Consider the following 113,351-nt stretch of genomic DNA (forward strand, 5'->3'; position numbering starts at 1 on the left):
CGTGGGACATGAAGGCCTCCTGGTCGTGAAGCGGTTCCTAGATAGCTCCACTCCACAACAGGAGGCCTTCACCCGTCAGATCGACTCGCCCCGCAAAACGGGACAACCTCCCTGGACATCACATCTAGCCGTGCTCTCCGGAATCTTGGACGAGTCAGTCAGGGACAGGCGCATTCTCTCCAGCCCTGCCAAGGCTGTGAAGACCCCCCGCAAGGTCAAGAAGCCGCACACGTACCTCACACACGCTCAAGTGCACGCGCTGGCGCGGGAGGCCGGGTCCAAGGCTGCCGTCGTGCTGGTGATGGCCTACTGCGGCCTCAGATGGGGAGAGATGGCGGCCCTGCGGGTCATGGACGTCGACATGACGCGCAGGCGTCTCAGCGTCGAGCAGAACGCCGTAGAGGTCGGGCACAAGTTCGTCGTTGGAACGCCCAAGAGCCACGAGCGTAGGACTGTCCCATTTCCCGAGCTGCTCGAGGCAGCGTTGAAGGCAGCATGCAAGGACAAGTTGCCTGCGGCACTCGTCTTCCCAGCCCCAGACGGCGACTTCATGCACAACAACACCCGGGGGTGGTTCGCCGGAGCCGTGAAGCGATCCGGTGTCCCGCGGCTCACACCACACGACCTACGACACACGGCTGCCTCACTGGCAATCTCGGCAGGAGCAAACGTGAAGGCCGTCCAGCGAATGCTCGGACACGCCTCCGCCGCCATGACTCTGGATACTTACGCGGACCTGTTCGATGACGATCTCGATGCTGTAGCGACAGCCCTGCATCGCGCTGCGGCACCATACATCGTGTCCTGATCACGACAAATTGTGCTCAATTAGTGCTCACAGCGCATATCCGGGGGTGCAGAGAAAGTCATCTCTGCCTGCGATATGAGCAAATTTTCGCGTCCTTACTAAGTGCTCCCGGTGGGGGTCGAACCCACACTGTGACGGGTTTAAGCCATCTGCCTCTGCCAGTTGGGCTACGGGAGCGCGGGTTCAGCCTAGGACAACGTCGTCCGGGCCGAGGCCATCGAGCAGCCGGGCGACCTGGCGCCGCACGACGCGCTCGATCCGCGGCTGCATCGCCGACGACATGCCGCCGACGTGCGGCGAGACCAGCACGCCCGGCGTCGACCAGAGCGGGTGCTCCGGCGGCAGCGGCTCGGGGGCGGTGACGTCGGTCGCGAACCTGATCCGACCGGCCTCGCGGACGACGGCGTCGCCGTCGACCACGGGACCACGGGAGACGTTCACGACCACCGCACCGTCGGGCAGGGCCGCGAGGAAGGCGTCGTCGACGAGGCGGGTCGTGTCGTCGGTCAGCGGCACGGCCAGCACGACGACGTCGACCGTCGGCAGCAGGGACGGCAGCTCGTCCACCCCGTGCACGACGCCCCGGTCGTCCTCGCGACGGCGCGACGCCACGCGGACGAGCTCGGCGCCGAAACCGTCGAGGCGCTTGACGAGCTCACCCCCGATGCCGCCCTGCCCGAGCAGCAGGATGCGCCGGTCGATGAGGCTCGCGGTGAATCGCCGGTTCCACTGACCGGCCTCCCGCGCATACCGGTCGACCTCGCGCTGCGACGCGAGCAGGAGCGCGACGGCGAGCTCGGCCGTCGACTCCTCGTGCACACCGACCGCATTGCAGTAGGTGATGCCGGCGGGCAGCGTCTCGGCGACGCCGTCGAAGCCCAGCGCCTGCGACTGGATGACGCCGAGCCGTGCCGGGTCGAGAGCATCCAGGCCCGCGGCGGCGACCGTGTAGGGCCGGACGGCGAGGTCGACGTGCCGCTCCGGCTGGGGCGACGAGAAGTCCCACACCGTGAGGTCGACGTCGGTGAGGTCGGCGAGGCGGTCGACCCAGTCGACGTCGGGGACGGTCACGTGGAGCGTACGAGGTGCCATGCCTCCGATCATGCCGTGTGGCGACCACCACGCCGAAGCCGGCTGACAGCCCACGACGCCGTCCGTAGGGTGGAGCCACGACACGGTCCCGGCGGTAATCTCGCGGCCACCCGGATCCGTTCTTCCGAACTACGAGAAGAACGAAGGTCCCATGTCCGACCCCTCCAGCACCTCCACCAGCCCCGCCGGCGTCGTCGACAAGTCCGCCGTCGGCACCGGCGTCCGGCAGTACCACGTCGACATCGCCCCGGGCGAGGTCAGCACGGTCGCCCTCCTGCCGGGCGACCCGTTCCGCGTCCCCCTCATCGGCGAGCTGCTCGACGACGTGCGGGAGATCGCCCACCGGCGCGAGCACCGCACCCTCGTCGGCACCTACAAGGGGCGGCTCATCACGGCGACGTCGACCGGGATGGGCTGCCCCTCGACCGCGATCGCGGTCGAAGAGCTCGCCCGGGTCGGTGTCACCTCGTTCATCCGGGTCGGGTCGTCGGCCGCGCTGCAGCCGCACGTCTCACCGGGCGACCTCCTCGTCTCCGAGGGATCGCTGCGGATGGACGGCACCACGGCGGCCTACGTCCCCCCGGGCTATCCCGCGGTGCCCGACCTCGACATCACCGTGCGCCTCGCCGCGGAGGCCGACCGGCTCGCCGCCGAGGCTGGCGTCGGGTCCTTCCGCGGCATCAACGCCACGAGCGACGCCTTCTACGCCGAGACGCCCGAGCTCATCGGCGACCTCAACCGGCTCGGCATCCTCAACCTGGAGATGGAGAGCTCGGCGATGTACGTCGTCGCCCGGCAGCGGGGTCTGCGGGCCGCCATGATCTGCGCCTGCTCCAGCAACCTGGTCGCGGGCGAGAGCGTCTATGCCGAGGCCAACGCACGCCTCAAGGACGGCTGGCGGCTCAGCATCCTCGCGGCCCTGGAGACCGCGGTGGCCCTCGAGCTGTAGCCGGCAGACTCGTCATGATTGTCTGACAATCTGGTATTGTCAGACAATCATGACGACCGCCGATGCCTCCGTCCGCCCCGACGCGGTCGTGGCAGCCCTGCGCGGCGCCATCTTGTCGCGCGGCCTCGCGCCGGGCAGCGCGGTCACAGAGGCCCACGTGTCGACGACGTACGCCGTCGCCCGCCCGACCGCCCGCATCGCGATCGACCGCCTCGTGGCCGACGGCCTGCTGACCCGCGAGCCGCACCATGCAGCTCGGGTGCGCCGCCTCGGCCGCGACGACATCGACGACCTCTTCGTGAGCCGTGCCGCGATCGAGGCCGCCGCCGTCGAGCTGCTGGCCGCCACGTCGACGATCCCCACCGAGGCGAGCGAGGCCAACCGCGGGCTCAGCGACCTGCCGGCCGACGGGTCGTACGCCGCGCGCGACCTCGCGTTCCACCGGGCGCTCGTGCACGGCACCACGTCGACCCGGCTCCCCCGTCTCCACGACCTGCTGATGGGCGAGATCGAGCTGGGCATCGCGCAGGTCGAGGCACACGGTTTGCGCTCGGCCGACGAGGTCGCCGCCGACCACCGGTCGATCCTCGAAGCGATCGCCGCCGGCGACGTCGAGGGCGCCGGTCGCCTCGCCCGCGCGCACGTGCTCGCCTCCCGCGACCGCCTGGTCGCCCACTACGACACCACCCACGACCCGTCCCACGACGCCGCCCACAGAAGGTGACCCCATGGTCCAGCGCCAGTTCCCCCGCCCGCTCGAGGTCTTCGAGCTGCTCAAGTTCAAGAAGCCGGTCTGGAGCCCCAAGCGTCGCCGGCTCGAGGCGGCCCTGACGATCCACGACCTGCGCACGATCGCCAAGCGCCGCACCCCCCGTGCCGCATTTGACTACACCGACGGCGCTGCCGAGGGCGAGCTGTCGCTGGCACGGGCCCGTCAGGCGTTCGAGGACGTCGAGTTCAGCCCCCGCGTGCTGCGCCCGGCCGAGCAGGTCGACACCTCGACCACGATCCTCGGCGGTCCGTCGCGCCTGCCGTTCGCGATCGCGCCGACCGGCTTCACCCGCCTGATGCAGACCGAGGGCGAGATCGCCGGCGCCGGCGCGGCCGGCGCCGCGGGCATCCCCTTCACGCTCTCGACCCTGGGCACGATCTCGATCGAGGACGTCAAGGCCGCCAACCCCCACGGTCGCAACTGGTTCCAGCTCTACGTCATGCGCGACCGCGAGATCTCCTACGAGCTCGCCCGCCGCGCCGCGGCTGCCGGCTTCGACACGCTGCAGTTCACCGTCGACACCCCCGTCGCCGGCGCGCGCCTGCGCGACAAGCGCAACGGCTTCTCGATCCCGCCGCAGATCTCGCTGCGCACGATCGTCAACGCCGCCGTCCGCCCGTGGTGGTGGTACGACTTCCTGACGACGCCCAAGCTCGAGTTCGCCTCGCTCAGCTCCACCGGCGGCACGGTCGGCGAGCTGCTCGACTCCGCGATGGACCCGACGATCTCCTACGCCGACCTCGACGTCATCCGCGAGATCTGGCCCGGCAAGATCGTCATCAAGGGCGTGCAGAACGTCGAGGACGCCAAGCAGCTCGCGACGCAGGGCGTCGACGGCATCATCTTGTCCAACCACGGCGGGCGCCAGCTCGACCGCGCCCCCATCCCGTTCCACCTGCTGCCCGAGGTCAAGCGCGAGGTCGGCGCCGACATCGAGATCGGCGTCGACACCGGCATCATGTCCGGCGCCGACATCGTCGCCGCGTCAGCGCTGGGCGCCGACTTCTCGATGATCGGCCGCGCCTATCTCTACGGCCTCATGGCCGGTGGTCGCGCCGGCGTCGATCGCACCATCGCGATCCTCGAGGACGAGATCGTCCGCACCATGAAGCTGCTCGGCGCCTCGTCGATCGCCGAGCTCGAGCCCGCGCACGTCACGCAGCTCGAGCGCCTCATGCCGCGCCCCCGCCAGCTCGGCTGACCCGCCGGCGACGCCCGAAAGTGTGCGTGTCTGCACCGATCCGTGACCCGGATCGGTGCAGATGCGCACACTTTGCGTTGTGGGTGGTGCAGGATCGCACCATTTGCGTTGTGGTGGGTGGGGGGGGTCAGCGGGGGGTGAAGCGGGCGAGGTCGTGCGTCGACGCGATGAGGGCTCGCATCTCCTCGAGCGTCCCGCCCACCGCAGCCAGGGTGCGCGCCTGCACCAGGACGTTGCCCAGCGCCGTGGCCTCGACGGGCCCGGCCAGCACCGGGCGTCCACTCCGGTTGGCTGTCGCCTGGCACAGCAGGTGGTTGAGCGATCCGCCGCCGACGACGTGGACCACGCGGACCGACTGCCCCGAGAGCTTCTCGGCCGCGTCGAGCGCCTCGGCGAACGCCTGGGCGATGCTCTCGACGATCGAGCGCATCAAGGTGGCGCGGTCGGCCGGCGCAGCGACATCGTGCTCGGCGCACCACTCGGCGACGCGGGTCGTCATGGGGGTGGACGGCGGAGCGCCCGGCGCCATGAAGCGGGGGTCCTGCACGTCGAACACCGTGACGGGCGAGGTGACGGCGGCCGCCGCGGCGAGGATGTCGGTCAGGCCGACGGGATCGCCGTCGCGCTCCCACTGCCGCAGGGTCTCGCTGATGAGCCACGTGCCCATGACGTTGGTGAGGAAGCGGGTGCGTCCGTCGACGCCGCCCTCGTTGGTGAAGTTGGCGGCGCGGGCGTCCTCGGTCATGACCGGGGCGTCGAGCTCGACGCCGACCAGGCCCCACGTGCCGCACGAGATGTAGGCCGCGTCGTCGGTCAGCATCGGGACGCCGACGACGGCGGACGCGGTGTCGTGCGAGCCGACAGCGGTGACTGCGAGGCCGGGATGACCGATGCGCTCCCCCACCTCCTGGGTGACGGTGCCGACGGGGTCGCCGGGGGCGACGAGCTCGGTCAGGATGCCCGCAGGCAGGCCGGCGCGCTCGATGAGGTCGAGGTCCCAGGCACCCGTGCGGGGGTCGAGCAGACCCGTCGTCGAGGCGTTCGTCAGCTCGGTGACCGAGTGGCCCGTCAGCCAGTAGCCGACGAGGTCGGGGATGAGCAGCATCCGGTCGGCCTCGGCGACCAAGGGGTCGACGGCGAGCTGGTAGATCGTGTTGAACGGCAGGAACTGCAGGCCGTTGCGGGAGTAGAGCTCTGCGGGCGACACACGGGCGTGGATGCGCTCCACGCCCGCGGTCGTCCGCTCGTCCCGGTAGTGGAACGGCACGCCCAGCATGTCGTCCGACCGCATGAGGGCGTAGTCGACCGCCCACGAGTCCACCGCCACGCTCCCGAGCCCGTCAGGTGACTGGCTCACGGCTGTCCACAGTCCGTTGAGAGCGTGGCGGTAGAGCTCGAGGGGGTCCCAGTGAAGTCCGCCCTGGAGGGTGACGACTTCATTGGCAAAGCGCGCGACAGCGCGCAGCTCGAGGTGTCCGGGCCCCACGTCGCCGACCATGACGCGGCCGCTGGAGGCGCCGAGATCGATGGCGGCGACGGAGACTCTGGACATGTGCTGACCGGCCCCTAGCGCAGGAACGCGGCTGCGACGCCGGCGTCGACGGGGATGTGCAGGCCCGTCGTCTGGGTCAGGTCGGGGCCGACGAGCGCGTAGACCGCGTTGGCGACGTGGTCCGGCAGGACCTCGCGCTTGAGCAGCGTGCGCTGGGCGTAGAACGCGCCCAGGTCCTTCTCGTCGACGCCGTAGACCGCGGCGCGGTTGGCGCCCCAGCCGCTGGAGAAGATGCCCGAGCCCTGCACGACACCGTCGGGGTTGATGCCGTTGACGCGGACGCCGTGCTCACCGAGCTCGGCGGCCAGCAGGCGCACCTGGTGGGCCTGGTCGGCCTTCGTCGCGGAGTACGCGATGTTGTTGGGCCCGGCGAACACCGAGTTCTTGCTGGAGATGTAGACGATGTCTCCGCCCAGCCCCTGCTCGATGAGTGCCTTGGCAGCGGTGCGCGAGACCAGGAACGAGCCCTTGGCCATGACGTTGTGCTGCAGGTCCCAGTCGGCGACGGTCGTGTCGAGCAGCGACTTGCTGAGCGACAGACCCGCGTTGTTGACGACCAGGTCGAGGCCGCCGAAGGCCAGCAGCGTCGCGTCGACGGCCGCCTTGACGGCGTCCTCGTCACTGACGTCGGCCTGCACGCCCACGGCGACGTCGGTGCCACCGATCTCGGCGGCGGCGGCCTGCGCCTTGGCCAGGTCGAGGTCGGCGATCGCGACGACGGCTCCCTGGGCGGCGAGCTTCTTGGCGATGGCCTTGCCGATGCCGGACGCGGCACCGGTCACGAGCGCGATGCGGGTCGCGAGGGGCTTCGGCGCGGGCATGCGCTGCAGCTTGGCCTCCTCGAGCGCCCAGTACTCGATGCGGAACTTCTCCGCCTCGTCGATCGGGGCGTACGTCGAGAGGCCCTCGGCACCACGCATGACGTTGATCGCGTTGACGTAGAACTCGCCGGCGACGCGGGCGGTCTGCTTGTCCTTGCCGAAGCTGAACATGCCGACGCCCGGCACGAGCACGATGAGCGGGTCGGCGCCGCGGATCGCCGGGCTGTCGGCCACGGCGTTGCGGTCGTAGTAGCCCTGGTAGTCCTCGCGGTAGGAGACGTGCAGCTCGCGCAGCCGGGCGATCGAGTCCTCGACCGACGCGTCAGCGGGCAGGTCGAGCACGAGCGGCTTGACCTTGGTGCGCAGGAAGTGGTCGGGGCAGCTCGTGCCGAGCGCCGTCAGACGCGGGTGCTCCGCGGCCTCGAGGAAGTCGAGGACGACGTCGCTGTCGGTGAAGTGACCGACCATCGCCTTGTCCTGCGAGGCGATCGAGCGGATCGTCGGGACGAGCGCCGCAGCCTTCGACCGACGCTCCTGCTCGGGCAGCGCGCCGTAGCCGGCGAGCGCGGGGCCGAAGGGCTCCGGACGCGAGTTGGCCTCGATGTACGCCGCGGCGGTCTCGATGATCCAGAGCGAGTTCTTCTCGGCCTCGTCGGACGTGTCGCCCCACGCGGTGATGCCGTGACCACCGAGGATGCAGCCGATCGTGTCGGGGTTCTTGGCCTTGATCTCGGCGATGTCGAGACCCAGCTGGAAGCCGGGACGACGCCACGGGACCCACACGACCTGTCCGCCGAAGACGGTCTCGGTCAGCTGCTCGCCGTCGGCGGCGGTCGCGATCGCGATGCCGGAGTCGGGGTGCAGGTGGTCGACGTGCGCGGCGTCGACGAGGCCGTGCATCGCGGTGTCGATCGACGGCGCGGCACCGCCCTTGCCGTGCAGGCAGTAGTCGAACGCGGCGACCATCTCGTCCTCGCGGTCGAGGCCCGGGTAGACGTCGACGAGGGCGCGCATGCGGTCGAGGCGGAGCACGGCGAGGCCGGACTCCGTCAGGGTGCCGAGGTCTCCGCCGGAGCCCTTGACCCAGAGCAGCTCGACGTCCTCGCCGGTGACCGGGTCGGTCTCGGTGCCCTTGGCGGAGGTGTTGCCTCCGGCGTAGTTGGTGTTCTGCGGATCGCTGCCGAGTCGGTTGGACCGGGCGATCAGCTCTGCTGCGGTGGTGGTGTCAGTCATGAGGGGTCCTGTGTCCTAGTTCCAGCTGGCCTGGGTGCCGCCGACGCGCTCGGCGTTGATCTGCGCCTGGTATCCGCTGTCGGCGTAGGCCCGCATGGGGCTCGCCGGCAGGCCGCGCTCCTCGCGCCACGCGGCGAGATCGGCGCGGACGTCGGTGTAGAAGGCGTCCATGAAGATCTCGTTGGCGCCGAGCACGTCGCCGTCCTCCTGCGCCTTGGTGAGCGCCACGGTGTCGAGCATCAGGGCCCGCGCGGTCATCTCCTGCACGTTGAGCACCGAGCGGATCTGGCCGGGGATCTTCTCCTCGATGTTGTGGCACTGGTCGAGCATGAAGGCGACACCGCTCGCGGCGCCGTAGCCGCCACCGCGGATGACCTCGACCATGATGCGGAAGAGCTGGAACGGGTCGGCCGATCCGACGATCAGGTCGTCGTCGGCGTAGAAGCGGCTGTTGAAGTCGAACGAGCCGAGCTTCCCCAGGCGCAGCAGCTGCGCGACGATGAACTCGATGTTGGTGCCCGGGGCGTGGTGGCCCGTGTCGAGGCATACGTACGCCTTGTCGCCGAGGGCCGAGACCTGGACGTACGACGTGCCCCAGTCCGGGACGTCGGTGTGGTAGAACGCCGGCTCGAAGAACTTGTACTCCAGCACGAGGCGCTGCTCGTCGCCGAGGCGGTCGTAGATCGTCGACAGCGAGTCGTGCAGGCGGTCCTGGCGGCCGCGCATGTCGCCCTGGCCGGGGTAGTTGGTGCCCTCGGCGAGCCAGATCTTGAGGTCGCGCGAGCCGGTCGCGTCCATGACGTCGATGCACGCGAGGTGGTGGTCGATCGCCTTCTGGCGGATGCGCTGGTCGGTGTGCGTCAGGGCGCCGAGCTTGTAGTCGTCGTCCTGGAACGTGTTGGAGTTGATCGTGCCGAGACCGATGCCGAGGTCCTCGGCGTGGCGGCGCAGGGCGGCGAAGTCGTCAACGAGGTCCCACGGGATGTGGAGCGACACCAGCGGCGCCAGGCCCGTGAACCGGTGGACGGTCGCGGCGTCGGCGATCTTCTCCTCGACGGTGCGCGGGGTGCCGGCCGAGCCGAACACCTTGAACCGCGTGCCGGAGTTTCCGTAGGCCCAGGACGGGACCTCGATGGCCTGGTCCGCGAGCTGAGCGCTGATCGCGCTGAAAGTCGTCATCGTCTGCTTCTCTCGTTCCGCGGCGCCGTGAGCGCCTGCGTGTTAAATCGATTCAATCACAGGGGAGGTGGGGTCCGCCAGAGGCGGAAGGTCATGCGGTCGGGCGGTCCAGCTGGTCCTCGAGGTGGAACACCTCTTCGAGCTCGACGAACCCCGTGTCAGGGGATGCGTCGCCGAGATCGACGAAGAACTCGGCCATCTCGGCCTGCCAGCGCGCATTGACCTCGGTGCGCGCCATCCCCGCCTGCGCGTCCTCGAGGGACGGGGTCTCGACGTAGCCGATGAGCAGGCCGTCGGGACGCAGGAAGAGCGAGTAGTTGTGCCAGCCGGTGTCGGCCAGCGCCCGGAGCATGTCGGGCCAGACCGCTGCGTGACGCTGCTTGTACTCCTCGATCCGGTCAGGCTTGACCTGGAGCTGGAAACAGACGCGACGCATGGAACGGACCTCTCGCTCGGGTGGGGAAGGGTGTCCGGCCGGCGGCGGCGAGGCCGCCGGCCGGACTGAGCCGCTCAGCGCGAGGCTGATCGACTCGGGCTCATCGACTCAGAAGTCGAAGTCGCCGATGTTGTCCTTGGTGAACTCGAACGGGTCGCCCAGGAGCACGACGCCGTCCTTGCCGACCGTGTAGTCACCGAGCTTGCCGGCGGTGAACTTGTCACCCTCCTTGCCGGTGATGTCACCGTCGACGAGCGCCTTGGCCGCGTAGGCAGCCAGGAAGCCGAGGTCCTCGGGGTTCCACAGAGCGAACGCGTCGACGGTGCCGTTCTCGACGTAGTCGCGCATCTGGTTCGGCGTGCCGAGACCGGTGACCTTGACCTTGCCCTTGAAGTCCGAGTCGGACACGTAGCGCGCGGCCGCGGCGATGCCGACGGTCGTGGGCGAGACGATGCCCTTGAGGTTCGGGTACTTCTGCAGCAGGGCCGACGTCTTGTCGAACGACGTCTGGTCGTCATCGTTGCCGTAGACCGTGTCGACGAGCTTGATGTCGGGGTGGCTGGCAGCCAGCTCCTTCTTCATCAGGTCGATCCACGTGTTCTGGTTGGTCGCGTTGGCCGCGGCCGACAGGATCGCGATCTCGCCCTTGTCGCCGATCTGCTCGGCGATCATCTTGACCTGCACCTTGGCGATGCCCTCGGCGCTGGCCTGGTTGATGAACAGGTCGCGGTACTGCGGGTCGGTGTCCGAGTCGAACGTGACGACCTTGGTGCCGGCGTCGCGTGCCTCGTTCAGCGCGTCACCGATGGCCTTGGGGTCGTTGGCCGACACGACGAGCGCGCCGACGCCCTGCTGGGCCGCGGTGTTGATGAACGGGACCTGCGCGTCGGGGCTGGCCTCCTGCGGACCGACCTCGGTGAACTTTCCGCCGAACTCCTCCACGGCAGCCTTGCCGCCCTTGTCGCTGGTGTCGAAGTACGGGTTGCCCAGGTTCTTGGGCAGGAACGTCACGGACACCGCCTTGCCGTCGCTGCCGCTTCCGCCGCCGTTGCCGCTGTCCGAGCTGCCGCCGCAGGCGGAGAGCGCGAGTGCAGCGCTGGCGACGAGTGCCGTCAGGGCGCTGGCCCTCTTCTTGTTGAACTTCATTCGTTCTTCCCTTCGGTGTGAGCTGACGCCAGCTGCTGGCGTTCGTCGGGACTCTTCGAGCCCCGTTTCTTGATCCCTGTCGTCGCCCGAGTTACCACTGACAGGAAGCTGGTGGACATCACCGAGATCACCAGGAGCGATCCGATGATGATGTTGATGACGTTGTCGGTGACCGTCTCGAGGCGCAGGGCGCTGGAGAGGACACCGATCAACAGGACGCCGGCGATGACGCCGTGGAGGGCACCACGGCCGCCGAAGATCGAGACGCCGCCCAGGAGCACGGCCGCGATGACCTTGAGCTCCATCCCGGTGGCGGTGTCGCCGCGCACGCTGCCGAACCGGAGCGCGTAGTAGACGCCCGCGAAGGCGGAGACCGCTCCGGCCAGGACGAACAGGATGAGCTTCGTGCGAGCGACGTTGACGCCCGAGAAGTGCGCGGCCTCGTCGTTCAGCCCGATGTCGAAGACACCGCGGCCGAACGCCGTGAAGTGCAGCAGGATCACGAAGATGATCGCGAGCACGATGAACGGGATGATGACGACGGGATAGCTGCTGTCGCCGATCTTGTCCTTCGCCAGGTCGGTCCACTTCTCGGGGAAGTCGGTGACGGCGGTCGTGCCGAGGATGCCGACCGCGAGGCCGCGATACAGCGCCAGGGTGCCGATCGTGACGGCCAGCGAGGGCAGTCCGACGTACGCGATGAGGAAGCCGTTGAAGGCGCCGCACACGATGCCGACGACGATCGCCGCGACCGCGGCTGCCGGGATCGACCAGCCGTTCTGGTGCAGGTCACCGACCAGGACGGCGCTCAGCCCGACGACGCTCGCGACCGAGAGGTCGATCTCGCCGGTGATGATGATCATCGTCATCGGCAGGGCGATGAGCAGGATCGGCACGACGTCGAGGAGCAGGTAGTAGATCGTCAGCGGGCCGCTGAACGCCTGCACCTCGTTGGTCGAGTAGACGAAGACGGCGACGAGCAGGGCGATGACCGCGAACTCACGGGTCAGGATGACGCGCTGCCACAGCGGCTTGGCGTACGACGCGTAGGTGCGGACGGCCTCGGTGGCGCGATCGGTGGTGATGGTCATGCTTCGTCCCTCGCCTCGATGAGCTTGCGCGATCTGCGGACTGCCAGGAGGCGGTCGAGCACGATGGCGCCGATGATGAGCACGCCGACGACGGCCTGCTGCCAGAAGTCCTGCACCCCGATGATCGGGAGCGCACGGTTGATCGTGATGAGCAGCCAGGCGCCGATCGCGGCGCCCCAGACCGTGCCGCTGCCGCCGAAGATCGCCACTCCGCCGATGACGGCGGCGCCGACGGCCTGCAGCTCGATGCCGGTTCCGGCGTTGGACGAGACGCTGCCGTAGCGGGCGGCGAACACGACGCCGGCGAGTCCGGCGAGCGCGCCGCACAGGACGAACGCGCCGATGACGCGGCGCTTGACCTTCAGGCCGTAGAGGTGGGCCGCGTCCGGGTCGGAGCCGATCGCGTACAGCTCGCGACCGCCGCGAGCGGTGCGCAGGTAGTAGCCGACGGCGATGAGCACGACGACGGCCAGGATCGTCAGCAGCGGGATCGACAGGAACGACTTGGTGCCGAGCGACAGGAATCCGTCCGGCATGTCGGACGCGTTGATGCGGTTGCTGCCGGCCCACTCGAGCACGACACCGCGGTAGACGTAGAGCGTTCCGAGCGTGATGACCAGCGCGGGCACCTTGCCGAGCGCGACCAGCAGGCCGTTGACGAGGCCGAGGGCCGCGCCGACCAGGATGCCGATGAGGATGACGACGACCACCGGGATGTTCGGCTGGTCGACGAAGAGGCGGCCGGTGAGGTAGGCCGTCAGCGCGAGGATCGACCCGACGGACAGGTCGACGTTGCGCGTGATGATGACGACGGCCTGGCCGACCGCCAGGAGCAGCAGGATCGACGGGGCCAGCAGCAGGTCGCGCCAGCCGTCGTTGCTGACCAGGAACTTGTCCTGCTTGATCGTCGCGAAGGCGACGACGAGGATCAGCACGAGGGCGATCGCCGACTCGCGGGACGTCAGCAGCGTGGAGGCGAACCGCTGCGCGGACGACTTCCTGCTGGGGGCGACGAGGGTCTCGGTCATGCGGTGGCTCCAGCGTTCGTGGCGGCGGTCATGACGCTCTCGGGCGTCGCGTCCGCGCGGTCGATGTCTGCGGTGATGCGGCCCTCGTTGACGACGAGGACGCGGTCGGCCATGCCCAGCACCTCGGGCAGCTCCGACGAGATCATGAGGATCGCCATGCCCTGACCGGCGAGCTCGGAGATCAGGCGGTGGACCTCGGCCTTGGTGCCGACGTCGATGCCACGGGTGGGCTCGTCGATGATCAGCAGCTTGGGGTGGGTCGCGAGCCACTTGGCGATGACGACCTTCTGCTGGTTGCCGCCGCTCATCGTGGCCGCGTTCATGCTCAGTGCGTTGGTCTTGACCTCGAGGCGTGCCGACCACGGCCCCGACGCTTTGTTCTCGGCCGTGCGGGTGACGATGCCCAGCGTGGCGAGCTTGCCGCGGATGACCGAGGCGACGTTGTGGGCGACGGACGCGTCGACGACGAGACCCTGCTGACGACGATCCTCGGGGACGAAGCCCATGCCGAGGCGGATCGCCGCACGGGGGTTGCGGGCGGGGACCTTCCGTCCGCCGATCATCACGGTGCCGGCGTCGTACGGATCGACGCCGAAGACCGCACGGGCGATCTCGCTGCGTCCGGCACCGACCAGGCCGGCGAGCGCAACGATCTCACCCGACCGCACCTCGAAGCTGACGTCGTGGAACACGCCGCCGCGCTCCAGGCCGCTGACCTGCAGGACCGGCTCGCCGATCGTGGCGGGCGTCTTGGGGAAGAGCTCGCCGACCTCGCGGCCGACCATCTTGGCGACGATCTGGGCGCTGGTGGTCTCGGCGATCGGGTCGGTCGAGATGTACTCGCCGTCGCGCATGACCGTGACCATGTCGCACAGCGCGAAGACCTCTTCGAAGCGGTGCGAGATGAAGACCAGGGCGCGTCCCTCGTCGCGGAGGCTGCGGGCGACGGCGAACAGTCGGTCGACCTCGACGCCGCTGAGGGCGGCGGTCGGCTCGTCCATGATGAGGACGCTGGCGTCGAGCGAGATGGCCTTGGCGATCTCGATGATCTGCTGGTCGGCGATCGACAGGCCCTCGGCGAGGCGGCGCGGGTCGAGGTTGACGCCCAGGCGCTGGAAGAGGCTCAGCGCCTCGGCGTGCATCGCCTTGCGGTCGATGCGACGTCCGGCGCCCAGAGGCTGGCGCCCCATGAAGAGGTTCTCGGTCACCGACAGGTCGGGGAAGAGCGTGGGCTCCTGGTAGATCACGGCGATGCCGGCGTCCTTGGACGCGGCGGTCGACGAGAAGTCGACGCTCTCGCCGTGGAGGAGGAACTCCCCCGCATCGCGCTGGTAGAGACCGGCGATGATCTTGACCAGGGTCGACTTGCCGGCACCGTTCTCGCCCACGAGTGCGTGGATCGATCCGGAGTTGACGGTCAGGCTCCCTGACCGCAGGGCCACGACGGGCCCGAACGACTTGCGCACCTGCAGGAGCTGCAGGGCGACAGGACCGCTCGTGTTCATGTGTTCTCCGTGATCTCGACGGGGGGTTTTGAATCGTTTTAATGCAACCTGGCGACTGTATGACGGCGATCACATGTTCGTCAACCCGAAAGGTTAAATCGTGTTAACCTCCTCGTCATGCCCGTGGCCCAAGTGCGCGATGTCGCCGCCCTCGCCGGAGTGTCGCCCGCCACGGTCTCGAACGCCCTCAACCATCCGGCCAAGGTGTCCCCCGAGACGCTGGCCCGCATCCAGGCCGCGATCGACGAGCTCGGCTACATCCGCAACGACGCGGCGCGTCAGCTGCGCGCCGGCACCAACCGCGCGATCGGCATGATCGTCCTCGACATCGCCAACCCGTTCTTCACCGACGTGGCCCGCGGCGTCGAGGACGTCCTGATCGACGAGCAGCGTCCGCTGATCCTCGGCAACAGCGCCCAGGAGCCCGCGCGCGAGACGACGTACCTCGACCTGTTCGAGCAGCAGCGGATGAGCGGCGTGCTGATCACCCCCGTCGTCAACGTCATCGACCGCCTGCGCCGGCTGCGCGACCGGGGCACCAGCGTCGTGCTGGTCGACCGGATGTCGCGGGTCAAGGAGTTCTCGTCGGTCTCGATCGACGACCGCATGGGCGGCCGCATCGCGACCGAGCACCTGCTCGAGATCGGCCGTCGCCGCATCGGCTTCATCGGTGGTCCTGCCGGGCTGGCGCAGGTCAAGACGCGTCTGGCCGCCGCCCGCAAGGCCGTCGAGCAGCACGGGAGCGGCGAGATCCTGTTCGCCGAGACCGACTCGATGAACGCCCAGGCCGGCCGCGACGGCATCGAGCAGCTGCTCGCCCTGCCGAAGAAGCAGCGTCCGGACGCGATCTTCGCGGCCAACGACCTGGTGGCGCTGGGCGTGCTGCAGGCCCTGACGCTCGCGGGCGTCCGCGTGCCCGACGACATCGCGATCATCGGCTACGACGACATCGACTTCGCCGCCTCTGCCGCCATCCCCCTGTCGTCGGTGCGTCAGCCCGCGCACCAGATGGGATCCGCCGCGGCGAGCATGCTGCTCGACGTGATCGCCGACCCCGCCGCGTCGACCGTCAAGCACCTGACGCTCAAGCCCGAGCTCGTCGTCCGCCGCTCCACCAGTGCCTGACCCCCGCCCGGACCTGAGAATCTGACCTCGTCCGGTCGACATGACCGAAGAATCGGTGTTTGTCCGCGCCCGCGCGGACAAACACCGATTCCCTCGTCCTTCCACAGACGCCTGATGCCGCTGGCGGATCCACAGTGCCGCCGCCGGCGGTGGTCGTCGGCGGCTGGAGGCCTTCAGGCTCTGGGCATGTCGGCCCTCCGAGTCTCCTCGCCACCGTCGTTCATGATCGAGCAGCACGGTGTCATGAGCCGCACCCAGGCCCTGAGCCTCCTGACGCGGCACCAGCTCTACCGGCTGGTCTGGTCAGGACGATGGGCCAACCCCGCACGAGGGGTCTTCGTCAACCACACCGGGCCACTGACGCCAGCGCAGCGTGACTGGGTCGCCCTGCTGGCAGCGCCGCGTGGCTCCGTACTCGGCGGACTGACGGCTCTGACCCATGACTCCTTCACCTCGTTCAGGACAGCGAAACCCGTCGTCGTGTCACCCATGGGAGCCACGCCGTTCGCCTACGACGACGTCGAGATGCACTGGTCGACCTGCATCGACTCACGTGACGTGCACCCGCTTCGCCTGCCACCCCGTACGCGGCCAGCCAGGAGCGTCATCGATGCCGCGTCGTGGGAGAGGAGCCCGAAGCGCGCGCGGGAGATCGTCCTCGCCGCAGCGCAGCAGGGCATCGTGGCGCCCAGTACCCTGCGCGAGGCACTCGTCCGGCGCGGAGCGTGCCGCCACCGCGGACTGATGGTCGAGTCCTGCCTGGACGCGGCCGGCGGCATCCAGTCCCTGCCGGAGCGCGACTTCGGCCAGCTCTGCCGTGAGCTCCACCTGCCCCAGCCAGACCGCCAGGTCGTCCTCCAGCGCGCCGACGGTCGCTACTACCTGGACGCCTGGTGGGCGGCGTTCAACCTCGCGGTCGAGGTCCACGGGATCCCCCACATGCAGGTCGAGCAGTGGGACGGAGACCTGCTCCGACTCAACGAGGTCGTGATCGACGGCCGTCGCACGTTGGTCTTCAGCTCCTACGCCATCCGCAGACACCGAGACGTCGTCAAGGACCAGCTCCGGCGCTCCACGTCCTGATCCCGGACGGGAGAATCTGGGTTGGTCCGCATGGACGCGGACCAACCCAGATTCTCGCGTCAGGTGGGCTACCTCACGCGGATCTTCCGGGTCGGGGCAGTGTCACCACCGACGACCGACGACCCGACATAGGTCACCTTGACCGATCGCAGACCCTTCGTCCGCATCGTCAGGGAGTACGACACCGTGCCCCGGGACGAGAGCTTCAGGCTGGTGACCCGCTTCCCGTTCTCGTAGACCCGCACGGTGCCGCGGGGCGTGCTCGTCGGCGACGTGACGGCGACCGAGAGCCTGACCTTCTGGCCCTTCTTCACCGACGTCTTCGAGTAGCGCACCGTGGTCGTGGACCTCGCCCTGGCGACCTTGTTGGTCTGGGTCGAGGTCGACGACACCGGCGTCAGGCCGTTCTTGCTCGCCGTGACCCGGACCGAGATCCGGTGCCCGACGTCGCCCGACCCCAGCTTGTACGTCGCGCCCGTGCGACCGGCGACGACCTTGCCGTCGCGCAGCCACTGCACGGCGAGGTCGAGACCCTTGGTGTTCCACGAGCCGGTCGTCGACGAGAGGGTCGCCCCGTACGTCGCCGACCCCGTGACCTCGGGCTTGACGATCGCCTGGATCGCGTCGACGTCGCTCAGCTCGACGACCGTCGAGCGCAGCGGCTCTGGGTTGCCGGCCACGTCGGTCGTGAAGTACTCGACCCGGTGGACGCCATAGCCCTCGACCACGGGGTCCTCGTCGCCGAGGACCGTCCAGGGCCCGTCGTCGACCCGGTAGGTCGTCGTGGCGACGCCGCTCAGCGCATCGGTCGCCGTGAGCTCGACCGTCGCGCTGTCGGAACCACCGACACCGGCGCCCCGCTTCACCGCGAGCTGCGTCGAGGGCGCGGTGCCGTCGATCCAGACCGCCACCTTCTGCTCCCCCGTCGAGTTGCCCGCGACGTCCTTGGCCCGGTACGACAGCTCGTGCTTCCCGTCGCCCGTGATCGCGACCGGGGCGACGTACGGCTGCCAGCCGGCGGCCTCGCCCGTCTCGACCACCGGGGTGTCGGCTCGGTTGTCGACCGCCGTCACGGCCACCGAGGCGTCGCCGCGGAACCAGCCGTCGTCACCGGGTGCAGCGCCGCTGGAGACCGTCGCGGACGCCAACGGCGCGATCGCGTCGGCCGTCACCGGCAGCACCCAGCTGTCGGCGATCGACGGGTCGTAGAACCCGCTCGCGTCGGTCGGGTACTCGAACTTGATGCGCACGGTCCCGTCGTTGGCCAGCACGGCCGGCTCGTCGACGAGGGTCTGGTAGACCTTGGCGGTCTGCCCACCGGCGGTCTGCTTCAGCTCGTACGTCTTCACGAGCGTGTCGTCGACCCAGATGTTGTACTTCTTGGACTTCGCGCCGTCGAACGTCTCGACGTTGCGGATCAGGAACGGCTCGTCCGGTGTCACCTCGTACTCCGCGGAGAACCACGAGCCCGGGACGGTGACGTTGGCGTAGCGCCGCGTCATGCCGGCCTCGTTGGGCGAGGTGCCGCTGCTCGACGACGCCTGGACCGCGTGATCGGCCTCCGACGACGTGCCGCCGAAGTCGACGTGGTCGAGCTGACCCGGCAGGTCACCCTCCGCCGGAGCGGGGAGGTCGACCGCGAGCGTGCCGTTGCGGGTCGCGAGCGTGACGCCCTGGTCGACGAAGGTCACGGTGACGGGCTGGTCGCCCGCGACGGTCTCGACACCCACGAAGAGGGGCACCGTGACGTCCTGGGTCTCCCCCGCACCGATCGTGACCCGTCCGGAGCCGGGCGCCGGCGTCCAGCCCTCGGGCAGCTCGGCCATCACCTGGCCGGAGACGGCCGCGTCGCCGGTGTTCGTGACCGTGGCGGTGAGCGTCGCCTTCTCGTCCGACCCGTCGACCGGGCTCTTGGACGTCACCCCGCTGATCTCGACACCGGAGTCGACCGAGACCCAGGGGGTCGAGTCGTCCAGGGTGAACGTGCCCTGCGGGCTCGTGAACGTCAGCCGCACGGCGGCGTCGTACGTGCCCGGCTTCTGGTGCCGGGGCACCGTCACCGTGAACGGCAGCTGCGTCGTGTCGCCGCCTGCCAGGACGGACTGCGTCACCGTCTCGGGATCGACCTTCCAGCCGTCGACCGTGACGGTGGCGCTGAGGTCGGACAGCGCGAGGGTGCCGTTGTTGGCGACCTCGACCGTGCCGGCGACCGTGGTGCCGGGCTTCGCCGGTGCGGCGACCGGCGGGATGACCACCGAGACGCCGAGGCTCGACGCGACACCCCGGCCGAACAACGACTCGAGCTTGTCGATCCGGGTCGTGAGGTCGCCCTTGACCGGCCCCTCGATCGCCGAGCCGGCGACCCAGGTCTTCAGCTCTCGGACGACCGCGAGCGCGTCGGCGAGGCTCTGCGAGACCTGCCCCGCATCGCCCTCGAGGTCTGCAGCGAGTGCGGCCTCGACCTTGGCCTTCGCCGCGGCGAGCGCATCACCCACGTGCGTCCGGTCGTCGGTGGCCAGGTCTCCGGCGGTCTGCAGCGCGGCAGCCCGGTCGTCGACCTTCTGGATCTCGCCGATCAGGTCGCCGAGGAGGGCGCGCTGGGCGTCGGCGCGGAACGCGTACGTGCCGGAGCCGACCGTGAAGGTCGCGACACCGTCGGCGAACGTCACGTCACTGACGCCGTCGGCGTCGGCGAGCGAGGTGCCGCCCTCGGTCACTGCCTGCAGGTTCGCTGCCGGGACGCTGACCCGCGAGGTCGTGTTGACCGGCACCTGGACGTCCAGGGTCAGGTCCTTGCCGTCCTTCTCCCACTTCGAGGAGATCGCGCCGTAGACCGACTCGTACGTGCCGTGGCCCTTCGTGAGGCCTCCGCCGACGACCGGTGCGATGCGCGACTGCTTGTAGCCGGCCTTGGCCGCCGAGATGCCGCCGATGTTCTGGTACATCCAGTCACCGACCGCGCCATAGGCGTAGTGGTTGAAGGAGTTCATGCCCTCGTCGCCGAAGCTGCCGTCGGGGCCGATCGAGTTCCAGCGCTCCCACATCGTGGTCGCGCCGTTCTCGATCTCGTAGCCCCACGACGGGTAGTCCTTCTTGAGGATCATCGTGTAGGCCAGGTCCGACCGGTCGATGCTGGTCAGCGCGGGCAGCAGCCACGGCGTGCCGAGGAAGCCCGTCGTCAGGTGGTAGTCGCTCGTCTTGAGCTTGGCGACGAACTTCTGACCGACCTTCTCGCGCAGGTCCGGGTCGGTCACGAGGTTCATGCCGAGCGCCATGGCGTACGCGGTCTGGCTGTTGCCGTCGATCGTGCCGTCGGCGGCGATCAGCTCGGCGGTGAACGCCTCGCGGATGTCCTTCGACAGCGCGGCGTACTCGGCCGCATCGGCGTCCTCACCGATCGCAGCAGCCATCTCCGACAGCATCCGGGCGTCCTCGGCGTAGTAGGCCGTGCCCAGCACGTCGACGCCGGTGTTGTCGTCGAGGTTCAGCCAGTCGTTCCAGTTGCCGCGCGCGGAGTCGATGAGGTCAGCGCCGGCACCGTCCTTGACGAAGCCGAAGAACTTCTGCATCGCGGCATAGTTCTGCCGGACGATCCGGGTGTCGCCCTGGGCGAACCACGCCGCGTACGGCACCGTGATGCCGGCGTCGGACCAGCCCAGACCGGCCCCGAGGTCGATCGTCGGGACGTTCGGTGCGATGCCCGGCAGGTTGCCGTTGCTGTAGGCGGAGTCGCGCAGGTCCTGCGTCCACTTCTGCAGGAACGAACGGGTGTCGCGCAGATAGCTGGCGGTCGGCGCGAAGACGTTGATGTCTCCCGTCCAGCCGAGCCGCTCGTCGCGCGCCGGGGTGTCGGTCGGGATCGACAGGAAGTTGCCGCGCTGGCCCCACGAGATGTTGCTGACCAGCTGGTTGAGCATCGTGTCGGACGTCTTGAGGTCACCCGTCGCCGCGAGGTCGGAGCCCCACACGACGCCGGTCACGTCATCGAGGTCGGGAGCGACGGACGCCCCGGAGATCTCGATGTAGCGGAAGCCGTGCTGGGTGAACTTCGGCGTGTAGACGACCGTCCCGGTGGTCTTGAACGTGTAGTAGTCGGTGACCTTCGCGGCGCGCAGGTTGCCGACGTAGAACCGTCCGTCGTCGTAGAGCTCCTCGGCGTAGCGGATCTTGACCGTCTGGCCGGCCACGCCCTGGATGCGCATGCGGGCGACACCGACCATGTTCTGGCCGAGGTCGTAGATGAAGCCGTTGGCGACGCCCGGCGAGGCCGTCCGCTCCAGGGCCGGACGCTCACCGGTCACCCGGACCGGCTCGTCGGTCTGGGGCTCGAGCTTGGCCGTGTCGGAGGTGCCGATCGTGACCGGGCTCCAGCCGGTGTCGGTGAAGTGGGGCATGTCCCAGCCCGGCTGCTCCGCACGGGCGTCGTACGTCTCGCCGTCGATGTTGTCAGCGGCGGCGTAGGGGCCGGAGTGGGTCTTCCACGAGTCGTCGGTCTTGACGACCTGGCTGGTTCCGTCGGTGTAGTCGACGCGCAGCTGGGCGATCAGGCCGAGCGTGCTGCTGTACATGCCGGGGCCCCACATGCCGACCTTGCCGGCCCACCAGCCGTCGCCGACCTCGGCGCCGAAGGCGTTGACGCCGTTGTTGACCTGGTCGGTCACGTCGTACGTCTGCGCCTGGATGCGCTTGGTGTAGTCGGTCCATCCCGGTGCGAGGTGCTGGTCGCCCACGGTCTCGCCGTTGAGCTGCATCTCGTAGACGCCGTGCGCCGAGGCGTAGACGCGCGCGGACTTGATGGTCTTGCCGGGCTCGGTCGTGAACTCGGTGCGCAGCAGGGGCTTGTTGGAGTCGGCCGTGCGCAGCAGGACGTCCTTGCGCCCGCCGACGCGCAGTCCCTGGTCGGTCACGGTGCCGCCGTTGAACGGGTTGTCGGTGGAGAAGTCGGTGTCGAGCAGCACGTCGCCGCCCTTGCTGGTGACCTTGACCGCCTTGATGTCTGCGGTCTCGTCGACGTCGTTGGCGAAGTCCTGGCGGAAGCCGATGAACCCCTTGGCGAACGACGCGTCGGTGCGCTGGTCGATCTGGCTGCCGTCGAGCAGGGTCGTGATCTGGTCGCCGTCGACCGTGATGGACAGCCGGTGGGTGCCTTCGAGCAGCTGGGCCGAGGTGATGCCGGTGATCGGCTTGTTGTCCAGCAGCGAGTAGCTGTTGTCGACGCGCTTGTGCGGGCGGAACTTCGGCACACCGCTGCCGTCGGCGGTCGAGATCTGCCACATGTAGGCGTTGCGGGTGTCCTTCGCCCGCACGAACACGCCGAGCGCGAGGTCCTTGATGTCGAAGTCGATGTCGGCGGTGTAGTCGGTCCACGTGTCGATGACCCCACCGGCAGACTTGCCGATCCAGTCGCCCTTCCACTCGCCGGCCGTCAGGATGCCGGTCTCGAACCAGCTGGGGGCGCTCCAGGCGCTCTCGTGACCGTCGCCGTCCCACACCTTGACCTGCCAGTAGTAGCGGGTCTGGGAGGCGAGCGGGTCGCCGGCGTACGACACGTCGACCTGCCGGTCGGAGTCGACCTTGCCGGACGACCACGCGTCGCCGCCGCCCTCGGTCGTGCCGACCTTGACCTCGTAGGCGGACTGGACGACACCGCGGGCGCTCGACGTCGACTTCCAGCCGAACGTCGGGTCCTCGCCGGGGATGCCCAGGGGCTTCGTCCGGGCATTGGTCTGCAGCCCGCCCACGGCGATCGAGTCGTCGGCGGCCGACGCCGAGCTCGCACCGGCGAGGAGCGTCGTGACGACGAGGACGACCGAGGCGAGGATGCCGACGAGGCGCCGCCCCGATCGCGGCTGGACGGTGAAGGTCTGACTCATGAAGTACCCGATTCAATTGAAACGATTCAATCCAACGTGACGGGGATCACGCTACTCACCGACTTCCGGGGGCGACAACCCCTCACCTCTCGACGGCTGGCCGTCGACGGCCGGAAAATCGCTGGAAAGACAGTGAGGGAGGGCGATCGGACGTGACCGGTCCCGGCCACGTGTTGAGTTCATTGAAACGTTTTAGTAGCCTGCCGTTCACACGGTGACGCGCCTCACAGCACAGGCGCGACAGGCGATCGAGGGGGCCGGCATGACAAGGACCGCCGACCTCTCCGACGACGATCTCGCCGTCCTGCGGCTCATCAGCACAGGTCTCACGACCGAGGCGATCGCCCGCGAGCTCGGCATGTCGGAGCGCACCCTGCGACGACGCGGACGCCTGATCTGCGACCGGCTCGGCGTCAAGACGCCCATCGAGGCCGTGGTCTGGGCGGTGCGCAGCCGACTGATCTGACGTGGGTGGCGCCGGTCAGCGCACCATGTCCCAGGCGATGCCGTCGAGGATGTCGTGCTCGCTGACCACCAGGGTGTCGGTGTCGAGCGGCAGCAGCTCGACCAGCCGGTCGAGGATCACGGAGCCGGCCCCGATGACGTCGGCGCGCCCCGGGTGCATGAACGGCAGGGCGCGGCGGTCGGCGACCGACATCTGCACCAGCGACAGGCAGGCTGCCTGGACGTCGTCGAGAGCGAGCTTGGCGCCGTGGATCGTCTCGGAGTCGTACGACGGCAGCGCCAGCGAGTGGGCAGCGACGGTCGTCACCGTGCCGGCGACCCCCACGAACGAGCCGATCGGTGCGAGCCCCGCGAGCACGGGTCGGATGATGCCGTCGAGATAGGCCATGCAGTCGGTGACCTCGTTGACCGGGGCAGGGTCGCCGGAGAGGAACCGCTCGGTGAGCCGCACGGAGCCGATGTCGAGCGACACCGACCACTCGATCTCGTCGCCCGAGCCGACCACCAGCTCGGTGGAGCCGCCGCCGATGTCGACCACGAGGGTGCGGACCTGCTCGAGGTCACGGGTCGCCCCCAGGAACGAGGCTCGTGCCTCGTCGACCCCGGCGAGCACCTCGGGCCGCACGCCGAGGATGCCCTCGACCGCGTCCTCGAGGTCGGCGGCGTTGTCGGCGTCGCGCATGGCCGACGTCGCGCAGAACCGGATGTCGGTGACGCCGAACATCGCGATGAGCTCGGCGTACTCGCGGGTGGCCCCCAGCGTGCGGGCGACGGCCTCCTCGGCGAGGTGTCCCGTGCGGTCGACGTCCTGGCCGAGCCGGACGATCCGCATCTCGCGCAGGAGGTCGCTCTTGGTGTCCCCGTCGATGTCGCTGATGAGGAGTCGGATGGAGTTGGTGCCGCAGTCGATCGCCGCAACGCGATGACGGGAGTCGTCGGGCATGACCACGAGCATAGCGACGGGACCCGCACGACTCGTGCGGGTCCCGTCCTGGCGCGCTCTCAGACCCCGGCGGGCTCCCGCGCCGGTGCCGGCTCAGGCACGACCTCCGCGACGGGCGCCGGGTCGTGGTCGTCGACCATCGTCGCCTCGTCGAAGGGGCTGTCGCCCGCGAGCGTGCGGTCGAGCTGGTCCCGGTCGAGGGTGCCCGTCCACGAGGCCACCAGCACGGTCGCGACGGCGTTGCCGGCGAAGTTGGTGACCGCGCGGGCCTCCGACATGAAGCGGTCGATGCCCACGATCAGGCCGACGCCGTCGATCAGGTCGGGGCGGTGCGAGCTCAGGCCACCGGCCAGGGTCGCCATGCCGGCACCCGTGACACCGGCAGCGCCCTTGGAGGCGACCATCATGAACAGCAGCAGCGACACCTGCTCGCCGAGCGACAGCGGATCACCCATCGCCTCGGCGATGAACAGCGATGCCATCGTCAGGTAGATCATCGTGCCGTCGAGGTTGAACGAGTAGCCCGTCGGCACCACGACGCCGACGGTCGGCTTGGCGACGCCCGCGTGCTCCATCTTGGCGATCAGGCGGGGCAGCGCCGACTCCGAGGACGACGTCGAGAAGATCAGCAGGAACTCGCGACCGAGGTACTTCAGCAGCGAGAAGATGTTGATGCCGGTCACCACTCGCAGGATCGTGCCGAGCATGACGAACACGAACACCGCGCAGGTGACGTAGAAGCCGATCATGATGACGGCGAGCGCCTTGAGGGCGTCCACCCCGGTCTCACCGACGACGGCCGCCATCGCGCCGAACGCGCCGATGGGAGCGGCCCACATGATCATGGCCAGGATGCGGAAGACGACCTTCTGGATGTGGCCGATGCCGGTCAGGACGGGTGCACCGGCCGAGCCCATGGCCTGCAGCGCGAAGCCGAACAGCAGGGCGACGAGCAGCGTCTGCAGCACCTCGCCGGACGTCAGCGACGACACCAGGGTGTCGGGGATCATGTGCAGGAGGAACTCGGTGGTCGACTGCGACTCCTTCGAGACCTGCTCGCCGCCGGCCGAGGCGACGTCGGGCGTGATCTTCAGGCCGTCACCCGGCTTGAGGAAGTTGCCGACCACCAGCCCGATCGTCAGGGCCACGAGCGACATCGTCAGGAAGTAGCCGAGCGCCAGGCCGCCCACCTTGCCGACCTGGGAGGCCTTGGCCACCGAGCCCACGCCGAGCACCAGGGTGCAGAAGATCACCGGGGCGATCATCATCTTGATGAGGGCGACGAACCCGGTGCCCAGCGGCTTGAGCTCGACCGCGAAGTCGGGTGCCACGAGGCCGACGGTGATGCCGGCGATCACGGCCGCGATGACGGCGATGTAGAGATAGTGCGTGCGGTCCTTGCGGACCGTCCGCGGCGCGTTCGATGACATGTGTCCTCCTGGACGATCGGTGTGCCCGCCCAGCATCCGACAGGTTGTGACCCCGCTCACGGTTGTGTTCGTAAAGTTCGTGACCGCGGTCACAGTGCCGAGGTGTCGCCCGGTGACGCGTCAGGGAGAATGCGGGCATGGGTCGAGCCGGCGAACGCACCGTGGCACGCCAGATGCTCGTGTGGCAGCTGGCGGTCGTCCTCGTGATCGTCGTCGGCGGCACGGCCCTCGCCTGGCTGGACGCCCGCTCCGACAGCACAGCGGCCGCGAGCGCCCGCGCACTCGACATCTCGCTGGCGGTCGCCGCGGCACCGACGGTCCGCGACGCGTTCGCCGACGCCGATCCGTCCGCGGTGCTCCAGCCCTACGCGGAGCGGGTCCGCGGCGCCACCGGCACCGACTTCGTGACGATCATGAGCCCGACCGGCACCCGCTACTCCCACCCCGACCCCGCCAACATCGGCCGGAAGTTCCTCGGCCACATCGACGAGGCCGCGCAGGGGCAGGCGATCACCGAGAAGTACACCGGGACGCTCGGGCCGTCGGTGCGCGCGGTCGTGCCCGTGACGGTCGACGGCACCGTCCGCGGCCTCGTGTCGGTCGGCATCACCAACCGCAAGGTCGACCGGCAGGTGCTCGAGGCACTCCCCCGGATCATCGCCGCTGCCCTGGGGGTCGGGCTGCTGGGCACGCTGGGCGCCTGGGCGGCGAGCCGGCGCCTACGCCGTCAGACCCACGGCCTGGGCGAGCGGGAGATCACCCGCATGTACGAGTACTACGACGCGGTGCTCCGGGCCGTTCGCGAAGGGTTGCTGCTGCTCGACCACGACGGCCGGCTGACGCTGATGAACGACGAGGCCGCGCGGCTGCTCGACCTCGACGAGAGCGCCACCGGCCTGGGTCTTGCAGGCCTCGGGCTGGAGCCGGGCCTGGTCGCCGCCCTCAGCGGCGGCGCGCTCCACGACTCCGTGCACGTCGTCGGCGACCGCGTCCTGGTGGTCAACCAGGCGCCGGCGCGCTGGGAGGGCCGCGAGGTCGGCTCGGTCGTGACGCTGCGCGACCGCACCGAGCTGCAGGGCGTCACCGCCGAGCTCGACACCGTCCGCGGTCTGGCCGACGCCCTGCGCGCCCAGAACCACGAGTCCGCCAACCGCCTGCACACGATGGTGTCGCTCATCGAGATCGGCCGACCCGAGGAGGCGATCGACTTCGCGACCCGCGAGCTCGACGTGGCCCGCCGCCTCGCCGACCACCTCGTCGAGTCGATCGAGGAGCCGGTCGTCGCGGCGCTGCTGCTCGGCAAGACGACGCAGGCCGTCGAGCGCGGGGTCGACCTCGAGCTGGCTCCGACGACGTCCGTCACCGGCATGACCCTCACACCGCACGAGGCCGTGACCCTGGTCGGCAACCTGCTCGACAACGCGATCGACGCGGCCCAGGCGTCGGTCGGCCGCCGCGTGCGCCTGTCGATGACCTCGACCCCGACCTCGCTCGACCTCGTGGTCGAGGACAGCGGTCCGGGCATCGAGCCGGCCGACCGGGAGTCGGTGTTCGTGCGCGGCTGGTCGACCAAGTCCGACGACGAGACCGAGGGCCACGGCATCGGGCTGGCTCTCGTCGGGCAGGTCGTCCGGCGTCACGACGGCACGGCGACGATCGGGACCAGCGACCTCGGCGGCGCGCGGTTCGCGATCCGCATCGGAGCACGCCCATGACGATCCGGGTCCTCGTGGTCGAGGACGAGCAGATCGCCGCAGAGGCGCACCGCACGTACGTCGAGCGGATGCCCGGCTTCGAGGTCGTCGAGGTCGCGCGATCGTTCCAGGACGCCGCACGGCTGCTCAGCAGCGAGTCGGTCGACCTGGTGCTGCTCGACATGAACCTGCCCGACGGGCACGGGCTCGACCTGCTGCGCCGGCTCCGGGCCACCGGCGGGCTGCACGACGTCATCGCCGTGACGTCGGCCAGGGACGCCGAGGTCGTCCGCCAGGCCGTCGCCCACGGCGTCGTGGCCTATCTGCTCAAGCCGTTCACGTTCGCGATGTTCGAGGTCAAGCTGCGTCAGTACGCGACGTTCCGCGCCACCCTGGGGCGTGACGAGTCGGTCGACCAGGACGCCGTGGACGCCGTCTTCGGCGCGATGCGCCCGGCGCCGGGCGACGTCCCGCTGCCCAAGGGGCTCAGCGCCGAGACGCTCGAGGACGTCCGCCGGGTGCTCACGTCCGCCGCGGCAGGGCTCAGCGCCGGAGAGGTCGCCGAGCTGGTCGGGTCGTCACGCGTGACGGCGCGCCGCTATCTCGAGCACCTCGCCGAGATGGGGCTGCTCTCCCGCGGCACCCGCTACGGCGGCAGCGGCCGGCCCCACGTGGAGTACCGCAGCGTCAGTCAGTGACCTCGGGCTCGACCCAGTCGGCGCTGCAGGAGTTGCCCTCCCACCACGCGCCGAGCAGCTCGATGGTCTCGTCGCCCAGCGGGTTGACGCCGGGTCCCTTCGCGAGCGAGTGGCCCACCAGGACGTGCAGGCACTTGACCCGCGTCGGCATGCCGCCCGCGGTGATGCCGTCGATCTCGGGCACGTGACCGATGGCCTCGCGCTCGGCGAGATAGCTCTCGTGGGCCCGCGCGTAGTGCGCGGCGAGCTCGGCGTCCGTGGCGATGCGCTCGGTCATCTCCTTCATGAGACCGGACGCCTCGAGGGTGCCGATCTCGCCGGCGAGCCGCGGGCACGTCAGGTAGAACATCGTCGGGAACGGCGTGCCGTCGGGCAGCCGCGGCTCCGTCTTGACCACGTTGGGGTGGCCGGACGGGCAGCGCGACATGATCGCGAGGGTGCCACGCGGGGTGCGTCCGAGCTGCTCGGCGATCGCGTCGAGGTCGGCCTGCGCCACCTGGTTCACCATGTTCGGTCCATGGGGTGTCGAGTCACTGGTCCTTCAGCACCTTGTCGGGGTCGGGGGTGTTGGTGGGCTGCGGCTTCGGCGTCTTGCCTGCCTCCTTCACGCTGCCCCAGAGCTTGTCGTACCAGTCGGGCTGCCTGGCCTCGGTCGGCACGTCGAGCGTCGGCACGTCGGCGCCCTGCACCTTGCCGTCGCTGCCGATGACGCGGTATCCCACCTCGCCCGGCGAGACCCAGCCGAAGCGCTCCTTGGCCTGCTGCTTGACGTAGGCCGGGTCGTTCCAGCGCTGCTTCTGGTCCTCAAGCTCGGCGATCTGCTGGTTCGTCGTCGCGATGAGGGCCTTCGTGGTCTGGATCTCACCGCGCTGCTGCCACCAGGCGTGCAGCGTCGACGTGTAGGAGGCCAGCAGCAGCAGGACGACCGACAGCAGCACGACCGCGCGGGTCGTCAGCTGCGGGCCGGAGCCGGCAGTCGCCGCCGGCTTGGCGGGGGTCTTCGCCCGTGGCGTCGAGCGCCCACCCCGCTGCCCGGACGGACCACGTTTGGCCGGTGGTCGTCCGGGACCGCGGGGTGAGCGTGCTGCCACGGGTCAGAGCGCCAGCCGCGGAAACGCCGAGGCTCCGGCGTAGGAGGCCGCCGAGCCGAGGAGCTCCTCGATGCGGAGCAGCTGGTTGTACTTCGCGACGCGGTCGGAGCGGGCCGGGGCGCCGGTCTTGATCTGGCCGCAGTTGGTCGCGACCGCGAGGTCGGCGATCGTGGTGTCCTCGGTCTCGCCGGAGCGGTGGCTCATCATGCAGGCGAAGCCGTGACGGTGGGCCAGCTCGACGGAGTCGAGGGTCTCGGTCAGCGAGCCGATCTGGTTGACCTTGACGAGCAGCGCGTTGGCCGCGCCCTCCTCGATGCCGCGGGTCAGACGCTCGACGTTGGTGACGAAGAGGTCGTCACCGACGATCTGCACGTCGTTGCCGATCGTCTCGGTCAGCGTCGTCCAGCCGGACCAGTCGTCCTCGTCGAGCGGGTCCTCGATCGAGACGATCGGGAAGTCGGCGGCGAGCTCGGCGTAGTAGGCCGACATCTCCTCGGCCGACTTCTGCTGGCCCTCGAAGGCGTAGGTGCCCGCCCCGGACTCGGAGGACGTGAAGAACTCCGACGCGGCGACGTCGAGCGCCATCGCGATGTCGGTGCCGACCTTGAGTCCGGCCTTCTCGATCGCGACCGAGATGAGCTCGAGCGCTGCACGGTTGGAGTCGAGGTTGGGCGCGAAGCCGCCCTCGTCGCCGAGACCCGTGGAGAGTCCCTGCTCGTTGAGCACCGACTTGAGGCAGTGGTAGACCTCGGCGCCCTGGCGCAGCGCCTCGGAGAACGACGACGCACCGATCGGCGCGATCATGAACTCCTGGATGTCGACGTTGGAGTCGGCGTGCGACCCACCGTTGAGGATGTTCATCATCGGGACGGGCAGCACGTGGGCGTTGGGGCCGCCGACGTAGCGGAACAGCGGCAGCTTGGCCGACTCGGCCGCAGCCTTGGCCGCGGCGAGCGAGACGCCGAGGATCGCGTTGGCGCCGAGCTTGGCCTTGTTGGCCGTGCCGTCGAGGTCGAGCATGGCCTGGTCGATCGCGCGCTGGTCGTCGGCCTCGAAGCCGACGAGAGCCTTGCCGATCTTGTCGTTGACCCCGCCGACGGCCTTGAGCACGCCCTTGCCGAGGTAGCGCTTGCCGCCGTCCCTCAGCTCGACGGCCTCGAACGCGCCGGTGGAGGCGCCGGACGGCACCGCCGCGCGACCGATGGTGCCGTCGTCGAGGGCGACCTCGACCTCGACGGTCGGGTTGCCCCGTGAGTCCAGAATTTCCCGTGCGCCGACGGCGTCGATGCGTGCCAAGAGACTGCTCCTCGTGAGTGAAAGAACGTGCGGGGACAGCCTAGTCCCGCCGACCCCGCGCTCCGACCCGCCTCGCCCGTCAGAGGCGGTGCACTGGCGTCCCCCCTCCAGCCGAGGCGGTGCGCTGGCGTCCACGTGCGCCGCGACCCTGGACGCGAGCGCACCGCTCCGGACCCGGGATGGACGCTGGTCAGCCCAGCAGGCGGACGGCCTGGCGCAGGGTCTCCTCCGCGTCGACGCCGTGCGACCGCGCCTCGGCGACCAGCGCCAGCAGCCGTGAGCCGAGGTCAGGCCCGGAGGTGGCGACGTCGCCGAGCCGGCCGATGACCTTGTCGGCATAGGCCAGGGCGGGCAGGGTCGCGGGGATGCCCTCGAGCACCGACGTGCGCTGCTTCTCCGTCGCCTTGAGCCGCTGCCAGGCGGCGTCGACCTCCTCGGCCGTCGTCGCGTCACCGTCGGCGAAGACGTGCGGGTTGCGATAGATCAGCTTGCCGGCGATGCCGGCGGCGACGTCGTCGATGTCCCACCCGCCTCCCTCGTCCGGGGGCATCTCGGCGGCGATGCGGGCGTGGAAGACGATCTGCATCAGCAGGTCGCCGAGCTCTTCGCGCAGGTGCTCGCTGTCACCGCTGTCGAGCGCCTCGAGGGTCTCGTGCGCCTCCTCGAGCAGGTAGTGGCTCAGGCTGTCGTGGGTCTGCTGCGCCGTCCACGGGCACTCGCGGCGCAGCCGGTCCATGACCTCGACGACGTCGAGCAGCGACGAGCCGGGCAGCTCGTACGAGCCGAAGACCACCTCGACGTCTGCCGCGCCCGCACCGGCCATCAGGTCGTCGGCGACCGTCCGCGCCCAGGCCGCCTGCCCCACGGGAGCGATCCAGACCGTCCCCGGTGCGTACGCCGGCGGCGCAGGGGTCACCTCGACGGCGATGCCGGAGGCCACGATCGCCTGCACGTGAGGACTGTCCTCGGGGGTCAGCACGGAGGTCGCCGCGCGGAGGGCGTCCCAGGCCGGCAGGGTCAGGATGCCCGGCGCGACGCGCGGGCTGAGCACCAGGATCTGCATCAGGAGCAGCGCTGGTCGTCCGGGAGCTCCTCGGCCGGGGTGGCCTCCAGGTCGACCGGGGCGACCGAGATCGAGCCCGTGCTGCTGTCACGCGGCTGACCGGACGGGCTGAGGGCGAAGCGCGGCGAGAACTTCACGTCCTTGGCGGCGAACTCGTCGGTGATCTCCTTCTGTCCCACCTCGGCCAGCTGCGCCTGCGTCTGCTCCGTGGCCGTCTGCCCGGTCGAGGCCTCGCCGAGGGCCAGCGCGATCGCGGAGATCTCACGGCTGTCGCTGATGACCGAGACCGTCGTGTCGACGTCGATGCCCGGGAAAGCCTTGGCCACGGCGTCACGATCACCGTCGGGCACCTCGTACGACCCGGGATCGATCTCGAGGCCCTTCTCGTCGGCGATCTCGCGCGCGACGGTCAGCGTCGCCAGCGCGAGCACGGCCTGCTGGCGCACGGCGCTGTTGCTGACCGCGGTGATGCCCTGCTGCTTGGCCTGGTTGAGCTGGTCGATGCAGTAGACCGCGGCGGTCTCGTCGAGGGTCTTCATCGAGATCGACGTGTCGCCGACGACCGCGGCCGCACCGGGGTGGACGTTGCTGCAGGCGGCGAGCGAGAGACCGGCGACGGCAAGGACGACGGCGCGAGCGCGAGTGAGCATGGTCACAGGTTACCCACGAACGCTCAGCGCCCGGCGCCGTCCCTCGCGTCAGCGCCCGAGGCGTGCAGCTTGGAGTGATGCCGGCCGTACACGAAGTAGACGACCAGGCCGAGCGCGAGCCACACGAGGAATCGCAGCCACGTCTCGACCGCGAGGTTGGTCATCAGGGCGATGCAGAGCACGCCGGACACGATCGGCAGCAGCGGCACCTGGGGCGTGCGGAAGGGACGCTTCATGCGCGGCTTGGTCCGGCGCAGCACGACGACGGCCACCGACACCACCAGGAAGGCGAACAGGGTGCCGATCGACACCATCTCGGCCAGCACGGCCAGCGGCACGAACGCGCCGAGGATCGCCACCGCGACCGTCGTGCCGACCGTGATCACCACGGGCGTGTGGAACTTCGGGTGGATCCTGCCGATCGCGGGCGGCAGCAGCCCGTCGCGGCACAGCGCGAAGCCGATGCGACCCATCGCGACGATGTCGACCAGGATCACCGAGGTGAGGCCGGCGACGGCTGCCGTGCCGATGATGATGCCGGCCCACCCCAGCCCTGCCTGGTCGAACGCGTCCGCCAGGGGCTCCCCCGTGCTGAGGTTCGTGTACTTGACCATGCCCGTGAGCACGAAGCACACCGCGACGTAGAGCACGGTGCAGATCACGAGGGTGCCGATCAGGCCGCGCGGCATGTCCTTGGCGGGGTCCTTGGTCTCCTCGCCGAGGTTGGCGACCGCCTCGAAGCCGGAGTAGGCGAAGAACACGATCGCCGCGGCGACCAGCACACCGGTCACGCCGTACGCCGTCTGGTCGATGCCGGTGACCCACTGCCACAGCGGCTGCTTGAGGCCGCTCGCACCCTCGGCCTTCTCGCTCGGCGGGATGTAGGGCGTCTGGTTGTCGAGGCTGACGTAGAACAGGCCGACGCCGATGATGAACAGGCAGATCGAGACCTTGATGACGACCAGCGAGTTGGTGACGAGCTTGGACTCACGGATGCCCATCGCGGCCACGAAGCCGAGCACCACGACGATGAACACCGCTCCGAGGTTGATCGTGCTGTCCTCCTCGCCGAAGAACGCCTTGGGCAGGTCGAACACGCCCTGCAGGTAGCCCGACCACCCGCGCGCGACGACCGCAGCGCCGAGCGCGAACTCCAGGATCAGGTCCCACGCGATGATCCACGCGAAGATCTCGCCGATCGTCGTGTAGGCGTACGTGTACGAGCTGCCGGCAGTGGGCACTGCTGCGGCGAGCTCGGCGTAGCAGAGGGCCGCGAGCATCGCGACGATGCCGGCGATCAGGAACGAGATCATCACCGCAGGCCCGGCGTTGTCCTTGGCGGCCGTGCCGGTGAGCGTGAAGATGCCCGTGCCGATCACGATGCCGATGCCGAACCCCATGAGGTCCCAGACCGTCAGACGCCGGTCGAGCCTGGCGTGATGCCCCTCCTCCGTCGGGTCGGCGTCGTTCTGGTGAATGACGTGGTCGACGTCCTTGGTGCGGACGAGCTGGCGGAGCGATCCTCGAAAAGCCATGGATACACGCTAGTGGGGTCGTTGTCTTCCGCAACAATTCCGCTTCCTGCGCCAGACTGGGAGGCATGCGCTCTCCACGTCATCTGCTCGTCGCCGGCGGACTTCTGCTCCTGGCCGGCCTGGCGGTCGTGCTGCTCGACACCCGCACCGTCGACGGCTCCTCCATGGGCCCTGCCGCAGACGATGCCTCGTACTCCTCCGAGATCTCCTTCGCGTTCGACGGGGCGTGGCTGGTGACCAGGCAGGCGCTGATCGGCTATGCCCTGATGTGGCTCGGATCGCTGCTCGCGGCCGCGGCCGCGGGCCACCGGCTCGTCGCAGGACGCCCTGCCTCGGCGTAGGCGCTGCGTGCGGCGAGCCGTGACCGCCGCTGCTCTAGGGTTGCTGCATGATCCGGCAGCGGCTGAGCCGCGGAATCGTTCGCCTCATGCGCTACGAGATGGTGGGCGAGGTGCCGCAGACCGGCATCCTCGTCGGTGCTCCCCACACGTCCAACTGGGACTTCGTCACGATGCTGCTGGTCATGTGGCACGACGGCGCGCACCCTCGCGTGCTGGTCAAGAAGCAGCTGTTCAAGGGGCCACTCGGCTGGCTGCTCAAGGCCTTCGGCGGCGTGCCGCTCGACCGCGACAACGCCAGCACCGTCGTCCGTGACCTCGTCGACGAGGCCGGCTCGGGCGAGCCGTTCCGCCTCATCCTCGCCGCCGAGGGCACGCGGTCGAAGGGCGAGTTCTGGAAGTCCGGCTTCCTGCGGCTGTCGAAGGACACCGGGCTGCCGATCACCCTGGCGTTCTTCGACCCGCCGACGAGGACGATGGGGTTCGGGCCGACGTTCCACGCCTCCGGCGATGCGACGACCGACATGGACATCGTCCGCGCGTTCTATGCCGACAAGCACGGCATCAAGGCGAAGAACGCGACTCCCCCGCGCCTGCGCGAAGAAGGCTGAGCCGCCGCGGTCGCCGCGCCTCGGAAAGGTGGATCTGCAACCTCGCGCGGCCTCTTGCGGTTGAGATTCCACCTTCTGGGCCCGGAAAAGGCCTCGTTCGGTGGAGGATCCACCTCCCGCGGACGGGGGCCGGTCAGGGGGTGGGTGCGGGGGGCGGGACGAGGGTGTCGATGACGGTGCGGGTCCACTCCAGGAGCTCGCGGCCGACCAGCGGCTTGCCGCCCACCGGCGCGGTCTTCGGGCGCGGCACGAGGGCAACCTCCGCGGCGACCTTGTAGGTGCTGCGGGGATAGACCCGCTGCAGGCGCATCTGGGCGGAGTCGGGCAGCGTCATCGGGGCGAACCGGACGTTGGGCCCTGCCGCCGTGACCTCGGTCAGGCCGGCCTCGCGCACGCGGACCCGCAGGCGAGCCACGTCGAGCAGCACGTCGACGGCCTCGGGCGGCTCGCCGTAGCGGTCGACCAGCTCGCCGCGGATCTCGTCGACGTCGCTGAGCGCGCGGACGTCGGCCAGGCGCTTGTACATCTCGAGGCGGAGCCGCTCGCTGCCGACGTAGTCGTGCGGCAGGTGCGCCTCGATCGGCAGCTCGATCTTGACCTCGCGCTCGGGCTCGGCGTCGCCGCGGAACTCCGCGACCGCCTCGCCCACGAGCCGGACGTAGAGGTCGAACCCCACGTCGGCGATGTGGCCCGACTGCTCACCACCGAGCAGGTTGCCCGCACCGCGGATCTCGAGGTCCTTCATCGCCACGGCCATGCCGCCACCGAGCTCGGAGTGCTGGGCGATCGTCGCCAGGCGGTCGTGCGCGGTCTCGGTGAGCGGCTTCTCCGGCGGGTAGAGGAAGTAGGCGTAGGCCCGTTCGCGCGAGCGTCCGACGCGACCGCGCAGCTGGTGCAGCTGGGACAGGCCGAGCGTGTCGGAGCGCTCGATGATCATGGTGTTGGCGTTGGACACGTCGAGACCCGACTCGACGATGGTGGTGCAGACCAGGACGTCGTAGCGCTTCTCCCAGAAGTCGACCATGACCTCCTCGAGCTGGTGCTCCCCCATCTGACCGTGCGCCGCGGCGACCCGTGCCTCGGGCACGAGCTCCTTGATCTTGGCGACGGCCTTGTCGATGCTCTGGACCCGGTTGTGGATGAAGAACGCCTGCCCCTCGCGCAGCAGCTCGCGGCGGATCGCGGCGATGACCTGGCGGTCCTCGTAGGGCCCCACGAACGACAGCACCGGGTGCCGCTCCTCCGGCGGGGTCGCGATCGTGGACATCTCGCGGATGCCGGTGATCGCCATCTCGAGCGTGCGCGGGATGGGCGTGGCCGACATCGACAGGACGTCGACGGCCGCGCGCAGCATCTTCATCGCTTCCTTGTGCTCGACGCCGAACCGCTGCTCCTCGTCGACGATCACGAGGCCGAGGTCCTTGATCTTGACGCCGGGCTGCAGCAGCCGGTGCGTGCCGATGACCATGTCGATCGACCCGTCGGCCAGGCCCGCGAGGGTCTCCTTGGACTCCTTCTCGGTCTGGAACCGTGACAGGGGCTTCATGGTGACCGGGAACTGGCCGAACCGTTCGGCGAACGTCGCGAAGTGCTGCTGCACCAGCAGCGTCGTCGGCACCAGCAGGATGACCTGCTTGCCGTCCTGGATCGCCTTGAACGCCGCCCGCACCGCGATCTCCGTCTTGCCGTAGCCGACGTCGCCGCACACCAGGCGGTCCATCGGCACGGTGCGCTCCATGTCACGCTTGACCTCGTCGATCGTCACCATCTGGTCAGGCGTCTCGACGAAGGCGAACGCGTCCTCGAGCTCGCGCTGCCACGGGGTGTCGGGGCCGAAGGCATGCCCCTTGGTCGCCTGACGCGCGGCGTAGAGCTTGATCAGCTCGCCGGCGATCTGACGGACGGCCTTGCGCGCCTTGTTCTTGCGGGTCGTCCAGTCCGCTCCGCCGAGACGGTCGAGCGACGGCGACTCGCCACCGACGTAGCGGCTGATCTGGTCGAGCTGGTCCATCGGGACGAACAGCCGGTCGGCCGGTTGTCCGCGCTTGGACGGCGCGTACTCGACCACGAGGTACTCGCGCGCCGCGCCCTGCACGACCCGCTGCATCAGCTCGACGTACTTGCCGACGCCGTGCTGCTCGTGGACGACGAAGTCACCGGTCTTGAGCTCGAGCGGATCGACCTGCTTGCGGCGGCGGGCCGGCATCTTGCGCTCGGAGCGATCGGCGGCCCGCTGACCGACCAGGTCGTCGTAGGTCAGGACGGTCAGCTGCAACGGGGCCGAGACGAAGCCGTGCTCGAGCTCGCCGAGGCTGACCTGCACGACACCGGCGGACGGCGCCGTCACCTCGTCGTCGAACGCCGCCGCGACGCCGCCGTCGGTCAGCCACTCCACCGTGCGCTGCGCCTGGCCGTGGCCGGGTGCGACGAAGACGACCCGCATGCCCGCGTCGGCCCACGCCTTGACGTCGGCCAGGGCCGCAGTCGTGTCGCCGCGATAGGCCGGCGCGGCCTCCATCTCGACCGCTCGCGAGCCTTCGTCGAGGTCGAGCCCGAACGGCGACTGGGCGTACCACGTGTGCCCGAGACCCAGCGTCTCCAGACGGGCGTCGTCAAGGGTGCGGAAGGCTGCGGAGCCGAGGTCGATCGGCGACTCCGCGCCGGTCGCGGCAGCAGCCCACGACGCCTGCAGGAACTCCTCGCTCGTGGCGACCAGGTCGGCGGCGCGGGCCTTGATGCGCTCGGGGTCCATCAGCAGGATCGCCGACCGCTCCGGCAGCAGGTTGACGAACGACTCCATCTGGTCGGTCAGCACCGGGGTCAGCGACTCCATGCCCTCGACGGCCACGCCGTTGGCGAGCTTGGAGAAGATCTCGGCCAGCGACGGGTGCTCCTCGGCGAGCTGGGCCGCCCTGGCCCGCACCTCGTCGGTCAGCAGCAGCTCCCGGCACGGCGGAGCCCAGACGTGGGTGACCTCCTCCAGCGTGCGCTGGTCGGCCACGGCGAAGCGCCGGATCTCGTCGACCTCGTCGCCGAAGAACTCGATGCGGAGCGGGTGCTCCTCGGTCGGCGGGAAGACGTCGATGATGCCGCCGCGCACGGCGAACTCGCCGCGCCGCTCGACCAGGTCGACACGGGAGTAGGCCGCGCCGGCGAGGTCGCGGACGACCTGCTCGAGCTCGACCTCGTCGCCCCGGTGCAGCTCGACCGGCACCAGGTCGGCCAGACCCTTGACCTGCGGCTGCAGCAACGAGCGGATCGGTGCGACGACGACCCGCACGGGACCCGTCGCGGTGTCGGAGTCGCTGTCGGACGCCTCGGTGGGATGCACCAGCCGGCGCAGCACCGCGAGCCGGCGGCCGACGGTGTCCGAGCGGGGTGACAGCCGCTCGTGCGGGAGCGTCTCCCAGGCCGGGTAGTAGGTGACGGCGTCGGCGCCGAGCAGCTCACCGAGCTGGGTCGTCAGGTCCTCGGCCTCGCGGGCGGTCGCGGTGACGGCGACGACCGTCGACTGCTGCGCGAGGGCGTAGGTGAGGAACGGACGCAGGGGCTCCGGAGCCTGGACCTCGAGCGAGTCGAGCCCGCCGGCGCGATCGGCGAGGACTGCAGCGACGGTGGGCTCGGCCGCGACGAGAGCAGCCAGACGAGCCAGTGTCATGCGGAGCCTCTCATCGACGATGTCATCTAGCGGTTGAACGCACTCTGGGTCTGGTCGAGTCCCACCGTGATGAGGCTCTCGACGGCGTCGGCGGCCTCCTCGACGTACGTCGGGAGGTCCTTGCGCTCGGTCGACGAGTACGGCTTGAGCACGAAGTCGTGCACGTCCTGACGCCCCGGTGGACGGCCGATGCCGACGCGCACTCGGTAGTAGTCGCCGGTGTCGAGCGACTGGCGGATCGACTTCAGCCCGTTGTGGCCGTTGTCGCCGCCGCCGTGCTTGATCCGCAGCATGCCGAAGTCGATGTCGAGCTCGTCGTGGATCGCGATGACGTGATCGGGCTCGACGCCGTAAAACTTCGCGAGCGTCGAGACCGGTCCACCGCTCTCGTTCATGTACGACCGAGCGCGGCCCAGGACGACCCGCTCACCGGCGAGCCGTCCCTCGACGACGTCAGCACGACCGCTCTTGTGCTTCTTCCAGCCCAGCGCCTTGGGCGTCCCGCCCATGCGAAGCGCGAGGGCGTCGGCCACCATGTAGCCGATGTTGTGGCGCGTGGAGGCGTACGCCGGGCCCGGATTGCCGAGCCCGACGACGAGCCAGGTCACTCTGACTCGGCAGCAGCCTCAGCCTCGGCCGGAGCGTCGTCGCTCTCCGACTCGGGAGCGTCGTGCTCGATGCCGGCCTCGGCCTCGGCCTCGGCGAGCTCGGCCTCGAGCTGAGCCTCGGTCGGGGCGCCAGTGACGTTGACGATCAGGAGGTCCTCGTCGACCGCGAGCGACGAGCCCTGGGGCAGCTCGATGTCCTTGGCGAGGATCTGGTCGCCCGCGTCGAGTCCCTCGACCGAGACCTCGAAGGCCTCGGGGATGTGGGTCGCCTCGGCCTCGATCGCGACGGACGCGTTCTCCAGGATGACCAGGTTGCCGCTGATCGCGTCGCCGACGGTGCTGATGCGGACGTCGACGGTGACCTTCTCGCCCTTGCGGACGATGAGCAGGTCGGCGTGCTCGATGAAGCCCTTGAGCGGGTCGCGCTGGACCTGCTTGGGGATCGCGAGGTGCTGGTCCGACCCGAGGTCGATCGTCAGCAGCGCGTTGGAGTTCTTGAGCGCCAGCATGAGCTGGTGGCCCGGAAGGGTCACGTGGACCGGGTCGGAGCCGTGTCCGTAGAGGACGGCCGGAACCTTGTCCTCACGACGGATGCGGCGGGCGGCGCCCTTGCCGAACTCGGTGCGTGCTTCGGCGGCGATCTTGATCTCGGCCACGGGAAATTCTCCTGATGGGATACGTCATGGGGTGAAACGAAGGTCAGTGGTGGCTCGGGAGGCGCTCGACACAGCACTCCTGTGGAGCGCCCTGTCGATCACGGTCCGGAAGGACCCTCGCCGAGGCAACTGAGCAAGTCTATCGCAGCGGGCTGCCGCTGCCCTAATCAGCGTTTCCACCCGCCGTGAGCCCCGCGCTCCCTATACTGACACTGACTGGGAGGTTCGAGTCATCGCTTGGGAGGGCGGTGACTCTTCGGCGACGACGTGCGTGGGCCCCTCGGCTAGGGAGAGGGAGAGCTCATGAATGCCACCACAGCGTGGCGTGGTCTTGCGACGGCCCGACGCGCCGTCACCACCGCCATCGCCATGTCCGTGCTCGTCACCGTCTGGGGGGCTTCGGCTGCATCCGCAGCGAGCGAGCCGGCCGCGCTGATGGAGTACTCGACCACGTACACCACCGAGGAGACCGTGACGGTCACGGAGACCGCCACGATCAACGGGTTCACCGGCACCGGCAAGGCCACGGCGACTGCGTCGGCCACCGCGACTGGGACGGCCCAGGCCGCCACCTACTGGGAGGTCTACTACTGGGCCGTCCAGGACGCCTACACCAAGGCGTCCGCCGAGGCGAAGGCCAAGGCCGACGCCATCGCCCGCCCCATCGCCAAGGAACGCGCGGAAGCCGATGCTCGCGCCAAGGCCGCCGCAGCGACCCAGCTGCTCGAGTACACCGCGTCCTACACGAGCACCGAGACCGTGACGGTCACGGAGACCGCCACGATCGGCGGATTCACCGGCACCGGCAAGGCCACCGCCACCGCCTCGGCCACCGCCAGCGCAACCGCCAAGGCCGCCACCTACTGGGAGGCCTACTACTGGGCCGTCCAGAACGCGTACACCAAGGCCAAGGCCGACGCCATCGCCAAGGCCGACGCCGTCGCCCGCCCCATCGCCAAGGAACGCGCCGAGGCCGACGCCCGCGCCAAGGCCGCGCTCATCGAGTACACGGCCAGCTACACCACCTCCGAGACCGTCACGGTCACCGAGACCGCCACGATCGACGGATTCACCGGCACCGGCAAGGCCACCGCCACCGCCTCGGCCACCGCCAGCGCAACCGCCAAGGCCGCCACCTACTGGGAGGCCTACTACTGGGCCGTCCAGAACGCCTACACCAAGGCCACCGCCGACGCGAAGGCCAAGGCCGACGCCATCGCCCGCCCCATCGCCAAGGAACGCGCCGAGGCCGACGCCCGCGCCCAGGCCGCGGCCGTGCCGGTCGTCATCAAGACGTCCGTCACCGTCACACAGGACGAGAGCGTCACCGTCACCGAGGAGGCGACGATCGACGGGTTCACCGGCTACGGCACCGCGACCGCGACCGCGAGCTCCACCAAGACCGCAGAGGGCAGCGGCGCGACGTACTGGGAGGCCTACTACTGGGCGTTCCAGAACGCGTTCGCCCTCGCGAGCGAGGACGCCAAGTCGACGGCGGACGCCGAGGCGCGGGCGACCGCGCTGGAGCGCGCCAGGGCCGACGCCCAGGCGCAGGCCGATGCGGCCGCGCAGGTGCCCGACCCCGACCCGACCGACCCGACCGACCCGCCCGCCGGCCCGTCGTGCGGACCCGAGGTCCTCAAGGCCGACGGCTCGCCGTGGACCTGCACCTTCGTCGACTCCTTCAGCGGGACGTCCCTCGACCGCGACAAGTGGGTACCGGTCGAGACCGCGACCACCAGGTTCGGCGGCGGCGACTGCTTCATGGACGCTGCGGAGAACGTGTACGTCCAGGACGGCTCACTGCGCCTCGCCACCAAGTGGCGCAGCGTGCCGATCACGTGCGACCACCCCACCCGTCAGGTCACGTCCAACTACACCTCCGGCTCGGTGACCACCAACGGCAAGTTCTCGCAGGCCTACGGTCGGGTCGAGATCCGCGCCGCGATGCCCCAGACCGACGGCCCCGGCATGCACTCGGCCCTGTGGATGGTGCCGGACGAGCCGACCTTCTACGGCGGGTGGCCGCTGTCAGGCGAGATCGACATCTCCGAGTTCTTCTCGGCCAACGCCGACCGGCTCATCCCGACGCTGCACTACGACTCGCTGATCCCCTTCCCCGAGCGGACGAACAACTACTGCATGGTCTACAAGCCGACCGACTTCCACACCTACCTGCTGGAGTGGACGACGACGAAGCTGAAGATCTCGATCGACGGCACCACGTGCCTCGACCACACGATCAGCCCACTGGCCCCGTTGCTCGGCAGCGCGCCGTTCAACCGCAAGTTCAACATCAACCTGACCCAGGGGCTGGGCGTCGAGGGGAACACGTTGCCTGCCGGCAAGCAGGTCGACGAGACGACCCTCAAGATCGACTACGTCCGCGTCTGGTCCTGAGTCAGGGCTCGACGGGGCGGTCCGGAGCACCTGGTGCTCCGGACCGCCCCGTCGCACGCCAGACGAACCAGGCGGTTGCCGCGAACACCGCGAGGAGCACGACGGTCACGACGACGGCGTCGGCCCCGCGCTCGAGATCTGTCGTGCCGGTCACCACGCTCACGAGCACCGGCCCACCCACGAACGCGGCCAACGCCGCAGCCACCGCGGTGACCACGACCCGTCGCGGCTGTGACATCGGCGAAGCCTGCGGCGCCGTGCTGCCCCAGGCCGGGAGGGCACCCGGCGCGGCGCGGGTCGCCCCGGCCACGTCGAGCGCGACGACGCTCGGCAAGAGCCACCACGTGGCCGCCGCACCGATCAGGGCCAGGAGGACGAACGCCACCGGCGCCTGGACCGCCAGCAGCGGCGACGTCGTGAACAGCGACAGCGCGCCCGCCGTGGCACCACCCGCGCCGGCTCCGTAGGCTCGTCGCCGCTCGGCCGTGCCGGTCGAGGTCGCGGCGACGCCCCGCCCGACTGCCAGCCCGGCGATGCCCACGACCAGTCCGACGACCAGCCCGATGATCGCGGCGATGGCGTAGAAGATCGGCAGGTCCTCGCGGTCGGCGAAGTCGGGGATGTCATCGGTCCCGAACAGCACCAGCGCGAGCAGCAGGCCGACGAGCAGCCCGACGGCCGACCCCACGGCTCCGCCCCAGAGCACGACCTTGCCCATCGCTGCCCCCCGGCGCTCGCTACGGCCTCAGGACTTGAACAGGCTCGTGACCGAGCCTTCCTCGAACACCGCCGCCGTGGCCTGGGCCAGCAGCGGGGCGATCGAGAGGACCGTCAGCTTGTCGAAGCGCTTGTCGTCCTCGATCGGCAGCGTGTTGGTCACGATGACCTCGCACGCCGTCGAGTTCTTGAGCCGGTCGACGGCCGGCCCGGAGAAGACAGCGTGGGTCGCGGCGATCACGACGTCCTCGGCGCCGTCGGCCATGAGCGCCTCGGCCGCCTGGACGATCGTGCCGCCGGTGTCGATGAGGTCGTCGACCAGGATGCAGACGCGGCCGGTGACGTCACCGACGACGCGGTTGGCCTTGGACTCGTTGGGACGGCGCGGGTCGCGGGTCTTGTGGATGAACGCCAGCGGCGCCCCACCCAGTGCAGCGGCCCACTGCTCGGCGACCTTGATGCGGCCGGCGTCGGGCGAGACGACCGCGAGGTCCTTCTTGCCGTAGCGCTTCTTGACGTGGCGCGTGAGGATCGGCATCGCGAGCAGGTGGTCGACGGGCCCGTCGAAGAAGCCCTGGATCTGCGCGGTGTGCAGGTCGACCGTCATGAGGCGGTCGGCGCCCGCGGTGAGGAACAGGTCGGCCATCAGGCGGGCCGAGATGGGCTCGCGACCCAGGTGCTTCTTGTCCTGGCGGGCGTAGCCGTAGAACGGCAGGATCACGGTGATGCGCTTGGCCGAGGCGCGCTTGAGCGCGTCGATCATGATGAGCTGCTCCATGATCGCCTCGTTGATGGGCGCGGCGTGGCTCTGCAGCACGAACGCGTCGCAGCCGCGGACCGACTCGTCGAAGCGGACGTAGATCTCACCGTTGGCGAAGTCGTAGGCCGTGGTCGGGACGACCTCGATCTCGAGGAGGTCGCCGACCTCCTTGGCCAAGGTGGGGTGCGCCCGTCCCGAGAACAGCAACATGTTGCGGGTGGGGGTCCGCTTGGACAGGCTACTCACCGGTTGCCTCCTGGTGGGGTTCGGCCTCGGCCGCTTCTGACGATGCCGTGCTCGCGGCGCGGGCTGACGAGGTGCCGGGCCGTTTGGCCGCGGTCCACCCGTCCATGGTCCTCTGTGGCCCTGCGCTGACTGCCAGCGCCCCCGGCGGGACGTCCTCGCGGATCGTCGAGCCGGCTCCCGTGAACGCGCCGTCCCCGACGGTCACGGGGGCGACGAACGTGTTGTTGGAGCCGGTCCTGGCGTCGCGCCCGATCGTCGACCGGTTCTTGGTGACGCCGTCGTAGTTGGCGAAGATCGTGCCCGCGCCGACGTTGGCTCCCGCCCCGATGTCGGCGTCACCGACGTACGACAGGTGGGGCACCTTGGCGCCCGCTCCGAGCGTCGAGTTCTTGACCTCGACGAACGTGCCGATCTTGCCGCCGGCCCCCAGGTCAGCCCCCGGACGTAGGTACGCGAACGGCCCGACCGACGCGTCGGCCCCGACGACCGCGTCGGAGCCGTGGGTGCGCTCGACCGTGGCCCGCTCACCGACCTCGACGTTGCGCAGCGTGGTGTCGGGGCCGATCGTCGCGCCGGCCCCGACGACGGTCGCACCCAGCAGCTGCGTGCCGGGCAGGATCGTGACGTCGGGAGCGAGCGTGACCGCCGAGTCGATCCACGTCGTGGCGGGATCGACGATCGTGACGCCCTCGGCCATCCAGTGGTCGGTCAGGCGACGGTTGAGCTCACGGCCCAGACGGGCCAGCTGCGCGCGGTCGTTGACGCCCTCGGTCTGCCAGACGTCCTCCAGCACGTGGGCGCCGACCGGGAGGCCCTCGGCGACCGCCTTGGCCACGATGTCGGTGAGGTAGAGCTCGCCCTGGGCGTTGGAGGCCTCGAGCGACTGTACGGCGCGCGACAGGAACGGGCCGTCGACGACGAGGATGCCGCTGTTGATCTCGGTCAGCGCCAGCTCGTCGGCCGACGCGTCGCGGTGCTCGCGGATCGCGGCGACTCCCCCGTCGGCGTCGCGCACGATGCGTCCGTAGCCCGTGGGGTCGTCGACGTCCGCGGTGAGGATCGTGACGCTGCGCCCGGCCGCCCGGTGGTCGACGAGCAGCTCGGAGAGCGTCTGGGCCGACAGGAGCGGGACATCGCCGTACGTGACGACGACCGTGCCGCCCGGCTCGCTGCCCAGCGACTGCAGCGCCACGTGCACGGCGTGGCCGGTGCCGTTCTGCTGCTCCTGCACCGCGAGGACGATCGCAGGGTCGTAGGCCGCGACGGCCGCCGCGACCTGCTCACGGTCGTGCCCGACGACCGCGACCGTCGTGCGCACGCCCGCTCCGGAGACCGCGACGAGCGCGTGCTCGAGCATGCTCCGCCCCGCGATCTCGTGCAGGACCTTGGCACGGGAGGACTTCATCCGCGTGCCGGCACCTGCCGCCAGCACGATCGCTGTCACCTGGTCTGTCACCGGACTCCTTCGTCGCTCGGCACGGGCCGGCACCGGCTGTGGTGCTGGCTCCCCGGGTAGGAGTCGAACCTACGTCGCTTGTCCGCATTCAAAGTGCGGCGGGCCCTGCCGGCAGACCAACCGGGGATTGCTGTGGCCCCCCGAGCGTACCGGAGTCAGTCGCGACGGCGGGCGACGACGAACGTCCGGCGGAACGGGAACACCGTGCCCGTGGTGCGGCGCGGGTAGGCCTCCCGCAGGGCCGCGCGGTACGCCGCCACGAATGCGTCGCGCAGGTCGTCCGGCAGCGCCTGCAGGTAGGGCCGCGCGCCGGTGCCCGACACCCAGTCGAGCACCGGGTCGTCACCGTCGAGCACGTGGAAGTAGGTCGTCTCCCACAGGTCGACGTCCCAGCCCCGATCGGTGAACAGGTCGAGGTAGGCCACCGGGTCGGTGCCACGATCCGCCCGGATGTCGCTCGTGTGCTCGGCGAACGCGGCTTCGCTGGCGATGTCACGCAGCAGCGTGTGGCTGGGCGAGTCGTAGTTGCGCGGCACCTGCAGCGCGAACGTCCCCCGCGGCGCGACGTGGTCCGCCAGGCGGCCGATGACGTCGAGCTGGTCGGGCACCCACTGGAACAGCGCGTTGGAGACGACGAGGTCGACCGGCGCGTCCGGGCTCCAGGTCGAGACGTCGGCCAGCTCGTACGTCGTCGCGGGGTCGTCGTTGGAGCCAGTCGCCCGGTCAATCATCTCGGCCGAGGAGTCGACGCCGTGGATCGCGGCGTCCGGCCACCTGGCGCGGAGCACCTCGGTGAGGTGGCCGGGGCCGCAGCCGAGGTCGACGATCGTCTCGGCGTCGGACTGCACGCGGGCGACCAGGTCGACGAACGGCCGCGAGCGGTCGTCGGCGAACTGCAGGTAACGGGTCGGGTCCCAGGTAGGCATGACGCCGACGCTACGTCGCCTTTATCTTGATGTCAAGACTCTTGACATCAAGTCAAAGTCGGCGCTCGAGCTGCGCGGCCACGGCCATCAGGCGGGCATCGTCGCCGCGACGGGCGACCAGCTGCACCGCCAGAGGTAGCCCCGCAGCGCTCGTGCCGGCCGGCATCGAGACCGCCGGGACGCCCGCGTGGTTCCACTGCGCCGTGTAGGGGTAGAACGCGTTCATCCCCAGCACCGTGGCGAGCCCGCCCTTGCCCTTCCAGCGCTCGACCTCGACCGCGGGCCCCGACATCACGGGGGTCAGCAGCACGTCGACGCCGAGGTCGTCGTGGACACGGCCGCCCCACTCGCGCCCCTTGCGCCGGGCCCACTCGATGCTGCGGGCGCCGAAGGGCCAGCCGAGCCGGGCGATCGAGCGGGTCCGTGGCTCGAGCCGGGCCGGGTCGTCGACCCCGTCGGCACCATCGCGGATGCCGGCGAGGTAGCGCACCGTCAGCGCCTTGGCGGCCAGGCCGTACGGGACGTCGATCTCGGTGACGGTGTGGCCGGCGGCGCGCAGGGTCGCTGCCGCCTCCAGCAGGGCGGACCGCACCTCGGGATCGAGCGGGAGGGCCTTCGTGGCGGCGGAGGCGCTGAACGACAGCCCGACCCGCAGGGGCTCCGGAGTGCTCGTCGCGGCCTCGACGAGGGAGGTCGTGAACGTGCCGAGGGTGTCGAGGAAGAGCGCGCTGTCGGCGAGGGTGGTCGCGACGCACCCCTGGGTGGAGAGGTCGTGCCACCCGCCCGAGCTGGGCATCGTGCCGTGCGTGGGCTTGAAGCCGACCAGCCCGCAGCACGCCGCCGGGATGCGGATCGAGCCGGCGCCGTCCGACGCCGTCGCGATGCCGACCGCGCCCGCGGCGACCAGGGCGGCCGAGCCGCCGGACGATCCCCCCGAGGTGCGGGCGAGGTCGTGGGGGTTGCGGGTGATGCCGGTCGCCGCGGACTCGGTGAACCCGAAGATCGCCAGCTCGGGCAGCGTCGACTTCGCGACGACCACCATGCCGGCGGCGCGCACCGCCGCGACCAGCTCGGCGTCGCCGGAGGCCACCCGCGACGTCGCCCGGCTGCCCAGACCGGTCGTGTGGCCGGCGACGTCGAGATCGTCCTTGACCACGATCGGCACGCCCAGCAGCGGCCCGGCCTCCCCCGCGGCGCGGCGCCGGTCGGCCTCGTCGGCGGCCGCGAGCGCGTCGGCCTCGAAGGTCCGGACGACGGCGTTGAGGCGCGCGTCCTCCCGCTCGATCGCAGCGAGCGTCGCCACGACCAGGTCGCGCGACGTCAGCGTCCCAGCGGCGAGCAGCTCGCCCTGGCGGGTGGGTCCGGCGGCAACCGCCTCGACAGCGTCCATGGCGCGACCGTATCCCTCAGGCGTCCGTGAACGCGTCGGAACCGAGGACCTTCTCGTCATCGACGATCGCGCGGACGATCCGCTCCGCGACGGCCTCCGGCGCGAGCCCCGCAGGGAGCTTCGGCGCCGTGCCCGCGACGGGACGGTCGGCGAGACCCGTCTCGGTGTGCGGCGGCCGGACGTCGACGACGCGGATCTTGCGGCGACGCAGCTCGGTGGCCGCGGCTGCACCGAAGGCCGCCAGGCCGGCCTTGCTCGCACTGTAGGCGGCCATGCCGGCCATCGGCCGCTCCGCGACGACGGCGCTGATCTGCACCGCGAAGCCGCCGGCGGCGAGGTGCGGCACGGCGGCCCGCAGGGTGCGGATCGGTGCGATGAGGTTGAGCAGCATCAGGTCGTCGAGCACGTCGTCGTCGACGTCGGCCGCGTCACCGAACGCCACGACACCGGCGGCGTAGACGACGCCGGTCAAGGGGCCGCCGCCGGCGACGGCCTCGGCCACCACCTGGTCAGGGGCTCCCGGCAGACGCAGGTCGGCGGGCGTCGACCCGGCGACCGCGTCGCCGAGGTCGGCAGCCAGACCGGCCACCCGCTCCTGCGAACGGCCCGACAGCCACAACCGAGCGCCCGCGTCCGCGAGCCGCCGCGAGATCGGTGCACCCAGCCCGCCGGTGGCTCCGAGGACGAGGACGTGGGCTCCGGCGAGATCGGTCATGTCCTCCATGGTCGGGCGTCCGGCCACATCCCGCGACACAAACAATCTCGACATCAAGAATCTTGATAGACTCCAGGCATGGAGGACGACGTCGACCGGCTCATCGTCGCATGGCAGCGCGAGCGTCCTGACCTGGACGTCTCGCCGATGCACGTGCTGAGCCGGGTCACCCGGCTCGCCCTGCACCTCGACCGCGCCCGCAAGGACGCCTTCGCCGACCACGACCTCGAGCCCTCGGAGTTCGACGTCCTCTCCGCCCTGCGCCGCTCGGGCGAGCCCTACCAGCTCTCCCCCGGGCAGCTCGTCCAGGAGACCCTCGTGACCAGCGGCACGATGACCAACCGCGTCGATCGTCTCGTCCGCAAGCAGCTGGTCGAGCGGCTCCCCGACCCGGCTGACCGCCGCGGCGTCCAGGTGCGACTGACCCCTCAGGGACGTGTCGCGGTCGACGGCGCGCTCGACGCCCTGCTGGCTGCGGAGCAGGACCTGCTCGGCGGCCTGTCGCCCCGGGACGCGACCCGGCTGGCCGATGCGCTGCGCGAGCTGTCCCAGCCCTTCGACCGCTGAAGGGGCCTGCGGCGACGCACTCTAGACTCCTTTGGTGGCTCATCTTCTCGGCGTGGAACAGATCGCGCTCGACTTTCCCACCAAGACCGTCTTCGAGTCGGTCACGATCGGCATCGACGAGGGCGACCGCATCGGCATCGTGGGACGCAACGGCGACGGCAAGTCGACGCTCCTGCGCATCTTCGCCGGACGGCTCCAGCCCGACTCCGGACGGGTCACGACCCGCGGCGGCGTCACGATCGGGATGCTCGACCAGACCGACACCCTCGACCAGGCCGGCACCGTCGGCCACGCGATCGTCGGCGACAAGGCCGACTACGAGTGGGCCGGCGACGCCAAGATCCGCGACGTCATCGCCGGCCTCGTGTCGGACATCCCCTGGGACGCGACCGTCGGGACGCTGTCGGGTGGCCAGCGGCGCCGCGTCGCCCTGGCCCGCCTGCTGGTCGGCGACGACGACGTCCTGTTCCTCGACGAGCCGACCAACCACCTCGACGTCGAGGGCATCACCTGGCTCGCCGGGCACCTCAAGAAGCGCTGGTCCGCCACCGCCGGCGGCCTCCTGGTCGTGACCCACGACCGGTGGTTCCTCGACGAGGTCTGCACCGCGACCTGGGAGGTGCACGACGGCATCGTCGAGCCCTTCGAGGGTGGCTACGCGGCCTACATCCTGCAGCGGGTCGAGCGCGACCGTCACGCCTCGGCGACCGAGGCCAAGCGACAGAACCTCATGCGCAAGGAGCTCGCGTGGCTGCGGCGCGGCGCACCCGCGCGGACGTCCAAGCCGAAGTTCCGCATCGACGCCGCCAACGAGCTGATCGCGGACGAGCCGCCGGCACGTGACCCGATCCAGCTCAAGCAGATGGCGACGTCGCGCCTGGGCAAGGACGTCGTCGACATCCTCGACGTCTCGGTGTCGTACGACCACGAGGTCCTCAAGGGCGTCGAGTGGCGCATCGGGCCCGGCGAGCGCACCGGCATCCTGGGCGCCAACGGTGCCGGCAAGTCGACGCTGCTCGGGCTCGTGACCGGCAAGGTCGAGCCGACGTCCGGCCGGGTCAAGAAGGGCAAGACGGTCAAGGTCGTCACCCTGACCCAGGAGCTCGACGAGCTCAAGGACGTCGGCTCCGACCGCGTCAGCGACGTCGTCGGACGCCAGCGCACCGCCTACGTCTCCGGCGGCAAGGAGATGACCCCGTCACAGCTGCTCGAGCGGCTCGGCTTCTCCAGCGCGCAGATGTCGACGCCGGTGCGAGACCTCTCCGGCGGGCAGAAGCGCCGGCTCCAGCTGCTGCTGATCCTGCTCGACGAGCCCAACGTGCTGGTGCTCGACGAGCCGACCAACGACCTCGACACCGACATGCTGGCCGCGATGGAGGACCTCCTCGACTCGTGGCCCGGCACGCTGCTCGTGGTCTCGCACGACCGCTACCTGCTGGAGCGCATCACCGACCAGCAGTACGCGATCCTCGACGGGCACTTCCGCCACCTGCCCGGCGGCGTCGACCAGTACCTGCGTCTTCGCAAGGAGCAGGACACCCCGGCCGCGTCCAACCCGTCGTCAGCCGGACACGTCAAGGCGTCGAAGCTCTCCAGCGCCGAGGAGCGCACCACCCGCAAGGAGGTCGCGTCGATCGACCGCAAGATGGAGAAGCTCACCGCGCGCATCGATGCGTTGCACGTCGAGCTGGCCGAGCACGATCCGTCGGACGTCCCCGGTCTGCTCGCCCGGTCCACCGAGGTCAAGGACCTCGAGGCCCAGGTCGCCGCTCACGAGGAGCGCTGGCTCGAGCTCACCGAGCTGCTCGAGGCCTGACCGTCCTCCCGGCCCGACCCGGGAGGTGGATCTGCAACCTCATCCGCCCGCCGCCCGGCCGGGACGGTGGATCTGCAACCTCATCGGCCCGCCGCCCGGCCGGGACGGTGGATCTGCAACCTCATCGGCCCGCCGCCCGGCCGGGACGGTGGATCTGCAACCTCATCGGTCGTCATACTGTTGCGGATCCACCTGGGCGTGACGGGACAGGTTGCGGATCCACCTGGGCGTGCCAGGAGGGGTTGCGGATCCACCTGGGCGTGCCAGGAGGGGTTGCGGATCCACCCGGACGTGCCGGGACAGGTTGCGGATCCACCTCCCCGGGCGGTCAGCCGAGGCGGGCGCCGTGGACGGGGCCGCGTGACTGGACGACGTCGGCGCACCCCGCCGCGCTGCTGAGCGCGAACGCGATGTCGAGGCTGTGCTGATCGTCCGACGCGAGGAACAGCGCGGTCGGACCCGAGCCCGACAGGATCGCTCCCAGCGCCCCGGCCTCGATGCCGATCGAGAGGGTGTCCTCGAGCTCCGGGCGTAGCGAGAGCGCCGCCTCGGTGAGGTCGTTCGACAGCGCGTCGCCGAGCGCCTCGGCGTCACCCGCGCGCAGCGCCGCCAGGAGGGCGTCCGGCACGACGGGTTCAGGCACCGTCGCGCCCTCGTTGAGCCGGTCGAACTCGGCATAGACCGCCGCCGTCGACAGTCCTTCGTGGGCCATCGCGAAGACCCAGTGGTACGAGCCACGTGCCAGCACCGGGCTGATGGTCTCGCCGCGCCCACCGCCGATCGCGTTGCCCCCGTGCAGCAGGAACGGGACGTCGCTGCCCAGCCGCGCGGCGAGCTGCTCCAGCGACGACCGCGACAGACCCGTGCCCCAGGCCTCGTTGCAGGCCACGAGCGAGGCGGCCGCGTCGGCCGATCCACCGGCCATGCCACCGGCCACCGGGATGACCTTGCGGATCGCGAGGTCGGCCCCGAGCGTGACGCCCGTGCGCTCCTGCAGGAGCCGGGCCGCCTTGACGGCGAGGTTGTCGGCGTCCTCCGGGACGATCGCGACCTCCGACTTGGCGTCGAGGTCCGAGTGCACCGTCACCGTGATCTCGCCGTCGTCGCGCGACGTCGCCCGCACCTCGTCGTGCAGGTCGACGGCCTGGTAGACGGTCGCGAGCGGGTGGTAGCCGTCGTCGCGCACGGGCCCGACACCCAGGCACAGGTTGATCTTCGCGGGGACGCGGACGTTGGCAGAGCTCACCTGCTCAACCTAGTGGCTGCACCGCTTCGGGGTCGCCCGGCACCTGAACCGGCGGCGAGGACTGGCGCTCATGCGACCTCGACCTCGGCTGCGCCGTCGAGGCCCGTGCAGTCGATCGCCGCCGCGCCGTGGGCGGCGAGATAGCTGCCGGCCCCGGCGCCACTCGTCAGGGCATGGGCCAGCGGGCTCCAGTGGTCGCGGCCGACGAGGACCGGATGGCCGGCGACGTCGCCGTACGTCGCCCGGCGCAGGTCGACCGCTCCGGCGTCAGCAGCGACCCGGCGGATCGCCTCCGTCACCAGTCCGGGCAGGTCGACGAGGGTGACCACGACCGAGGCGGCATCGGACGAGACGCATGCCTGCAGACCCGCGAGCAGCGCCGCGGACCCGCCCCCGTGTCCGCCCCGCGCGACGACCACGCCGATGCCGGGCGGCACGAGGTGCAGGGCCGTCTCGGCCATCGCCCCGAGGACGACCAGCACGTCGTCGCACCCGCCGCCCTGCAGGGCCGTCGTGGCCTGCTCGAGCCACGGCGCACCCTCAGGCGTACGGGCGAGGGCGTCCGGCACGCCGCACCGGCTCCCCGCTCCCGCGGCGAGCACCAGACCGATCCGGCCCTCAGCCACGACCCACGTTCTGCCCGTAGCGGGTGAGCACGAACGACTCCGCGAGCTGCGCCAGCATGTAGCCCATCACCGAGACGATCGTGACGACCACGATCAACGACCAGAGCTTGTCGTACTGGTAGAGCGCGAGCGAGGTGTTGACCGCCTTGCCGACGCTGTCGGTCGTCGTGAAGTACTCCGCGATCAGTGCGCCCGTGATCGCGCCGGGCACCGAGATGCGGATCGCGGCGAAGATCGACGGCAGCGCCGAGGGGTACGCGACACGGCGCAGCACGTCCCACGACGTGCCGCCGTAGACCGCGACCACGTCGCGCATCTGCGGGGTGACCGAGCGCAGGCCGAAGGCGATGTTGACCAGCGCCGGGAAGAGCACGACGATCCCGCTCATCACCGCGACGCACCAGAAGCCGTTGCCGAACAGCAGCGTGATGACCGGGGCCAGCGCCACGAGGGGCACCGTGCGGACCACCATGACGAGCGGCATCGTCGCCGCCTCGATGCCGCTGAACAGCACCATCGCCGTGGCGAGCAGGGTCGCGGCGGTGAGCCCCGCGACGAAGCCGATGCCGGCGTCGAGGATCGTCTGCCCCAGGGGGCCGAACACCTCCGAGCGGTTCTTGCCGGCGTCGTCGTCGGTGAACAGGTGCGCGACGACGTCCTGCGGCAGCCGGGTCGTGAGCTCGCTGACGCCCGTCCACGACACCAGGGCGTACCAGACGAAGATCGACGCGGCGATGACGAACAGGAAGTTGACGACAGGCCGGCCGACCAGGAAGACGGTCCTCATCGGGCGACCCCCGACGACCACGGCGCCACGGCACGGCCGATGAGACCGAGGATCAGGTAGGCCAGGCCCGAGACGATCGCGCAGCCGATGCCGAGCGACCAGGCCAGCGCCGTCTCACGGTTGTTCTGGCTGAGGATCAGCGACGGTCCGACGCCGATCTCCAGGTGCCGGTCGAAGTACTCGCCCAGCAACGCCCCGAGAAACGCTGCTGGTGCCGCGATCTGCAGCGTGCTGAACAACGCCGGCAGCGCCGAGACGAGCCGGACGCGGCGGAACTGCTGCAGCCGGCTGCCGCCGTAGACCTCGACGACGTCGAGCGTCGACGTGTCGGCCGCCCGGAACCCCAGCACCGCACCGACGACGGTCGTGAAGAACACCGACACCGCGGCCAGGTCGATCGCCGTGGCGGAGAGGCCGCCCTTCTCGGGGATCTCGTGCACCGTGATGAGGATCGGCGCGAGCACCACGATCGGGAGGCAGTAGGTGATGACCGCGAACTGCATGACGACCGGCTCGATGATCGGGACGAGCAGCACGACCATCGCGGTGGCGAGCGCGAGCCCGACGCCCACGAGATAGCCCCAGCCCGACTCCTTCAGCGTGATCGAGAAGACCCGTTGGTAGTAGTCCCAGCCACGCTCGCCGAAGACGTCGAGCACCTCCGGCGGGGTCGGGATCTGGAAGTTGCCGAGCACCGTCGCCGCGGCGATCCACCAGATGGCGATCGTGGCGACGGCGCCGACGACACCGATCGTGACGGTGCCGAGACGTTCGCGGCTCAGCATCAGTCGACCGCCGCTCCGCCAGCACCGAACAGCAGCTCGGAGGCCTGGTCGTGCAGCGCGTGGAACTCCGGCGTGCGCATCATCTCCGGCGTGCGGGGACGAGGCAGGTCGACGTCGATGACCTCCTTGATGCGACCGGGACGCGGGCTCATGACGGCGACCTTGTCGGACAGGAAGATCGCCTCGGAGATGCCGTGCGTGACCATCAGCGTCGTCGCCGGCTTCTCGGTCCAGATGCGCAGCAGCTCGAGGTTGAGCCGCTGGCGCGTCATGTCGTCGAGCGCGCCGAACGGCTCGTCGAGCAGGAGCACCGACGGCTTGACGACCAGCGACCGGGCGATCGACACGCGCTGACGCATGCCTCCTGAGAGCTGGGCTGGCTTGGCCTTCTCGAACCCCTGGAGGCCGACCAGCGCGATGAGTTCCTTGACCAGGGCGTCGTCGGGCTTCTCCCCCGAGACCTGGAACGGCAGCCGGATGTTGGACTCCACCGAGCGCCACGGCAGCAGGGCGGCGTCCTGGAACGCGATGCCGAGCTCGTGGGCACGACGCAGCTCGGCCGGCGACTTGCCGTCGACCACGGCGCGGCCGCTCGTCGCGGTCTCGAGCCCCGCGAGGATCCGCAGGATCGTCGACTTGCCGCAGCCCGAGGGCCCCAGCAGCGACAGGAAGCTGCCCTTGTCGGTGTGCAGGGTCGCGCCCTCGAGCGCGACGACCTCCTTGCGTCCGACCGTGAAGGTCTTGGAGAGGTCCTGGATGTGCAGGCCGGTGCCGGCGGAGGGAACCCCGAGGTCGGGGTTCCCTCCGCCGGCCGGCGTCGAATCGATCGTCACAGATGGGTGGCCGTCACTCAGCGAGCTCGGGCTTCTCCTTCAGCAGCTCGGTCAGCGGTCCCATGTCGAACAGGTCCTCGGCGGCGATGTCGATGCCGGCGGTCTTGAGGGACTTGATGTTGTCGGCGATCATCGCGTCGCTGATCGTGAACAGGCCGTTGGCCTTGGTCTCGTCGCTGACGACCAGGTCCTCGCACTGGGCCTTGGCCTGGGCGACCTCCTTGTCCAGCTCCAGCGGCGGGTCGATGTCCTTGCCGTAGGTCTCGACGGCGAGCTTGGCGCCGCCCTCGAGGTCGGAGCAGGCGTCCTTCCAGCCCTTGATCTCGGCCTCGAGGAACGCCTTGACCTTCTCGGGCTCGTTCTTGAGGATCTCGTCGGTCGTCATGACGCTCTCCGCGACGAACGGCAGCCCGTTGTCGGCGAACGGCAGGTCGACCGTGTCGAAGCCGTGGCCCTTGACGAGCAGCGACTCGTTCGTGATGTAGGCGACGAGGCCGTCGATCTGCTTGTCCTCCAGCGGCGCGACGTCGAAGCCGTTGGGGACGATCTCGACATCCTTCTCGTCGATGCCGTTGGCGGACAGGAGCGCCTTGAACAGGCTGAGGTTCGGGTCCTGGACGCCGATCTTCTTGCCGATCAGGTCCTGCGGGGTCTTGATGTTGCCCTTGTCGGACAACGACAGGATCGAGAACGGGTTCTTCTGGTAGGTCGTGCCGACGATCTTGAGCGGGAAGTCGGAGTTGGCGATGGCTGCACCGGTCGACACGGCGTTGCTGAGGCCGAAGTCGGCCTTGCCGGTGGCGACGATCTCCTCCTGTGCCACCGGACCGGTCAGCAGGTTGACCTTGCCGGAGAAGCCGGCGTCCTTGTAGTAGCCCTTGGAGTCGGCGAAGAACTCACCGGCGAACTCGGCGTTCTTGATCCACGACAGCTGGACCGTCAGGTCGCCGAAGTCGCCGGCCTCGCCGGATCCTCCGCCGCTGCTGCCCTCGGAGTCGGACGAGCCACAGGCGGCCAGCGTGAGCCCGGCTGCGGCCGCGATCGCAGCGATGCGGATGCCCCGACGGGCCGATCCTCTGCGAGTTGGGATGGTCATGTGCGCTCCAGTTCTGTATCTGCGCGCTGGCCTCGGCCGGCGTCACGATCGACGAAACCCCCGTTACGTGTCGCTCACGTTAGGAGCGTCGGATTTCACGGTTCGCCCCCACGGATTACGCCGGCGTTAAAGAATCGCCAGGGCGCCGGACCTTGGTCCCGTCGTCAGTAGGCGGTGCGGGCCGTGTCGGCCAGCCACGCGTCGAACGGGGCGCTCGCATGCTCCGGTCGGGCCTCCTCGATCCGGGTCGGCCAGGTGGACCGCTCGCGGGCGAACAGCTCGTAGAACTCCCGGTCGTCGAAGCCGCCGCGGGCGGCGTCCTCGCGGTCGGCGGCGTAGACGACCCGGTCGAGCCGGGCCCACAACGACGCCGAGACGCACAGCGGGCACGGCTCGCACGAGGTGTAGAGCGTCATCCCGGCCAGCGAGAAGTCGCCGATCGCGCGGCAGGCGCTGCGGATGGCCTCGACCTCGGCGTGGGCCGTGGGGTCGAGGTCACGGGTCACGCGGTTCTGTCCCGTGGAGACCAGCCGGTCGTCGCGCACGATCACGGCGCCGAACGGACCGCCTCCCTCCGCGACGTTGTCCACCGCCAGGTCGATCGCCCGGCCCAGCCACTGTGCATCCGTCAAGCTCGTCATCTGTGCGTCCTTGTCGTGCGGTGTCGTCGTTGAGTCGGTCAGCGTGGATCGGGGTCAGGGGTTGAGCATGCGCCAGAGGCGGTCACGGCTCATGGGCAGCTCGTGCGGTCGGACGCCCACCGCGTCGCGGATCGCGTTGGCGAGGGCAGGAGCGACGGGGTTGTAGGGCGCCTCGCTCATCGACTTGGCGCCGCGCGGACCGAGGGCGTCGACGGTGTCGGCGAACAGCACCTCGGTGGTCGGGACGTCGGCCATCTGCGGCACCCGGTAGTCACGGAACGTCCGCGTCAGCACCTCGCCGTCGCGCAGGGTCATCTCCTCGTACAACGCCGAGCCGATGCCCTGCGCCGTGCCGCCCTCGACCTGCCCGCGCAGCTGCTCGGGGTTGATGACGACACCGGCGTCGACCGCCTGCACGGACTGCAGGATGCGGACCTCGCCCGTCGAGGGCTCCACGGCCACGCGGAAGCCGTGGACGTTGAACGCGATCGACCGGGGCGTGCCGTCGTGCGACCCCGTCGCGGAGATCTGCTCCTCGAACAGCTCGCCGAAGGCCAGCACCCGGCCGCCCGGGACCTCGACGCCGTCGGGCCCGAGCACGCAGTGCCCGGCGGCCACGCCTGCGCGACGTCCGGCCCGCGCGAGCAGGTCGCTCCGCAGGCGCTCGGCCGCGACGTGCACGGCCTTGCCGGCGACGACCGACCCGGTCGACCCGTACGCCCCGGTGTCGTAGCCGGAGGTCGCGGTGTCCGACTGCCGGACGCGGACCCGGTCGGGCGTCGTCCCGAGCTCCTGCGCGACGAGCTGCACGTGCACCGTCGTCGTGCCGTTGCCGAACTCGGCCGTGCCGACGTCGACGCTGTAGGTGCCATCGGTCGTGACCGAGACCGTCACGTGCGAGAAGTGTCCGCGCGGCGGGACCGTCGCGATCATCGCGAGCGCGGACCCCGTGCCGACCGCCCACCCGTCGGGCGCCACCTCACCGCGTCCCGAGCCCAGAGCCGACTCGACGAGGTCGAGGCACTGGTCGAGGCCGTACGACCCGTAGGTCAGGTCGCCCTCCTCGACCGCCGTGACGATCATCGGGTCGCCCGGCACGATCACGTTGCGGCGGCGCAGCTCGAACGGGTCGATCGCCAGCGCCCGGGCGAGCTCGTCCATCGCCGACTCGATCGCGAAGATGACCTGCCCCAGCCCGTAGCCGCGGAAGGCGCCCGACGGCAGGTTGTTGGTGTAGACCGCCTCGGCGTCGACGCGCTTGTTGTCGCACCGGTAGACCGCGACCGACTCGTGGCAGCCGTGGAACATCACCCCGGGTCCGTGGTTGCCGTAGGCCCCGGTGTCGGTCACGACGTCGAGCTGCAGCGCGGTCAGGGTGCCGTCGGCCGTGGCGCCCAGGGTGACCGAGACCGTCATCGGGTGACGGCACGGGACGATCGTGAACTGGTCCTCGCGGGTCAGCTCGTGCTGGACCGGGCGTCCGAGGCGCAGCGTCGCCAGGGCGACGAGGTCCTCGACGATGAGCTCCTGCTTGCCCCCGAAGCCTCCGCCGACGCGTCCGACGACGACACGGACCTGCTCGACCGGCAGGTCGAGCAGGCGGGCCAGCTCGGCGCGGACGAGGAACGGCACCTGCGAGCTGGTGCGAACCACCAGCGAGCCGTCACCGGCGATCCACGCCCGTGCGCCGTGCGTCTCGAGCGCCGCGTGGGTGACCCGTGCGGTCTGCCAGGTTCCCGAGACGACGGCGTCGGCCGCCTCGAGCGCGGCGGTCACGTCGCCGTGCTCGTCGTGCATCTGGGCGACGACGTTGCGACCCGGCTCGCTGATCCGCGAGTGCAGCGGGTCCTTGTCACCGTGCAGGAGCGGGGCGCCCGCCACCCGGGCCTCGTGGGCGTCGAACACCGCCGGCAGCACCTCGTACGTCACGTCGACCAGCCGGCACGCCTCCTCCGCGATCGCGACGGTGTCGGCGACGACGACGGCGACCCGCTGACCGCGAAAGCGCAGCACCGGATCGATGATGCGGGTGTCGTCGGGGTCGTCGAGGCGGTCCTCGTGGCGTCCGGTCGAGAACAGGACGTCGGGGACGTCGCGGTGGGTGAGCACCAGGTGCACGCCCTCGAGCGCCGCAGCGCGGCTCACGTCGATCGCGGCGACCCGGGCGTGTGCGTGCGGGCTGCCGAGGACCTTGAGGTGGAGCAGCCCGGTCACCGGCTCGTCGAGCGCGCCGAAGCCGTCGAGGGCGTAATGCTCCCGCCCCGTCACGACCCGTGCCCCCGCGGGGGCGGCGACCGAGCTGCCGTACGCCTCGCCGGCCGACGGCGACGCGGTGTTCACGCGCCCCGCGATCGCGTCGCGGATCGAGCGGTAGCCGGTGCACCGGCAGAGATTGCCCTTCATGACCCGCGGCAGGTCGTCGCTGCCGACGCCCGCGAGGGTCGACGCGGTGACGACCATGCCGGCGGTGCAGAAGCCGCACTGGAAGCCGGCCGCCTCGACGAACTGCCGCTGGACGGGGTGCAGGTGGTCGGGCGACCCGAGTCCGGCGACCGTCGTGACGTCGCGGCCGACCGCCCGCGCCGCCGGGAAGATGCACGAGTGCGTCGGCATCTCGTCGACCAGCACCGTGCAGGCGCCGCAGTCACCGGCGTCGCAGCCCTTCTTGACCTCGACGCTCCCCTGCTCGCGCAGGTAGGTCCGCAGGCACTGGCCCGGACGGGGCTCGGCGTCGTGCGCCTGCCCGTTGACGCTGATCGTCATGACCTCAGCTCCTCGCACACCTCGTAGGCGAGGCCGAGCGTCACCGCGGCACGCCAGTCGGGTGCGCCGTGCGCGTCGTCGTACCAGGCGTCGACCGTCGCGATCGCCCGCTGCACCTCGTCGTCCGTCGGTGGGTGGCCGAAGTGGAAGACGTGCGGTCGCGGCGTCGCCGCCGTGACGCCCAGGGTCAGGCGCCCGTCGAGGTCGAGCCGCCCCGTCACCACCGACGACGATCGTCCGAGCGGTGTCAACGCCGTCTTGCGAAACGCGGCCCGTGCCCGCAGCGCCGCTGTGGAGAGCTCGATCGACCGCAGGACCTCGCCCGGCTGCAGCGAGGTCGACTGCACGCCGTGCACGAACGTCGCCACGGGCTCACGGCGCTCCCCACCGTCCGGCGTCCAGATCACCGCGACGGCGTCGAGCGCGGTGGCCAGCGAGATCATCGCCCCCGCTGGCAGGGCCAGGCAGAGGTTGCCGCCGACCGTGGCGGTGTTCCAGATCTTGAACGACATCAAGAAGGCCTCGGCGCACTCGCGGAACAGGTGCGCCGCGGCCCAGTCCGGCGGCGCCGGAGGCTCGAGCAGCTGGGCGATCGTGCACGTGGCGGCGATGCTGAGCCCGCCGTCGTGGATCGTCCACGGCTCCCAGCCCATCGTGGTCAGGTCGACGAGCCCCGACACCTCGAGCTGCGGCTCGGAGAACAGCCACGTGCCGCCCGCCAGCACGGTCTCGCCGGGCTCGAGCCGCAGGTCGTCGCGCGTCCGAGCGGTCCGCAGCGTCGTGACGGTGTTCAGGTCCATGGGGTCACGTCCATCCGCCTACGCGTCCTCGATCTCGCGCAGCGCGCGGTACGACGCGTCGATCGCCGTGACGCGCCCCTCGCCGGGTCGTCCGACGCGGTCGAGCACCCGGTCGGCGAGCACCGTCACGACGCTCATCGCGGCGGCGTAGCTGTCGAACGCCGACGCCGTCGTCAAGGGGCACTCCAGCCACACTGTGGCCCGCGACGCGAGCGCACGGGCGGTCGGGTCGGCGAGCAGCACGACCGGGACCTCGGCGTCGTGCAGGATGCCCAGCAGCTGCTCGAGGTTGTCGGGCCGGCGGCGGAAGCCGACCACGACGGCGGCGTCGCCCGGGTCGAGGCCCAGCAGCTCCTCCGACAACGCCTGGCCCGGCTGCGGCGCCAGCCCGACACCCGGACGGGCCTGGCTCAGCTGCTGACGCAGGTGCAGCGCGACCGGATAGCTGTTGCGCAGGCCCAGCACCACGACCCGGCGCGCGCCCGCGACCAGGCTCGCCGCCGTGTCGAGCCGAGCCTCGTCGAGCCGCGCCATCGCCGACTGCAGGTTGGCGATCTCGTGCTCCAGGTGTGCCACGAGGCTGGGCGCCCCCTCGATCGTGACCGGCACCCCCTGGCTGCGCATGCCGCGCAGGTGCTCGCGCACCTCGCCGAAGTCGTCGAAGCCCAGGTGCCGGAACAGCCGGCTCATGGTCGCCTTCGAGACGCCGGCGAGGTCGGCCAGCTCGGCGGCGCGATAGATCGCGAGGTCGTCGAGGTGGGCCAGCAGGACGTCTGCCGCGCGGCGCTCCTGGGGCGACAGCCCGGCGTAGCGCTCGGCGATGCGCTCGTCGATGCGCAGGTCGGTGGTCGGGGCGGCGCCGCTCTGCTGGTCGGTCATGGCCGGCCCTCCGCGATCGTCAGGACGGCCCGCTCGAGCGCGTCGAGCCCCAGCGCGACGTCCTGCTCGCGCACCCCCTCGTCGGGGTGGTGGCTGATGCCGTCGAAGCAGCGGACGAACAGCATCGCGATGTCGGTGACGGCGCCGACAGCCATGCCGTCGTGGCCGGCACGGCTCCACAGCCCCATCGGCTCCCCGTCGCCGGTCGAGCGGATGCCGTCGACGACCGCGTCGGTGAGCCAGCCGGCGCACGGCATCGACGGCGCCCGGTGGGTCTCGACGACCCTCAGCTCGAGCCCGCGGGCCTCGCACAGCATCTCGATGTCGGCGCTCATCGCCGACCACATCGCGTCCCTGGCCTGGTCGCTCTCGGCCCGCAGGTCGAGGCTGAGGTCGGCGCGGCCGGGGATGACGTTGACGGCCCCGGGCATGACCTCGATGCGACCGACCGTGGCGATGCAGTCCGAGGCCTTGGCGAGACGCTCGATCGTGCTGATGGCCTCGGCGGCACCCACCAGCGCGTCGCGACGACGCGGGTAAGGGGTGCCGCCGGCGTGCCGGGCCTCGCCGATGATGCTGAGCTTGAAACGTCGTGCGCCGGCGATCGTCGTGACGTAGCCGAGCGATGCGTCGGCCGCCTCGAGGTAGGGGCCCTGCTCGATGTGTGCCTCGAGATAGCCGATGAGCTCCTCTGGCCGCCGCGCGGCGTCCCCCACCCGTCGAGGGTCGAGGCCGAAGTCGTGGAACGCCTTGTGCAGCGTGAGCCCGGTCTTGTCCCGCAGCTCCCACCAGTCCTCGTCCCAGCTGCCGGCCGCGGCGCAGCTGCCCAGCAGGGCCTTGCCGAACCGGGTGCCCTCCTCGTCGCTGAAGCCCACGACCTCGACCGCGAACGGGAAGTCGTCGATGCGGTCGCCGAGGCGCTCGACGACGGCGATCGCCATGACCACGCCCAGCATGCCGTCGTACGAGCCGGCGTCCGGCACCGTGTCGAGGTGTGACCCGAGCAGCAGCGCGGGCAGCCCGACCTCGCGGCCCTCACGGCGTCCGTACTGGTTGCCCGCGGCGTCCTGCCACGTGCTCATGCCGGCCGCGGCCATCCAGTCGGCGGTCGCGGCGTTGGCGGCGGCGTGCTGCGGTGACAGGTAGACCCGCTCGAGGTACGACGCGTGGGCCGAGTAGCGGTCGAGCTCGGCGCAGCGGTCGAGCACCTCGATCGCGCTCCCCCGCACGCGGTGGGTGCCCTTCGTCATGCGTACACCTCCTGCGCGGCGCCGACGCCGCCACCGGCGGTCACGGGTGCTCCCCCGGCGCGCAGCACCTGCTCCAGCGCGGCGAGCGTCACCAGCACGGCGTCCTTGCGGGCGTTGTAGCCCATCGTCCCGATGCGCCAGACCTTGCCGTGCAACGGTCCGAACGACGTGCCGATCTCGATGCCGAAGTCGTCGAGCATCGCTGCCCGGGCGCCGTCGCCGTCCACGCCGTCGGGGATGACGACCGCGACGACGTTGTTCATCTTGTGGGTCACGTCGCCGAAGACCTCGAGGCCGAGGCCCTGCACGCCCGCGAGCATCGCCGCCCCGTGCAGCCGGTGCCGCTCGACCGCTGACGGCAGGCCCTCCTGCACCAGCAGCCGGGCGCACTCGCGCGCGCCGTAGAGCATCGTCGTCGCCTCGGTGTGGTGGTTGAGCCGCTTCTCGCCCCAGTAGTCCATGATCATCGCGAGGTCGAAGTAGTTGGACGCGATGCGGGCTCCGCGCTCCTCGTCGTCGTCCGTCCGGATCCCAGCCTCGATGTGCTTGCGGCCGTCGATGACGGCGACAGCCCGCGGCGAGATGCTGATCGGGGCGCTGCCCGACGGGCCGGCCAGGCACTTCTGCAGCCCGGCCGTGACGACGTCGAGCCCCCAGGCGTCGAGCTCGAAGTCGTTGCCGCCCAGCGACGCCGTCGCGTCGCAGTAGAGCAGGACGTCGTGCCGGCGGCAGATCTCGCCGAGGTCGGCCAGCGGCTGGCACATCGTCGTGGAGGTGTCGCCCTGCACGACCGCGAGCACCTGGGGGCGGACGGCGAGGATCGCGGCCTCGACCTGCTCGGGCGTGAAGACCTGCCCCCACTGGGCCTCGATCGTGTGCACCTCGGCACCGCACCGCTCCGCGATCTCGCAGAGCAGGTGCCCAAAGCGTCCGAACACCGGCACCAGCACCCGGTCTCCCGGCTCGACCAGGCTCATCAGGGCCGCCTCGATGCCGGCCCGCGACGTCCCGTCGACCAGGAAGGTCTGCTCGTTGTCGGTGCGGAACACCTCACGGTAGAGCGCCATCGTCTCGTTCATGCAGGCCGTCATGGCGGGGTCGTACTGGCCGACCAGGGCCGCCGACATCGCCCTGAGCACCCGGGGATCGGCGTTGATCGGGCCGGGGCCCATCAGGAGCCGGCTCGGCGGGTTGATCTGGTCGAAGCCGTGGGACGAGTGGGTCATGCGAGTGCTCCCGCCGGTCGGGCCAGCTGCTGGCCGAAGGTGTGGTCGACCCGCTCGACGTCGATCGCGTTGCCGCGCACCACCGAACGGGTCACCCGGCCGCCGTAGCGGATGCCGTCGTAGGCCGAGATGGGGTTGCGGTGCGCGAGCCGGGTCGCCTCGATGCGGAGCTCGGCGTTGGTGTCGTAGACGGCGAAGTCGGCGTCGGCGCCGACGGCGATGCGCCCCTTGCGGTCCAGACCGACGAGATCGGCGGTGTTGCGCGACATCCACCGACTGAGGTCGGCCAGCGGGATCGCGCGGCGGCGGGCCTCCTGGGCGAGGACGCTGAAGCCGACCTGCAGCCCCGAGACGCCGCCCCAGGCCTGCTGCAGGTCGCCGTCGCCCCGGTTCTTCTCCTCCGCCGTGGCCGGCGAGTGGTCGCTGACGATGCAGTCGATGATGCCCTCGCGCAGCGCCTGCCAGAGCGCCTCACGGTTGCCGCTGTCGCGGATCGGCGGGCAGCACTTGAACTGGGGCGCGGCGTCGGGAATCGTCTCGGCGCTGAAGCTCAGGTAGTGCGGGCACGTCTCGACCGTCACGGGCAGCCCCTCCGCGCGGGCGTCGGCGATGAGGTCGAGCGCGCGGGCGCTCGACAGGTGCAGGACGTGCACCCGGGCGCCGGTCTCGCGGCACCCGTCGACGACCTGACGGATCGCTGCCGTCTCGGCCTCGTCGGGCCGCGACAGCACGAAGTCCCGGTAGGACCGGCTGGGCGCCGACGGCGCCTCGGCCAGCACCCGGGCGTCCTCGGCGTGGACGATCATGAGGCCGCCGAACCGCGCGATCTCGGTGAGCGCCGTCATGAACTCGGCCGGGTCGAGCGGCGGGAACTCCTCGACCCCGGAGTCGGCCAGGAAGCACTTGAAGCCGAACACTCCGGCGTCCCACAGAGGCTCCAGGTCACCGGCGTTGCCGGGGACGGCACCGCCCCAGAAGCCGACGTCGACCATCAGCTGGTCAGTGGCGGCCTGCTGCTTGAGCGCGAGGTGCTCGACGGTCGTCGTCGGCGGGATGCTGTTGAGCGGCATGTCGATCAGGGTCGTCGCGCCGCCGAGCGCCGCGGCCTCCGTCGCCGAGAAGAAGCCCTCCCACGTCGTGCGACCCGGCTCGTTGATGTGCACGTGGGTGTCGACGATGCCCGGCACGACGTACGCCGAGTCGGCCGGTCGCAGGATCATCCCCTCCGGCGCCTCGTCGTAGGGGCCGATCGCGGTGATCGTGCCGTGCTCGACGGTGACCGTCGCCGGCACGAACGCGCCGTCGACCAGCACCTGCCGCGCCTGGATCGCGTCGACCTGCATCAGCAGAATCCCGGGATCGTGGCCCATGCCGCGGGAGCCGGCTGGGCTCCCTCGCGCTGCACCGTGGACTGGATCAGGCCGTAGGGGCGGTCGGCGGCGAAGAACACCTCGTTCGGGTTGTCGAGGCCGAAGGGGGCGAGGTCGACCAGGAAGTGGTGCTTGTTGGGCATCGAGAACTTGATCTCCGCGATCTCGGGATGTGCCTCGAGCACGGCCCGGCCCATCGCGAACAGGGTCTGCTGCAGCGCCAGGGAGTGGAACGTGGCGAACGTCGAGAGCATCAGGTCACGGACGGCGGCGTACGTGGAATTGAAGTCGACCTGCCCGCCGGCCGCTCCCGCGTCGGCGAGCCCGCCGTACCTCCACCACGCGGTGACCGAGGTCGCCAGGATGCGGTCGTCGGTCTCCTGCAGGGTCGTGTAGCGGTCGCGCGGGAAGCCGTGGAACTCCGAGCCCGTCGACTTCAGCACCGTGCAGTCGGTGAGGCCGGCGACGACGTGGGTCGTGTCGCCGTCGACCTGGACGACCGCCGTGCGGGTCTCACGACCGGTGCGGGCGAAGGAGTGGTCGTGCGGCTGCCCGTCGACGACGATCCGTTCCCAGGAGTACTGCTCCGCCTCCCAGCGTCCGCCGCTGACCCATGCGAAGTCGTCGACGAAGTGACGCCCGAGCGTGATCAGGAACTGCTCCGGCGAGCCGATGCCGTGCTCCTTCGCGAAGGCGTAGACGGTGTTCTTCTGGGTGTCGGTCGCCACGACCCGGGAGTTGTCGCCGTCGGTGTGGCAGGCCTCGAAGTCGCCCCGCAGCTGCGACGTGACGTTGAGGTCCTCGATGTGGTGGACGTCCGCGTCCCTCGTCACCTTGACCAGGCGGCACTCGGCCTTGCCGTACTGGTTGTCGCCCAGCACGATGTCACCGAGCACGATGTCGCCCGCCGCCATCAGGAGCCCTGATAGGTCGTGTAGGCGAACGGGCTGAGCAGCAGCGCAACGTGGGTGTGGCCGCTACCGGGCGCGAACGTCAGCGTCACGGACGGGAAGAACGTGTCGCGCTCGGCGGCGGCGAACCACTCGCCCGTCGCGAAGGTCAGGACGTACGTCGCCGGGTCGACGTCGGCGGCCCAGGCGATGCGGCCGTCGGCGTCGGTCGTGGCCGCAGCGATGAAGGTGCCGCCGGGGCCCGTCAGCGTGACATCGAGGCCGGACGCCGGGCGGCCGAGCGCGGCGTCGAGGACATGGGTGGACAAGGTCGTCATGGGGTGAGGATCCCTTCGAGTCGCAGGAGCGCGATCTCCCGCAGCTGGCCCGCCACCACGGCGGACTCGGCGGCGGGATCGTTGTCGAGGCGGGCGGTGAGCTGCTCGAGGACCTCGCCCGCGGTGCGGCCGGCCGCACGGATCAGAAAGATGCGCCCGAACGTCTCCTCGTAGACCCGGTTGCCGTCGGCGATGGCCTGCTCGTCGCCGCTGATGCCGGACTGCTCTGCCGAGGACATCGCGGCCTCGGCGCCCTCGCCCGCGGCGCGCTCGCCGATGCGCGGGTGGTGCGCGAGGGCGGCATCGATCTCGGCGTCGTCCCACGTCGCGGCCGCCGCCTCGGCGAAGGTCAGCAGGGAGTCGCGGTCGTCGTACGGACGTCCGCCGACGAGGTCGTCGATCCAGGTCTGGACGTCGGCGCACGGGCGCAGCAGCTCGGCCGCCTCGTCCGGCGCCATCGAGTTGAACGTTGCAAGGTCCACGTCACGAAACGTACGAGCGCAGATGACGTCTGGCGCGGCACGGGCGTTTCACCGACGTTAAATCTGTTTCAGCCCCCTCGCCCCCGCGGGTCAGGCCAGGGACGCGGCGAGGGCGATGAGCGCGTGGTCGGAGCCTGCGGGTCCCACCAGGCACGCTCCGGCCGGCAGACCGTCCTCAGTCGTGAGCGGCACGCTGACCGCGGGGAGCCCTCCGATGCCGGCGATGCACGTCAGCTGCATCGTGGCCTGGCGCACGGCGTCGAGCACCCGTGGCTTGCCGACCGGCGGCGCCACGGATGACGCCGACGGCAGCAGCAGCACCCGTTCACCGAGGTGGCGTCGCATCCCCGAGCGGTGGCGCTCGACCTCGACGCGAGCGGCGTCGGCCTGCTGCGCGGTGATCGTCGAGGCCCGCTCGAAGCGCTGGCGGACGTCCGCGCCGAGCGTGTCGAGCCGGGTCGCCAGCCAGGCCCCGTGCGACTGCCAGGCCTCGTACGCCTGCAGGGTCTGCATCGTCGCGAGCATCGCCGGCAGCTCGGTCATGGGCCAGCTGATCCGCGGCCGACCTGCGGCCAGCGGGCCGATCGTGGCGGCGACGTCGGGGGCGGCCAGCCCCAGGAGACCGTCGACGACGACGACCTCGCCCGTCGTCACGTCAGCCGGCGGCAGCAGCGACCGTCCGACCTCGGCCAGGAGCTCCGGGCCACGGGTGAGCCACCCGATCGTGTCGAACGACGGCGCGAGCGGCAGGAGCCCGTCGACCGGCACCGCCCCGTGCGTCGTCCGGATGCCCCAGAGCCCCTGGTAGGACGCCGGCACGCGGATCGACCCGCCGGTGTCGGTGCCGAGCCCGATCGACGCCTCCCCCATCGACACCGCCGAGGCGGAGCCCGAGCTCGAGCCGCCGGAGATGCGGTGCGGGGCTCGCGGGTTGGGCGGGGTGCCGTGGTGGGCGTTGGTGCCCGCGAGGCTGTAGGCGAACTCGTCGGTCTGGGCGATCCCGTGCACCGCGGCACCGTCGGCGAGCAGCCGCTCGACCGCCCACGCGTGCGCGAGCTCGCGGACGGCGTGGTCGAGCCAGGCCGGGTTGCCCCCGCCGATCCGCTGACCGGCGACGGCATAGAGGTCCTTGACCGCGACCGTCTCGCCCGCCAGCTCGCCCGATCCCGTGGGACGGACGAGCGGGTCGCCGACGACCCGCCAGATGCGCTCGTCGATCATCCGACGCTCGTCACTTCGAAGTCGGACTTGCGGATCCGGGCGTGGACGCCCTTGACCAGGTCGACGACCTGCGAGATGTCGAAGTCGGTCGCCGCCGACAGATAGGCGTACGCGTGCCGGGGGTCCATGCCGAAGCGGGCCTGCAGCAGCGCGATCGCCGCCCGGACGCAGCTCTGCACGGCGACGTCGAGGTCTTCGTCCATCCCGGTCGGCACGAGGTAGTCGCTCGTCTCGGCCATCGGCCCGGCCAGCTCGCCGAAGGCCGCGACGGCGTCCTCCCGGGCGATGACGTCGAAGCCGAGCCGCACCCGCAGCGACGCCTCCATCGCCGTCAGAGCAACCTCGCCGTCGCCCTGCGCGAAGTGCGGGTCTCCGACGTACGCCAGCGCCCCGTCGGCCTGCACCGGGAGGTAGAGGGTCGACCCGACGGTCAGCAGGTTGATGTCGATGTTGCCGCCGTGCGCCCCCGGCGGGACCGTGTGCGGGCGGACGTCGCCCGCGACCGCGACGCCCATGATGCCGAGGAACGGAGCGAGGTCGAAGCCGACGGACGCCTCGGTGCCAGGGCCCAGCGGCATCCGGCCCCGTCCCTCGTCGTCGACCGTCGCGAAGACGCTGAAGACCTCGCCCTCGAGCGGGTACTCCCCCGGCAGTGCGCCCCGGCCGTGGCGGTTGGAGATCACGCCGTACGGCACCCGCGGCAGCGCCTCGAGCACCCGGATCGCCAGCAGGTCGCCGACGCGCGCGCCCCGCACCTCGATCGGCCCGGTCGTGACGTGCGGCCCGTCCACTCCCCACGTGCGCGGGTGGTCGGACGCCGCGAGGGCGACCGCGTCGTCGAGCACACCGGGCGCCCCGGCTGCCTCGAAGAAGGCCCGCGGGTCACGGCCCTGGTCCTCCAGGATCCCCTCGTGGCTGATCGTGTCGATCACGACCTCCTGACCGGCGTCGATGCTGAGCACCGGGCGGTCCGCCGCGCAGGGCAGGCGCCCCCACAGCACGTGGTCGACCGTCGACGGCAGATAGGTGGCATCGGCGGGCACGGCCTCGCCGGTCTGGAGGATCACGCGGCCACAGTAGTGCCGTCCCGTTACGCCCCGGTGACACCGCCGACCAACACCCGCACCACAATCGGGGGGTGATCCGCCGCATCGCCGTCTTCCCGAAGGACGGCTTCCACCTGTCCCTGATGCTGGCCCTGACGTTCTCGACCGGCGTCATCGACGCCGTCGGCTACCTCGGTCTCGACCGGGTCTTCACCGGCAACATGACCGGCAACGTCGTGATCCTCGGCATGGCGATCGTGGGCGCCGACGACCTGCCGGTGCTCGGTCCGCTGCTGGCGCTCGTCGGGTTCATGGTCGGCGCCGCCCTCGGTGGTCGGGTCCTCAAGGCCGCCGGACCCGGGTGGACCCGGCGCACGACGATCCTCTTCCTGCTCGTGGCGCTCGTGATGCTCGTCGTCGCGGTGGTGCTGGTCGTGGTCGAGGACGACCTCTCGCGCACGGGCGGCATCGCGATCACGACCGTGCTGGGCGGCGCGATGGGCGTGCAGGCGGCGACGGCGCGGTTCATCGCGGTCAAGGACGTCACCACGGTCGTCGTCACGTCGACCATCACCGGGCTCGCCGCCGACTCGGTGCTCGGGTCCGGCAAGGGCACCGGCGACAGCCCCCGCCGGGTCGCGGCGGTGCTGCTGATCCTGGCTGGCGCCGCTGCCGGTGCTGCGCTGCTGAAGTGGGAGCTCGCCGCGGGCCTCGTGCTCGCCGGGGCCATCACCCTCGTCGTGACGGCGCTCGGCGCGATCCACGCCCGGCACCACGAGCCCGCCTGACGCGCCGTCGGCGGTCCGCTGACAGCGAGGAACGAGCGACCGAGGCCCTCCGAGGTCAGACCGGCGTCAGGAACCCCGCGAGACGGGCGAAGTCCTCGACCGTGAGCTGCTCGCCCCGGGCCTGCGGCGAGATGTCCGCGGCGACGAGCGCCTCCTCGGCGGCCGCCCCCGACCCGGCCAGCACCGAGAGGGCTGCCCGCATCGTCTTGCGGCGCTGGGCGAACGCCGCGTCGGCGACGGCGAACGTCCGCAGCCGCAGGGCCTCGTCGCCGGGCGGCTCGCGCCGCGTCCACGCCACGAGGGACGACTCGACGTTGGGCATCGGCCAGAAGACGTTGCGCCCGACCGAGCCGGAGAGCCTCATCTCGGCGTACCAGGCGGCCTTGACGCTGGGCACCCCGTACGTCTTGGAGCCGGGTCCGGCCGCGAGCCGGTGCGCGACCTCGGCCTGCACCATGACGAGCCCGGTGCGGATCGAGGCGAACCGCTCGAAGAACGTCAGCAGCACCGGCACCGACACGTTGTAGGGCAGGTTGGCCACCAGCGCCGTCGGCTCGGGCCCCGGCAGCGACGTCACCTTCATGGCGTCGGCGACGACCAGCTCGAACGATGCCGCCTGGTCGGGCGCGTACTCGGCGATGGTCTGCGGCAGCTGGCCCGCCAGCACCTCGTCGATCTCGACCGCCGTGACGTGCGCGGCGACCTCGAGCAGCCCCAGCGTCAGCGATCCGAGCCCCGGGCCGATCTCGACCACGACGTCGTCGGCCGTGATGCCGGAGGCCTTGACGATCCGGCGCACCGTGTTGGCGTCGTGGACGAAGTTCTGCCCCCGCTGCTTGGTGGGACGGATCCCGCAGGACTCGGCGAGGCGACGGACGTCAGCGGCCCCGAGCAGGCGGGGCGGCGCTGCCGACGGGGGCGGCGTCGAGGATGAGGGCGTCAGTTGAATCTCGCCCCGGCGCATCCCCACTGGCCCCAGCCGGAGCGGGCCTGCAGGATCTTGGCGTACTTGATCTGGACCTCACGGCTGCTCTCGTGCGGGAGGCCCGGGCCGCCCACGCTCCTCCACGTCGCGGCGCTGAACTGCAGGCCGCCGTAGTAGCCGTTGCCGGTGTTGATCGACCAGTTTCCGCCGGACTCGCACTGCGCGATCTTGTCCCACACGCTGTCGGGAGGCGTCGTCGACGTGCCCCTCGAGACGACCTCGTTCACCGGCTTGCTCACGGGGTCCGAGGAGATGACGACCCGCTTGCGCAGCTTGCCGTCGGCATAGACGAGCTCGACCTTCTCGCGGGCCTTGCCGTTCTTGCCGGCCGTGACGACCGTGGTCTCGCCCTTCAGGGCGTCGGGGTCCTCGCGGACCGTGGTCTTGAACTTCAGCTTGACGGTCTCGGTGCGCGTGACCTTCTTGATGCGCACGACCTTGAGCTTGTCGTCGGGGGTGACGTAGGCGTCGACGGCAGGCTTGACCTCGTCGTCGCTGTCGAGCGCGACGCCGGCCTCCTCCAGGACGCCCGCGACGGTCGGGGTCGCGGTCGTGACGGTCTTCTTGTCGCCGTCGGCGACGACCGTCAGGGCCTTGGGGCTGCTCACGACCAGCGCCGTCCCGGTGCGCGGGAGCTTGGCCGTGCGCTTCGCCGAGACGTAAGCGTCTGCGGTCGCGGGGACGTCGAGCGTCTCGAGCGCCTGCGCCACCGTGCGGTCGTAGACGGTGTGCTCGGTGACCCTGCCGTCGACCGTCAGCTTCACGGGCTTGGCGTAGGCGACGTCGATCGTGTCGCCGTCGGCCAGCGTGCTGGCCTGCGTCTTGCTGAGCCGGTCGCCCGGACGCACCGTGACGCCGTGGGCGTCGAGCAGGTCGCCGACCGTGCCGCCGAAGGTGCGGATCGTGTCGCTCTTGCCGTCGACCGTCAGGGTCACGGTCTGGCTGAGGGCTGCGTAGGCGGCCGTGCCGCCACCGACGACGAGCACGATCGCGAGGTTGAGCGCGATGAGCAGGAAGGACTTGCGGTGGCGCTGCTTGACGCGTTTTCCGGTGGTACGGCGGGACAGGTTCGAAGCTGGGGGCACTGAGTTCCTCGGAAGTCGATGACTGGGCCGACTTTCCACCATAACGAGGGGCTCCTTGCCGTCAAATCCGTTGTTCCCAGGCCCCGCCGAAGGCACGATCGGTGTTCTCGTTGATCGCACGACAGAGATCATCGACCGAATTGCCTGCCATTGCAGCCATGAACCGCACCGTGAGCGGGATCAGGAACGAGGCGTTCGGTTGCCCGCGATGCGGCACCGGTGTGAGGAACGGCGCATCGGTCTCGACCAGAATACGGTCGGTCGGCGTCACGCGGAGCGCTTCGCGCAGGTTCTCAGCGTTCTTGAAGGTGACGGTGCCCGCGAACGACAGCCATGCCCCGCGGTCGACGCACTCGCGGGCGAAGTCGGCGTCGCCTGAGAAGCAGTGCATGACGACCCGGTCGGGCACCCCCTCGTCGTCGAGCACCCGCAGCACGTCGTCGTGCGCGTCGCGGTCGTGGATCACGAGGGTCTTGTCGTGGCGCTTCGCGATCCTGATGTGCTCGCGGAACGAGGCGTGCTGGGCCTCGCGGCCGTCCTCGCCGGTGCGGAAGTAGTCGAGGCCGGTCTCCCCGACCGCACGCACGTGGTCGCCCGCCTGGGCCAGCCGGTCGATCTCGGCGAGGGCCGCATCGAGCTCGCCGGCCTCGGCCAGGCCGGGCGCCTCGTTGGGGTGCAGGGCCACCGCAGCGACGACGGAGTCGTACGCCGCCGCCGTCTCGACCGCCCAGCGCGAGCCCTCGAGGTCGCAGCCGACCTGCACGACGCGGGTGACGTTGACCGCCGCCGCGCGGTCGAGCGCCTCGTCGACGGGGATCAGCAGTCCGCCCTCGACGCCCTTGGCGTACGCCCGGTGGTCGAGGTGGCAGTGGTTGTCGACGACCGGCGACGGGAGTGCCTCCGGCGTCTCGGGCCAGCCTGCTGTCAGCGTCATCGCGTCAGGGTCACTCGGCCGCGGTCTCGATGCGCGGGAACAGCGAGGCCGGCTTGGTGACGACCGTGCCGGCGGGCAGCTGGCCCCAGGCGGCGACGGCGTCGATGCGCTGGTCGGCCAGCACGCCGAGGGCGGGCTCGGCGCCCAGGGAGTCCCACAGCACGGCGGACGCCTTGGGCATGACTGGGTTGAGCAGCACCGCGAGGACGCGCAGGCCCTCGGCCGCGGTGTGCAGGATCGTCGCGAGGCGGCCACCTTCGCCGCCCTGGGACTCGTCCTTGGCGACCTTCCACGGCGCCTGGTCGGTGATGTAGCCGTTGAGCTCGTCGACGATCCGCCAGATCGCCGCCAGCGCGTCCTGCGGGGCGACGGCCTCGATCGCGGCGTCGGCGTCACGGACCGCCTCGGCGACGGTGTCGATCACGGTGAGCTCGGCGTCGGTGAGGTCACCGGCGGCCGGCAGCGTCCCGTCGAAGTACTTGCCGATCATCGCGGCCACGCGCGACGCGAGGTTGCCGAAGCCGTTGGCGAGCTCGGCGTGGTAGCGGGCGCTGATGTCCTCCCACGAGATCGAGCCGTCGCTGCCGAACGTCAGGGCGCGCGCGAAGTAGTAGCGGTAGGCGTCGGAGCCGAAGGTGTCGACGATCTCGTCGGGACGGATGCCGTTGGCCTTGGACTTGCTCATCTTCTGCCCGCCGACCAGCAGCCAGCCGTGCGCGAAGACCTGGTGCGGGACGGGCTGACCCGCCGCCATCAGCATCGCCGGCCAGATGACGGCGTGGAAGCGCGCGATGTCCTTGCCGACGATGTGGATGTCGGCCGGCCAGATCTTCTCGAACCGCTCCTGGTCGGCCCCATAGCCGATCGCCGTGACGTAGTTGAGCAGTGCCTCGACCCACACGTACATGACGTGCTTGTCGTCCCACGGGACACCGATGCCCCAGTCGAACGTCGACCGCGAGATCGACAGGTCGCGCAGACCGCGCGACACGAACGAGATGACCTCGTTGCGGGCCGACTCCGGCTGGATGAACGTCGGGTTGGCCTCGTAGAAGTCGAGCAGCTGCTGCTGGTAGTCGCTGAGGCGGAAGAAGTAGTTCTCCTCGGTCATGTGCTCGACACGGCTGCCGTCGAGCGTCGAGACCTTGAAGCCCTCGTCGTCACCCTCGCCGTCGGCGACGTCGTCGTCGCCGACGAACTCCTCGCTGCCGACGCTGTACCAGCCGCTGAACGAGCCCTGGTAGACCGCGCCGCGGTCCTGCAGGTCCTGCCAGAACGCCTTGGACCCGTCGAGGTGGCGCTGCTCGGTCGTACGGATGAAGTCGTCGTTGGCGACGTCGATCGTCTCGAGCAGCGGCTTCCACTCGTCCTCGACGAGCTTGTCGACCCACTCCTGCGGCGAGACGCCGTTGGCCTCGGCCTTGCGGAGCACCTTCTGGCCGTGCTCGTCGGTGCCGGTGAGGTACCAGACGTCCTCACCACGCTGCCGGTGCCAGCGCGTGATGATGTCGCCCATCACCGTCGTGTAGCCGTGCCCGATGTGGGGCGCGTCGTTGACGTAGTAGATGGGCGTGGTGACGAAGAACGTTTCGGCTGACACGTCGACGATCCTAGTCGGCGCGCCGAGGCGTCCTACGAGTGCGCGGCGTCGTAGACGTCCTTCTTGCGGACGCCCGTCTCACCGGCGACCTGCTCGATCGCGTCCTTGCGGCTGAGACCGTCGCCCTGGCGCGCGGCGACCAGCTCACGGAGGTCCTCGGGAGCGTACGTCCTGGCCTCGGCCACCATGCCGGCGACGACGATCGTGACCTCGCCGCGGACGCCCTGCTCCTGCCCCGCCGCCCAGTCGACCAGCTCGCCGAGACCGCCCCGGGCGACCTCCTCGTACGTCTTGGTGAGCTCGCGACACACCGCGGCCGGGCGGTCGTCGCCCCACACCTCGGCCATCGCCCGCAGCGACGTCTCGGTGCGGTGGGGCGACTCGAAGAACACCATCGTGCGGCGCTCGGCCGCCAGCTCGGTGAGCGCCCGCGTGCGCTCACCGGCCTTGCGCGGCAGGAAGCCCTCGAAGCAGAACCGGTCGACCGGCAGGCCCGAGACCGCGAGCGCCGTCAGCACCGCGGAGGGTCCGGGGATCGCGGTGACGGCGACGTCGGCCTCGATCGCGGCGACCACGAGGCGATAGCCGGGATCGGACACGCTCGGCATGCCGGCGTCGGTCACGAGCACCACCGTGAGGCCGTCGACCAGCATCGCCGCGAGCTCGGGGGTGCGGCGCTCCTCGTTGCCCTCGAAGTAGGACACGACCCGTCCGCCGATCTCGACGCCGAGGTCGGACGCGAGCCGCTTCAGCCGGCGGGTGTCCTCCGCCGCGACGACGTCGGCCGACGCGAGCGCCTCGCCGAGACGGCCGCTGGCATCGGCGACCTGGCCGATCGGGGTCGCGGCAAGGATGAGCATGCCCCCATCCTCTCAGCCCCTCCCCGGGAGGTGGATCCGCAACCTCATCGGCCCGGGAGGTGGATCCGCAACCTCAACGGCCCGGAAGGTGGATCCGCAACCTCAACGGCCCGGGAGGTGGATCCGCAACCTCAACGGCCCGGGAGGTGGATCCGCAACCTCATGGGCCGGACTCAGGTGGATCGGCAACGTCAACACGGTGTGAGCGGTTGAGGATCCACCCGCCCACGAGTCACGCGGCCGTATGACGTTGAGAGTTCACCTTCGGGCGCCTGCGTGCCGGTGGCACCGTGAACAGCGCGTCCCACGCCGCACCGAACTGGGGGGCGGGGCCGTCGTACCCTCGGGCGACCAAGGCCTGGTGCACCCGCCGGACCATCGACTTCGGCTGCGCCAGGTGGCGCTTGGTGACCTGGACGTAGGCCCAGTCATGGGCTCGCAGTCCGGCGTAGCGGTCGACGTCGCTCGTGATCTGGACTGGGTCCGCAAAATGTTGCCCTCCCTCGTACTCGACCATCAACCGCCACAGCAGGAAGACGAGGTCACCACAGCCGAGGAACGACCCACCGTCGTCGAACACGTCGTGGTTGACCTGAGGCGCCGGAAGCCCGGCAACGCGTAGGAAGACCCGTGTCTCGGACTCAGGGATCGACCTGGAACGAGCATCGAGCAACGGGGCGATCTCGACGATCTCGGCCGCACCCGGTCGCCACGACTGCTGATCGGCCAGGGCGAGCAGCGAGACTAGATCCAGGTGCCTGCGGCGCAGCAGCCAGTCACCGACGACGATCACGTCGATCGGACGAGCGACCGATGCGAATCCGATCATCGCCGCCTCGACGCTCACGGCCATCTCGTCGTGCGGAGGAAGGACCCGCGAGCGGTGGAGCATGATGCCCGGGATGTCGAGATGCAGGTCTCGAGCGACGGTGAAGCGCATCGGCTCCAGCGGACCCCGCTCGACCCCGAGCAAGCGAAGTCGCGTGCCGTGACTGACGCGCGCGTCGTCCGGGAGCGCTCGGCGCGCGGCGTCGATCCTCCCGATGTCGTCCAGCTCGACCTCGGCGAGCTGGTAGACGCTGGGGTGAACCTCCACGAACCGTGGGTGCTGCAGCATGCGCGGCGTGATGCCGGCAGCGAGAGCCTCCGCGCGGCTGAACGCGCGAGACGCCAGATGGGCGGGAACAGGTCTGGGCGGTCGTGACATGGTCGGAGCATCCGCCGATACCGATGTCCCGGTCATCAGGTCCGTGGCGCGCTGTGGACATCAGATCGCCCGGCTCGCCCTGTGGATCCCGCCGAGGAGGTGGATCCACAACCTCTCCCCCGCCCGGCAGGTGAATATCCAACCTCAAGGCGCCGCATCGGGTTGCGGATCCACCTTCCGGCCGCGGGACGAGCGTGTGCGGTTGCGAATCCACCTCCCCGCACCGCGCCCCGGGGGACGGTGGAGAATCCACCGCTCGGGGGGAGGACCTAGGCTGGGCGCGTGACGTTTGCGGCCAACCTGTCTCCACTCAGGTGGTCCGACCGTGTGTGGGGCTGGACCGGCCCGATCGCCGTGGCCCTGCTGGCGTTCGTGCTGCGGGTCTGGAACGTCGGCTACCCCCGCAAGTTCGTCTTCGACGAGACCTACTACGCCAAGGACGCCTGGTCGCTCCTGCAGCACGGCTACGTCCTCGACTACACCGAGAAGGCCAACGGGCAGATCCTCCGGGGCGACCTGTCGGGCATCTTCACCGACGAGCCGTCGTGGATCGTCCACCCCGACGGCGGCAAGTGGCTCATCGCCCTCGGTGAGCAGCTCTTCGGCTTCGACTCGTTCGGCTGGCGCATCTCTGGCGTCGTCGTCGGCGCCCTGACCGTCCTGGTGCTGGCCCGCCTCGTCCGCCGCATGACCGGGTCGACCCTGGTCGGATGCCTCGCCGGCTTGCTATTGACCGTCGACGGCACCCACTTCGTGATGTCGAGGCTGTCGCTGCTCGACATCTTCCTGGCGTTCTGGATCGTCTGCGGCGTCGCCTGCCTCGTTGCCGACCGCGACTGGATCCGCGCCCGGCTCGACCGCTATCACGCGTTCCGGCCGTGGCAGCTGCTCGCGGGCCTGAGCCTCGGCATGGCCTGTGCCACCAAGTGGAGCGGCATCTACGTCCTCGCAGCCTTCGGCGTCGTCATCGTGGTGTGGGAGGTCCTCGCCCGCATGCGCAACCCGCGCACCGCGATGCACCACGGCTGGGCGCTCACGACCCTGCGGGTCGGCGTGCCGGCGTTCGCCTCGATCGTCGTCGTCGCGGCGATCGTCTACCTCGTCTCGTGGACGGGGTTCCTGGTGCACCACGAGGCGTACGAGGCGCGGTTCGGCCGGGGCTACGGCGACTACTCCCGGCCATGGGGCGCCTACGTCGACAACCCATCGACCGGCTTCCTGGGCGGCACCCGCGACGCCCTCAGGTCGCTGTGGCACTTCCACGTCATGACGTTCAACTTCCACACCCAGGACCTCAACAGCGCGACCCACCCCTACCAGTCCAACCCCGTGGGCTGGCTCCTGCAGTGGCGCCCCGTCGGCGCGGACGCCCAGTTCGAGCTGCCGGCGACGACCCAGTGCGGCCAGGCGGCCGGCACGACGTGCATCCGCGAGATCCTCATCCTCGGCAACCCGATCATCTGGTGGTCGGGCCTCGTGGCTCTGCTCGGGGCCGTCGTCGCGTGGGTCGTGACCCGCCGCTGGACGTGGGGCGTGCCCGTCATCGGGGTCGCGGTCTGCTGGCTGCCCTGGTTCCTCAACGACGACCGGCCGATCTTCTCGTTCTACGCCGTGACGATCATCCCGTTCACGATCATCGCGCTGTCGCTCGTGGCGAACGCCCTGATCGCGACCCGCACGTCACCGCGGCAGACCTATGCCATCGGCCTGACGATCGGCTTCTACGTGCTCGCGGCGGTCGTGACGTTCTGGTACTTCCACCCGATCCTGACCGACGACCTCATTCCGTACGACTCGTGGCGCCAGCGAATGTGGCTCTCCCGCTGGATCTAGCTGCTCCTCGGCGTCTCGTGACGTCAGCCACCTCGTCGCGGCCGTTCATCGACCGGTAGCGGCGCCCGTCAGACCGTGCTGGTGTCGACCAAGGGCTTCAGCCCGTGCTGGCGGAACCGTTGCAGCGTCGTCGCGAGATCCTCCGCCATGCCGTAGAGGTAGCCCTGAACGTGCGTCGCTCCCGCATCACGCAGCACCGGCACCTCGTCGGGCCGGGTGATGCCCTCGGCCACGACCCAGAAGCCGAGCTCGTTGAGCAACGACGTCGCCCGCGTCACGACGAGGGTCTGGCGGGGATCGGCGAGGTCGGTCAGCAGGCTGCGGTCGAGCTTCACGATGTCGACTCGCGGCAGGTAGAGCGAGCCGAGGCCCGCGAATCCCGATCCGAAGTCGTCGATCGCGATCTGCGCACCCGCGTCCTGCAGCCGGCGAGCGACCTCGGCGTTGGCGTCGGACCACTCCCCGATCGAGCCCTCGGAGATCTCGACGACGACCGTCAGCCCGTGCACGGCCCTGCAGTCGGCCAGACGCTGCATCAGCGGTGACCACACGAGCATCTGCTCCAGCTCGAGGTTGATCGAGAACACGGCAAGCTCCGGCACGTGCTCGCGGCAGGCGAGCATCGACGCGACCGCCTGGTCCAGCACGAGCAGCGTCATGTCGTCGAGCAGGTTGAGCCGGATCGCGGACTCCACGATGACCGGTGGCGGGATCGACCCCATCTGCGGATCCGTGCAGCGCACCAGCGCCTCGAGCCCCCGCACCTCGTCGATCTGCAGGTTGATGATCGGCTGGTACGCGGTCCAGAGGCTGCCTGACGTGATCGCGTGCCGGACGGCCTCGTCGATGCGGGACGTCACCTCGGAGTCACCGGCGTGGACGGCCCGCTTGCGCTGGTACATCTGCTGGTCCGCGGCCCGGACCAGGGCCTCGAGGTTGTCGTCGGCGCTCGAGGAGAGGGCAGAGCCGATGCTCGCTCGCAGGCGCAGGGTGCTGCGACCGACCAGCACCGGCTCCGCGATGAGCCGGGTCAACCGGTCACACTCGACCGTGAGCTCGGCGTAGTCGCGGACGTCACGGACGAGCACCGCGAACTCGTCGCCGCCGTAGCGCGTGACCGACCGGGCGCCGCCGGTGTGGGCGATCAGCCGCTGGGCCAGCTCCTGGATAGCGGCATCCCCCGCGATGTGTCCGTAGCGGTCGTTGATCTCCTTGAAGCCGTCGAGGTCGATGAAGACGATCGCGATCGACTCCCCCGGCCGGCGGGACCGGCTGACCTCGGCCAGGATCTCGCGGAAGTAGGTGTAGGTCGACAGGCCCGTGAGCCCGTCGGTGTTGGCACGGTCTTGCAGACCCTCGATCTGCGCGGCCTCCCGCCTGGCCGTGTCAGCCATGTTGGCGAGCGCCTCGAGCACGTGCCGCTCGACCTGGGTGAACGGCAGGTCGCCGGACGTCCGCTCGGCGACGACGTAGCGACCGTCGGTCAGCGGCACGCTCAGGTCCCACCCCGACCCGGGATCGTCGCTCACGACGACCTTCTCGACCCGCAGGCCCTGGGCTCCCCAGGTGCTGAGGGACTCGTCGATCTGCTCGCGACGCCAGGGCATCGCGACCGCAGCACCCGAGAGCGCCGTGACGCTGCGGTTGAGCTCGACGTTGCGCATCGTCAGGCCGACGACGACCGCCGTCAGGCCCAGCATCGCCACCACGAAGCTCGGCATGACTGGCAGCGGTATGCCTGCCTCGACCCGTCGCAGGGCGGCGAAGACGCACCCGATGTAGAAGACCGCGAGACCGACGATGAACGTCCACGTCCAGCGCAGGCGCAGCGTGTGGCCGTCGTGCGTCGGCGCGGCGAAGATGCTGCGCACGATCTCGAGCGCGGAGATCACCAGGAAGTAGGCAGCCAGTCCCGCGAAGACGCGATCGAACGGCGGGTAGCCGACGTCGGTGATCTCGGCGACGCGCAGCAGGACCGCTCCGCCCAGCACCTGGATCGCCGCGCGGAACTGTCCGGCCGTCTCGTCGCGGTGGAACACGAGGTACGACGCCGCCACGAGCACGGCCCAGATCGGCAGGATGGAGGCCTGTCGCTCGACATCTGCGGCGAACAGGACGGCGGCGGCAGCGCCGAGCGTCAGCTCGGTCTGGCCCCGCGAGATCGTGATCTGTGTGCGGACTGCCACCGGCACCAGCAGCAGGGCGATGATCGCGACGACGTTGAGGTCAGGCGGCCCGGTGTGCCACTGGATGCTGCGGAACACGACGGCGAGGACGGCGACGGCCATGACCACGAGCTCGTAGCGGCGTTCGCCGCGCGTGCGCATCGTCATGCCATCCCCCTTCCCGATCGTCCCGAGCCTGGTGCTCCATCGTATTTTCGGTCCGGGTCAGGCCGGAGTCACCGCGATCGCGACCTCGCAGTAGTTCTTGGTCGGGTCGACGTCGTTGCGCTTGCGCCACGACGAGATCATCAGCTCGACCTTGCGCCCGCCGTTGGTCCACACGGCCCGCACCATGCCGTTCTCGGGCAGGTCGATCGGCACCAGTGTCCGGGACTCGTCGTCGAACGGGTGCTCCTGGGTGATGACGTGGTCCTCGACGTCGCCCTCGCCCTCGATGGTCTGCTCCCACAGGGTCGAGGTCGAGTAGCTCGGCGTGATCGTGACCTCGGCGGGCGCCTTCTGGCCCGGCGCGCACACGACGTTCACCGTGCCCATGCCGTTGATCTCGCCGGTCGCGGACGACCTCACCGCTGCGTCGGCATCACCGTGCCAGTTGACCGCCACGCTGGTGCTGGGACCCGTGAGCTTGCGGGCGCTGACGCCGACCCGGACCCTCTTGCCGCCGAGGGTGATCGTCTCGGAGTCGGCCTCCTTGACCGCGCGGGTGCCGTCGGCTCCGTACGAGCCGAGGCGCGTCGTGAACGTCCCCCGCACGTCGCAGCGCGACTTCGACGTCGGGCCCTTGTAGCCGCTCCAGTCCCACGTCAGGTAAAAGGAGGTGGCCGGCGGGATGCTCGCCGCCGCTGCGGGCTTGGCCTGGCCGGGTCGCTGGCTGATGACGCCACGGATGTAGCCGCTCGACGAGTTCTCGATGGGTCCGTACTTGTTGAAGCCCTCGCGGGCGGTCGCGCCGGTGCCACCGTCGCCGGGATCGTCGGCGACGGAGTACCTGTAGACGCGCGCGGTCTTGACCGCGACCGACTGGTAGGGGACGCCACCTGAGGTCTTGGTCTGGTAGACCGCCGACCACATCTGGGTCTCCTTGGTCCGGTCGCTCGGGCGGATCTCCAGCCACGTGCGGTCGCGGCTGCACACCAGCTGGGCCGTGCCGATGCCCGGCACGACGACCGTCGCGGTGGCGTGGCCCCTGTAGGACGAGCCGTACCAGGCGATGCTCGCGTCCTGACGCAGCAGCGTCGGGTCGCCGGCGGCCTGAGCCGTGGCCGTCGTCGCGGCCACCAGCCCGGTCGCCGCGAGCACTGCGGTGACCGCACCGGCCACGACGCGCCACCTCAGCGAGGTGGTCATCGTGCCGGCCCGGGTGACGAGCTCGCGTCGCCGGCCGTGCCGTCGAGCGAGAAGAGGGTCGGCTTCTTCTCACCCGTGGCCCAGGCCCGCTGCTCGGCGATGATGTCGGCCGTCGGCGCCACCAAGGCGGCGGACGTGGCCAGCTTCGTGGCCTGGTCGAGATAGGTGGTCATGAAGTCCTTCACCTCACCGCGCTCCAGCGAGCGGGTCGTGGTCGTCACCAGCACGGGGCGGGACAAGGGGTACTGCCCCTCGGACACCGTCCGCTGGCTGGGAAAGATGCAGTCGGTCGCACCCTCGGTCGAGATCTCGAACGGGCGCAGCTGCTCCTTCTCGAGCTCGTAGTAGTCGAACTGGAACAGTCCGACGCGACCCTGGCGCGCGGCCAGGTGTCTCTGCGCGCGCGCCGACTTCTTGGCCGCCGACTCGGCGTCCTTCACATCGGCCTTCAGCGCGTTGTACGCGACGAGGGCGTCGTCGCGCACGGGGTAGGCATCGTCCTGCCGCGCCTGGTCCTTGGCCTGCTGGGCCGCCGAGCGTCCGTCGGCGATCCCCTTCTGCCGGTCCTCCTCGGCGGCGGTCACCTCGGCCTCCGCCTCCGCCAGCGTCGTACGGGCCGCGGCGGCCTCCTTGCGGAGAGCCGTCACCGCCTGCTTGCGCGAGGAGAGGTAGGCCGCCTGCTCGATGTCGTCCTTGGTGCCGATGACGTCCGTCAGCGTGTCGAGCTCGTTGTCGTGGGCGCGGTAGTCCGACCGGAGGTCGCTGAGCACCGCGTTGGCCCGGTCGAGCCCGAGGTCTCCGAAGAGAGCGAATCCCGCCGCCTCGACCGAGGGCCCGGCGATCACCAGCGGCTGGTCGGCGAACTTCAGCTGACGCCAGCTCGTGTAGGGCGAGCCGGCGCGGAACATCGTCCGCACCTGCTCCAGGTCGATGCAGTCGCCACCGACGTCGGACTCGGCCTTGATCGCGAGCACCAACGCGTCGGACGCGACCTGGAACTGCACGACGTCGAGACCGTTGTCCTGGCAGGCCGCGAGCTCCTTCTTGCTGATGTGCCGGATCGAGTCGACGAGGTCGACCTTGCCGGAGCACAGGTCGGCGAATCCCTGGAGGACGCCGTCGGTGCCGATCTCGACCTGGGTCGTCGCACCGCTGGAGCTGTAGTCGTCTGCTGCCTGCGTGGTGATGCTGGCCGTGCGCCCACCAGCGAGGTCGACCCGGCCGGTGGGTCGCTCCGGCAGCGCGGCGAGGTTGCGGGCGATCTCCTTCTTGCGGGCTGCCTCGTCGCGGACCGCTGCGGCGTTCTCACGGCTCACGGTCTTCTCGGCCGAGTCGTTGCCGCCGCTGCACGCCCCCAGGAACAGCAGGCACACGGCGGCGCTCACGATCAGCGATCGACGGTTGCTCATGTCACTGACCTGCCTTGGTGGTGGTCGCGGGGTACTCGTACGTCGAGCCGAGCTTGACGACCTCGAAGTCGTCGAGCGTCAGGCCCTGCAGCTCGTTGCCGACCAGCAGGGACGACGAGACGTCGCGCTGGGCGTAGAGCGTCGGCACGGCGGCACGATCGACGACGATCGCGCCGTACGTCCGCAGGGCCGCGACGATCGCGTCGCCGACACGGCGCTGCTGCGCGGTCAGCTTGATCTTCTTGCCGGTGTCCGGATCGGTCGCCCGTCGCAGGACGACGTCGGCCTTGAGCCGGATGCGAGCCCCCTCGGGCAGCGAGGACGAACGGCCGTTGCCGTCGGTCGACGACGCGGGCCGGACGAAGACACCGGTCGCGGCACCCGGCACGCTGATCGCCAGGGCATGGCTGATCTCGCCGGCCTGCAGCTCGCCGGGACGGATCAGGCCACCGATGAGAGGCAGCCCCGACCCACGGGCCGAGACCTCCTGGGGCTTGCCGAAGCCTGCGCCGGCCAGCGACCAACGCCGCATGTACTGATAGCTGATCGTGCCGTCGGACTCGCGACGCCCGCGCCACAGGTCGTAGGCGTAGCGGCCGTCCTCGTCGATGATCGAGTACCAGCCGTCGTAGCGGGGGTCGGGATCGACGTCGGCCGGCACCGGGAGGCGTCCACCCGGGGGCTGGTCGCCACAGTCGGCCTGCCGGCACCGCATGACGGTCGACGGACCGCCCTGCACGACCGGCGTCGTCCACCGGGTCGTGTTGACGAACAGGCCCTCCTCACCGGTCTGGTACTGCGTGACCGGACGTCCACCGTCGGTCTGCTCGATGACGCCGACGCTCTCCTTGGCACGCTTGAGCAGCGCCTCGGAGCGGGGATCGGTCGAGGAGGTGTCGACCGGTGTGTTCCACGGCGAGTCTGCCGCGAAGAAGAGCTTCTCGGGCTTCGCGTCGGTGGCCTCGGCCGGAACCGTTGCTCCGGCGGTGGCCGGCGACGTCGTCGCGGCAGCGCTCGCACTGGGGCTCGGCGTCGCGCCGTCCGACGACGAGTCGTTGCTGCACGCGGCGAGCGCCGTCACGACCAATGTCGAGACGGCAGCTCCGCGCAGTGCAGTCGTCAGGTATCCGTGGATGAGCATGGCCGCGGTTCAGCCCCGCGCCGTGCGTCGGGAGGGCGCCTGCACCGCGGTGCCCGCGACGCTCGCCGCGGCGGCGTCCTCGGCGGTCTGCGTCAGGGCGGTGATGAAGCGCGCGAGGTTGCGGCGGGCGACGTCGGGACGATCGGCGTCGGCAAGGATCTGCTCGGCCTGCCCGTACAGCTGGTCGGTGAGCTCCACCGCGACGCGCAGCCGCTCGGCGACGAGCCGGTCGGCCTCGAGGCGGGCGTCGGCCCGGATCTTGTCGGCGTCGGCCTGTGCAGCGTCGAGCACGCTCTGGGCCTCGATCGCCGCCTGGGTCGAGACCGTCGCCGCACGGCGCGCGGCGTCCGCGTCGACGCTCGCGAGGAACTCCGACGCGGCACTGCGGGCGTCGAGCATGACCTTCGTGACGTAGTGGCCGAGGTCGTCGACCGAGGTGGACGCCTGCGGCAGCGCCGGCGCAGGCATTGCCGGCGCAGGCAGCTTCGGCGCGGGGCGCACCGGTGTCGCCAGCGTGGCCTCGCTGGCCTCGCGACGCGCGCGCAGCTGGGCGGTCACCGAGGCCGTGTCGGAGGCGGCTGCCGACTCCGCGGCGACGGGTTCGGGATCGGTCTGACCGGCCTCGGACGCCAAGGCGACGTCGACATCGTCCTCGGCTGCCGGCTTCTGCGGCGCGACGGGGGCGAGACCGCGGGAGTCACGGCTCGCGTTCACGGCGTCGAGCACCGAGGGAGCCGGGGTCAGCGGCTGGGCGTCCTTCTTCTTGGCGGGCCTGGCACTCATGGCGCTTCCTCTCCCTCGGCGGGTGTGACCTGGTCGGACACCGCGACGAGCACATATCGGTCGGTCGTGTAGACGGCTTGGAGCGCGGGGTCGGTCCCCGTCGCCGCGGTGGGATAGAGCTGGCTCAGGCGGTCGGTCGCCGTGCTGCGCGACAGCAGCAGGTAGCGGACCCCGGCGCCCGGCTTGCGGGCAGCTCGGATCCACGCCCCGTCGCCGCGGTCGACCCGGTCGAAGAACAGCTGGGGGCGTCCGGTCAGCAGCATGACGCCGAACGTCTGCGAGTTGTCGGTGAGGATCGAGCCCTCGGCGGTCACGTTGCGCCGGATGTAGCCGGCCATGGCCTGCTCCGAGATGATGCCGACCTCCTGGCCGGCGGCCGTGATCTCACCCTCCTGGCTGCTGGCCGTGCGGATGCCCTGGATGAACGCCGACTCGAGGTTCTGGTTGGCGTAGCGAGTCATCTCGAAGCCGGTGAAGACGCCACTGGCGACCAGCCCGACGATCACGAGCATCGCCCCCGCGGCGCGGCCCGCGGCGAGCGACCGCACGAGCCAGCACGCGCCTGCCACCGTGAGGACGAGCACCGGGAGACCGTCGCGCATGAGCACGTGCGACCCGTCGTTGCGCACGAAGACCGCGACGCCCGGCATCACGACGGCGGCGCCGACGCAGATCGCCAGCCAGCCCGCGAGCTCGTCGCGGCGACGGACGGCTGCCAGCACGAGCAACGGCACCACAACGACCGTGATCGGGCTCGTGGTCAGGACGACCTCGCCGAGATCACGCAGCACCTCGGTCAGGCGGTCACTGGTCGCCAGGCCCGCACTGGGCGCCTCGCCCGACACCGAGCGGGTCACCCAGGCGACGGGGTTGCCCAGGATCAGGCCGTTGAACACCATCCACAGGGCCATGACGTAGACCACGGGGCTGGCGAAGCCGACCACCGTGCCCTCGACCTCGGCCTGTCGAGCGCCGTGGCGCTGCAGCACGAAGCCGATCAGGAACGCCGCGAGACCTGCCCACACGAGCGAGCCGTAGCCCGCCAGACCGGCGACGGAGAAGGTGATGCCGGCGATCAGGACGTAGCGGATCTGGGCCGTCACGAACCACTTCACGACGCTCGAGACGCCGGCCAGCATGAGGCTGACCCAGACGATCTGGCGTGAGCCCGTCGAGGCGTAGAGGGCGACGAGCGGGTTGAGGGCCAGGACCGCGAGGATCGCGATGCGCCACGGACCGGGGATGAGGCAGCGGCGCAGCAGGCTGTTGAGCGAGATCGCGGCGACGCCGGCGAAGATTGCCGAGCTGATCGGCAGCGCGACGAGCGAACGGGCGAGGTCGCTCGAGACCGCCAACGGCGTCAGGACCAGCACGGACAGCGGCGGGTAGTCGAAGCCGATCGCGGTGAGCTTGGCCGGGTTGTTGTGCAACGCCATCAGCGCGCGGTTCATCCGGTCGAGCGACTCGAAGCCCACGACGTGCAGGCCGGTGACGACCCACGTGCCGAGCAGGGAGTAGCCGATGACCGTGACGAGGAAGACCAGCCAGTTCTCGACCCGGTGGTTGCCGTCGGACCGCGGCTGCGGCGACTGCACCATGTCCGGACGCACGTTCTGGCGCACCTGGACCGGTCGGTCGGCATAGATCGGCAGCGGGATGCCGTGCGGCTCCTCGGTGCGCTCGGCCGCAGACGTGTCGATCGTCATGACGTCACCTGCTGCTGCGACTCGGTGTGCTCGGTGTCGAGACCGTGCTCGGTCTTCTCCCAGTAGAACGGGTTCGTGAACAGCTGGATGAAGCCCTTCCAGGCCGCCCAGCTCATCAGACCCCAGTAGAGGGGCGTCAGCAGCGCCGACTTCGTCAGCTCGAAGTAGCCGCGTTGCATGCTGCCGGCGACGTTGAGATAGACGAAGACGAAGTTGCCGATGAACAGCATCGAGCTCGCGGCATAGAACACGAAGCCCGGGAACAGCGACTCGATGAAGCCCCACTGCGTCAGCGCGAACAACGTGGTGAGGGCCCAGAAGATCGGGTTGAGCAGGAAGATGAAGGTGCCACCGACCAGCAGGTTGAAGCTGATGAAGTTCTTCAGACCCATGTCCTTCAGGGTCTTGAACGGGTTGCGCATGTGGACGAGCCACGTCTGCATGTAGCCCTTGATCCAGCGGCTGCGCTGACGGACCCAGTTGGGCAGCTGGGAGTTGGCCTCCTCCAGCGTCGTGGAGTCCATCATCGAGGTGCGGTAGCCCGCACGGGCCAGCCGGATGCCGAGATCGGCGTCCTCGGTCACGTTGTAGGGGTCCCACGCACCGAGCTCGCGCAGACGGGCGGTGATGAAGTGGTTGGACGTGCCGCCGAGCGGGATCGGGACGTCGTCGCCGTCGAGCCCCGGCAGGATCAGGTCGTAGTGCATCGAGTACTCGGACGAGAACCACTTCGTCAGCAGGTTCTGGTCCTGGTTGAAGTAGTTGAGCTTGGCCTGGATGCACGTGACACGCGGCTCGGCCTTCGAGAAGGCGATGACAGCCTTCTTGAGCTGGTCCGGATCGGGTCGGTCCTCGGCGTCGTAGATGACGGTGTACTTGCCCTCGGCCTGGGTGAGGCCGTAGTTGCACGCCTTGGGCTTGGTCTTGGGGTTGCTGTCAGGGACCACCACGAGGCGGAAGTGCGGAGGGAGCCCCAGGTCGCGGATCGCCTCGATCGTCTCGGTGTCCTCCTCCTCGCACAGGAGCTTCACGTCGAGCTTGGTCTTGGGGTAGTCGAGCCCGTTGACGCCCGTGACGAGCCGGTTGACGATCGACGCCTCGCGGAACAGCGGCACGAGGATCGTGTACATCGGCAGGGTGCGCTCGTCGACGTCGGCGACCTCCTGGGCCGTCACGTCGGTCTCGAAGTGGTGGCCGAGCGCACGGAACGTCAGGCGAAACTTGTAGAGCGACACCGCCAGGTAGTAGACGCTCGCCGCGGCGACCAGGCCGATCAGCGTGTTCTTGGGCCAGATGACGCCGCAGACGATGATCGCGACCAGCACCGAGATGAAGAACGTCTTCTGAGCCTTGGTCGCGACGATGTACGCCGAGTTCTCCGGGCTGAGCTCCATCAGCGAGTGCGTGGCGAACTGCGAGTAGTCGTCCTGGTAGACCCGCTGCAGCAGAGTGTCGATCGACGAGCGCGTCGCGAGCAGCTCGCGCACCTCGAGCTCGCCGAGGTAGCGGCCGACGACCGAGACCTCGTGGTCGTCGAGCGGGCGGGACACCGCGAGGAAGACGACGTCGCCGTCGCGCGCGACCGGCACGCAGCGCAGGGCGTTGGCGGCCTGCTCCGGCAGCAGCAGCGCGATCTCGCGGTCGGGGTTGAAGCCGTCGAGGCTGACCCGCTGGACCTTGAACTTCTCGGCCAGCACCGCCACCAGGTCGTCCTCGGTGATCTTGCCGCTGGCGACGAGGATCTCGCCGAGCTGGGCTCCCGTGCGGGCCTGCTCGACCAAGGCCTCCTCGACGTCGCGCTCGTCGACCAGGCCGAGGCTGGCCAGGAACTCGCCCGTGCGCAACGGCACGGCCGAGCCGGCGTCAGCGTCGGCGAACAGCAGGGCCGGACCGCGGCTGAACGCGATGTCGAGCGCGGCCGAGATCTCGGCCGGGTCGTGCTGCACGAGGCGCACGTCGTGGCCCGTCAGCTGCTTGAGCACCTGGGCCGCGACCGCGTTGTCCGTCGAGGGCGACGCGACCGACAGCAGGTTGCCGGAGAGCTCGTAGGGGATGACGGAGAAGGCGCGGCAGATCTGCTGCGGCACGAGCCGTTCGATGTTCGGGTTGGGGTGGTCGCCCAGGGCACTGTGGCGGTCGGACTCGGTCATCGACATGTCAGCCACCGGTCCCGAATCGGTAGGCGGGACGATCGGCGTCGTCAGCGTCGGCCGACGGCTCGACGGCCGCAGCCGGCTTGGACGTGCGCGCCGAGCTGCCCGGCCACAGCACGTAGAGGAGGAACGCCCCACCCAGCACGATGAGCGGCGCCATCAGGAAGCCGACGAACACCGCGGTCGACAGCACCAGGGTCGTCACAACACCGACGAACGCGGCGGGTCCGGACGCACGCGTGCGCCCGGTCGCTTCGAAGGACTCCATGGTCCGTAGCTCCCTCTAAAAAAAAGAAAAACACTCCCGCGTGCAGCCTACGGCCGACACCGGTCGTGACGATTCTTTTTATCTAGTACTTCGTGACTACTTTTCTCCGCCATTGGTCCCGAATCGCGTCGTTTGGACCCGAATGAGACGCAGATCACCTGCCGGAGAGCCCCAGGAGGTGCGAGCGGAACGTCGAGCCGTACGGAGTCGTCGGCTCGCCCGCCGGGCCGGTGATGAGTGCCATCGGGTCGTCGGCGTGGTCCCACCACACCCACGCGAGGTAGCCGATCCCCCGCTCGTCGGCCCATGCCATGTAGTCGGCGAGGTGGGGCAATCCGGGATCGTCCTGACCGATCTCGCCGGTCAGCAGCGGCACCTCGTCGGCGACCGGAGCGATCTCCGCGGCCCAGCAGGCCTCGTCCTTGCACCTCTGGAAGTTGTAGTTGTGGAAGCTCGCGACGAGCTGGTCGTCGTCGGGCCGGTGGTCGAGCCACTGGCTGAGGTCGTTGGCGTAGTCGAGCCCCGCCAGCATGATCGGCTGCTCCGCGTCCTCCCCGCGGATCGCCGACACGACGGCCGCCATGCCCTGGACCGGATAGGTACGTCCGGTCAGCTCACTCTTGTCGTCCTCGACCGGTGCCGCGCAGCCGCCGTCGCGCCAGCACGTCCAGTCGAGCTCGAACGCGTAGGACGCGGTGACCTCGTCGTAGCGCGAGTAGGGCTCGTTGAACGCGTCGAACATGACGGACCGGTCGTCGGCGTACTCGGCCGCGATCGACCGCCAGAACTCGATCGACCCCGCGTCGGGCATCGCGATGTTGCCGAACTCGTCCTCGGTCTCGCGCTTACGGCTCTGCAGGTCGAGGATCACGACGATTCGCTGCGCGTGCAGCGCATCGACGAACCTGGCCACCTCGGCCCGGTAGCCCTCGGCCGTCCGCTCGGTCTCGGCGTCGCTCACAGGTGCGCCGCGGGTGCCGAGCCAGCAGTCCTGGTTGAGCGGCAGCCGCACCGTGTCGACCGACCAGCTCGCGATGGCGGCGGCGATCTGGTCGGCGTCGGCCGCCGAGGTGATCGACGAGTAGCCCCAACCCTGCGTGCACGCGTACTCAAAGCTCGACCAGTTCACGCCGTGAGGTACCCAGGTGTCGCCCGTGCGCGCGTCGACCAGGCGGTTGCCGTCGACGCGGGGCTCGACCGGGCCACCCATGTCGGCCTTGGCGGGGACGGCGGCATCGCCGGGGTCGGTGACCTTCCATGCGACGCCGCCGGCCACGGCGGCGACGAGCAGGACCATGATCACGATCCGGGGCAGACGGCCCATGCAGGTGCTCCTCCAGGTGAGGTTCACATCGTAGGGTTCAGTGGGACCACGGGACGCCATCGCCCATTCACGGTGATAATGGAAGATGTACGGGTCCACGACCATCGGGAGGGAGATCACGCATGCGCTCGACCACACGCCGACGCACCGCGCTGCTCGCGTCGCTGGCCTTCGCCGCCACGAGCCTGGGCCTCACGTCCTCCCCGGTCGAGGCGGCTGAGTGCACCGAGGGCCCTTCGTGCGTCATCGTCAACGTGGTGAGGACGGTCGACGGCGACACCACGACGCTCTACTCAGAAGAGGTCTCGACCGCCGAGATCGCCGAGTGGTCGGACTTCGACGAGTCACGCCAGTACTACAAGCGGCGCAACGTCACAGGCACGGTCTCCGAGGGACCGCGAGTCGGCAAGAACACCGGCATCTCCCTCTACGAGCTGCTCGAGCGAGTCAATGCGCTCCACCCTGACAAGGCCAAGGCAGCGACATTCTCCGAGACGCCCAATGCCCGCAAGATCCCCTCCGTGCTGTCCGACGCCGATCTGGTCGACCCCGCCGATCCGGGCAAGGACGGCTATCCGTTCGACGACAGCCTCGCTCCGGCGGTCTACGTCTCGGGAAGTCGGATCGGTTACGTCCGACCGCTGCGAGACGCCGACAAGGACGTCAACATCACCGACATCTTCAAGGTGTCGGGCGCCCTCGAGCTCACCTTCCACACCACCGGCAAGCTCCTCGAGCCGGTCGTGAGCGTCGGGAGCACCAGCGTCGACACCAAGGCCAAGAGCGCCTTCTCGATCACCTACGCCAAGAAGCCCGGCACCCGCATCATCAAGACGCGATGGGACTTCGGCGACGGCTCGACCAAGGGCACCAAGCGCGACGAGCCCACCAAGACGTACGCCAAGAAGGGCACCTACCCGGTCTCGGTCACCGTCTACGGCGCCAACGGCTCGTACGGCCGGTCGGCACCTGTCGAGATGAAGGTCGACAACCCGCCCAAGGCGCCGAGCTCCGGCACCGGCGGGGGCACCGGCACGGGTGGCCTGGGCAGCACCGGCGGCTACGTCCCGCCCTACGACCCGGGCACCATCGACCCGCCGTCGGACGACCCGCCTGCCGAGGACGTGCCCGACGACGAGCCGACCGACGACATCCCCGTCGACGACGGGCTCGAGGAGGTCGAGGGCTACGTGCTCGCCGGCGCCGAGATCGTCCCCGGCGGAACGCCCGAGGCGATCCCCGGCACCCAGGACTCGAGCCAGCCGGCGCCCGCCACGCAGGAAGCACTCCGCAAGCGCATCGCCACCTGGATCGTCGCGGCGCTCGCGATCGCCCTGCTGGTCGGGGCCGGTGCGGCGAGTGAGACACGATGGTTCCGAACCCGACTGCACCACCTCAGGAGACGTGCATGAGCGACAAGATCTACGACATCATCTTCCGCGTCGCGGAGGTGCTCGAGCTGCCGGTGGTCATCATCACCCTGCTCGCGCTCGCCGCCGCGCTCGTGGAGGTAGGTGCGTTCATCACCGAGCTCGTCAAGCGCCGCGGTCGGACGTTCTCCGCGCTCGCCAAGGCCGGCGCCTCCGCCCGCCGCGCGGTCGACGAGCGTCGCATGGACGAGGCGTCGGCGCTCCTGCAGACGGTCGCGTGGTCCGCCCCGGTCGGCAAGGCCTTCAAGGTGCTGGTCAGCGCGGTCGACAAGCCCGGCGCCGACACGCGCATCGCCAAGGAGCTCGCCGACTTCGACTTCGGGCGTCAGGCCCGCCTCAGCCGCACCCGCCTGCTGGTGCGCCTCGGCCCCGCCCTCGGACTCATGGGCACCCTGATCCCGCTCGCCCCGGCCCTCGACGGACTCGCCCGCGGCGACGTCGACTCCCTGACCGAGAACCTGCGCCTCGCCTTCAGCATCACGGTGCTCGGCATCCTGATCGGCGTCATCGCCCTCGCCCTGTCCCTCTACCGCGAGCGCCTCTACGGCCAGGACTTCTCCGACCTTGAGTACGTCGCGGCGATCCTCACCGACGACGGGTCGGCGGCCGCCTCGATCTCGCCGGTCGCCCCCCCGGCTCCGTCACGGCCGGCCACCGCGACGACCGACACGGTCACGGTCCCGCCGCTGGTGCCGCCCGCCCCGGCCTCGGCCCCGAGGACGGACTTCTCGTCATGATCAAGGTCACCCCGCGCGCCCGGGTGCACCAGGACCGGGCCGGCGACCCGCTCGACGGCCTCGTCAACATGTTCGACATCGGCATCGTGCTGGCCGTCGGGTTCCTGATCGCGGCGCTGTCGTCGCTCGGGCTGTCCGACGCCGTCAAGGACGGCGGGCTGACCAAGCCGACGCTGGGCGAGGTCACGATCCGGCCCGGCGAGACGTTGGAGCCCGTGCCCGAGGAGGGCGTCAAGACCGTCGGTCGCGGCACGCCCGTCGGCACCGTCTATCGCCTGGCGGACGGCCGCCTCGTCTATGTCACCGGCGACGGCACCACCGCGCCGGTCACGCCCGACACGACGCCGACGGACCCGTCGGCCACTGACGGTGTCCCGACCCAGCCGACACCGACGGTGCCCACCGACCTGCCGACCGCGCCGACCCCGACGACCGCCCCCTGACGCAGCTCAGGTGCGCCGTTCGGCTCCCTCGAGAGCCAGGCCGACGATCCACGCGATGTCGGCCGCGGCCTCGCTCGGCCGCTTCGACGGCCGGGTGAGGGCCGACAGCACCAGCCGCACGACAGTCTCGACGGCGACCTCGAGCTCGGCGGGCGTGAGCGGCGTGGGGGCGTAGAGCTCCTCGATGCTCTGACGGACCACCAGCACCGCGGCCTCGACGATCTCACCGGACTCCGTCGTCAGGATCTGCAGCAGGTCGGTGTCCTGCTCCCCCGGCAGCGAGCCGACGATCGTGCGGACCAGGACGCTCTGCTCACCCAGCTCGAGCACCCCCTCGCACGCCGAGCGGATGCCGTCGACGAGGCTGCGCTCCGCGGTCATCCGGCGGCGGACGACGTCGAGGAACCGCTCGAGCTCACGCAGCGCCAGCTGCTCGGCGAGCCCGTGCTTGGTGCCGAACTCGTTGTAGACCGTCTGCCGGCTGACCCCGGCGGCCTCGCCGATGCGGGCCATCGTGACCGAGGTCCACCCGGTCGCCTCGATCATGACCTGCGCGGCGTCGAGCAGCCGGACCCGGACGGACCCCGAGGTGGTGCTGCGGACGCCCGTTGTCACGCCGACGGCTCCAGCACCTCGTCGAGCCGGGCGTGGTCACCGATCCACGCGCGGGCGGATCGCACGTCGCGAGGGCGACCGATCGAGACGGCGCCTCTCACGACCCCGTCGTCGAGGAGGTAGGCGATGAAGTCGCGGTCGGCGATCGACCCGTGGACCACCATGTCGTGCGACCCCTCGGGCCAGCCTGCGACCTGCAGGTTGGCGCCGTACTGGTCGGACCAGCACCACGGCACCTCGACGAAGGCGTCGTCGCCGCCGGCCATGACCTTGCCGACCGCCGTGCCGTGGTTCTGCGCGCCCTGCCAGTGCTCGACGCGGTGCCGTCCGCCCAGGACGCCGTTGGGCTGGTTGGCGACGTCGCCGGCAGCGAACACGCCCGGCGCCGAGGTGCGACCGCGGTCGTCGACCACAATGCCTCCGCCGTCGGCCGGCGATGCGATGACGATGCCGGCGACCTCGGCCAGCTCGACGTGGGGATCCATGCCGACCGCCACCACGACCACTGGGGCCGTCCACGTGCGACCGTCGACCGCTCGGACGTCGGTCTGGCCGTCATGGTCTTCGATCGAGGAGACCATGACGCCCGTGTGCAGGTCGGTGCCCTCGGCCCGGTGCAGGTCGACGTACATCTGTCCCAGCTCGGGCGGCAGCAGCCGCGGCAGGGGCAACGATGCCGTCTCGAGCAACGTGACGTCGCAGCCCAGGCCCCGGGCGCTGGCCGCGATCTCCGAGCCGATCAGCCCGGCTCCGACGATGACGACCGCCTTCTTGGCCGCGAGCTCATCCTTCAGCCGAGGGACGTCGGCCAGCCCGCGCAGCGTTCGGACGCCCGCCGCCTGCCACGGGCTGCGTGCGCGGCCCCCTGTGGCGAGCAGCAGGTGGTCGTACAGCAACGGGTCGCCCTCGCTGAGGCGCACCGCTCGCGCGTCGACGTCGAGCCCGACGACGGACGCTCCGAGGCGCAGACCGATGCCCTGCTGCTCGTACCACTCGGCCTTCTTGATGCGGATCTCGTCGGCCGACTTGTCGCCACGCACGATCTCCTTGGAGACCGGCGGACGACGGTAGGGCAGCTCGGGCTCCTGACCGATCAGGTCGATCGTCCCGTCGTAGCCCGCTGACCGCAGAGCGGCGGCGGCGCTGACGCCGGCGATGCCGGCTCCGACGATGACGGTGCGGTGGGTCATCGAGCGTTCAGAGCTCCACCATCACGAAGTCGGCCTTGGCGGCACCGCAGTCGGGGCACGTCCAGTCGTCGGGGATGTCCTCCCACTTCGTGCCGGGCGGGATGTTCTCCTCCTCCCACCCCTCGGCCTCGTCGTAGACGAACCCACACTGCTGGCACTCCCAGCGCTTCATGCCTGATCTCCCTTGGTGCGTGTCTCGGCGGCGATGATGTTGCCGTCCTGGTCGTTGTGCTCGAACTCCTCGATCGGCAGGAAGTCGACCTGCTCGCGCACGCCGCAGTCGGGGCACGTCCAGTCAGGATCGATGTCCGCGAACGCGGTGCCGGCCGGCCAGCCCTCGCGCGGGTTGCCGTGCCCCTCGTCGTAGACGTACTCGCAGTTGGGGCAGATGAACTGGCTCACGCAGCCACCTTCCCGTAGGTGCGCTCGTACTTGTGTGCCGTGCGCGGGTGCAGGTTGGTCTTGGAGAGGTCGCCCTCGTAGTGGTCCATCACCTTGTGATCCATGACCCTCCTCCACACCTGCGGCACCCATGTCAGGACGATCATGCCCGCATAGCCCGTGGGCAGGACCGGCGCCTCCTTGAAGTCGCGGAGCGCCTGGTAGCGACGCGTCGGGTTGGCGTGGTGGTCGCTGTGGCGCTGCAGGTGGTAGAGCAGGACGTTGGTGCCGATGTTGTTGGAGTTCCAGCTGTGCGACGGGTTGACCCGCTCGTAGCGGCCGGACTCGAGCTTCTGACGCTTCATGCCGTAGTGCTCGAGGAAGTTGACCGACTCCAGCAGCCAGATGCCGGCGATGGCCTGCAGGACCAGGTAGGGGAAGATCTCCCAGCCGAAGGCGACCATCAGCGCGCCCCACAGGACGACGGAGAACGCCCAGGCGTTGAGCACGTCGTTCTTGAGCGACCAGTGCGACTTCTTCAGGCGCTCGAAGCGCTTCTTCTCCAGCTCCCAGGCGCTCGTGAGGCTGCCCCACATCGTGCGCGGCATGAACTCCCAGACCGTCTCGCCGAGGCGTCCGCTGGCCGGGTCCTCGGGCGTCGCGACGCGGACGTGGTGGCCACGGTTGTGCTCGATGAAGAAGTGGCCGTAGAACGTCTGCGCGAGGGCGGCACGGGCGAACCAGCGCTCGTACTCCTCCTTCTTGTGGCCGAGCTCGTGGGCGGTGTTGATGCCGATGCCGGCCACCATGCCCAGGCTCAGGGCCAGACCGATCTTGGCCGCGATGCTCAGCGGCTCGTCGATGCCCGGCAGCGTGCCGCCACCCAGCAGGTAGGCGCCCCAGACGAAGCCGGCCACCTGCGCCGGGATGAACGCGTAGGTCACCCAGCGGTAGTAGCGGTCGTCCTCGAGCTGCTCGAGCACCTCGTCGGGCGGGTTCTCGCCGTCACGGCCGGCGATCATGTCGGCGATCGGGACGACGACGAACAGGAAGAACGGTCCGAAGTACCAGACCAGGGTCGAGCCCGTCAGGGAGAACAGGCCCCAGATGCTCACGGGGATCAGCGGCACGATGGCCCCGATGATCCACAGGTAGCGCTTCCTGTCGCGCCACTGGATGACCGTCCCGTCGACGGTGGCTTCGATCGTCATGATGTTCCTCCTTGCGCACCCTGGGAGGAGTGCTTTACATCAAGGTAGCGAATGTAAAGTGATGTGGCAAGGGTCACCCGAGAAGTCTGGCCCGGGCATGGCACCGCGGACAGGGCCGGTGGCCGCGTCCGCGATGTCATCCCGAGAAGGTATGGATGGGCTACATGGCGTCACCGAGCGCGAGGATGGCCGGGGTCAGGATCACCATGAACAGCACCGGCATGACGCAGGTCAGCATCGGGAAGAGCAGCTTGACCGGCACCTTCTGCGCCGTCTCACGCGCCCGGGCGCGACGCTTGTCGCGCATCTCCTCGGCCTGGATCCGCACGACGCCTGAGATCGGCACGCCGAACTCCTCCGCCTGCACGATGCTCTTGGTGAACCGCTTGAGGTCGTCGACGTCGTTGCGGCTCGCCAGTGCCAGATAGGCGTCGCGGCGCGAGACGCCGAGGTTCATGTCCTGCACCGTCCGCACGATCTCCTCGCCGAGCGGACCACGGTTGTTCTGCCCGACCCTCGACAACGCCGACTCGAAGCCCATGCCGGCCTCGATCGAGATCGTGATCTGGTCGAGGATGTCGGGCAGGTCGTACATCATCCGCTTCTGCCGCTCGACGGCCCGGCCGTTGACGATGATGCCGGGCGCGAAGTAGGACACGACCACGATGCCGGCATAGACCAACCACCACATCGGCGAGTCCATCTTGGCGGCGAAGGAGTAGCCCAGGAGCGCCACGAGAACCGGGGCGACCACCTTGGCGACGATGATCATCGGCAGCGCGGCCGAGGTCTTGCCCGCCAGACCGAGATCGCGCTCGAGCTTGGCGATCGCACCCCGGGTCACGAAGACCCGCAGGATGCCGAGCTCGGGGTTCTTGGCGGTCAGCTGCTTGGTCCGCGCCGCCTGGTCGGCCCCGGGCGCCTTGGCCTGCATCGACTGGATGCGCGACTTGATCGTCCGGCGCGTCGAGGGCTGGAAGTCAAGCACAGGCACGAGCGCGCCGATCGCCAGCACGAGGCACACGATGCCGAGCAGCAGGGAGGCTCCGGGACTCATCGCTTCACACCTTCACATTCACGATGGCGCGCATCCACACGCCGCCGACGGCGAACAGGAACGCGGCGATCCCCAGGACGATGAAGCCCGTCGAGCCCTGGAACAGCGGCGCCATGTAGCCCGGGTTGGAGACGGACATTCCGAGTGCGACGAGGACGGGAAGCACCATCAGGACCACCGCCGACATGCGTCCCTCGGCCGACAACGTCCTGACCTCGCGCAGGATCTGGTTGCGCTCGCGGATCGTCGCGCCCACCTTGTCCAGCACCTCGTTGAGGTTGCCGCCGGTGTCGCGCTGCACCGCGACCGCTTCAGCCACCCAGCGGAAGTCCTGGCTGTCCATGCGGTCGGCCGTCGTGTAGAGCGCCTCGACCAGGTCACGGCCGATGCGGTTCTCGTTGACGATGCGGGCGAACTCCTCCGACGTCGGCGCAGGCGCTTCGCGCGAAGCGGTGTCGAGCGCCCGCGCCAGGCTGTGACCCGCACGCAGCGCCGAGGCGATCATCTGCAGCGACTCGTCGAGCTGCTCACCGAAGGCCGTGCGACGCTTGCTGCCGCGGCTGCGGAGCACGACCTTGGTGATGATCGGCACCAGGACGGCCAGCACGAGGCCGACGAGGACGTGGCCGAAGAAAGCGGTGCCGAGCAGCAGCGCGACGAAGCTGAGCGTTGACACCAGCACGACGAGCGACCCGGCCGTCATGCGCAGCGACGCCATCTCGATCTCGGCGGACGGGAACGGCACCCAGCCGCGGCGCTTCAGCACCGAGTCCACCAGCGCAACCAAGCCCTCGGAGAGGGCGTTCAGCTGCGACTTGGGCTCGGCGCCGACCGGCCGGCGCCGCGACAACGCCACCTTGCCGACGCTGGGTGCGAGCACGGCGTACGACGTCAGGCCCAGCGCCATCATCGTCGCCGTCAGGCCGAGGAACAGGGTCATCGCGGCACCCCGATCTCGTTCTCGCCCCGCGGCACCGCACGACGCTCGCGCCGCAGGCCCTCGTAGGCGTCGACCTTCGACATCGTCGACATGAAGCCCTCGGGCGAGAACGGGATGCCGTACTCCTCGAACTTGTCCATGAACCGCGGCCGGATGCCGGTGAACTTCGGGACCCCGAGGAAGCGCCCCTCGGAGTCGGTGCCCGCGCCCCAGTCGAACAAGAAGATGTCCTGCAGCACGACGGTGTCGCCCTCCATGCCCAGCACCTCGGTCACGTGCGTCACGCGGCGCGTGCCGTCGCGCATGCGGGTCAGCTGCACGACCACGTCGACCGCCGAGGCGATCTGCTCGCGCACCGCGCGCAGCGGCAGGTCCATGCCGGCCATGAGCACGAGCGTCTCCAGACGCGAGATCGAGTCGCGTGGCGCGTTGGCGTGCACCGTCGACAACGAGCCGTCGTGGCCGGTGTTCATGGCCTGCAGCATGTCGAGCGTCTCGCCGCCACGGACCTCGCCGACGACGATGCGGTCGGGCCGCATGCGCAGCGAGTTGCGGACGAGGTCGCGGATCGTGATCTCACCCTTGCCCTCGATGTTGGGCGGCCGGCTCTCGAGGCTCACGACATGGTCCTGCTGCAGCTTGAGCTCGACCGCGTCCTCGATCGTGACGATCCGCTCGTCCCGCGGGATGAACGACGACAAGACGTTGAGCAGCGTCGTCTTGCCGGTGCCGGTGCCTCCCGAGACGATGATGTTGAGCCGGGCCTGCACGCAGGCGTTGAGCAGCTCGGCCATCGGCTCGGTGATCGACTTGAACCGCACGAGGTCCGACACCTGGTAGGGAGTCTCGGAGAACTTGCGGATCGTCAGGGACGACCCGTGGACGGCCAGCGGCGGGATCACGGCGTTGACGCGCGATCCGTCCGAGAGGCGGGCGTCGACGAGCGGGGAAGACTCGTCGATGCGACGACCGACGTTGGCGACGATGCGCTCGATGACCCGGCGCAGGTGCTCCTCGGACCCGAACCGGAGACCGCTCTCGATCAACCGTCCTCCCCGCTCGACGTAGATGCGCTCGTGACCGTTGACCATGATCTCCGAGACCGACGGGTCCTGGAGCAGGCGTTGCAGCGGACCGAGGCCGAGCGCGTCGTCCTCGATGTCACGGATGAGGCGCTGACGCTCCTCGATGCTCAGCAGCAGCTGCTCCGACCCGACGATGCGGGTCAGCTCGTCGCGGACGAAGTCCTGCAGCTGCTCCTCGGTCAGGGACGCATCACTGATGCGGCTGCCGATGCTCTCGAACAGCGAGTCGATCGCTCGCGACTTCACCGCTGCGAGCGCGTCGACCTGCGGAGTCTCGACCTCCTCGACCACGCGCTTCTGGGTGGGCCGTGGGCGCGAGTAGCCGTCGTCCTCCGGCGGACCGTTGAGGCGGGCCGACTCCAGACGCTCGCTGAGGCTGCTCATGACAGGGCCAGGCCCTTGTGGGCGAACGACGGCTTCTTGGAGGTCGACTCACCCTCGAGCCGCTTCACCACGTTGTTCATGGCCTTGGCCGCCGGGCCGCCCTTCTTCTCCATCAGCACGGGCACCCCGCGGTTGGCCGAGAGCGACACCTCCGGCGCCCGCGGCACCACGACGTTGACCGGCAGGCCCACGACCGCCTCGACGTCGCGGACCGAGAGTCCCGACTGCCGATCGGCGAAGTTGAGCACCAGGTGACGCATGCCGGGCAGGATGTTGAGCGTCGCCAGCACCTCGATCTCCTTGCGGATGTTGCGCACGCTCGCCACGTCCATGCTCGACACGAAGACGGCGTCGTTGGCCTCCTCGAGGGCCGCGAGCGTCGGCTCGTCGAGGCCGGCACCGGTGTCGACGATGACGTAGCGGAACTGCGACGCGAGCGAGCTCAGCAGCTCGCGCACCTGCTTGGGGCCGACCTTGTCGGCGGCCGCAGGCGACTCCGAGCCGCACAGGGCGTAGAAGCCGGCCGGGTGCGCCGTCAGGAAGGTCTTGAGCAGCAGCGTGTCGAGACCACCCTGGTTGGCGAAGACGTCCGCCAGCGAGTGCGCGGGCTTGAGGTCGAGGTGTGTCGCGACGTCACCGAACTGCAGGTCGAGGTCGACCAGCACCACGTCCATCGGAGCGCGCCGCGCGAGACCCACGGCCATGTTGACCGCGATGGTCGACTTGCCGACACCGCCCTTGGGCGAGGCCACGACGACGACGCGGCTCTCGACGACCCGCTCGGTCGTCTCCTCGGTCGCACGACGGACCGTGCGGCGCGAGGCGTGGTCGTGCGCCTTGAGGAGCATGATCCGGTACTCCTCGTCGCTGGCATCGGGCGCCAGCACGTCGCGGATGCCCGACCGCATGGCCTCCAGCATCACGTCGGTCGTCGGCTCGGCGACCAGGACCACGGTGATCTGGGGGTGCATCGCGTCGAGCAGGCTCGCGAGCGACATCGCGGTGTGGCGGCTCACCTGCGGGCCGAAGACGACGATGTCGGGCAGGTGGTCCTCGACCATCAGCCCCCTGATGTCGAAGTCCGACCGGTCGACGACGCCCGCGGCGATCGGGACGAGAAGGTTGCCGGGGAACTGTCCCAGCCGGTACTCCAGGCCGCCGTCGCCGCCGAGGAGGAGGATCCTGCTCATTCGATCACGTCCTTCGACTCGATCTGTCGTGAACCAGTGGTGTCGGTCTGCGAGTTCTGCAAGGTCAGCCAGACCTTGCCGAACTCGGAGGCGTTGATGAGCTTCTGCGCGTCCATCGGCTTGACCGCGAACGTGACGAGCACCGGGACGCCGGCCTCCTCGGCGCCGACCTTGCTGAGCACCGAGTTCGAGACCCGCGTGACGAGCAGGTTGTTCTTGACCACGTTGGTGTAGCCGCCATCGTTGCCCTGCTTGGCATAGCTGACGACGACGCCGACCCGGTCGCCCGCCTTGACGGCACCCGTCGCGACGCGCGGTGCGGAGAGGGCGATGCTCACCTCCTGCATGCCGGCCGGAAGAGATGACGACTTGCCCTTGCCCGTCAGGGCGCCGAAGCGTGACGGCAGCAGCTGCTCGCCCGGCTTGAGGCTGACGTTGGTCGACAGGCCCTTGACCGAGTCGAGGCTCGTCAGCGCACCCTCGGCACGCACGGCCACCGGCACCTTCTTGGTCTGCACGGCGGTCGTGATGCGGCTTGCCGGCGTCTCTGCGGGGATCTCGGTCTTGACGACCAGCACCTCGACCATCTTGGCGTCGGCGAAGGCCCTCTCGTCGGCGCCCTGGGCGTAGCTGATCATCGCGATCACGCCGATGACGGCGAGCAGTGCGGCACTGAGGAGTGCGAGCAGCTTCTTCTTCACGGTTCTGTCCTTTTCTCCACGACTAGTTCGTCAGTCGGGTGGCGAGCTTGACCCCGCCGAGGTCGGGGGCGGCACTGTCATAGGCGAAGACCTGCTCGGGGTCCTGCACGACCGAGCGCACGAAGTAGCCCTGGATGCCCTGGCAGGTCAGCGTCAGGATGTTCAGGCAGCTCGGCGTGGCCGACGGGTCGTTCTTGGCGTTGCCGGGCTCCTGCCAGCCGGTGATCTTGAACGGCGCGAAGCCGACGATCCGCAGCGTGATGGACGACGAGAGCACCGTCAGCGGCGAGTAGGACTCGTAGATCGGCATCATCGCGATCGTGCCGAGCTTGAGCTTGTTGACGCAGGCGGTCGGCGCGATGACCGGTGTGACGGCCGTGACCAGCATCGTCGTGAAGATCTTGACCTTCATGTTGCACAGCGACATGTTGCTGATGTCGAACAGGTCGAGTGCGTCGATGAGCGCCGTGAGCCAGACCGCGCCGTTGCTCATGTTCAACGTCTCGCCCGTGCTTCCGGTGCAGGTCGAGGCCGGGAACCAGTTGGTGAGCGGCAGACCGAGCAGGTTGAGCGTCGCGATGAGGCCCTTGAGCGTCGCGCTCAGCAGGTCGGTACGGATCAGGATGTGGTTGGTGGCCGGGAACTGGTTGGCCTTGTACTGGCAGTAGCCGACCGCCATCGGCAGCAGTGGATAGCCCTCCTTGGGCGCGCGGTCCCACGTCGCCGTGGCGGAGACGGTGGCCGTCTTCGACCCGACCCCGATGGCCTTCGCGAACGAGAACGGCATCGTCTTGGTCGACGTCACGGTGACCGAGGTCGACGACGGGCCGATGGTGCCCACGACGTTGGCACTCGCATCGCTGATGTTCTGGCCCACGACGAAGTTGGCGGTCGACTTCGGCGCATTGCCGTTGGCCGAGTAGCACGTCGTCCGATACAGCGCGCAGTCCTGGGCGATCGCGAGCGCGGCGTTGTCGGTCGCGGTCTGCAGCTTCTGGCGCTGCACGTAGGCGTTGCCGACGTCGACGCTCATGCCGACCGCGGCGATCAGCGTCGTGGTCAGGAGGCCGACGAGCACGGCGGTCACGCCGCGCTCGTCGCGGCGCTTGCGGAGCTTCAGGTTCCACTGCATCGCGCTACCGCCTTTCCTGTCACGGAGTAGGTCGTTCCGAAGAACTTGGTGGCCGTCGCCTTGGCCGAGTTGGTGATCGTGACCGTCACGTTGCCGAAGGTGCCGTCACCGGCCTGCGAGCACGAGCTGTAGCCCGACGTGTAGGTGATGACGGGGGTCAACGTGCTCGGCATGCCGGCGTTGACGGCGGCGGTCTTGGCCTTCGCCGCGTTGTTCTCGATGGTCATCGAGCGGGCGGCCGCGAAGGCGGCGTTGTTGTACTGGGCTGCGGTCTTGTATCGCTCACCGAAGTCGATGACTCCGCAGATCAGCAGCAGCAGGAACGGGACGATGAGCGCGAACTCGACAGTGGCGACTCCGCGGCTGTCCCCACGTGGGGTGCCCATGATGGGTGCCGAAACCACGTCACGCCGTGAACCCGGGGATTCACGGCGTGACCACAGCGCCCCGAGAGCGCCGCGTGGTTGTCCTCGGACCTACAGGCTGATTCCGCTGAACAGACCGTTGATCTTCGGGCCCAGGACGGCGAGGGCCGCGACGACGAGGACGGCGATGCCGGCCGCCATGAGCGCGTACTCGATGGCGGTCACGCCGTCCTCCTTCTTGCGGGACTCGGCGGTGACGGCGAAGGCGGTGATCACGGCGAACATCTTGGTGAAAGCAGACATCTTGGTTACTCCCTCTAACATTTAAGTCGCCCGGTCGAGCGACTCTCCCTGCCAAGAAATGTAGGGGGGACCTAAGTCCTTGTCGAGCGGTTTCCCATTTTGTTACGGGTGGTTTTTTCCTAGTCCTCTCGGACTATGGACACTCCCTCGGGGCAGGAGGAAACTCGCGAGCTCCCGACCCGGTCGCCACTGTCAGATCGACCCGAAGACCGCCAAGATCTTCGGGCCGAGACCCACCACTCCAGCTGACACCAGCACTGCAATGGCAGCGCATATCAGCCCATACTCGATCATCGTCATGCCAGCCTCTTCCCGATCGGCCGACGTCGTCCACCGCTGGTACACCTTCGTCAGGACCCTCATTCCTGTCACTCCCTCATCGTGCTGCACGACCCCGATACTCCCTCTCACGACGGTAGCGCCGCAGCACTTCACCGCGCCGCGATTCCGCAACAATCGTCGGGACCACAGTCCCGGACCCCCGGGATCCGCAGCGGTCGCCTAGCCCCGCAACGCCGGCTGCAGCCTCTCGACGCCGACCAGGACGATGTCCTCGGGCGAGATGCAGGTCTGCAGCACGACGTCGGCAGCAGGCAGGTTCTTGACCTTCGCCTCGCCGCGGCGATCCGTCCCGATCTCGGTGACGACATAGGTGTCGGCCTCGACCCCGGCTCCGTCGAGCTGCACCGTGTCGCCGAGGCGCAGCCGCGAGATCCAGGCCGAGCCGCCGCAGTAGTCGTGCTCGGCGACCAGCACCGGACGGTCGTCGCCCAGCGCCACGGCGACGGGGCCCGCGCACCGGTCGAGGGCAGCGGTCGACCCCGCCAACGAGGTCTCGACGACGGTCGTCCTGGCAAAACGAGGCGGGGCAGGCGAGGCGGAGGAGCTGGTGATCTGCACCGGATCGAGCCGCGCTCGTTCGATTGCGCCGACCGACGCAGTCGTCGTCGCCGTGCACGCCGACAGGACGAGGATCGCGGCAGCCGAGCCGATCGTCGCCAGTGCGCACTGCATGTCCACCTCCGGGTCGTCCGGCCACTCTACGTCCGGTCCGGCTGTCACGGATCCTGAACTCGATCGCGCCGATCGCGAGACGATGGGGCCGATCCGGACATCTGTGAGCAAGGGGTGCCCCGCCCCTCGCACAGATCGGAGCCGTCGCATGAGTGCGTCGACCATCCAGGACAGCCCGCCCACCGGCGACCGCGAGCTGCTCAACCGCGCGGCGTCAGGCGATCGCGGCGCCTTCGGGCAGCTCTACGACCGGCACGTCCGCCCGGTCTACTGGCAGGCCTTCGCGGTCGTGCGCGACGCCGCCGAGGCGGAGGACGTCACCCAGGACGTGTTCGTCACGACGTGGAGCAAGATCCGCACGATCACGGTCGTCGACGAGTCGGTGCTGCCGTGGTTGCTGGTGACGGCCCGCTTCACAGCGCTCAACGCCCGTCGTCGCGGCCAGAGGACGGCCTTCCGCGAGCTCGATCCCGACGTCTCCGCGGGACCCACGGTGGAGGACGAGATCGAGGCAGGGCTGGTGCGCGCCGAGATCGACAAGGCCACCGCCGCGCTCACACCGGTGGACCGCAGGCTCTACGAGCTCTGCGTCGCCGGCGACCACACCTATGAGATGGCGGCCCGCGAGCTCGGCGTCAGCCATGCCGCGGTCCGCAACCGCATCTCACGACTCCGCACCCGGCTCCGGGCCGACCTGCGATCCATGAGGGAGACATCATGACCACACCCACGCTCGACGACGACCGCATCGACGCGATGCGTGCCGGTGTGATGCACGCGGTCGACCGCGACATCTCGCGCCGCGGCCGCCGCATGCGCTCCACGATCGGGCTCACCGCGGCCGGCGTGCTCGTCGTCGGCCTGGGCGGCTTCACGGTCTCTGCGATCCAGCAGGGCGCGGGGTCGGAGTCTGCCGGCACCAGCTCGAGCGCCTCTGATGCACGCTCCGGGGCGGGCGTCGCCTCCGAGGACGCCGCGGCGGCGCCCGGCCGGCTCGACGAGTCCGAGCCCACCGACCAGGACCGCCAGGTCATCACCACCGGAACCATCCTTGTCACCGTCACCGCTCCGCGCGACGCGGCGGCCCGGCTCAGCACCTTCGTCGAGGGCCTCGGAGGGCGGATCGACAGCCGGTCCGAGAACGGTGCTGGGGAGGACGCGAGCGCGTCGCTGCAGGTACGGGTGCCCGCCGGGCAGGTGTCAGCCACGATCGCACGGCTGGAGAAGCTCGGCACCGTCGACGACGTCTCGCTGCAGAACGATGATGTGACGTCGGTGGCGAAGGATCTCGATGCCCGCATCGACGCCCTGCAGATCTCGGTGGACCGCCTGCAGGCCATCCTCTCGGCCGCCGACACCAGCAAGGACGTCATCTCCGCCGAGTCGGCCCTGACCCAGCGTCAGGAGCAGCTGGAGAGCCTGCAGGCAGAGCGGCGGTCACTGGCCGGACAGGTCGAGCTGTCGACGATCACGATCGACCTCGCGCAGGAGCGGCAGGTCGACTCGGCCGAGCCCGGCGGATTCACCGGTGGCCTGCGCGACGGCTGGAACGCACTGGTCGCGACGGTCAACGCCGTCGTCGAGGTCGTCGGCACCATCCTGCCCTGGGCCGTCATCGTGCTGGTGCTGCTGGCAGCCACCCGACTCGTCGCCCGGCGGACACGCCGCTGAGGCTCAGGCGACGGCGGGCACCTCGGCCTGCTCGGTCGGCTTGAGCGCGCCGCACGGGCAGGACGTCACGTAGCACGGGATGCCGGGGACGTAGTCGTCCTGCAGCGTCGTGATGGTCCACTGATGGTCGTGGGGTCCACGCATCATCTACCTCGATCCCCAGGCGGGCACTCCCTCGAGACCGTCTGTCTCCTCCACTATGCGCCGCGGATCGGACAGAATCACGCCGCGCGAGCAAGTGGGGACGTTGTGCCCGGCCTGTGGCAGGACCGGCCCGGCCCGGGCATGCAGCAGGCCCGACCGGATCCGGTCGGGCCTGTGGGTGGGTGGAGCATAGGAGATTCGAACTCCTGACCTCTTCGATGCGAACGAAGCGCGCTACCAACTGCGCCAATGCCCCATGCACTCCACGTGCGAGTGCTCCGCAACTTTATCAGGCGGCTCAGTGGCCGACTGCGCGGCGTTCGTCTCCCGCGTCGTCGACCCGCTTCGGCAGCTCGACGTCCTCGCCCTCGATGTGCCCCGAGGTCCAGGTGTTGGGCTGCGAGAAGTCGATCGTGCGGACCGTGCGACCCGCGCGAGGCTTGGTGACATAGGTCGGCAGCGTGACCGGCAGCGGGTCCCAGAGGGCCTCACCGCTCGACGACACCGACGGCACCGCGATGACGATCTGGTCGTCGAGCGCGTCGGCCTCGAGGTCGACGGTCTCCATCTGGTGCTTGCGACCGGGGTTGATGTCCTCGAACTGCCCGGAGACGATGATCGTCTGCTCCTCGTCGGCGGTCGGAGCCTTGACCTTGCTCGCGGACTTCGCGGACTTGGCGGGCTTGCCGACCTTGGCAGACGTGGCGATCTTGCCGATCTTGAGCGACGAGCGGATCTTGGCCGGGACAGCAGCCGCAGCGCCAGGCGCTGCGCTGCGAGTGATGCCGAGCTCGCCGCGCACCTGCACCCGGCAGGCGACGAGCCAGGCGGCGATGAGGACGACGGGACCGGCGACGACGAGCTGCGGGACGACACCGACCACGGCGAGCAGCCCCACCAGGGCGAGCAGTCCGATCAGCGTCAGGAGCGTGCGGCGACGACGACGTGCTGCGAGTCGCGCAGCGGGACGGTCGAGGCCGCGGGCCGGCGACGGGGCGCCGGACGGGGCGGCTGTCGCGGCGACCGGCTCGGCGGCCGAGGGAGACGGCACCGAGGCGGTCGCGGCCTTGGGGGCGGGCTTGGAGATGACGCGGCCCAGAGCGCCGGAGGTCTCGACCGAGGCGGTCTTGCTGGCGTCGTCGTAGCGGCGGAGGGCAAGCGGAATGAAGTACGCCGCCCACACGACGACGACGAATGCGATGATCAACCCACTGCTCGGACCCACGGTCAAAACGGTAGGCCGTCACAGGCCCGTTGCCCCGCACCCGTGACCGTGTGTCGCCTGAGAACTTGTGTGACGGATGGGACTCGACTGCCGGGGCCCTGCGATCAGGCGGAGCCGGGGCCGGGGTCGGCGGGACGCAGCCGCGCGAGCAGCCCGCCCGGAACGTCCTCGGCGAGGATCTCGAACACCCGGTGGTCACGCCACTCCCCCGCGATGTGGAGGTAGCGCCGGGCGAGACCGACCTCGAAGAAGCCGAGCTTCTCCACGACCCGCAGGCTCGCGGCGTTCTCGGGACGGATCGAGATCTCGACGCGGTGCAGCCCGACCGTGCTCAGCAGGTGGTCGCAGACCAGGGCGACCGCCGTCGGCGTGATCCCGCGACCGGCATGGCTGCGGGACACCCAGTAGCCGAGATTGGCCCAACGGGCCGATCCCCACGTGATGCCGTTGACGGTCAGCATGCCGACGAGCTCGCCGTCCCACGTCAGCGCGAACGGCATCGTCTGCCCGAGCCGGGCCCGACGCCGCAGCGTGCCGATCATGCCAACGTACGACGTCGCGGCGCTGCCGGCCTCTCGGGGCAGCGTGGCCTCCCACGGGCCGAGCCACGCGGCGTTCTCGGTGCGCAGACGCGCCCAGGCACGGGCGTCACGGCGTCGCAGCGGTCGAACCCCGATCGATCCGTGCCGCAGCTCGACCGGCCAGCCGGGGCTCAGCCGACACCCCTCATAACGCGCTCCGCGGGTGGTCGCCACCCTGCAGCTGGTCGACGGCGTGCGGGAGGATCTCGGCGAGCACCGCCAGACCGTCCTTGACGCCCCCACGGGAGCCCGGGAGGTTGACGACGACCGCAGAGCCCGCGACGCCGGCCAGGCCGCGCGAGAGCGCCGCGGTGGGCACCCCCGCCGCCGTGCCCCGGGCCCGCATCGCCTCGGCGACACCGGGGAGCTCGCGGTCGATCAGCGGACGGGTCACCTCCGGCGTGCGGTCGGTGGGGTTGATGCCGGTGCCGCCCGTCGTGACGACCGCAGCGACGCCGTCGGCCAGGGCAGCGGCGATCGCCGCGCCGACCGGCTCGCCGTCGCCCACGACGACCGCGTCGCCCACGGTGAAGCCCCAGGCGGTGAGGGCCTCGACGATCAGGGGGCCCGTCTCGTCCTCGTAGATGCCGGCCGCGGCGCGGTTGGACGCGACGACCACGGCTGCCCTCGGCGAGCTGCTCATCGGTGCCAGTCGCCGCTCTTGCCGCCGGACTTCGCGACGACCTCGATGTCGGTGATGCGGGCGAGCTTGTCGACGGCCTTGACCATGTCGACCACCGTGAGCGCGGCGACGCTGACGGCGGTCAGGGCTTCCATCTCGACGCCGGTGCGGTCGGCCGTGCGGACCGTGGCCCGGATCAGCACGACGCCCTGCCCCTCGGGCGTGACGTCGACCTCGAGATCGACCTCGACCCCACCGATGGCCAGCGGGTGGCACAGGGGGATCAGGTCGGGCGTGCGCTTGGTGGCCATGATGCCGGCGATGCGGGCCACGGCCAGCGCATCACCCTTCGGCACGCCCTCGCCCCGCAGCAGCTCGACCACCGTCACGCTGATCTCGACCCGTCCCCGGGCCGTCGCGGTGCGGGCGGTGACGTCCTTGGCCGTCACGTCGACCATGCGGGCGGCGCCGGACTCGTCGACGTGGGTCAGCCGTTCGGACACTAGAACGGCCTGTCGAGCACGAGCGTGCGAACCGTGTCGCCCATGTTGAGGGCCGTCTGGTCCTCGCCCACGATGATCAGCGCGTTGGCCTTGGCGAGTGTGCCGATGAGGTGCGAACCGGCACCGGCGAGCGGAGTGACCTTGGCGCCGCGGTGGGTCACCTCGAAGACACCACGGACGTACTGACGCACGCCCGGCCGGGACCGGATGTCGGACGCGAGCACGGCGTGGACCATCGGCCGGCGGTAGGGCGTGCGCCCCATCATCCGCCGGATCGCCGGCAGGACGAACACCTCGAACGAGACGTAGGCCGACACCGCGTTGCCCGGCAGCGTGATGATCGGCGTCTGCTCGTCGAAGACCCGACCGAAGCCCTGCGGCTTGCCGGGCTGCATCGCGACCTCGTTGAACTCGACGGTGCCGAGCGCCGACAGGGTCTCCTTGACGACGTCGTGATCGCCCTTGCTGATGCCGCCGCTGGTGACGACCAGGTCGGCGCGCACGAGCTGCTCGGACAGGACGCGCTGGAAGGTCCGCGGGTTGTCGTCGACCGCGCCGACCCGGTAGCAGATGGCACCGGCGTCGCGGATCGCCGCGGCGAGCATGTAGCTGTTGCCGTCGTTGATCGAGTCGTAGTCGAGGTGGGTGCCGGGCTCGCGCAGCTCGCTGCCGGTCGAGATCACGACGACACGCGGGCGCGGTCGGGCCTTGACGCGCGGCGCGCCGAGCGCGGCGAGCAGGCCGATCTCACGGGCGCCGAGCACCGTGCCCGCAGGCAGGACGGTCTCGCCCGTGGAGACGTCGTCACCCTTGGGTCGGATGCGGTCGCCGCGCTTGGTCGACGCGAAGATCTGCACGCGGGCGTTGCCCCGGTCGGTGTCCTCGTAGGGCACGACCGAGTCGGCGCCGCGCGGGATGGGTGCACCGGTCATGATCTTGACCGCGGTGCCCGCGCTGATCGCGAAGGGCCTGGCCGAGCCGGCCTGGATCTCGCCGACGACGGGCAGGGTGACGGGATTGTCGGGGCCGGCGAGGGCGACGTCCTCGGCGCGAACCGCGTAGCCGTCCATCGAGGAGTTGTCGAACAGCGGCAGGTCCATCGGCGCCACGAATGCCTCGTGCAGCGGCAGCCCCAGCGACTCGACGAGGGGCTGGTCGTAGGCGGCGAGCGGGCCGATGCCCCGCAGGATGCGCTCGAGGTGGTCCTCGACCGTCAGCAGGCCCTCACGGACGCTCGACGGTCGGGGACGGGCCGGCGGCGTCGACGGGCTCGGGGCGGCGGGCGACTCGGCCGGCCGGGTCGGCGGGGTGGACTCGGCCTGGGTCTGGGGCTGGGCCGGGCGCTCCGCCGGGGAGGCAGGCGGCGAGGGCCGCTGGTACTCCTCGGCGTACGTCGTCGACGGCTTCGGGCGCAGGAAGTCGGGCTTGGACGGCGGAGCGACCGGCTGGGTCAGCTCCTCCTCCCCTGCCGTGCCCGGCGCGGACGACGCCCGCTCGGGTGCAGGAGGAGTCGTGTCGGTGGGAGCCTGGGGATCGATCGGCAGCATGTCCTGCTCCGAGCCGTCGCCGGTTTCTCCTGTCGACATGTCGATCAGCCTAACCGCGACTCGGCAGCGACGCTCTCGGCCGCGCCGGTGTCGTCCAGGCTCACGTCGCCACGCACCACGACGCCACGCCCGAACCGCCAGTCGCCCCGAACGGTCAGCGAGGTCGCGTCGGACAGCGACGGCGGTGACGGGATGCGCGCGTCGAAGGCTGCAATGGTCGTGTAGAACCGGCGGTCGAGGTCGACCAGCGGAGGCGTGCGGACCGTGGCCCGCACCCGGAAGTCGTCGCCGACGCCATAGACGTCCGACCGCAGGAGCAGCAGGTCGTTGGTCGTCTTGACCGGCAGGAAGCGGGAGCGGTCGACCTCGATCGCCGTCGCGCCGTCGAAGACCTCGACCGCGGCACCCATCGCCGACTCGATCTGCACGACCGGGGTCGACGTGGGGTCGGTCGGGTCGACCGTCTTGGCGTTGCGGATGAGGGGCAGCCCGAGGATGCCGTCGCGCGCCTCGAGGGTCGCCTTCATGACCTGCAGGTCGAACCACAGGTTGTTGGTGTGGAAGTACAGGTGCTTCTGCGGGTCGGCGGCCGCTGCGGCGTCCTCGTCGAGCGTCTGGGCCGTCTCGCGCAGCACCAGCCGACCGTCGCTCCGGCGGACGACGATGTGGCCGCCCTTGACGTCGGCCGGCGTGCGGCGGCACACCTCGGCGGCGTAGGGGGCACCGGACGCGGCGAACCAGCCCATCATCTGCGGGTCGGGCGCGGCACCGAGGTTGTCGGCGTTGGAGACCGTGGCGTAGCGGTAGCCGGCGGCCAGGAGTGCGTCGAGGATGCCCGACACCTCGAGCGCCGTGTAGAGGTCGCCGTGGCCCGGCGGGCACCACTCCAGCGACGGGTCGTCGGGCCAGTCGACCGGCGTGAGGTCGTCGGCGCGCAGCTTGGGCTCGCGGTTCTGCAGGAAGTCCAGGGGCAGGCCCTCGACCTCGAGGTCGTCGTACTTCGCCAGCGCGGCCAACGTGTCGTCGCGCGTGCGGAAGCTGTTCATGAACAGCAGCGGCAGCGTCACTCCGAGCTCGGCGCGCACGTGGCGCACCTGACCGGCGATGACGTCGAGGAACGTCAGGTCGGGCCGTACGGGGAGCAGCGTCTTGGCCCGGTCGAGACCCATCGACGTGCCGAGGCCGCCGTTGAGCTTGATGACCGCCGTGACCGCGGCCGCGGCTCGACACTCCTCGTCGCTGAGGGCGATCGCGCCCGCATGGTCGATGCCCGTGAGCGGGTCGACGTCGGCCTCGGCGATCATCCCCGTGGCACCCTGCTCGAGCTGCTCGTAGAACGACGCGAACACGTCGATCGCGCGCTGCGGCACACCTGCGTCCGTCATCCGCTGTCGTGCCTGCTCGAGTCCGCTCACGAAGCCTCCCTGGTTCCGTCGCCGGTGTTCCGACGCCCGGTCTTCCGGCGCCCATAGGTTAGCGTCAGCCGCGTGACGAAGGCACAGGTGCGCGCCGACCTGATCGGGCGGAGGCGGTCGATGACGTCCGTCGAGCGTGCCGAGGCGGCCGAGGCGATCGCCCTCCACGCGCTCGCGATCCCGCTCGTCGCGCGCGCCCGTCGCGTCGCCTGCTACCTCTCGATGGCCTCCGAACCAGGCACCGAGCCGACCATCGCAGCGCTGCACGCGCGGGGCACCGAGGTCGTCGTGCCGATCTCGCTCGCCGACCACACGCTCGACTGGGTCGTGCACGACCCCGACGCCCCGCTCAGCACGTCCGCGCTCGGCATCCGGGAGCCCGACGGCCCTCGCCTCGGCGCCTCGGCCCTGCAGACGTGCTCCGCCGTCCTTCTGCCGGCGCTCGCCGTCGACCACGCCGGGCACCGCCTGGGTCGCGGGGCGGGCTACTACGACCGCGCCCTCGCCGACGTCACCGCACCGCTGTGCGCCGTCGTGTTCACCCACGAGCTGCTGCCCGAGGTGCCGCACGAGCCGCACGACGTTCCGGTGCAGATGGCCGTGACGCCGTCCGGCCTGTTCCGCGTGCCGTAGCCCGCAGCGGACCGGCTCAGTCCGTTCCGCTGGGCTCCAGGGTCAGCGTGTCCTCGGTCGCAGCCTCGACGTCCTTGGCGCTGAACGCCCACGGCAGGGTCTTGCCCTGGGCCCACAGGCCCTGCTGGTCGACGTAGTGGTCGTGGAACGCGTGCCCGGAGCTGCCGGTCAGCTGGATCCAGCGTGAACGATCGAAGTCTCCCAGGTCGACGATCATCCGCATCGACGGCACCGCCGTGACCTCGTAGCCCTCGGTGGCGTCCCAGCTCGTCGCGTCGACGATGCCGCTGCCGCCGCTGACCGGGTAGGGCCCGCGGTTGA

General features: G+C 70.1%; 105 protein-coding genes and 3 tRNA genes (1 of these 108 running past the window's edge). 22 read left to right on the forward strand and 86 right to left on the reverse strand.

All coding sequences use genetic code 11. The features are described 5' to 3' along the window. A partial coding sequence (locus HQK15_RS00005) for a tyrosine-type recombinase/integrase (protein ID WP_173489405.1) occupies positions 1-808 on the forward strand: 808 nt, incomplete at its 5' end. A gap of 103 nt (positions 809-911) precedes the next feature. Here HQK15_RS00005 and HQK15_RS00010 read toward each other — a convergent pair. Together HQK15_RS00010 and HQK15_RS00015 are read right to left on the reverse strand one after the other, a co-directional pair. Then, positions 912-985, reverse strand: a tRNA-Leu gene (locus tag HQK15_RS00010). A gap of 6 nt (positions 986-991) precedes the next feature. Further along, positions 992-1,900 (reverse strand): NAD(P)-dependent oxidoreductase, encoded by a 909-nt coding sequence (locus HQK15_RS00015; protein WP_173489406.1) that lies wholly within the window; start codon positions 1,898-1,900, stop codon positions 992-994. Positions 1,901-2,051: 151 nt separating this feature from the next. Between HQK15_RS00015 and HQK15_RS00020 the strand changes: the two genes are divergently transcribed. The 3 genes from HQK15_RS00020 to HQK15_RS00030 are packed head-to-tail and all read left to right on the forward strand — an operon-like array spanning position 2,052 to position 4,822. Then, the gene (locus HQK15_RS00020; RefSeq protein ID WP_173489407.1) at positions 2,052-2,849 is read left to right on the forward strand and encodes a nucleoside phosphorylase; all 798 of its coding nucleotides are present in this window, start codon (positions 2,052-2,054) and stop codon (positions 2,847-2,849) included. A 49-nt stretch (positions 2,850-2,898) separates the two neighbouring features. Beyond that, entirely contained in the window at positions 2,899-3,573 is a 675-nt protein-coding gene (locus tag HQK15_RS00025) for a GntR family transcriptional regulator (protein ID WP_173489408.1), read from the forward strand. Between the two features lie 4 nt (positions 3,574-3,577). Continuing rightward, complete coding sequence (locus HQK15_RS00030) at positions 3,578-4,822, forward strand: alpha-hydroxy acid oxidase (protein ID WP_173489409.1); 1,245 nt, start codon at positions 3,578-3,580, stop codon at positions 4,820-4,822. Between the two features lie 127 nt (positions 4,823-4,949). Here HQK15_RS00030 and HQK15_RS00035 read toward each other — a convergent pair whose 3' ends face one another. The 8 genes from HQK15_RS00035 to HQK15_RS00070 all read right to left on the reverse strand — a co-directional run bounded on the left by HQK15_RS00035 (position 4,950) and on the right by HQK15_RS00070 (position 14,813). Continuing rightward, the gene (locus tag HQK15_RS00035; protein ID WP_173489410.1) at positions 4,950-6,374 is read right to left on the reverse strand and encodes a rhamnulokinase; all 1,425 of its coding nucleotides are present in this window, start codon (positions 6,372-6,374) and stop codon (positions 4,950-4,952) included. 14 nt (positions 6,375-6,388) lie between these two features. After that, on the reverse strand, positions 6,389-8,428 hold the full coding sequence (locus HQK15_RS00040) for a bifunctional aldolase/short-chain dehydrogenase (RefSeq protein ID WP_173489411.1): 2,040 nt from the start codon (positions 8,426-8,428) through the stop codon (positions 6,389-6,391). A 15-nt stretch (positions 8,429-8,443) separates the two neighbouring features. Next, complete coding sequence (gene rhaI, locus HQK15_RS00045; RefSeq protein ID WP_173489412.1) at positions 8,444-9,607, reverse strand: L-rhamnose isomerase; 1,164 nt, start codon at positions 9,605-9,607, stop codon at positions 8,444-8,446. A gap of 91 nt (positions 9,608-9,698) precedes the next feature. Continuing rightward, on the reverse strand, positions 9,699-10,043 hold the full coding sequence (locus tag HQK15_RS00050) for an L-rhamnose mutarotase (protein WP_173489413.1): 345 nt from the start codon (positions 10,041-10,043) through the stop codon (positions 9,699-9,701). Positions 10,044-10,151: 108 nt separating this feature from the next. Next, complete coding sequence (gene rhaS / locus HQK15_RS00055; protein WP_173489414.1) at positions 10,152-11,189, reverse strand: rhamnose ABC transporter substrate-binding protein; 1,038 nt, start codon at positions 11,187-11,189, stop codon at positions 10,152-10,154. Continuing rightward, the gene (locus tag HQK15_RS00060; protein WP_173489415.1) at positions 11,186-12,280 is read right to left on the reverse strand and encodes an ABC transporter permease; all 1,095 of its coding nucleotides are present in this window, start codon (positions 12,278-12,280) and stop codon (positions 11,186-11,188) included. The genes rhaS and HQK15_RS00060 overlap by 4 nt, the downstream gene beginning before the upstream one ends. Further along, the gene (locus HQK15_RS00065) at positions 12,277-13,308 is read right to left on the reverse strand and encodes an ABC transporter permease (RefSeq protein WP_173489416.1); all 1,032 of its coding nucleotides are present in this window, start codon (positions 13,306-13,308) and stop codon (positions 12,277-12,279) included. Before HQK15_RS00065 ends, HQK15_RS00060 begins: the two co-directional genes overlap by 4 nt. Beyond that, entirely contained in the window at positions 13,305-14,813 is a 1,509-nt protein-coding gene (locus tag HQK15_RS00070; protein ID WP_173489417.1) for a sugar ABC transporter ATP-binding protein, read from the reverse strand. The genes HQK15_RS00065 and HQK15_RS00070 overlap by 4 nt, the downstream gene beginning before the upstream one ends. A 117-nt stretch (positions 14,814-14,930) precedes the next feature. Between HQK15_RS00070 and HQK15_RS00075 the strand changes: the two genes are divergently transcribed. Further along, complete coding sequence (locus HQK15_RS00075; protein ID WP_173489418.1) at positions 14,931-15,938, forward strand: LacI family DNA-binding transcriptional regulator; 1,008 nt, start codon at positions 14,931-14,933, stop codon at positions 15,936-15,938. A 186-nt stretch (positions 15,939-16,124) separates the two neighbouring features. After that, positions 16,125-17,021 carry a hypothetical protein gene (locus tag HQK15_RS00080; RefSeq protein WP_173489419.1) on the forward strand — a complete coding sequence of 299 codons (897 nt, stop codon included), beginning with the start codon at positions 16,125-16,127 and terminating at the stop codon, positions 17,019-17,021. Positions 17,022-17,089: 68 nt separating this feature from the next. Here the strand turns inward: HQK15_RS00080 and HQK15_RS00085 are convergent, their stop codons facing one another. Further along, a complete protein-coding gene (locus HQK15_RS00085; RefSeq protein WP_173489420.1) occupies positions 17,090-22,894 on the reverse strand; it encodes a family 78 glycoside hydrolase catalytic domain in 5,805 nt (1,934 codons plus the stop codon). A gap of 262 nt (positions 22,895-23,156) precedes the next feature. On the opposite strand from HQK15_RS00085, the gene HQK15_RS00090 reads away from it, so the two are divergent. Next, on the forward strand, positions 23,157-23,360 hold the full coding sequence (locus HQK15_RS00090) for a LuxR C-terminal-related transcriptional regulator (protein ID WP_173489421.1): 204 nt from the start codon (positions 23,157-23,159) through the stop codon (positions 23,358-23,360). A 15-nt stretch (positions 23,361-23,375) separates the two neighbouring features. On the opposite strand, the gene HQK15_RS00095 is transcribed toward HQK15_RS00090, so the two are convergent. Beyond that, on the reverse strand, positions 23,376-24,302 hold the full coding sequence (locus HQK15_RS00095) for a Ppx/GppA phosphatase family protein (protein ID WP_173489422.1): 927 nt from the start codon (positions 24,300-24,302) through the stop codon (positions 23,376-23,378). A gap of 59 nt (positions 24,303-24,361) precedes the next feature. Next, entirely contained in the window at positions 24,362-25,732 is a 1,371-nt protein-coding gene (locus HQK15_RS00100) for a cation:dicarboxylate symporter family transporter (RefSeq protein WP_173489423.1), read from the reverse strand. Positions 25,733-25,869: 137 nt separating this feature from the next. On the opposite strand from HQK15_RS00100, the gene HQK15_RS00105 reads away from it, so the two are divergent. Both HQK15_RS00105 and HQK15_RS00110 read left to right on the forward strand, forming a co-directional pair. After that, a complete protein-coding gene (locus tag HQK15_RS00105) occupies positions 25,870-27,447 on the forward strand; it encodes a sensor histidine kinase (RefSeq protein ID WP_217361302.1) in 1,578 nt (525 codons plus the stop codon). Next, positions 27,444-28,124, forward strand: a complete 681-nt coding sequence (locus HQK15_RS00110) for a response regulator (protein ID WP_173489424.1) — start codon at positions 27,444-27,446, stop codon at positions 28,122-28,124. Before HQK15_RS00105 ends, HQK15_RS00110 begins: the two co-directional genes overlap by 4 nt. Here HQK15_RS00110 and HQK15_RS00115 read toward each other — a convergent pair. The 6 genes from HQK15_RS00115 to HQK15_RS00140 form a co-directional block, all read right to left on the reverse strand. After that, on the reverse strand, positions 28,114-28,632 hold the full coding sequence (locus HQK15_RS00115; protein ID WP_173489425.1) for a DUF501 domain-containing protein: 519 nt from the start codon (positions 28,630-28,632) through the stop codon (positions 28,114-28,116). The genes HQK15_RS00110 and HQK15_RS00115 overlap by 11 nt on opposite strands. Positions 28,633-28,654: 22 nt before the next feature. Further along, a complete protein-coding gene (locus HQK15_RS18345; protein WP_173489426.1) occupies positions 28,655-29,215 on the reverse strand; it encodes an FtsB family cell division protein in 561 nt (186 codons plus the stop codon). Between the two features lie 3 nt (positions 29,216-29,218). Next, complete coding sequence (gene eno / locus HQK15_RS00125; RefSeq protein ID WP_173489427.1) at positions 29,219-30,511, reverse strand: phosphopyruvate hydratase; 1,293 nt, start codon at positions 30,509-30,511, stop codon at positions 29,219-29,221. A gap of 190 nt (positions 30,512-30,701) precedes the next feature. After that, on the reverse strand, positions 30,702-31,574 hold the full coding sequence (locus HQK15_RS00130; RefSeq protein WP_173489428.1) for a nucleoside triphosphate pyrophosphohydrolase: 873 nt from the start codon (positions 31,572-31,574) through the stop codon (positions 30,702-30,704). Next, a complete protein-coding gene (locus tag HQK15_RS00135; protein ID WP_173489429.1) occupies positions 31,574-32,224 on the reverse strand; it encodes a hypothetical protein in 651 nt (216 codons plus the stop codon). Before HQK15_RS00135 ends, HQK15_RS00130 begins: the two co-directional genes overlap by 1 nt. Before the next feature lie 23 nt (positions 32,225-32,247). Further along, on the reverse strand, positions 32,248-33,759 hold the full coding sequence (locus HQK15_RS00140) for an APC family permease (RefSeq protein WP_173489430.1): 1,512 nt from the start codon (positions 33,757-33,759) through the stop codon (positions 32,248-32,250). Between the two features lie 65 nt (positions 33,760-33,824). Between HQK15_RS00140 and HQK15_RS00145 the strand changes: the two genes are divergently transcribed. Together HQK15_RS00145 and HQK15_RS00150 are read left to right on the forward strand one after the other, a co-directional pair. Next, a complete protein-coding gene (locus HQK15_RS00145; RefSeq protein WP_173489431.1) occupies positions 33,825-34,100 on the forward strand; it encodes a hypothetical protein in 276 nt (91 codons plus the stop codon). A 47-nt stretch (positions 34,101-34,147) separates the two neighbouring features. Continuing rightward, entirely contained in the window at positions 34,148-34,708 is a 561-nt protein-coding gene (locus tag HQK15_RS00150) for a 1-acyl-sn-glycerol-3-phosphate acyltransferase (protein WP_173489432.1), read from the forward strand. A gap of 133 nt (positions 34,709-34,841) precedes the next feature. Here HQK15_RS00150 and mfd read toward each other — a convergent pair whose 3' ends face one another. Genes mfd through HQK15_RS00165 form a run of 3 tightly spaced genes read right to left on the reverse strand, consistent with a single transcriptional unit; the run spans position 34,842 to position 39,630 of the window. Further along, positions 34,842-38,366 carry a transcription-repair coupling factor gene (mfd, locus tag HQK15_RS00155; protein ID WP_173489433.1) on the reverse strand — a complete coding sequence of 1,175 codons (3,525 nt, stop codon included), beginning with the start codon at positions 38,364-38,366 and terminating at the stop codon, positions 34,842-34,844. A gap of 26 nt (positions 38,367-38,392) precedes the next feature. Continuing rightward, on the reverse strand, positions 38,393-38,974 hold the full coding sequence (pth, locus tag HQK15_RS00160) for an aminoacyl-tRNA hydrolase (RefSeq protein ID WP_173489434.1): 582 nt from the start codon (positions 38,972-38,974) through the stop codon (positions 38,393-38,395). Next, entirely contained in the window at positions 38,971-39,630 is a 660-nt protein-coding gene (locus HQK15_RS00165) for a 50S ribosomal protein L25/general stress protein Ctc (protein WP_173489435.1), read from the reverse strand. Before HQK15_RS00165 ends, pth begins: the two co-directional genes overlap by 4 nt. A gap of 303 nt (positions 39,631-39,933) precedes the next feature. On the opposite strand from HQK15_RS00165, the gene HQK15_RS00170 reads away from it, so the two are divergent. Next, entirely contained in the window at positions 39,934-42,030 is a 2,097-nt protein-coding gene (locus HQK15_RS00170; RefSeq protein WP_173489436.1) for a glycoside hydrolase family 16 protein, read from the forward strand. Between the two features lies 1 nt (position 42,031). Here the strand turns inward: HQK15_RS00170 and HQK15_RS00175 are convergent, their stop codons facing one another. From HQK15_RS00175 to HQK15_RS00205, 7 genes are all read right to left on the reverse strand, one after another. Further along, on the reverse strand, positions 42,032-42,748 hold the full coding sequence (locus tag HQK15_RS00175; protein ID WP_173489437.1) for a hypothetical protein: 717 nt from the start codon (positions 42,746-42,748) through the stop codon (positions 42,032-42,034). A gap of 27 nt (positions 42,749-42,775) precedes the next feature. Beyond that, complete coding sequence (locus tag HQK15_RS00180) at positions 42,776-43,753, reverse strand: ribose-phosphate diphosphokinase (RefSeq protein WP_173489438.1); 978 nt, start codon at positions 43,751-43,753, stop codon at positions 42,776-42,778. Continuing rightward, entirely contained in the window at positions 43,746-45,209 is a 1,464-nt protein-coding gene (gene glmU, locus HQK15_RS00185; protein WP_173489439.1) for a bifunctional UDP-N-acetylglucosamine diphosphorylase/glucosamine-1-phosphate N-acetyltransferase GlmU, read from the reverse strand. Before glmU ends, HQK15_RS00180 begins: the two co-directional genes overlap by 8 nt. 45 nt (positions 45,210-45,254) lie before the next feature. Next, positions 45,255-45,336, reverse strand: a tRNA-Gln gene (locus tag HQK15_RS00190). A gap of 28 nt (positions 45,337-45,364) precedes the next feature. Continuing rightward, a complete protein-coding gene (locus HQK15_RS00195; protein WP_173489440.1) occupies positions 45,365-46,135 on the reverse strand; it encodes a methyltransferase domain-containing protein in 771 nt (256 codons plus the stop codon). Between the two features lie 52 nt (positions 46,136-46,187). After that, positions 46,188-47,525: an amidase family protein gene (locus HQK15_RS00200; RefSeq protein ID WP_173489441.1), complete on the reverse strand. Its 1,338-nt coding sequence runs from the start codon at positions 47,523-47,525 to the stop codon at positions 46,188-46,190. 16 nt (positions 47,526-47,541) lie between these two features. Further along, positions 47,542-48,240 (reverse strand): SDR family NAD(P)-dependent oxidoreductase, encoded by a 699-nt coding sequence (locus HQK15_RS00205; protein WP_173489442.1) that lies wholly within the window; start codon positions 48,238-48,240, stop codon positions 47,542-47,544. A gap of 78 nt (positions 48,241-48,318) precedes the next feature. Between HQK15_RS00205 and HQK15_RS00210 the strand changes: the two genes are divergently transcribed. Both HQK15_RS00210 and HQK15_RS00215 read left to right on the forward strand, forming a co-directional pair. After that, positions 48,319-48,807 carry a MarR family winged helix-turn-helix transcriptional regulator gene (locus tag HQK15_RS00210; protein WP_173489443.1) on the forward strand — a complete coding sequence of 163 codons (489 nt, stop codon included), beginning with the start codon at positions 48,319-48,321 and terminating at the stop codon, positions 48,805-48,807. A gap of 34 nt (positions 48,808-48,841) precedes the next feature. Then, the gene (locus HQK15_RS00215; RefSeq protein ID WP_173489444.1) at positions 48,842-50,623 is read left to right on the forward strand and encodes an ABC-F family ATP-binding cassette domain-containing protein; all 1,782 of its coding nucleotides are present in this window, start codon (positions 48,842-48,844) and stop codon (positions 50,621-50,623) included. Between the two features lie 328 nt (positions 50,624-50,951). On the opposite strand, the gene HQK15_RS00220 is transcribed toward HQK15_RS00215, so the two are convergent. The 18 genes from HQK15_RS00220 to HQK15_RS00305 all read right to left on the reverse strand — a co-directional run bounded on the left by HQK15_RS00220 (position 50,952) and on the right by HQK15_RS00305 (position 68,923). After that, positions 50,952-51,869 carry a 4-(cytidine 5'-diphospho)-2-C-methyl-D-erythritol kinase gene (locus tag HQK15_RS00220; protein ID WP_173489445.1) on the reverse strand — a complete coding sequence of 306 codons (918 nt, stop codon included), beginning with the start codon at positions 51,867-51,869 and terminating at the stop codon, positions 50,952-50,954. A gap of 68 nt (positions 51,870-51,937) precedes the next feature. After that, entirely contained in the window at positions 51,938-52,495 is a 558-nt protein-coding gene (locus HQK15_RS00225) for a nucleotidyltransferase family protein (RefSeq protein WP_173489446.1), read from the reverse strand. Continuing rightward, positions 52,488-53,282 carry an ABC transporter permease gene (locus tag HQK15_RS00230; RefSeq protein WP_173489447.1) on the reverse strand — a complete coding sequence of 265 codons (795 nt, stop codon included), beginning with the start codon at positions 53,280-53,282 and terminating at the stop codon, positions 52,488-52,490. The genes HQK15_RS00225 and HQK15_RS00230 overlap by 8 nt, the downstream gene beginning before the upstream one ends. Further along, the gene (locus HQK15_RS00235; RefSeq protein WP_173489448.1) at positions 53,279-54,067 is read right to left on the reverse strand and encodes an ABC transporter permease; all 789 of its coding nucleotides are present in this window, start codon (positions 54,065-54,067) and stop codon (positions 53,279-53,281) included. Before HQK15_RS00235 ends, HQK15_RS00230 begins: the two co-directional genes overlap by 4 nt. After that, complete coding sequence (locus HQK15_RS00240) at positions 54,067-54,900, reverse strand: ABC transporter ATP-binding protein (RefSeq protein ID WP_367649003.1); 834 nt, start codon at positions 54,898-54,900, stop codon at positions 54,067-54,069. The genes HQK15_RS00235 and HQK15_RS00240 overlap by 1 nt, the downstream gene beginning before the upstream one ends. 13 nt (positions 54,901-54,913) lie before the next feature. Beyond that, positions 54,914-55,996, reverse strand: coding sequence for an ABC transporter substrate-binding protein (locus HQK15_RS00245; RefSeq protein ID WP_173489449.1), 1,083 nt, complete (start codon positions 55,994-55,996; stop codon positions 54,914-54,916). Positions 55,997-56,160: 164 nt separating this feature from the next. Further along, positions 56,161-56,637, reverse strand: coding sequence for a nucleoside deaminase (locus tag HQK15_RS00250; RefSeq protein WP_173489450.1), 477 nt, complete (start codon positions 56,635-56,637; stop codon positions 56,161-56,163). A 54-nt stretch (positions 56,638-56,691) separates the two neighbouring features. Continuing rightward, positions 56,692-59,400, reverse strand: coding sequence for a molybdopterin-dependent oxidoreductase (locus tag HQK15_RS00255; RefSeq protein WP_173489451.1), 2,709 nt, complete (start codon positions 59,398-59,400; stop codon positions 56,692-56,694). Further along, the gene (locus HQK15_RS00260; RefSeq protein ID WP_173489452.1) at positions 59,397-60,200 is read right to left on the reverse strand and encodes an FAD binding domain-containing protein; all 804 of its coding nucleotides are present in this window, start codon (positions 60,198-60,200) and stop codon (positions 59,397-59,399) included. The genes HQK15_RS00255 and HQK15_RS00260 overlap by 4 nt, the downstream gene beginning before the upstream one ends. An 18-nt stretch (positions 60,201-60,218) precedes the next feature. After that, positions 60,219-61,079: a MurR/RpiR family transcriptional regulator gene (locus tag HQK15_RS00265; protein WP_173489453.1), complete on the reverse strand. Its 861-nt coding sequence runs from the start codon at positions 61,077-61,079 to the stop codon at positions 60,219-60,221. After that, positions 61,076-62,329 (reverse strand): allantoate amidohydrolase, encoded by a 1,254-nt coding sequence (locus tag HQK15_RS00270; protein WP_173489454.1) that lies wholly within the window; start codon positions 62,327-62,329, stop codon positions 61,076-61,078. Before HQK15_RS00270 ends, HQK15_RS00265 begins: the two co-directional genes overlap by 4 nt. After that, the gene (locus HQK15_RS00275) at positions 62,326-63,555 is read right to left on the reverse strand and encodes a pyridoxal-phosphate-dependent aminotransferase family protein (protein WP_254450655.1); all 1,230 of its coding nucleotides are present in this window, start codon (positions 63,553-63,555) and stop codon (positions 62,326-62,328) included. Before HQK15_RS00275 ends, HQK15_RS00270 begins: the two co-directional genes overlap by 4 nt. Next, positions 63,552-64,898, reverse strand: coding sequence for an allantoinase AllB (allB, locus tag HQK15_RS00280; protein WP_173489455.1), 1,347 nt, complete (start codon positions 64,896-64,898; stop codon positions 63,552-63,554). Before allB ends, HQK15_RS00275 begins: the two co-directional genes overlap by 4 nt. Next, on the reverse strand, positions 64,898-65,839 hold the full coding sequence (pucL, locus tag HQK15_RS00285; RefSeq protein WP_173489456.1) for a factor-independent urate hydroxylase: 942 nt from the start codon (positions 65,837-65,839) through the stop codon (positions 64,898-64,900). The genes allB and pucL overlap by 1 nt, the downstream gene beginning before the upstream one ends. After that, positions 65,839-66,153: a hydroxyisourate hydrolase gene (gene uraH, locus HQK15_RS00290; RefSeq protein WP_173489457.1), complete on the reverse strand. Its 315-nt coding sequence runs from the start codon at positions 66,151-66,153 to the stop codon at positions 65,839-65,841. The genes pucL and uraH overlap by 1 nt, the downstream gene beginning before the upstream one ends. Beyond that, positions 66,150-66,635, reverse strand: coding sequence for a 2-oxo-4-hydroxy-4-carboxy-5-ureidoimidazoline decarboxylase (gene uraD, locus HQK15_RS00295; RefSeq protein WP_173489458.1), 486 nt, complete (start codon positions 66,633-66,635; stop codon positions 66,150-66,152). Before uraD ends, uraH begins: the two co-directional genes overlap by 4 nt. A 90-nt stretch (positions 66,636-66,725) precedes the next feature. Beyond that, a complete protein-coding gene (locus HQK15_RS00300; protein WP_173489459.1) occupies positions 66,726-67,856 on the reverse strand; it encodes an amidase family protein in 1,131 nt (376 codons plus the stop codon). After that, a complete protein-coding gene (locus HQK15_RS00305; RefSeq protein ID WP_173489460.1) occupies positions 67,853-68,923 on the reverse strand; it encodes an acetamidase/formamidase family protein in 1,071 nt (356 codons plus the stop codon). Before HQK15_RS00305 ends, HQK15_RS00300 begins: the two co-directional genes overlap by 4 nt. A 71-nt stretch (positions 68,924-68,994) precedes the next feature. Here HQK15_RS00305 and HQK15_RS00310 point away from each other — a divergent pair, with 71 nt between their 5' ends. Beyond that, positions 68,995-69,690 (forward strand): DUF1275 family protein, encoded by a 696-nt coding sequence (locus HQK15_RS00310; RefSeq protein WP_367649004.1) that lies wholly within the window; start codon positions 68,995-68,997, stop codon positions 69,688-69,690. A 55-nt stretch (positions 69,691-69,745) separates the two neighbouring features. Here HQK15_RS00310 and rsmA read toward each other — a convergent pair whose 3' ends face one another. The 6 genes from rsmA to HQK15_RS00340 form a co-directional block, all read right to left on the reverse strand. Then, positions 69,746-70,654, reverse strand: coding sequence for a 16S rRNA (adenine(1518)-N(6)/adenine(1519)-N(6))-dimethyltransferase RsmA (gene rsmA / locus HQK15_RS00315; protein ID WP_173489461.1), 909 nt, complete (start codon positions 70,652-70,654; stop codon positions 69,746-69,748). Next, the gene (locus HQK15_RS00320) at positions 70,630-71,760 is read right to left on the reverse strand and encodes a resuscitation-promoting factor (protein WP_173489462.1); all 1,131 of its coding nucleotides are present in this window, start codon (positions 71,758-71,760) and stop codon (positions 70,630-70,632) included. The genes rsmA and HQK15_RS00320 overlap by 25 nt, the downstream gene beginning before the upstream one ends. Positions 71,761-71,821: 61 nt before the next feature. After that, a complete protein-coding gene (locus tag HQK15_RS00325; protein ID WP_173489463.1) occupies positions 71,822-72,694 on the reverse strand; it encodes a TatD family hydrolase in 873 nt (290 codons plus the stop codon). A 10-nt stretch (positions 72,695-72,704) separates the two neighbouring features. Continuing rightward, entirely contained in the window at positions 72,705-74,294 is a 1,590-nt protein-coding gene (metG, locus tag HQK15_RS00330) for a methionine--tRNA ligase (RefSeq protein WP_173489464.1), read from the reverse strand. A 32-nt stretch (positions 74,295-74,326) separates the two neighbouring features. Continuing rightward, on the reverse strand, positions 74,327-75,154 hold the full coding sequence (rsmI, locus tag HQK15_RS00335) for a 16S rRNA (cytidine(1402)-2'-O)-methyltransferase (RefSeq protein WP_173489465.1): 828 nt from the start codon (positions 75,152-75,154) through the stop codon (positions 74,327-74,329). Positions 75,155-75,386: 232 nt separating this feature from the next. After that, positions 75,387-76,361 carry a hypothetical protein gene (locus HQK15_RS00340; protein WP_173489466.1) on the reverse strand — a complete coding sequence of 325 codons (975 nt, stop codon included), beginning with the start codon at positions 76,359-76,361 and terminating at the stop codon, positions 75,387-75,389. 282 nt (positions 76,362-76,643) lie between these two features. Between HQK15_RS00340 and HQK15_RS00345 the strand changes: the two genes are divergently transcribed. Beyond that, on the forward strand, positions 76,644-78,194 hold the full coding sequence (locus HQK15_RS00345; protein ID WP_173489467.1) for a dolichyl-phosphate-mannose--protein mannosyltransferase: 1,551 nt from the start codon (positions 76,644-76,646) through the stop codon (positions 78,192-78,194). Between the two features lie 68 nt (positions 78,195-78,262). Here HQK15_RS00345 and HQK15_RS00350 read toward each other — a convergent pair whose 3' ends face one another. The 9 genes from HQK15_RS00350 to HQK15_RS00390 all read right to left on the reverse strand — a co-directional run bounded on the left by HQK15_RS00350 (position 78,263) and on the right by HQK15_RS00390 (position 90,511). After that, positions 78,263-80,527 (reverse strand): EAL domain-containing protein, encoded by a 2,265-nt coding sequence (locus tag HQK15_RS00350; RefSeq protein ID WP_173489468.1) that lies wholly within the window; start codon positions 80,525-80,527, stop codon positions 78,263-78,265. A 57-nt stretch (positions 80,528-80,584) separates the two neighbouring features. After that, positions 80,585-81,727, reverse strand: a complete 1,143-nt coding sequence (locus HQK15_RS00355; RefSeq protein WP_173489469.1) for a hypothetical protein — start codon at positions 81,725-81,727, stop codon at positions 80,585-80,587. Next, positions 81,724-83,136: a substrate-binding domain-containing protein gene (locus HQK15_RS00360; RefSeq protein ID WP_173489470.1), complete on the reverse strand. Its 1,413-nt coding sequence runs from the start codon at positions 83,134-83,136 to the stop codon at positions 81,724-81,726. The genes HQK15_RS00355 and HQK15_RS00360 overlap by 4 nt, the downstream gene beginning before the upstream one ends. Position 83,137: 1 nt before the next feature. After that, entirely contained in the window at positions 83,138-84,277 is a 1,140-nt protein-coding gene (locus HQK15_RS00365; RefSeq protein WP_173489471.1) for a hypothetical protein, read from the reverse strand. A gap of 9 nt (positions 84,278-84,286) precedes the next feature. After that, positions 84,287-85,060: a hypothetical protein gene (locus HQK15_RS00370; RefSeq protein ID WP_173489472.1), complete on the reverse strand. Its 774-nt coding sequence runs from the start codon at positions 85,058-85,060 to the stop codon at positions 84,287-84,289. Next, complete coding sequence (locus tag HQK15_RS00375; protein WP_173489473.1) at positions 85,057-86,766, reverse strand: hypothetical protein; 1,710 nt, start codon at positions 86,764-86,766, stop codon at positions 85,057-85,059. The genes HQK15_RS00370 and HQK15_RS00375 overlap by 4 nt, the downstream gene beginning before the upstream one ends. Then, positions 86,763-88,922 (reverse strand): GspE/PulE/PilB domain-containing protein, encoded by a 2,160-nt coding sequence (locus HQK15_RS00380; protein ID WP_173489474.1) that lies wholly within the window; start codon positions 88,920-88,922, stop codon positions 86,763-86,765. Before HQK15_RS00380 ends, HQK15_RS00375 begins: the two co-directional genes overlap by 4 nt. Before the next feature lies 1 nt (position 88,923). Continuing rightward, positions 88,924-89,187: a hypothetical protein gene (locus HQK15_RS00385; RefSeq protein WP_173489475.1), complete on the reverse strand. Its 264-nt coding sequence runs from the start codon at positions 89,185-89,187 to the stop codon at positions 88,924-88,926. 154 nt (positions 89,188-89,341) lie between these two features. Further along, positions 89,342-90,511, reverse strand: coding sequence for a glycoside hydrolase family 5 protein (locus HQK15_RS00390; RefSeq protein ID WP_173489476.1), 1,170 nt, complete (start codon positions 90,509-90,511; stop codon positions 89,342-89,344). A 122-nt stretch (positions 90,512-90,633) separates the two neighbouring features. On the opposite strand from HQK15_RS00390, the gene HQK15_RS18260 reads away from it, so the two are divergent. The 3 genes from HQK15_RS18260 to HQK15_RS00405 are packed head-to-tail and all read left to right on the forward strand — an operon-like array spanning position 90,634 to position 93,121. Beyond that, the gene (locus tag HQK15_RS18260; protein WP_217361304.1) at positions 90,634-91,923 is read left to right on the forward strand and encodes a PKD domain-containing protein; all 1,290 of its coding nucleotides are present in this window, start codon (positions 90,634-90,636) and stop codon (positions 91,921-91,923) included. Continuing rightward, entirely contained in the window at positions 91,920-92,678 is a 759-nt protein-coding gene (locus HQK15_RS00400; RefSeq protein ID WP_173489477.1) for a MotA/TolQ/ExbB proton channel family protein, read from the forward strand. The genes HQK15_RS18260 and HQK15_RS00400 overlap by 4 nt, the downstream gene beginning before the upstream one ends. Further along, complete coding sequence (locus tag HQK15_RS00405; RefSeq protein WP_173489478.1) at positions 92,675-93,121, forward strand: DUF2149 domain-containing protein; 447 nt, start codon at positions 92,675-92,677, stop codon at positions 93,119-93,121. Before HQK15_RS00400 ends, HQK15_RS00405 begins: the two co-directional genes overlap by 4 nt. Before the next feature lie 6 nt (positions 93,122-93,127). Here HQK15_RS00405 and HQK15_RS00410 read toward each other — a convergent pair whose 3' ends face one another. From HQK15_RS00410 to HQK15_RS00480, 15 genes are all read right to left on the reverse strand, one after another. Next, positions 93,128-93,736 (reverse strand): TetR/AcrR family transcriptional regulator, encoded by a 609-nt coding sequence (locus HQK15_RS00410; RefSeq protein WP_173489479.1) that lies wholly within the window; start codon positions 93,734-93,736, stop codon positions 93,128-93,130. After that, a complete protein-coding gene (locus HQK15_RS00415; protein WP_173489480.1) occupies positions 93,733-94,926 on the reverse strand; it encodes an NAD(P)/FAD-dependent oxidoreductase in 1,194 nt (397 codons plus the stop codon). The genes HQK15_RS00410 and HQK15_RS00415 overlap by 4 nt, the downstream gene beginning before the upstream one ends. Positions 94,927-94,933: 7 nt before the next feature. Further along, on the reverse strand, positions 94,934-95,098 hold the full coding sequence (locus HQK15_RS00420) for a rubredoxin (RefSeq protein WP_173489481.1): 165 nt from the start codon (positions 95,096-95,098) through the stop codon (positions 94,934-94,936). Continuing rightward, a complete protein-coding gene (locus HQK15_RS18715) occupies positions 95,095-95,328 on the reverse strand; it encodes a rubredoxin (RefSeq protein ID WP_173489400.1) in 234 nt (77 codons plus the stop codon). Before HQK15_RS18715 ends, HQK15_RS00420 begins: the two co-directional genes overlap by 4 nt. Continuing rightward, complete coding sequence (locus HQK15_RS00430; protein WP_173489482.1) at positions 95,325-96,518, reverse strand: alkane 1-monooxygenase; 1,194 nt, start codon at positions 96,516-96,518, stop codon at positions 95,325-95,327. Before HQK15_RS00430 ends, HQK15_RS18715 begins: the two co-directional genes overlap by 4 nt. 160 nt (positions 96,519-96,678) lie before the next feature. Next, positions 96,679-97,575, reverse strand: a complete 897-nt coding sequence (locus HQK15_RS00435) for a type II secretion system F family protein (protein WP_173489483.1) — start codon at positions 97,573-97,575, stop codon at positions 96,679-96,681. A 4-nt stretch (positions 97,576-97,579) separates the two neighbouring features. Continuing rightward, a complete protein-coding gene (locus tag HQK15_RS00440; RefSeq protein WP_173489484.1) occupies positions 97,580-98,515 on the reverse strand; it encodes a type II secretion system F family protein in 936 nt (311 codons plus the stop codon). After that, positions 98,512-99,984, reverse strand: a complete 1,473-nt coding sequence (locus tag HQK15_RS00445; protein WP_173489485.1) for a TadA family conjugal transfer-associated ATPase — start codon at positions 99,982-99,984, stop codon at positions 98,512-98,514. The genes HQK15_RS00440 and HQK15_RS00445 overlap by 4 nt, the downstream gene beginning before the upstream one ends. Further along, the gene (locus tag HQK15_RS00450) at positions 99,981-101,174 is read right to left on the reverse strand and encodes a CpaE/TadZ family protein (RefSeq protein ID WP_173489486.1); all 1,194 of its coding nucleotides are present in this window, start codon (positions 101,172-101,174) and stop codon (positions 99,981-99,983) included. Before HQK15_RS00450 ends, HQK15_RS00445 begins: the two co-directional genes overlap by 4 nt. After that, complete coding sequence (gene cpaB, locus HQK15_RS00455) at positions 101,171-101,875, reverse strand: Flp pilus assembly protein CpaB (protein WP_173489487.1); 705 nt, start codon at positions 101,873-101,875, stop codon at positions 101,171-101,173. The genes HQK15_RS00450 and cpaB overlap by 4 nt, the downstream gene beginning before the upstream one ends. A 22-nt stretch (positions 101,876-101,897) precedes the next feature. Further along, on the reverse strand, positions 101,898-103,007 hold the full coding sequence (locus HQK15_RS00460) for a TadE/TadG family type IV pilus assembly protein (RefSeq protein ID WP_173489488.1): 1,110 nt from the start codon (positions 103,005-103,007) through the stop codon (positions 101,898-101,900). Next, positions 102,992-103,393 carry a TadE/TadG family type IV pilus assembly protein gene (locus tag HQK15_RS00465; protein ID WP_173489489.1) on the reverse strand — a complete coding sequence of 134 codons (402 nt, stop codon included), beginning with the start codon at positions 103,391-103,393 and terminating at the stop codon, positions 102,992-102,994. Before HQK15_RS00465 ends, HQK15_RS00460 begins: the two co-directional genes overlap by 16 nt. A 90-nt stretch (positions 103,394-103,483) precedes the next feature. After that, positions 103,484-103,675 carry a Flp family type IVb pilin gene (locus HQK15_RS00470; protein WP_217361305.1) on the reverse strand — a complete coding sequence of 64 codons (192 nt, stop codon included), beginning with the start codon at positions 103,673-103,675 and terminating at the stop codon, positions 103,484-103,486. A gap of 192 nt (positions 103,676-103,867) precedes the next feature. Continuing rightward, on the reverse strand, positions 103,868-104,038 hold the full coding sequence (locus tag HQK15_RS18930; protein WP_173491015.1) for a Flp family type IVb pilin: 171 nt from the start codon (positions 104,036-104,038) through the stop codon (positions 103,868-103,870). Positions 104,039-104,176: 138 nt separating this feature from the next. Further along, entirely contained in the window at positions 104,177-104,689 is a 513-nt protein-coding gene (locus HQK15_RS00480) for a hypothetical protein (RefSeq protein WP_173489490.1), read from the reverse strand. Positions 104,690-104,837: 148 nt separating this feature from the next. Between HQK15_RS00480 and HQK15_RS00485 the strand changes: the two genes are divergently transcribed. Both HQK15_RS00485 and HQK15_RS00490 read left to right on the forward strand, forming a co-directional pair. Then, positions 104,838-105,410, forward strand: coding sequence for an RNA polymerase sigma factor (locus HQK15_RS00485; protein ID WP_173489491.1), 573 nt, complete (start codon positions 104,838-104,840; stop codon positions 105,408-105,410). Beyond that, on the forward strand, positions 105,407-106,360 hold the full coding sequence (locus tag HQK15_RS00490) for a DUF4349 domain-containing protein (RefSeq protein ID WP_173489492.1): 954 nt from the start codon (positions 105,407-105,409) through the stop codon (positions 106,358-106,360). Before HQK15_RS00485 ends, HQK15_RS00490 begins: the two co-directional genes overlap by 4 nt. A gap of 3 nt (positions 106,361-106,363) precedes the next feature. Here the strand turns inward: HQK15_RS00490 and HQK15_RS00495 are convergent, their stop codons facing one another. From HQK15_RS00495 to HQK15_RS00530, 8 genes are all read right to left on the reverse strand, one after another. Further along, positions 106,364-106,507 (reverse strand): hypothetical protein, encoded by a 144-nt coding sequence (locus tag HQK15_RS00495; protein WP_173489493.1) that lies wholly within the window; start codon positions 106,505-106,507, stop codon positions 106,364-106,366. 180 nt (positions 106,508-106,687) lie between these two features. Then, positions 106,688-106,760 (reverse strand) — tRNA-Ala (locus HQK15_RS00500). Positions 106,761-106,802: 42 nt separating this feature from the next. Next, complete coding sequence (sepX, locus tag HQK15_RS00505; protein ID WP_173489494.1) at positions 106,803-107,729, reverse strand: divisome protein SepX/GlpR; 927 nt, start codon at positions 107,727-107,729, stop codon at positions 106,803-106,805. Positions 107,730-107,833: 104 nt separating this feature from the next. Beyond that, complete coding sequence (locus tag HQK15_RS00510) at positions 107,834-108,484, reverse strand: GNAT family N-acetyltransferase (RefSeq protein ID WP_367649005.1); 651 nt, start codon at positions 108,482-108,484, stop codon at positions 107,834-107,836. After that, a complete protein-coding gene (locus tag HQK15_RS00515) occupies positions 108,456-108,953 on the reverse strand; it encodes a MogA/MoaB family molybdenum cofactor biosynthesis protein (RefSeq protein WP_173489495.1) in 498 nt (165 codons plus the stop codon). Before HQK15_RS00515 ends, HQK15_RS00510 begins: the two co-directional genes overlap by 29 nt. Further along, positions 108,950-109,435 (reverse strand): cyclic pyranopterin monophosphate synthase MoaC, encoded by a 486-nt coding sequence (gene moaC / locus HQK15_RS00520; RefSeq protein WP_367649006.1) that lies wholly within the window; start codon positions 109,433-109,435, stop codon positions 108,950-108,952. The genes HQK15_RS00515 and moaC overlap by 4 nt, the downstream gene beginning before the upstream one ends. After that, positions 109,435-111,021, reverse strand: coding sequence for a molybdotransferase-like divisome protein Glp (glp, locus tag HQK15_RS00525; protein WP_367649007.1), 1,587 nt, complete (start codon positions 111,019-111,021; stop codon positions 109,435-109,437). Before glp ends, moaC begins: the two co-directional genes overlap by 1 nt. A gap of 5 nt (positions 111,022-111,026) precedes the next feature. Next, positions 111,027-112,367 (reverse strand): UTP--glucose-1-phosphate uridylyltransferase, encoded by a 1,341-nt coding sequence (locus tag HQK15_RS00530; RefSeq protein WP_173491019.1) that lies wholly within the window; start codon positions 112,365-112,367, stop codon positions 111,027-111,029. Between the two features lie 102 nt (positions 112,368-112,469). On the opposite strand from HQK15_RS00530, the gene HQK15_RS00535 reads away from it, so the two are divergent. Beyond that, positions 112,470-113,030 (forward strand): 5-formyltetrahydrofolate cyclo-ligase, encoded by a 561-nt coding sequence (locus HQK15_RS00535; protein WP_217361307.1) that lies wholly within the window; start codon positions 112,470-112,472, stop codon positions 113,028-113,030. Between the two features lie 16 nt (positions 113,031-113,046). Here the strand turns inward: HQK15_RS00535 and HQK15_RS00540 are convergent, their stop codons facing one another. Continuing rightward, positions 113,047-113,351 carry the final stretch of a penicillin acylase family protein gene (locus tag HQK15_RS00540; protein ID WP_173489496.1) on the reverse strand. 2,221 nt of this gene lie beyond the right edge of the window, so only the last 305 of its 2,526 coding nucleotides appear in the window; its start codon lies off the right edge, out of view; its stop codon occupies positions 113,047-113,049.

The organism is Aeromicrobium stalagmiti, assembly GCF_013283745.1.
Lineage (GTDB): Bacteria > Actinomycetota > Actinomycetes > Propionibacteriales > Nocardioidaceae > Aeromicrobium > Aeromicrobium stalagmiti.

Excerpts from the sequence above, each read along its gene's own strand:
- HQK15_RS00150 (WP_173489432.1), top strand. The coding sequence starts at position 34,148 with ATGATCCGGCAGCGGCTGAGCCGCGGAATCGTTCGCCTCATGCGCTAC.
- rsmI (WP_173489465.1), bottom strand. The coding sequence starts at position 75,154 with ATGCTCATCCTTGCCGCGACCCCGATCGGCCAGGTCGCCGATGCCAGC.
- HQK15_RS18930 (WP_173491015.1), bottom strand. The coding sequence starts at position 104,038 with ATGAGGGTCCTGACGAAGGTGTACCAGCGGTGGACGACGTCGGCCGAT.
- HQK15_RS00265 (WP_173489453.1), bottom strand. The coding sequence starts at position 61,079 with ATGACCGACCAGCAGAGCGGCGCCGCCCCGACCACCGACCTGCGCATC.
- HQK15_RS00130 (WP_173489428.1), bottom strand. The coding sequence starts at position 31,574 with ATGCAGATCCTGGTGCTCAGCCCGCGCGTCGCGCCGGGCATCCTGACC.
- HQK15_RS00430 (WP_173489482.1), bottom strand. The coding sequence starts at position 96,518 with ATGACGATCGAAGCCACCGTCGACGGGACGGTCATCCAGTGGCGCGAC.
- HQK15_RS00485 (WP_173489491.1), top strand. The coding sequence starts at position 104,838 with ATGAGTGCGTCGACCATCCAGGACAGCCCGCCCACCGGCGACCGCGAG.
- HQK15_RS00360 (WP_173489470.1), bottom strand. The coding sequence starts at position 83,136 with ATGAGCAACCGTCGATCGCTGATCGTGAGCGCCGCCGTGTGCCTGCTG.
- HQK15_RS00400 (WP_173489477.1), top strand. The coding sequence starts at position 91,920 with ATGAGCGACAAGATCTACGACATCATCTTCCGCGTCGCGGAGGTGCTC.
- HQK15_RS00385 (WP_173489475.1), bottom strand. The coding sequence starts at position 89,187 with ATGGAGTCCTTCGAAGCGACCGGGCGCACGCGTGCGTCCGGACCCGCC.
- HQK15_RS00135 (WP_173489429.1), bottom strand. The coding sequence starts at position 32,224 with ATGCTCACTCGCGCTCGCGCCGTCGTCCTTGCCGTCGCCGGTCTCTCG.
- HQK15_RS00015 (WP_173489406.1), bottom strand. The coding sequence starts at position 1,900 with ATGGCACCTCGTACGCTCCACGTGACCGTCCCCGACGTCGACTGGGTC.
- HQK15_RS00420 (WP_173489481.1), bottom strand. The coding sequence starts at position 95,098 with ATGAAGCGCTGGGAGTGCCAGCAGTGTGGGTTCGTCTACGACGAGGCC.
- HQK15_RS00065 (WP_173489416.1), bottom strand. The coding sequence starts at position 13,308 with ATGACCGAGACCCTCGTCGCCCCCAGCAGGAAGTCGTCCGCGCAGCGG.
- HQK15_RS00230 (WP_173489447.1), bottom strand. The coding sequence starts at position 53,282 with ATGAGGACCGTCTTCCTGGTCGGCCGGCCTGTCGTCAACTTCCTGTTC.
- HQK15_RS00195 (WP_173489440.1), bottom strand. The coding sequence starts at position 46,135 with ATGCCTACCTGGGACCCGACCCGTTACCTGCAGTTCGCCGACGACCGC.
- rhaS (WP_173489414.1), bottom strand. The coding sequence starts at position 11,189 with ATGAAGTTCAACAAGAAGAGGGCCAGCGCCCTGACGGCACTCGTCGCC.
- HQK15_RS00140 (WP_173489430.1), bottom strand. The coding sequence starts at position 33,759 with ATGGCTTTTCGAGGATCGCTCCGCCAGCTCGTCCGCACCAAGGACGTC.
- HQK15_RS00170 (WP_173489436.1), top strand. The coding sequence starts at position 39,934 with ATGAATGCCACCACAGCGTGGCGTGGTCTTGCGACGGCCCGACGCGCC.
- HQK15_RS00325 (WP_173489463.1), bottom strand. The coding sequence starts at position 72,694 with ATGACGCTGACAGCAGGCTGGCCCGAGACGCCGGAGGCACTCCCGTCG.
- HQK15_RS00100 (WP_173489423.1), bottom strand. The coding sequence starts at position 25,732 with ATGTCATCGAACGCGCCGCGGACGGTCCGCAAGGACCGCACGCACTAT.
- uraH (WP_173489457.1), bottom strand. The coding sequence starts at position 66,153 with ATGACGACCTTGTCCACCCATGTCCTCGACGCCGCGCTCGGCCGCCCG.
- HQK15_RS00275 (WP_254450655.1), bottom strand. The coding sequence starts at position 63,555 with ATGACCCACTCGTCCCACGGCTTCGACCAGATCAACCCGCCGAGCCGG.
- HQK15_RS00210 (WP_173489443.1), top strand. The coding sequence starts at position 48,319 with ATGGAGGACGACGTCGACCGGCTCATCGTCGCATGGCAGCGCGAGCGT.
- mfd (WP_173489433.1), bottom strand. The coding sequence starts at position 38,366 with ATGACACTGGCTCGTCTGGCTGCTCTCGTCGCGGCCGAGCCCACCGTC.
- HQK15_RS00355 (WP_173489469.1), bottom strand. The coding sequence starts at position 81,727 with ATGACCACCTCGCTGAGGTGGCGCGTCGTGGCCGGTGCGGTCACCGCA.
- HQK15_RS00090 (WP_173489421.1), top strand. The coding sequence starts at position 23,157 with ATGACAAGGACCGCCGACCTCTCCGACGACGATCTCGCCGTCCTGCGG.
- HQK15_RS00260 (WP_173489452.1), bottom strand. The coding sequence starts at position 60,200 with ATGGACCTGAACACCGTCACGACGCTGCGGACCGCTCGGACGCGCGAC.
- pucL (WP_173489456.1), bottom strand. The coding sequence starts at position 65,839 with ATGGCGGCGGGCGACATCGTGCTCGGTGACATCGTGCTGGGCGACAAC.
- HQK15_RS00255 (WP_173489451.1), bottom strand. The coding sequence starts at position 59,400 with ATGACGATCAGCGTCAACGGGCAGGCGCACGACGCCGAGCCCCGTCCG.
- HQK15_RS00470 (WP_217361305.1), bottom strand. The coding sequence starts at position 103,675 with ATGTCTGCTTTCACCAAGATGTTCGCCGTGATCACCGCCTTCGCCGTC.
- HQK15_RS00200 (WP_173489441.1), bottom strand. The coding sequence starts at position 47,525 with ATGGACGCTGTCGAGGCGGTTGCCGCCGGACCCACCCGCCAGGGCGAG.
- HQK15_RS00490 (WP_173489492.1), top strand. The coding sequence starts at position 105,407 with ATGACCACACCCACGCTCGACGACGACCGCATCGACGCGATGCGTGCC.
- HQK15_RS00515 (WP_173489495.1), bottom strand. The coding sequence starts at position 108,953 with ATGAGCAGCTCGCCGAGGGCAGCCGTGGTCGTCGCGTCCAACCGCGCC.
- HQK15_RS00235 (WP_173489448.1), bottom strand. The coding sequence starts at position 54,067 with ATGCTGAGCCGCGAACGTCTCGGCACCGTCACGATCGGTGTCGTCGGC.
- HQK15_RS00250 (WP_173489450.1), bottom strand. The coding sequence starts at position 56,637 with ATGACGAGCTTGACGGATGCACAGTGGCTGGGCCGGGCGATCGACCTG.
- HQK15_RS00270 (WP_173489454.1), bottom strand. The coding sequence starts at position 62,329 with ATGACGAAGGGCACCCACCGCGTGCGGGGGAGCGCGATCGAGGTGCTC.
- HQK15_RS00060 (WP_173489415.1), bottom strand. The coding sequence starts at position 12,280 with ATGACCATCACCACCGATCGCGCCACCGAGGCCGTCCGCACCTACGCG.
- HQK15_RS00370 (WP_173489472.1), bottom strand. The coding sequence starts at position 85,060 with ATGAGTGCCAGGCCCGCCAAGAAGAAGGACGCCCAGCCGCTGACCCCG.
- HQK15_RS00495 (WP_173489493.1), bottom strand. The coding sequence starts at position 106,507 with ATGATGCGTGGACCCCACGACCATCAGTGGACCATCACGACGCTGCAG.
- glp (WP_367649007.1), bottom strand. The coding sequence starts at position 111,021 with ATGTCGACAGGAGAAACCGGCGACGGCTCGGAGCAGGACATGCTGCCG.
- HQK15_RS00050 (WP_173489413.1), bottom strand. The coding sequence starts at position 10,043 with ATGCGTCGCGTCTGTTTCCAGCTCCAGGTCAAGCCTGACCGGATCGAG.
- HQK15_RS00405 (WP_173489478.1), top strand. The coding sequence starts at position 92,675 with ATGATCAAGGTCACCCCGCGCGCCCGGGTGCACCAGGACCGGGCCGGC.
- rhaI (WP_173489412.1), bottom strand. The coding sequence starts at position 9,607 with ATGACGACTTTCAGCGCGATCAGCGCTCAGCTCGCGGACCAGGCCATC.
- HQK15_RS18260 (WP_217361304.1), top strand. The coding sequence starts at position 90,634 with ATGCGCTCGACCACACGCCGACGCACCGCGCTGCTCGCGTCGCTGGCC.
- HQK15_RS00110 (WP_173489424.1), top strand. The coding sequence starts at position 27,444 with ATGACGATCCGGGTCCTCGTGGTCGAGGACGAGCAGATCGCCGCAGAG.
- HQK15_RS00380 (WP_173489474.1), bottom strand. The coding sequence starts at position 88,922 with ATGTCGATGACCGAGTCCGACCGCCACAGTGCCCTGGGCGACCACCCC.
- HQK15_RS00460 (WP_173489488.1), bottom strand. The coding sequence starts at position 103,007 with ATGCAGTGGAACCTGAAGCTCCGCAAGCGCCGCGACGAGCGCGGCGTG.
- HQK15_RS00080 (WP_173489419.1), top strand. The coding sequence starts at position 16,125 with ATGTCGGCCCTCCGAGTCTCCTCGCCACCGTCGTTCATGATCGAGCAG.
- HQK15_RS00530 (WP_173491019.1), bottom strand. The coding sequence starts at position 112,367 with ATGACGGACGCAGGTGTGCCGCAGCGCGCGATCGACGTGTTCGCGTCG.
- HQK15_RS00350 (WP_173489468.1), bottom strand. The coding sequence starts at position 80,527 with ATGACGATGCGCACGCGCGGCGAACGCCGCTACGAGCTCGTGGTCATG.
- HQK15_RS00040 (WP_173489411.1), bottom strand. The coding sequence starts at position 8,428 with ATGACTGACACCACCACCGCAGCAGAGCTGATCGCCCGGTCCAACCGA.
- HQK15_RS00340 (WP_173489466.1), bottom strand. The coding sequence starts at position 76,361 with ATGTCACGACCGCCCAGACCTGTTCCCGCCCATCTGGCGTCTCGCGCG.
- HQK15_RS00415 (WP_173489480.1), bottom strand. The coding sequence starts at position 94,926 with ATGACCCACCGCACCGTCATCGTCGGAGCCGGCATCGCCGGCGTCAGC.
- HQK15_RS00440 (WP_173489484.1), bottom strand. The coding sequence starts at position 98,515 with ATGACCCTGTTCCTCGGCCTGACGGCGACGATGATGGCGCTGGGCCTG.
- HQK15_RS00480 (WP_173489490.1), bottom strand. The coding sequence starts at position 104,689 with ATGCAGTGCGCACTGGCGACGATCGGCTCGGCTGCCGCGATCCTCGTC.
- HQK15_RS00465 (WP_173489489.1), bottom strand. The coding sequence starts at position 103,393 with ATGGGCACCCCACGTGGGGACAGCCGCGGAGTCGCCACTGTCGAGTTC.
- HQK15_RS00115 (WP_173489425.1), bottom strand. The coding sequence starts at position 28,632 with ATGGTGAACCAGGTGGCGCAGGCCGACCTCGACGCGATCGCCGAGCAG.
- HQK15_RS00445 (WP_173489485.1), bottom strand. The coding sequence starts at position 99,984 with ATGAGCAGCCTCAGCGAGCGTCTGGAGTCGGCCCGCCTCAACGGTCCG.
- HQK15_RS00450 (WP_173489486.1), bottom strand. The coding sequence starts at position 101,174 with ATGAGCAGGATCCTCCTCCTCGGCGGCGACGGCGGCCTGGAGTACCGG.
- HQK15_RS00085 (WP_173489420.1), bottom strand. The coding sequence starts at position 22,894 with ATGAGTCAGACCTTCACCGTCCAGCCGCGATCGGGGCGGCGCCTCGTC.
- HQK15_RS00105 (WP_217361302.1), top strand. The coding sequence starts at position 25,870 with ATGGGTCGAGCCGGCGAACGCACCGTGGCACGCCAGATGCTCGTGTGG.
- HQK15_RS00020 (WP_173489407.1), top strand. The coding sequence starts at position 2,052 with ATGTCCGACCCCTCCAGCACCTCCACCAGCCCCGCCGGCGTCGTCGAC.
- HQK15_RS00075 (WP_173489418.1), top strand. The coding sequence starts at position 14,931 with ATGCCCGTGGCCCAAGTGCGCGATGTCGCCGCCCTCGCCGGAGTGTCG.
- rsmA (WP_173489461.1), bottom strand. The coding sequence starts at position 70,654 with ATGCGCCGGGGCGAGATTCAACTGACGCCCTCATCCTCGACGCCGCCC.
- allB (WP_173489455.1), bottom strand. The coding sequence starts at position 64,898 with ATGCAGGTCGACGCGATCCAGGCGCGGCAGGTGCTGGTCGACGGCGCG.
- HQK15_RS00070 (WP_173489417.1), bottom strand. The coding sequence starts at position 14,813 with ATGAACACGAGCGGTCCTGTCGCCCTGCAGCTCCTGCAGGTGCGCAAG.
- HQK15_RS00095 (WP_173489422.1), bottom strand. The coding sequence starts at position 24,302 with ATGCCCGACGACTCCCGTCATCGCGTTGCGGCGATCGACTGCGGCACC.
- HQK15_RS00205 (WP_173489442.1), bottom strand. The coding sequence starts at position 48,240 with ATGACCGATCTCGCCGGAGCCCACGTCCTCGTCCTCGGAGCCACCGGC.
- HQK15_RS00245 (WP_173489449.1), bottom strand. The coding sequence starts at position 55,996 with ATGACCATCCCAACTCGCAGAGGATCGGCCCGTCGGGGCATCCGCATC.
- HQK15_RS00030 (WP_173489409.1), top strand. The coding sequence starts at position 3,578 with ATGGTCCAGCGCCAGTTCCCCCGCCCGCTCGAGGTCTTCGAGCTGCTC.
- HQK15_RS00390 (WP_173489476.1), bottom strand. The coding sequence starts at position 90,511 with ATGGGCCGTCTGCCCCGGATCGTGATCATGGTCCTGCTCGTCGCCGCC.
- HQK15_RS00175 (WP_173489437.1), bottom strand. The coding sequence starts at position 42,748 with ATGGGCAAGGTCGTGCTCTGGGGCGGAGCCGTGGGGTCGGCCGTCGGG.
- HQK15_RS00025 (WP_173489408.1), top strand. The coding sequence starts at position 2,899 with ATGACGACCGCCGATGCCTCCGTCCGCCCCGACGCGGTCGTGGCAGCC.
- HQK15_RS00435 (WP_173489483.1), bottom strand. The coding sequence starts at position 97,575 with ATGAGTCCCGGAGCCTCCCTGCTGCTCGGCATCGTGTGCCTCGTGCTG.
- HQK15_RS00300 (WP_173489459.1), bottom strand. The coding sequence starts at position 67,856 with ATGATCGACGAGCGCATCTGGCGGGTCGTCGGCGACCCGCTCGTCCGT.
- HQK15_RS00035 (WP_173489410.1), bottom strand. The coding sequence starts at position 6,374 with ATGTCCAGAGTCTCCGTCGCCGCCATCGATCTCGGCGCCTCCAGCGGC.
- HQK15_RS00375 (WP_173489473.1), bottom strand. The coding sequence starts at position 86,766 with ATGACGATCGACACGTCTGCGGCCGAGCGCACCGAGGAGCCGCACGGC.
- HQK15_RS00145 (WP_173489431.1), top strand. The coding sequence starts at position 33,825 with ATGCGCTCTCCACGTCATCTGCTCGTCGCCGGCGGACTTCTGCTCCTG.
- HQK15_RS00365 (WP_173489471.1), bottom strand. The coding sequence starts at position 84,277 with ATGCTCATCCACGGATACCTGACGACTGCACTGCGCGGAGCTGCCGTC.